The following is a 102070-nucleotide window of genomic DNA, read 5'->3' as shown; positions in this document are numbered from 1 at the left end:
GCCCGCCCCCCCCCGCCGCGACGAGCGCGTGCCGCAGGCAGCGCCGCTGCTGGCCAGCTGAACGCCCGGGCAGCTATCTCGCTCAAAACAGGTCCAGGGACGGACCGCTCCACCGCCCGTCGGGCGGCCTCTCCGATTTCGACACAAGCAGGACCAATGCACGACTCTTTCGCCCTCTGGATTCGCTCGTTCCTTCCCGCCCCGCTGAATGCTTCGCCGAAGGAGTGGTTGCGCGCCGCCCTCGGCGTTGCCATCGTCATGCCGCTGGTGTTCTGCAGCGGCTATATGCTGGTCGGCAGTTCGCTGACCCTGCAGATCATGGGGCCAGCCGGCGCCTCGGCGGTGCTGGTGTTCGTCGCCTCGTCCAGCCCGTTCGCCCAGCCATGGGCGGTTCTGGTTGGCAATCTGCTGGCGGCGCTGATCGGCATCAGTCTGGGCATGAGCGGCTTGCCCAGTATCGCCTCGCTGGCGCTGGCGGCTTGCCTGTCGCTGCTCTGTCTGTTCTATCTGCGCTGCCTGCATCCGCCGAGCATCGCGCTGGCGCTGGTGGCGGCGGTGGGCAGCCCGGAGCTGCATCAGCTGGGTTACGCGCTGGTCGGGCCGGTGCTGTTCTATTCGGCGCTCCTGGTGGCGGTCGCGCTGGTCTACAACAACCTGACCGGGCATCCCTATCCGAAGCCGCGGCTGAGCCGCGAGAACAGTCATCACACCCGCGACCTGCCGCCGGGCGAGCGCATGAGCTTCACCCATGACGACGTGGATCGCGCGCTGCAGGAATTCGGCGAGTATGTCGACGTCACCCGTGACGACCTCGAACGGCTGATCAAGCAGACCGAGAAGCACGCCCTGCGGCGCAGCATGGGCGAGATCACCGCGGCGCACGTGATGTCACGCGATCTGTACTGGCACACGCCGGATACCTTCATCGAGCAGGCCTGGCAGACCCTGCAGGTGCACCGGCTGCGCTCGCTGCCGGTGGTGCAGGGCGACGACCATCGGCTGGTCGGCATCGTCACCCAGGTGGACCTGCTCAAGCACTTCCACCCGCGGCCCGGGCGGCTCAGTTTCGGTCAGCTGAACTTCCTGCGCGGCACCAAGCTACGCGCGATCATGAGTTCGCCAGTAGTCTCGGTGACCGCCGATACGCACATGGTCGAACTGGTTTATCTACTCTCGGATCGCGGCCTGCACTGCCTGCCGGTAGTCGATGAACAACAGCGGCTGGTCGGCATGATTACCCAGACGGATCTGATCGCCGCGCTGTACCGCAACTGGCTCAAGCAGCTGCCGGACTGAGCGGCACGAGTCCGGCGCGACGCTCAGATATCGTAGTACCAGCGTGACCAGTCGTAATCGTCGAGGGCTACTTCGCGCAGCAGTTCGACGGCCTTGAGCAATGCGGGCGATTCGCTGGCGCGTGCATGCACCAGGTAGACCGGATAGCTGAACTCCGGCGCCTGCTCCACTCGCTTGAGAACGCCTTCTTCCAGATAGCGCTGGACCACGCGGGTGCGAAAGTAGCCGCGGCCGCCGCATTGCACCAGATACTGCAAGGCCAGCGGCCCGAGGCTGAACGACAGCGCGGCGCGGGTGTATTCGGGCAGCGCCTGATTATGCTGCTTGCGAAATGCAGGCCCCCAATCCACGTACAGATACGGCGTTGGATTCTGCGCCTGCACCACCTGGATCAGCTTTTCCTCCAGCAGCTGTTCGACCTGCAGGCCGGGCAGGTACTCCGGCTGGTGCACCAGCGCCGCGTCGAGCACGCCGAGGTCGAGCTTCTTCTGCAGCTCTTCGCCGCTGCCCACTTCCAGTCGCACGGCGTGGCCCGGCAGCGCTTGCCGCAGCCGCTGGACCCAGGCCAGCATCAGCGGGTTGCACAGGCTCACCTCGGCGCCGAGCGTGAGCAGTTCGCCATAACCGCGTGGCAGCGGCAGGTCGCGCCGCGCGGCCTCCCAGGTCTGCACCAGCTGGCGGGCATAGGCGGCAAAGCGCTCGCCATCGGCCGTCAGCCGCGCGCCGGCGCGATTGCGCACGAACAGCCGGCAGCTCAGCTGGTTTTCCAGGTTCTGTATGCGCGCGGTGACGGCCGTCTGGGTGATGTGCAGGCGCTCGGCCGTGGCGATGAAGCTGCCGCTGCGAATGATCTCGAGAAAGGTGCGGGCGAGATCAATATCCATGGTCGACCTTAAATGCAGTGAACGTGACGGAACCGATGATTGTAGGGGGTTGTGACCGTCGTGGGGGCGCCCACCTTGAATCGGTGGGCGATCCGCTCACGATCAGTGCGAAGTGCCTTCGGCGAACTCGATCTTGTTGCCGACGTTGTATTTGCCGGAGGGCTTGTTCATCGGGATGCGTTTGACCTCCTCCAGCGTCTTGGCGTCGTAGACGAGCAGGGCGCCGTCGGTGTCCCAGACGCTGAGCAGGGCGTAGCGGCCGTCGTTGGTGAACTCGACGTGGGCGGCGTTCTTGCCCGGCATCGGGCGCAGGGTGTGGGCGACTTCCAGGGTCTGCTTGTCGATCAGGTGCACGGCGTCGTTGTTCGGGCCGAAGAACACGTCGGTCCAGGCGTAGGGCGAGTTGGCCTGGCTGCGCATGAAGAAGCCCGGGCCTTCGGTGGGAATCTCCTTGATCAGCTTCCAGGTTTCCAGGTCCAGCACCGAGATCAGCCCCTTGCTGACGTTGGGCGTGGCGAACACCCACTTGCCGTCGCGTTTCCAGTAGATGCCCGAACCCAGGTGCGGCATGCCCGGCAGCGGGATATCGGTGACCGCCTTGCCGGTATCCAGGTCGATCACCTGGCCGCCGTGGGCCTTGCGCGAGGTGGCCAGCAGGTGGCGGTAGTCGGGGGTGAAGGAGAAGTCGTCGAGGAAGTCGGCGGCCTCGATGCGCCGGGGTTCGAAGGTCGGCTCGCCGGCGTAGGAGAGCTCCCAGGCCTCTTTCACGTCCTTCAGCGCGACCACGAAGCTGTCGCGCGGCGGCGCGGTGTATACGGCGCTGACCCGCGACGGCGTGCCGTCCTGGCCAACCGCCGGGATGTGCTTGATCAGCGACAGGTCGCGGGCATCGAGCAGCACCAGATTGCCCGGCAGGTAGTTGCCCACCAGCACCCAGCGGCCATCGTTGCTGACCGCCAGGTTGCGCGTGTTCAGCCCGGCGCGAACCTCGGCGATCATGCTCAGGTTGTGCAGGTCGTAGATGCTGACCCAGCCGTCGCGGGAGGCGAAGTAGACGAAGCGGCCGTCCGGCGAGAACTTCGGCCCGCCGTGCAGGGCGAAGTGCGACTGGAAGTTCGCCAGCTCCTCGAAACGATCGCCGTCCAGCACCCGGACGTGGTGATTGCCGGCTTCCACCACCACGAACAGGTTGAGCGGGTCGGCGCCGTGCTGCGGGGTCGTTGGCAGCGTGGCGACGTCCTTGAGAATCCGATGGCTGGCGCGGATGTCGGCGTCGCTCCAGGTGGGCGGCACGGCAGAGGGCTGATAGAGGTAGTCGACCAGACCGGTGATCTGCGCTTCGTTAAGCACGTGGGAATAGGCGGCCATCTGGCTCGCCGGACGACCGTCGCGGATCACCGCCTGGGCTTCGGCCGGCTTGATGCGGCTGAGGCTTTCCGGCAACAGCGCCGGGCCGGCGCCGCCGAGACGATTGACGCCGTGGCAGCTCTGACAGTGCTGTTCGTACAGCGCCTGACTGTCGGCTGGCTGGGTCGCCGCGGCAGCCCGCGGAATGGCCAGGTCGAGGGCAACGAAGGTGGCCGCCGGCAGCGCGGCTGCCAGCAGCAGGGCGGGTATCAGTTGCATAAGGCCTCCGTTTGCGGGGCTGGATCACCATGCAGCCGCGCCGGGTGCTGGACCTGGCGCTCGGCGAACAGGCCGACCACCCGGCCGATCACGGTCAGGGTCGGCGGCGTGAGGTGCTGCTCGTCGGCCATGCTCGGCAGCTGGCGCAGCGTGCAGCGCACCACCTGCTGGTTCTCCCGGGTGCCGTTGCCGATCAGTGCGGCGGGCGTGTTCACCGGCAGGCCGGCGGAGATCAGGTTGCGCGAGATCTCGCCGAGGCTGGCCAGCCCCATGTAGAACACCAGCGTCTGCCCGCCCTGAGCCAGGGCGTCCCAGGGCAGGTGCAGCTCGCCGTTGGTCTGCAGGTGGCCGGTGATGAACTGGCAGGAATGCGCCAGATCGCGGTGTGTCAGCGGGATGCCGGCATAGGCGCTGCAGCCGGCCGCAGCGGTGATGCCCGGTACTACCTGGCAGTCGATGCCGCGCTGCAGAAGAAATTCCAGTTCCTCGGCACCGCGGCCAAAGATGAACGGGTCGCCGCCCTTGAGTCGCACCACGCGCTTGTTCTGCTGGGCCAGGTCGGCCAGCAGCTGGTTGATCTCCGGCTGCGGCAGGCTGTGGTAGCCACTGGTCTTGCCGACGTAATGGCGGCTGCAGTCGGCCGGCAGCAACGCCATCAACCCGTCGCTGACCAAGCGGTCGTAGACCACCGCGTCGGCCTGTTGCAACAGGCTCCAGGCACGCAGGGTGAGCAGGCCGGGGTCGCCCGGTCCGGCGCCGACCAGAGCGACTTCGCCAGGGGCGAACGCGGCGCTCAGCGAGGCGGGAAATGTGAGTGGCTGGTCCATGCGGTGCTCCTGAATTCTCATCGGGCTTACGGAGTGCGTTGCTGCGGCGCTTGGTCGGCCGCTCGATCGGTCAGATGGTGATGCTGGGAATGCGCTCGGCGGCGGACAGGCCGATCTCCTCGTCGGAGAGGTAGCAGCCCGGGTCTTCGGCCCACAGATCGCCCTGCGCCCAGGCGCGGGTACGGGTGTTGCCGTTGCAGATCGCCAGCCAGCGGCAGTCGGCACAGCGACCGCCGACCGCGCGCGGATGCTGGCGCAGCTCCTGCAGCAGCGGCGCCGGCTCGTTCAGCCAGATGTCGCTGAAGCGTTGGCGGCGCACGTTGCCGACGGTGTGCTGCCACCAGTAGGTGTCTGGGTGCACGTCGCCGATGTTGTCGATGTTGGCGATGCCGCTGCCGGAGGCGTTGCCGCCCCAGGCGCGCAGCATGCCTTCCAGGCGGTCGCGATGCTCAGGCAGGCGCTCCTCGACCCACTGCAGCAGCAGGACCGCATCGGCGTCGTTGTTGCCGCTGACGAAATCGGTCTCGCGGCCGTGCTGGACGTCGTCCCAGGCCTGCTCGAAGAGCTGACGCATGGCGTCGCGGGTCATCTGGTGATGGGCGTCGGCCTTGCTGCTGCGCTTGCCGCGGCCGCTGTAGTTGAGGTGCGAGAGGTAGAACTTCTGCACGTCGTGTTCGCGCATCAGCGCCAGCAGGGCCGGCAGCTGCGGGTAGTTGTTCTGCGTCAGGGTAGTGCGCAGGCCGACGCGGATATCGCGCTGGCGGCACAGGTCGATGGCATGCATGGATGCGGCGAAGCTGCCCTTGAGCTGGCGCCATTCGTCATGCACCGCCTCCAGGCCGTCGATGCTGATGCCGACGTAGTCGAACTGCGCCGCGGCGATACGCTCGATGTTGCTCTCGTCGATCAGCGTGCCGTTGGTGGACAGCGCAACGAAGAAACCTTTTTCACGGGCGTAATCGGCCAGCTGGAAGATGTCGGCCCGCAGCAGCGGTTCGCCGCCGGAGAGGATCAGCACGCGCACACCGGCCTCGTGCAGATCGTCGATCACCTTCAGCGCCTCGGCGGTATCTAGTTCGTCGCGGAACTCGCTGTCGGCGGAGGTCGCGTAACAGTGCTTGCAGGTCAGGTTGCAGCGCCTGAGCAGGTTCCAGATCACCACGGGGGGACGCTTGCCGCTGGCGCTGCGGGCACCGAGCACCTTGGTGGCCGGTTGGGCCAGGGCGCGCAGGTAATGGCTGATTCTCAACATGGGGCGGCTCCGCTTCGGCAGCGTATCTCACTGGGCGCGCCGTCTCGGGCGCCCGTTCCTTGAGCAGCAGGATCAACGAGCGGGGTAGGGCTGGCCTTGATCGGAAACAATAAAAGTCGCGGGGCGTGGCTGACCGCATCGTCAGCTTCTTGCGGCGGTGTACCGTTGGTCAGAGCAGGGTCAGCAGCACGCCGAGCACCAGGACCAGCGGCCAGGCGAGCAGCAGCAGACGCCACGCCCGCGGAGCGTGGCGCAGCTCCATGAAACCGTCGGTGATCAGCCAGGCCTTGCCGAACGCCGTGAGCAGAACCGCACCAGCCAATGCCAGCGTGGCGCCGGCATTACCCAGCAGCACGGTGGACACCGACAGCAGTGCCAGGCCGAGCCAGCAGGCCACCAGAATCTTCGAAGCAGACATGACTTACCTCAGCACGTAGACCAGCGGGAACAGCAGCACCCAAACCATATCCACCATGTGCCAGTAGAGCACTCCGGACTCCAGGCCGCTGTGCTCGTCCGGCCCGTAGGCGCCGCGGCGGCAGCGCATGGCCAGCCAGCCGAGGATCACCATGCCCAGCAGCACATGCAGGAAATGAAAGCCGGTCAGAATCCAGTACAGGGTAAAGAAGGTGTTGTGTTCCATGCCCAGGCCGAGCCCGGCCAGGTGGCTGTACTCGTTGAGCTTGAGCACCACGTAGACGCAGGACGAGCCCAGCGCGGCGAGCAGCAACAGCGTCGCGCGCCCGGGCCTGGCCTCGCGCACCTGTTCCACCGCCAGGGCGGCGAACAGGCCTGAGGTCAGCAGGCTCAGGGTCAGCGCCAGGCCGATGGAGCTGTCCAGCGCCGCGCGGCTCTCGCTGAACAGCTGCGGATTGAGCATCTGCGTGGCGGCGAACGCCAGGATCAGGATGGCGAAGACGGTCAGCTCGGCGAGGATGAAGAACCACATCGCCAGATCGCCCGGCAGGCGCCGGGACAGTTGGCTGGTGGCTTCAGGCGAAGTGGACATCGACCACATCCATCAGCGCGGCGACCGTCTGTGGGTCATCCGACAGCGGCTCGGCGAGGCAGGCCAGGCAGGCCTGACGCGGCGTCATGCCGGAGCGAATCATCCGCGCGGTGAAGATCAGCAGGCGGGTCGAGGCGACTTCCTCCAGATCATGCTGCTCCAACCGGCGCAGCGCCTGGCCGAGCTTGACTACCTGGGCGGCGAGTTCGTCATCCACCTGGGCCTCGTTGGCGACGATGCGCACCTCCTCGGCGGCCGGCGGGTAATCGAAGCGCATCGCCACGAAACGCTGGCGGGTGCTCGGCTTCATGCCCTTGAGCAGGTTCTGGTAACCGGGGTTGTAGGACACCACCAGCATGAAGCCCGGCGGCGCCTTGAGCGCCTCGCCGGTGCGCTCGATGAACAGCTCGCGGCGGTCGTCGGCCAACGGGTGCAGTACCACGGCAGTGTCCTGCCGCGCCTCGACCACTTCGTCCAGATAGCAGATGCCGCCTTCGCGTACCGCACGGGTCAGCGGGCCGTCCTGCCACCAGGTGCCCTGGGCGCCGATCAGGTGACGGCCGACCAGATCGGCGGCGGAGAGGTCGTCATGGCAGGCCACGGTGTACAGCGGCAGATTCAGGCGATGCGCCATGTGCTGTACGAAACGGGTCTTGCCGCAGCCGGTCGGGCCCTTGATAAGCACGGGCATGCCGTGCTGCCAGGCCTGCTGGAACAGCTGCTCTTCATTGCCCAACGGTTGGTAGAAGGGCGCGTCAGGCGTGCCGGCGGCAGTCGGGATTTCAATCGCATTCACAGGCAAGTACCTCACGGCAGCAGTTGGTTATTTCCATCGCCAAGCTACCGGCCCCGCTTTGCCCCCTCAAGCCATCCGCCGGCAAAGCTTGATTGCGATCAAGTCCCGCGCCGGATGCCTGCCAATCGAAGCCGATTCCAGACGTTTCGGCGTGTTGCGCCCGCGACAAGGCGTCACGTTCGGGGGGGGGCGGGGGCTCTCTTGATTGCCGTCAAGCGCTTTCGGATTGCCGCTCTCATAGCATCCAAGTCGCAAAAAGAAGAAGTCCCCGGGAACTGCCACACCGCCGTAACTAGCAGGAGTCGCCAGAAGCGCTCCCATAGGAGAGAAGGATGAGCAATGTTGGTAAACCTATCCTGGCTGGCCTGATCGCCGGCCTTTCGTTGCTTGGTCTGGCAGTCGCCCAGGCTGCAGCCCCAGAGATGACCGCCGAAGAGAAGGAAGCGTCCAAGCAGATCTATTTCGAGCGTTGTGCAGGTTGCCACGGCGTTCTGCGTAAAGGAGCCACGGGCAAGAATCTAGAGCCGCATTGGAGCAAAACCGAAGCGGATGGCAAGAAGACCGAGGGCGGTACCCTCAATCTGGGCACCAAGCGCCTGGAAAACATCATTGCCTATGGCACCGAAGGCGGGATGGTCAACTACGACGACATCCTGACCAAAGAAGAAATCAACATGATGGCGCGCTACATCCAGAACACTCCGGATGTGCCGCCAGAGTTCTCCCTGCAGGACATGAAGGACAGCTGGAAACTCATCGTTCCGGTTGACCAGCGTCCGAAGAAGCAGCTGAACAAGATCAACCTGAAAAACGTCTTCGCCATCACCCTGCGTGATGCCGGCAAACTGGCGCTGGTCGACGGCGACACCCACACCATCTGGAAGGTGCTCGACACCGGCTAAGCGGTACACATCTCGCGTCTGTCGGCTTCCGGCCGCTACGTCTATACCGTTGGCCGCGATGGCCTGACCACCATCATCGACATGTGGTACGAAGAGCCGACCACCGTCGCCACCGTGCGCCTGGGTTCCGATGCCCGTTCCGTGGACACCTCCAAGTTCAAGGGTTACGAGGACAAGTACCTGATCGGTGGCACCTACTGGCCGCCGCAGTACTCGATCATGGACGGCGAAACCCTGGAGCCGATCAAGGTCGTTTCCACCCGCGGCCAGACCGTCGATGGCGAATACCACCCCGAGCCGCGCGTAGCGTCCATCGTCGCTTCGCACATCAAGCCGGAGTGGGTGGTGAACGTGAAGGAAACCGGGCAGATCATCCTGGTCGATTACACCGATCTGAAGAACCTCAAGACCACTACCATCGAGTCGGCCAAGTTCCTTCATGACGGCGGCTGGGACTACTCCAAGCGCTACTTCATGGTTGCTGCCAACGCGTCCAACAAGGTCGCTGCGGTCGATACCAAGACCGGCAAGCTCGCCGCACTGGTCGACACCGCGAAGATCCCGCACCCGGGTCGCGGCGCCAACTTCATCCATCCGCAATTCGGCCCGGTCTGGACCACCGGTCACTTGGGTGATGACGTGGTCTCGCTGATCTCCACCGCTTCCGACGATCCGAAGTACGCCAAGTACAAGGAGCACAACTGGAAGGTGGTGCAGGAACTGAAGATGCCGGGCGCGGGCAACCTGTTCGTCAAGACCCATCCGAAGTCGAAGAACCTCTGGGCCGACGCGCCGATGAACCCCGAGCGGGAAGTCGCCGAGTCCGTCTACGTCTACGACCTGGCCGATCTGAGCAAGGAACCCAAGCGTCTCGACGTCGCCAAGGACTCCGGTCTGCCGGAAAGCAAGGCGATCCGTCGCGCTACCCACCCCGAGTACAACGAGGCGGGTAACGAGGTGTGGATCTCCCTGTGGGGTGGCAAGACCGACCAGTCTGCGATCGTGATCTACGACGACAAGACCCTGAAGCTGAAGAAGGTGATTACCGATCCGGCAATCGTCACGCCGACCGGCAAGTTCAACGTCTTCAACACCATGTACGACGTGTACTAATCCGCCCGAGGATTGCCTGTTAACACCCACCGCGCCTGGCGCGGTGGGTCTGGCAAGGGAACAGATTCCATGACCGATAAAGACGGCAACAAGCAACAAAAGGGCGGCATCCTTGCGCTACTGCGGCGGCCGAGCACGCGCTATTCGCTCGGCGGCATTTTGATAGTGGGCATTGTTGCCGGCATCGTCTTCTGGGGCGGCTTCAACACTGCGCTTGAAGCGACCAACACCGAAACCTTCTGCATCTCCTGTCACGAGATGGGTGACAACGTTTACCCCGAATACAAGGAAACCATTCATTACGCCAACCGCACCGGCGTGCGCGCGACCTGCCCGGACTGCCATGTGCCAAGGGACTGGACGCACAAGATGGTGCGCAAGGTAGAAGCCTCCAAGGAGCTGTGGGGCAAGATCGTCGGCACCATCGACACCGCCGAGAAGTTCGAGGCCAAGCGGCTGACCCTGGCGCGTCGCGAATGGGCGCGGATGCGGGCATCCGATTCCCGCGAATGCCGCAACTGCCACAGCCTGGAAAGCATGAGCTCCGACATGCAGAAGCAGCGAGCCCGCAAGCAGCACGAGATGGCTCGCGAAGACAACCTGACCTGCATCGCTTGCCACAAGGGCATCGCGCACCACCTGCCCGAAGGGATGACCGAAGAAGACGAAGACTGAACTGCGGTCCGTCGGGCCAGCCAACCATCGATGATGAGGAACCGATTATGAAAAAGACTCTGATGGCCAGTGCGGTGGGGGCGGTAATCGCCTTCGGCGCACAGACTGCAATGGCCGCGGCGCCGGCCGACTGGAACGCGGTGGCAGCGACCGACGTCACCCTGTTCTACCCCGGCGTGTCGCCGGTGGAATGGATCACCAAGGGTACCGAGCACGGTGGTGCACGGGCCCTGAAGAAAGGCGAAACCTGCGCTGGCTGCCACTCCGAAGAAGTCGAGGACATGGGCGGCAAGATGGCCAGCGGCCAGAAGCTCGAGCCTACGCCGATCGATGGCAAGGCGCCGTTCATCAATGCCAAGGTGCAGGCCGCCAACGACGGCGAAAACCTTTACCTGCGCTTCACCTGGAAACAGCCAGCAGCATCCGGCGCGGCGCCGATGGACGCCGACAACCCGGTGAAGATCGCCTACATGCTCGAAGGTGGTTCCAAGGTCCAGCTGGCCGAGGCAGGTGGTTGCTGGGGCAGCTGCCACGGCGACGCACGGACCATGCCGGGCGCAGCCGACACCAAGACCAAGTACGTCAAGGACGGCTCGCTGGCCAACGGGATCTTCTATGACCTGAATCAGTGGCGCAGCGGTGAGAACAAGGCCTTCGACGGCCATGTCGCCACTGAGCGGGTGATGGCAGGCGGCCAGGCGCTGGTCGATGCCCAGGGCCAGCTCGATGGCGATACCTGGACGGTCGTGTTCACTCGCAAGTTCGCGGGCGGCGAGGGTGACGTGACGCTGGCTCCGGGCAACGTCTACAACTTCGGTTTCGCCATCCATGACGACAACGCCACCGGGCGCTACCACCACGTTTCGCTCGGCTACACGCTGGGTATCGATGCCCAGGGCGATATCACTGCCGCCAAGCAGTAACCAGGCGGCAAGCAACGGGCCGGCGCAATGCCGGCCTTATGCTTTTTCGGTGTCCGACCACCGGCCGGCGACGGCACAGTCGCGCCAATGGGATGATTTGATTGCAATCAAGGAACCGGCATGGTGGCTCATTCATCCTGAGCCTGCCCGCACCGGTCGCGAAGCAGCCGTTCGAAGTCCCGGAACCCACAAACAATGACCAAGGACAAAAGGTTGCCTAGCACAAGCGGTAAATTTACCGTGCACTTGCTCAGTGCGTTTTGCTGAGCACCCTTTGGGTGGGCGGTAACGCTCTCCCCTTTAGCCTTGAGGAAAAGATCTAATGAAGAAAATCCTTATCCCGATGCTCGCCCTGGGCGGCGCGCTGACCCTGCAGCCGGCACTGGCGCAGGATGGTGAGGCGCTGTTCAAGAGCAAGCCTTGCGCAGCTTGCCACAGCATCGACGCCAAGCTGGTTGGCCCGTCGTTCAAGGACGTAGCTGCCAAGTACGATGGTCAGGAAGGCGCCGCCGACCTGCTCGCTGGCCACATCAAGAACGGCAGCCAAGGCGTCTGGGGCCCGATCCCGATGCCGCCAAACGCTGTGACCGAAGAAGAAGCCAAGATCCTCGCCGAGTGGGTTCTTAGCCAGAAGTAACACCCCAGGAGGACGTCATGATCCAGTCCCGCCAAGTAGTATCGCGTTTGGGGCTCGCCCTGGCGTCCTTCCTTCTGATTCCCGTCGCCCTGGCCGCAGTACCTACTGCCGAACGCCAGGCGAAGCTCGACCATCTGCTGCTTCAGGACTGTGGCTCCTGCCATGGCCTGCGCATGACCGGCGGTCTCGGCCCCGCGCTTACCCGCGAGGCGCTAGCCGGCAAACCCCGTGACAGTCTGATCGCCACCGTTACCCACGGCCGCCCCGGTACGGCCATGCCCGGCTGGAATGCCCTGCTCGACGAGCAGGACATCGCCTACCTGGTCGACCGCCTGCTCGAAGGATATCCCAAGCCATGATTCGTCCTTTTCTGCTGCTGGCTGCGGCCGGTCTGCTCGCGGCCTGTGCACAGCAACCGCTGCGCGGCACCGGTGACCTCGGGGTGGTGGTGGAGCGCGCCACCGGTAGCCTGCAGATCATCGAGAGCAGCAACCAGAGCCAGCTCGCCCGCATCGAGGGTCTGGGCGACCTGTCCCATGCCTCGGTGGTGTTTTCCCGCGATCAGCGTTACGCCTATGTATTCGGCCGCGACGGCGGGCTGACCAAGGTTGACCTGCTGCGCCAGCGCATCGATCGTCGCGTCATCCAGGGTGGCAACAGCATCGGTGGCGCCATCAGCCAGGACGGCACGCTGATCGCGGTCGGCAACTACGAGCCGGGCGGGGTGAAGGTATTCGATGCCAAGACCCTGGAGCTGGTCGCCGACATACCTGCGACGCCGCTGGCCGACGGCAGCCGCAATTCGCGGGTGGTCGGCGTGATCGACGTGCCCGGTCGGCGCTTCATCTACAGCCTGTTCGATACCGATGAAACCTGGCTGTTGGATTTCAGCCAGGGCAACGAGCCGCAGATCACTCGTTTCGAGGGTATCGGCCGCCAACCCTACGATGCGCTGCTGACTCCTGAAGGGCGCTATTACATCGCCGGCCTGTTCGGCGAGGACGGCATGGCCAAGATCGACCTCTGGCATCCCGAGCGTGGCGTCGAGCGTATTCTCGATGGCTATGGCCGCGGCCAGCAGAAACTGCCGGTCTACAAGATGCCGCACCTGGAAGGCTGGACCGTGGCCGGCAACCAGACCTTTGTCCCCGCCGTCGGCCAGCATCGTGTGCTGGTGATGGATTCCGAGAAGTGGCAGCAGACCGACGCCATCGACGTGGCCGGCCAGCCGATCTTCGTCATGGCGCGACCGGACGCGCGGCAGATCTGGGTCAACTTCGCCCACCCCGACAACGGCAAGGTCCAGGTCATCGACAGCGAGACCCACGAGGTCATCGCCGATCTGGAGCCAGGCCCGGCCGTGCTGCACATGGAGTTCACCGCCCGCGGCGACCAGCTCTGGCTGTCGGTGCGCGATGGCGAGGAAATCCAGGTCTGGGACCCCTACACCCTGAAGCTGCTCAAGCGACTGCCGGCGCAGAGTCCGAGCGGCATCTTCTTCAGCAGCCGCGCCCACGAGACGGGGTTGTGACATGCACATCGACGCCCTCAGTCGCCGCCTGATCGACCGCTACCAGCACGGCATGCCGCTGTGCGCCGAGCCCTACCGCGCCATGGCCGACGAGCTTGGCTGCAGCGAGGAGGAGGTGCTCGCCTGTCTCGAACAACTGCACGAGGGCGGTGGCCTGTCGCGCATCGGCCCGGTGTTCGAGCACAGCCGTGCCGGCGCCAGCACCCTGGTCGCGCTGGCCGTGCCCGCGGCGCGGCTGGAGCAGGTCGCGGCGCGCATCAATGCGTTTCCCGAGGTCAACCACAACTACCTGCGCGAGCATCGTTACAACCTCTGGTTCGTGCTGACCGGGCCGGATCGGCCACACATCGACCGGCTGCTGGCCGAGATAGAAGCCGATACCGGGCTGACACCGCTCGACCTGCCGATGCAGCAGGCCTTTCGCATCGACCTCGGCTTCCCGCTGGGAGATCCATCATGACCGGTTGTCTCAATGACCTGCAGGCGCTGCAGCTGCGCCGCCTGCTCGAGGGCGGGCTGCCGCTGGCCGCGCGGCCTTACCAGCGGCTCGCAGAACAGATCGGCAGCGTCGAGGAGCGGGTGCTGGAGCAGATTCAACGCTGGCAGGAAGAAGGGCTGTTCCGTCGCTTCGGCCTGGTGCTCAAGCACCGCGCGCTGGGCTTTCGCGCCAACGCCATGCTGGTGATGGACATCCCCGACGCGCAGGTCGACGAAGTCGGTCGACGTCTTGGCCAGGCCGCCGGAGTCAATCTCTGTTACCAGCGCCCGCGGCGTCTGCCGCAGTGGCCCTACAACCTGTTCTGCATGGTCCATGGCCGCGAGCGCGAGCAGGTCTGCCAGCTGATCGAGCGCCTGCTGGCGGACAACGGTCTGAGCGATGTACCGCATCAGCTGCTGTTCAGCACGCGGGCCTTCAAGCAGTGCGGTGGCCGTTTTGCACCGCCGCTGCGCGAGGTCGCCAATGGATGAATTCGACCGGCTGTTGATAAATCGTTTGCAGCATGGCCTGCCGCTGGTGCGCCACCCCTGGGAAGCGCTGGCCGAGGAGCTGGGCAGCACGTCCGTGGCCCTGCGCGAGCGGGTCCAGGCATTGCTCGACGACGGCACGCTGACTCGCTTCGGGCCGATGTTCGACATCGACCGGCTTGGCGGTGCCTTCACCCTGGCCGCGCTGTCGGTGCCGGAGGCGCGCTTCGACGAGGTTGCCGCGCAGCTGGAGGCGATGCCCGAAGTGGCACACAACTACCGCCGCGAACACCGCTGGAACATGTGGTTCGTGCTCGGTTGCGAGACCCCGCAGGGCATCGCCGAGAGCATCGCGCGCATCGAGGCCGAAACCGGCCTGGCGGTGCTGAATCTGCCGAAAGAGGAAACCTTCCATGTCGGTTTGCACTTCCCCGTCTGACGATGGCCTGACCCGCCGCCTGATCGAGCTGACCGAGGCCGGGCTGCCGCTGGTGGCCGATCCCTGGGCCTGGCTCGCCGGGGAGCTGGGCATCGACGTCGACGCCACCCTGGCGCTGCTGCAGCGGCTGCAGGCGGACGGCGCGATCCGGCGTATCGCGGCGATACCCAACCACTACCGCCTCGGCTATCGGCACAACGGCATGACCGTGTGGGACGTCGACGACGCCGAGATTGCGCGACTGGGTGCGCTGATCGGTGCCCAGCCTTTCGTCAGTCACTGCTATCGCCGACCACGGCAGGAAGGCTGGCCATACAACCTGTTCGCCATGGTGCATGGGCGTGATGCCAGTGATATCGAGGCCTACCGCAACCAGATTCGTGCGCTGCTGGGCAACGCTTGCCGGGCCAACGAGATGCTGGTGTCCAGCCGCATTCTGAAGAAGACCGGCCTGCGCCTGGCGACTCAACGCCGCGCCTGATTCTCGGCCTGCCGGCGCCCATCAGAGTGTCGGCAGTGCCTGCGAGTGATCGCCGCGCGGCCCATTCATATAGCCACGGTCACGCCGCCGAAAATGCAGGCCTGTGGCCCGCAACGCGCTGCAGCCCCGTGGCGTCTGGCTTTGCGCCCCTCCTGACGTATCTCCAGAAAGCCCTACTGCCACGTTCAGGTTTTTCTTGATTGCCATCAAGCAGGTTTCGATAGCCCCCTTCTTAAACTGGCCACGCCAAGCCATGAGGAGGCGACCATGTCCGAGACCTTCACCAAAGGAATGGCCAGGAATATCTACTTCGGAGGAAGCGTGTTCTTCTTCCTGGTGTTCCTCGGTCTTACCTACCACACAGAGCAGACTTTCCCCGAACGCACGAACGAATCGGAAATGACCGAAGCGGTAGTACGGGGCAAGGCAGTCTGGGAAAACAACAACTGCATCGGCTGCCACAGCCTGCTCGGTGAAGGCGCCTACTTCGCGCCGGAGTTGGGCAACGTGTTCGTCCGTCGTGGTGGTGAAGAGGCCTTCAAGCCCTTCCTGCACGCCTGGATGAAGGCCCAGCCACTCGGCGCCCCCGGTCGTCGTGCGATGCCCCAGTTCAATCTGACCGAACAGCAAGTTGACGATATGGCGGAGTTCCTCAAGTGGACTTCGAAGATCGATACCAACAACTGGCCGCCAAACAGGGAGGGTTGATTGATGGACGTCTTTGTTTCCGATTTCACTGGAGGGGCCACGAGATGAGCATCATCAATCCGCATCTCAAATTCCAATCGCAGGCCGTTGCCAAACCCTACTTCGTGTTTGCACTGATCCTGTTCGTCGGTCAGATCCTGTTCGGTCTGATCATGGGGCTGCAGTACGTCATCGGTGACTTCCTGTTCCCGCTGCTGCCATTCAACGTGGCACGGATGGTTCACACCAACCTGCTGATCGTCTGGTTGCTGTTCGGCTTCATGGGGGCGGCCTACTACCTCATTCCCGAGGAAGCGGACCGCGAACTGCACAGTCCGAAACTGGCCATCATCCTGTTCTGGGTGTTCGCCGCGGCCGGCGTGCTGACCATTCTCGGTTATCTCTTCGTGCCCTATGCCGGGCTGGCGGAAATGACCAAGAACGAACTGCTGCCGACCATGGGACGCGAGTTCCTCGAGCAGCCGACGATCACCAAGATCGGCATCGTGGTGGTGGCCCTGGGCTTCCTCTACAACGTCGGCATGACCATGCTCAAGGGTCGCAAGACCGTGGTCAGCACGGTGATGATGACCGGTCTGATCGGCCTCGCGGTGTTCTTCCTGTTCTCCTTCTACAACCCCGAGAACCTTGCACGCGACAAGTACTACTGGTGGTTCGTCGTGCACCTGTGGGTGGAAGGCGTGTGGGAACTGATCATGGGTTCGATGCTGGCCTTCGTCCTGATCAAGATCACCGGCGTGGACCGCGAAGTGGTCGAGAAGTGGCTGTACGTGATCATCGCCATGGCTCTGATCACCGGCATCATCGGTACGGGTCACCACTTCTTCTGGATCGGCGCACCGACCGTGTGGCTGTGGCTGGGCTCGATCTTCTCCGCCCTGGAACCGCTGCCGTTCTTCGCCATGGTGCTGTTCTCGCTGAACATGGTTAACCGTCGTCGCCGCGAGCATCCGAACAAGGCCGCTTCGCTGTGGGCCATCGGCACCACCGTGACTGCCTTCCTCGGTGCCGGCGTGTGGGGCTTCCTGCACACCCTGGCTCCGGTGAACTACTACACCCACGGTTCGCAGCTGACTGCCGCACACGGCCACCTGGCCTTCTACGGTGCCTACGCGATGATCGTGATGACCATGATCAGCTACGCCATGCCGCGTCTGCGTGGCCTGGGCGAAGCACCGGATGCACGTGCTCAGCGCATCGAAGTATGGGGCTTCTGGCTGATGACCATCTCCATGGTCGCGATCACCCTGTTCCTCACCGCAGCCGGCGTGGTGCAGGTGTGGCTGCAGCGGATCCCTGCCGATGGCGCTGCCATGTCGTTCATGAACACCGCTGACCAGCTGGCCATCTTCTTCTGGCTGCGCCTGATCGCCGGGGTGTTCTTCTTGATCGGCCTGGTCTGCTACCTGTACAGCTTCCGCCAGCGCGGTCGGGTATCGGTCGTAGCAGCTGCCGCCGCGGCCTGAGACGAGTCGCAATGAGGATCGACGGCCCGACTGGTAACAGCGGGCCGTTTTGCTTTTTCAGTGCCTGCACGGAGTAACCGCCATGGCCTTTACCATCGAAGTGGAAGAGTGGGTCGGTAGTGTCTGGCACCGCTTCATCACCCGTCGCGCCAACCCGGATTTTCCGGAAGCACGGGTCGAGCTCGAGAGCATGCAGCGGCCGCTGTCGCTGCTGTTCCGCGCCATGGGTGGCGCCAGCGGGGTCGGCGTAGAAGCCGCCAGCGCGCGTGATCTGCTGCTCAGGCGCAACCTGCTGCAACAGGTCGCCGGGACCTGCAAGCAACTGCCGGTGGCCTGGTGCGACGCCAGCAACCTGCGGCTGCCGCAAAGCCTGGCGGTCTATCCGGAAGTCTCGCTGAACCAGGATCTGTATCGCTGGCTGGCGCTGCTCGCCGCGCAGGCCGGGCCGATGCGCCACTGGGCGCGCGACAACCAGCGCTGGACGCAGGCAATCCTTGAACATTTTCCGGCCATGCGCCCGCGCTATCAGCGTCTGGTCGAAGCCCATCTGCAGCTGCGCCCGGACCCGAGCCAGCTGCCCAAGGCCGAGGCCGCGCTGGAAGCGGCGCTGTGCCAGGCCCTGCGCGAGCCGGGCAGTGTCAGCCAGTTTCCACGCAGCGAGCGCGCGCCCTGGCCGCTGCCACTGTGGCTGTATCCGGCGGACAACCTCGGTGAACCCCAGGCCGCCCAGCGCGCCGAGGAAGGCGAGGGCAATCTGGAAACCCCACCCGGCGGCGAATCGCGCCAGCGCAAGCGCGCCCGGCGGGTGGACGAGAGCTCCAGCAAGGGCGGCCTGCTGCTGTTCCGGCTGGAGAACCTGTTCAGCTGGTCCGAGCACATCGAGCTGGACCGCTGCGGCGACGACACCGAAGACCTCGACGCGGCCCGCGTCGCCGAGGATCTCGACGAGCTGGCGCTGTCCCGTCAGCGCATGCGCCAGGGCGGCGGCCTCAAGCTCGATCTGGACCTGCCAGCCGCGGATTTTGACGATGTGCCGTTGGGTGAAGGCATCAAGCTGCCCGAGTGGGACTATCGCAAGCAGTGCCTGCAGAAGGATTTCGTCAACCTGCAGCTGATGCTGCCCCGCGGCGCCGAGGCCAAGCCGTTGCCGCTGCACCTGTCGCCGCTGGCGCGGCGTTTGCGTCGGCAGTTCGAACACCTGCGCAACGACCGTCAATGGCTGCGCCAGCAACCGCAGGGTTCGGAGTTGGACATGCAGGCCTGGCTCGATTTTCACGTCGAGCGGCAGAACGGCCAGTGTGCCGAACGTGGCCTGTTCATGGAGCAACGGCAGAATCGCCGCGACCTGGCCTGCCTGCTGCTGGCCGACCTGTCCATGTCCACCGACGCGCACCTGGACAACGAGCACCGAGTGATCGATGTGGTCATCGACAGCCTGCTGCTGTTCGGCGAAGCACTGTCGGCGGTGGGCGATCCGTTCGCGCTGTACGGCTTCTCGTCGCTGCGTCGCCAGCAGGTGCGCATGCAGGAGCTGAAGAGCTTCCGCCAGCCCTATGGCGATGAAACCCGCGGCCGTATCCAGGCGCTCAAGCCCGGCTATTACACCCGCATGGGTGCGGCCATCCGCCAGGCCACCGAGCTGCTTGGCAACTGCAAGCAGCGGCGCAAGCTGTTGCTGCTGGTCACCGACGGCAAGCCGAACGATCTGGACCTCTATGAAGGCCGCTACGGCGTCGAAGATACCCGCCAGGCCGTCATGGAAGCGCGCAAGCAGGGTCTGCTGCCGTTCTGCATCACCATCGACCGCGAGGCCGGTGACTATCTGCCGTACATGTTCGGGGCCAACGGCTACACCCTGATCAAGGAGCCGCAACAGCTGCCGTTCCGCCTGCCGCAGCTGTACAAGCAGCTGACCCAGTCGTGATCGCAAAGAGAGATGCACGATGTGCGTCGTATCGGAACGCTGGCGCCGTAGCGGATGATCATCGCCTTCGCGAAGCGTATCGCCGCTCGGCCGGTCTGCAGCCCTACTGCAGCGAGGGCTGATGGGGTTGAGCGAACTTGGGGCGGCTAATCGAGCCTCGCCCCGTGCGCAAACCATCCTCCAACATTGGCCATGCGTTATTTCTGCTCGGCCACATCAGGGCTCAAGGGGTAGTGGCGGCGGCGCCATGACTGCATCTGAGCTCCCTTTGCCAGTCGTTCAGCAATATGGGTAAGGGTTTCCGCAATGGGTTTTTGACCGTTGAGCATCGGCTCCATCCGCGGCGTGACCAGCGCCCAGAAGCGCTTCATCTCTGGGATGTCCGGCATGATTTCGCCCGCCTGTGCCGAGGCATACGTGTGCGCTATCAGCGGGTCGTGACGCAGACGCTCCATCAGCGCCAGGTTGGCCACTGCGCCCAGAGGCTTTTCTGCGTGGATCCGCGCCAGGCCATCAGGGCTGGTCAGGTAGTCCTCAATGAAGCGATGGGCCGCGGCCTTGTTCGGGCTGTTGCTGTTGATCGCAGCAGCGAGTACGCCAACAAACGGCTTGCCTTTGCGTGCTGGGTCGGCGGTGGGAATGTCGGCGATGCCGAAGCGGATATCGGCCTGACGTACTTCGTTCCAGGCCCAGGGGCCGTTGATGATCATCGCCGTACGTCCCGCCTTGAAGCCCTCCATCATGCTCTGGTAAGTAGCGCCGGAGTCCAGGGTCTGGTTGTCGAGCAAGCGCTTGATCGACTCCATGCCCTCGATGGCGCCGGGGGTGTTCAGGCCGATGTCAGAAAGGTCGTAGATGCCGTTCGTTTTCTTCAGGCTGTAGCCGCCGCTGCCGGCGATGATCGGCCAGGAGAAGTAGAGGTTGCGGTAGTCCCATTCGATGGCGCGCTTGCCCTCGGCACGTAGTCTCCGGTCCAGCGCCTCGACCTCCGCCAGGCTGCTGGGTGGCTCGGGCACAAGGTCGCGGTTATAGATCAGGCCGACCACCTCGGTCGCCAGCGGATAACCGTAGTAATGATTGCCGACGGTCATCGCTTCCCAGGCGAAGGCTGGTGCACGCGCCAGGGCTTCCGGACTGGGGGTGACCGGCGCGAGCAGGCCATTGTTGATCCAAGAACCAAAACGATCATGGGCAAAGATGACGATGTCCGGCCCCTTGCTGGTCGTCGCCAGCCGGTCGAACTGGACGGCGAGATCCTCGGGGGTGGCGACGGTGACTGGAATGCCGCTGGCTTTGCTGAAGTTCTGGCCGATTTCGCCCAAGGCGTTGTAGCCCTTGTCCTGGTTGATCCAGATCGTCAGGGCATCGCGCTCCAGCGCCAATGCGGGAGTGTTGAGAAGTATGGTCAGGAGGATCAAGGCAGATCTTATAGTTGTCATCGCTGCATCCTGCGTTGTGTCGGGGCGTCCGAGCCGCCCCGTGTGCGGTCACTTAATCTGGATGCGCTCCAGCAGATACCCCTTGGCGCCGCTGTCACCCACTCGCGTCGCTTCGTCGGCCAGACGCAGCGCGCGTTCGAGGTCCTTCTGCGCCAGCGCGGCATCGATCGCCTGGCGGTAGTAGGCCGAGGTTTCCGGCAGCACTGCCGGGGCCGGCGCGACGGGCAGTTCGTTGCCCATCTCCTGGCCGATGCTGTAGCCCGGCACGTAGCCCTTGGCGGTCGAGCCGGCGGCACTGTCGGGGATCATCACCAGCTTGATCACACCCACCGGGGAGTGCTGCGCCACCGGATCGGGAATGCTCGGCGGCTCGTTGCCCAGCGCCTTGGCGTAGGCCTTGGCCGGGTGCTGCAGAACGGTCTGGCCGGCCATCTGCGCCTCGCTGGTGTAGAGGATCAGATAGCGCTCGTTGCCCGGGTGCTCCGGCTGCGAGCGGTCGATGCGCAGGCGCGCGTCCAGGCTGTCACCCTTGAGCCCGGTCGGCGGAACGTAGACGAAATCGTCGGCATCCAGCAGGCGGGTCGGGCGCATGCGGCTGTCCAGCAGCATGGCGTTGGGCGCGAGCACGCTGCTGCCGGCCTGGCTGTACAGGCGCAGCTCGAACGACGGGCCGCCGGCCGGCAGCTTGAAGGCGCGCAAGAAGCTCTTGCCGGTTTCGAAGGCATAGGCCGGGGCCTGGCTGTCGATCACGACATTGCCGCTGAAGCCCGCCTCCAGCGGCTGGTACGGCAGCTGGTCGAGACCGCTGCAGCAGGACGGCGCGGCGGCCAGCGCGGCACGGGCCTGTTCGACCGAGCCTTGCAGCGGCGCCGGGCTGGCGGCAAGGGCGTCGACCCGACGCAGCGGTTCGCTACTGCAGCCGGCCAGCGCCAGGGCGATCAGCCCGGCGGCGAGAAGGGATAGAGGATGCATGGCGGTTCTCCGGATAAAAAATGCCCCGACCTGCCAGAGTCGGGGCAAAAGGCACCGTCTGGACGGTGGGAGCGGAAAGGCTGCCGTTGCGTGCAACGGCGTTCAGCCGGCGCGGTTTACCACCAGGCCTCGGCCTGGACGCCGAAGGTGAGGCCGTCGTCGTCGCCGGCGTCGATGGACTCGCTGGCGGCGTTGTACTTGCCGCCGTCCCACATGGCGTAGGTGGCGAACACACGGATCTGCGGACGTGCCCAGAAGCTGCGGCCGGCCGACCACTGCTGGGCCAGGGTGACTTTCTTCAGGTCGCGGGACTTCTCGCCCTTGGCCTGCGGGTCGATATGGTCGTAGCCGAACTCCAGCGCGGTGCTCATGGTGTTGGTCCACTTGTACACCGGGCGCACGCCGAACGAGGTCCAGGTCTGCCCCGAGTCGTTGTCGAAGTCCTTATCCTCGTAGATCTGCACGTACATCATCTCGATGTCGTCGGTCAGGCCGACCACGCCCTGGTTGACCAGACGGAACATCTTGCCGTCGCTGTTGCCGGTGCTGTTGCGCCCGGTGCTGCCGATGATGCCGTCGGTGCCGTACTGCAGGGCGAGCTTGTTGAAGCCGCCGAACCAGTTGCCCTGGATGTGCTGTACGGTGACCAGATGACCCTTCTGGTTGGTGTAGCCGGGGTCCTTCTCCTGGAGGTCGCTCAGGTTGGCCTTGCCATAGTCGTAGCCGAGCTCCAGCTTGGCGTCGGTGTTGAAGTCGATGTCGGTCAGGCGCAGGTCGAGGGTGTCGTTGGCCACGTTGGTACCGGTGCCGGTGCCTTCGTCGACGTAGTTGCTATCGTTGTTGCGCATCCAGGCCACGTGCGCCTTGGCGAAGCCCAGGTCGATGTCCTCGATACCGGCGCCGGGGCCGGAGACGTCCCAGTAGTAGTAATCGTTGATGTGCACGTCGTTGCGCTTGTAGTAGCGCTTGCCGGCCCACAGGGTGGCGCCGGGCAGGGCCGGCAGGAAGTTCTTGGCCTGCACGTTGAACTGGCGGATCGAGCTGGTGCCGTTGTTGAAGGCACTTCCGCCTTCGCTGTCGGTGGCTTCCCAGTCGTTAGCCTGGTCCGACTTGTAGGCGATCATGCTGTCGATATAGAAGCTCTGCTCGCCTTCCTTCCATACCTCATGGCCGAGACCGATCTCGGCATAGGTCTCGCATTCGTTGCCGAGGCGGTACTTGGCCGGTGCGCCGGCCGCCTGGAAGCAGGCCTGGTCGCCGCCGCCCGCGGTGGCACCGACACCGGAACGCATATAGCCGTGGAAATCGACCGCCAGGGCCGGGCCGCCGACCAGCAGGGCGGCAAGCAGGCAGGCGGGTTTGAGGACGAACAGGGGGTGCGCGGTGTGCTTCATGACGAGGTCCTTGTTTTTCTTGTTAATGCCGAACGATCACGCCGGCGCTGCCTGCTGCGGCAACGCCGATCGGTGGCGCAAAGCGTCGGGGATGGGGCCCGGAGCGCCATCCTCCCGGCCAGAGATTTCGCTGGCGCAGCTCGAGGGCGTAATCGGTATGAGTGCGGCGTAATCCCAGGGGCGGGGTCGCTACGGGTGGGGCGCAGATGATTGCCACGGGCCTTCCGCCTGGCCACTACGCCGCCTCGAACGCGCGCAGGGAGGTTGGTCGCGAGCGGGCCCAGGGGCAGCCTGCCCAGGTCGGTCGAAGGTGCGGCCGGCGTTCATCCTCATTCGGCAGTCCGTTGCCGGATACCCGCGAACAAGCACAAGAACCGGAGTATTGCGATGAGCCAGACCCTACGTGCCGCCGTATTGGCGGCGATCCTGCTGCCGTTCCCCGCCCTCGCTGACCAGGCCGGCAAGAGCCCGGCCGGTGTGCGCTACCACGGCGGCGACGAAATCATCCTCCAGGGCTTCCACTGGAACGTCGTCCGCGAAGCGCCCAACGACTGGTACGACATCCTTCGCCAGCAGGCCTCGACGATCGCCGCGGACGGCTTCTCGGCAATCTGGATGCCGGTGCCCTGGCGTGACTTCTCCAGCTGGACCGACGGCGGCAAGTCCGGCGGCGGCGAAGGCTACTTCTGGCACGACTTCAACAAGAACGGCCGCTACGGCAGCGACGCTCAGCTGCGCCAGGCCGCCGGCGCGCTCGGTGGCGCCGGGGTCAAGGTGCTCTACGATGTGGTGCCCAATCACATGAACCGCGGCTACCCGGACAAGGAGATCAACCTGCCGGCCGGCCAGGGCTTCTGGCGCAACGACTGCGCCGACCCGGGCAACTACCCCAACGACTGCGATGACGGTGACCGCTTCATCGGCGGCGAGTCGGACCTGAACACCGGCCATCCGCAAATCTACGGCATGTTTCGCGACGAGCTCGCCAACCTGCGCAGCGGCTACGGCGCCGGCGGCTTCCGCTTCGACTTCGTTCGCGGCTATGCGCCGGAGCGGGTCGACAGCTGGATGAGCGACAGCGCCGACAGCAGTTTCTGCGTTGGCGAGCTGTGGAAAAGCCCGTCCGAGTACCCGAGCTGGGACTGGCGCAACACGGCGAGCTGGCAGCAGATCATCAAGGACTGGTCGGACCGGGCCAAGTGCCCGGTGTTCGACTTCGCTCTCAAGGAGCGCATGCAGAACGGCTCGGTCGCCGACTGGAAACATGGCCTCAATGGCAACCCCGACCCGCGCTGGCGCGAGGTGGCGGTGACCTTCGTCGACAACCACGACACCGGCTACTCGCCCGGGCAGAACGGTGGTCAGCACCACTGGGCGCTGCAGGACGGGCTGATTCGCCAGGCCTACGCCTACATCCTCACCAGCCCGGGGACGCCGGTGGTGTACTGGTCGCACATGTACGACTGGGGCTACGGCGACTTCATCCGCCAGCTGATCCAGCTGCGTCGCGCCGCTGGTGTGCGTGCCGATTCGGCGATCAGCTTCCACAGCGGCTACAGCGGCCTGGTCGCTACCGTCAGCGGCAGCCAGCAGACCCTGGTGGTGGCGCTCAACTCCGATCTGGCCAACCCCGGCCAGGTCGCCAGCGGCAGCTTCAGCGAGGCGGTCAACGCCAGCAACGGCCAGGTGCGCGTCTGGCGCAGCGGTAGCGGCGATGGCGGCGGGAATGACGGCGGCGAGGGAGGTCTGGTCAATGTGAACTTCCGCTGCGACAACGGTGTGACGCAGATGGGCGACAGCGTCTACGCGGTGGGCAACGTCAGCCAGCTCGGCAACTGGAGCCCGGCCTCCGCGGTGCGGCTGACCGATACCACCGCCTACCCGACCTGGAAGGGCAGCATCTCCCTGCCTGCCGGCCAGGATGTGGAATGGAAATGCCTGATCCGCAACGAGGCCAACGCAACGCTGGTGCGGCAATGGCAGGGCGGGGCGAACAACAGGCTGACGCCCAGTGAGGGCGCCACCACGGTTGGCCGGCTCTAGCCGGACGCGGTATCTGCGGCCCGCCTCGCCATCGTGAGGCGGGCTCTTTTCGTTGCTGGCACCGTCGCGATGGGCTGAAGCCCAGCGTTTCAGCGCTTCGGTCAGGCAACGCCCCCTCGGCTAGCGCACTTTCCACCGCTGCCGCAGCAGCGCAGCTCACTACCCTTCGGCGCTCTGCATATCGCCCAGCTGCCAGCCAACGGCCTGTGCTTCCGCCAGGCGCAGGTCGTTCAGCAGCGCTTCGCGGTCCGGCTGTCGTTCGTTGGCCAGCGCGCCACTGGCGAGCAGATCGGCATGCTGGGCAGTGGCTTTAGCCCGGAGCCAGGCCAGGCGCTGCAGGGTCAGTGGCGTGCAGCTCTGTCCACTGAGGTCGTCCTTCACGTCCAGCCAGTGCGAGCGCCAGGCTTCCTGCAGGTACAGCCCGCCCAGATCGCCAGCCAGCGCGTTGCGCCAGCGACGCATCAGGCCGCTCAGCCAGTCCAATACCGTTTCGCTTGCGCCGCGGCCAGTCAGCTCTCGATGCAACCGCTGGTAGGCATCCAGCGCGATGCGTTTCTCCAGCTCGAAATCGGCCAGTGCCCATGTCTCGCTTTGTTGCTCCATACGCAGCAGGCAGGCAAACAGCTGCCGTGTCTCGAAACGTTCGGCGGGATGAAAGCCAGGCGAGGCCAGGCCGTCGCTGTTGTACTGGCGCAGCGGGTCGAAGGGGTAGAGGTAGCCAAAATCAAACAGGCGGATGCGGCCATCGTCCAGGGTGTTGCCCGGTGCCAGATCCCACTCGAACAGGCCAGCCAGCACCAAGACGATCAGCAGGTCGAACAGCTCGACGAGCTGACGCTCATCCCAGCGATCGATGCGCCGGCCTTCGACCCAGGGCGACAGCACGATGCCCTGCTGCAGCGAGGCGTACTGCGTCGGCACGATGCCGGCCAGGCGTTCGGCCTGCTCCGGCGTGCGCATCAGCCGGGCAAGGTCGCGGCGGCGCTGCAGCTCGTTGAGAAAGCTCGTCTGGCCATCGGGGTTCTGCACACGACAGGGCCGCCGGGCGACCTTCAGCGCCCAGTCGTGGCCGGCCAGCTCCACGCGGTAGACGCGCGCAGTCAGACCGTCGTCGAGGCAGGCACGCACCCAGGGCTCGTCGCCGCGCACCGCCGCCAGCTGTTCCGGCGGCAACGGGCAATCCTCGGCGCGGCCCAGGCGAAACTCGGTGCCGCTGGCGAGAAAGGCCAGCTGGGCCTGACGCCGCGCCGCTGCGGTCAGCGAGGCGGCACTCATCGGGCCTGCACCACGATGACCTTGTCCTCGCCCAGTTCACGAGCGAAGGCATAGGGCTGGCCGGACGACAGCAGTCGATGCGTACCCGCGCCGATCGCCGGATGGCGCGCGCGGAACTGGCCTACCCGCTGCCAGTAATCGATCAGACCGGCGATCTCCGGGCGCTCGTGCTCGTCCCAGTTCATCGGGCTGCGCGTGCCCTGGAAGGGGTCCGAACCTGTGGGCCCGAAGGCGCGGGCGCTTTCGTCGCCGTAATAGACCTGCACCGCGCCGGGCGCCAGCAGCAGGGCGGCGGCGAGCCCGCGCTGACGCGCCAGGTCGCCCTTGGCCAGCTGGTTGAACAGCGCGGTGTCATGCGACGAGGCGTAGCTCAGCAGGTTGTGCCCGGGCGTTTCGGCCAGGCGCCGGGCATAGTCGGCGTAGCTGGGCTCGGCGGCAGCCAGGCAGTCGCTGGCGGCCAGCGCCTGATCCTGGAAGGCGAAGTTGATCAGCGCGTCGAAACCCTGGTCCAGATAGTCACTGGCCTCGGGGCCGTGACCGAACACTTCGCCGACCATCCAGAACGGCTCGTCGGCCATGGGATCGTCCGGGTTGGCGCGGGCCCAGTCGGCGCGGGCGCGCTCGGCCGCCACGCGCAGCTCGGCCCAGGTCGAGGGTTCGACATGCTTGACGGTGTCGGCACGGAAGCCGTCGACGCCGAACTCGCTCACCCAGCCGGTCAGCCATTCGATCAGGTAATCGCGCACCCGGTAGCCTTCGCGTGGCTCGGCGCGGGTCTGCGCCTTGCGCGCGAGAAACTCCGGCAGCGCGACGACCGCCTCGGATTCGGTGCGGAAATCCGGCAGGAAGGCCAGCGAGCCCTTGAGCGGATCGACCGTGCTGCTGGGTGGCGTGTCGTAGTCGGCGATGCCCGCCCGCACCCAGTCGCGGCCCCACCAGGCGGCCCAGCTCGGGTGCTCGTAATCCACCAGGTTGTGGTAGGCGTGCAGATTCTCGTGGGCTTCCGGCTGCCAGGTTGTCCACTGCTCGGGCAGGTACTCGGCCATACCGTCGCGCAGAGCACCGAAGCCGAGCTGCTGCATGTCCTGCAGGGTCGAGTAGCCCGGATGGTTGAGCACCACATCGAACAGTACGCGGATGCCGCGGGCATGGGCCGCGCTGATGAGCGCGCGCAGGTCGTCTTCGCTGCCCATGTTGGCGTCGAGCTGAGTGAAGTCCAGCGCGTAGTAGCCGTGGTAACCGTAGTGGCGGAAGTCGCCGCGATCGCCGCCGCCGACCCAGCCGTGGATCTGCTCGTAGGGCGCGCTGATCCACAGCGCGTCGACGCCGAGGCTGGCGATATGGTCGAGGCGTTCGGTCAGTCCCTTGAGATCCCCGCCGTGGAAGGTGCCGATCTCCTCGGCGCCATCCGGTGCGCGGCCATAGCTGCGGTCGTTGTCCGGGTCACCGTTGGCGAAGCGGTCGGTGAGCACGAAGTAGACGATCGCGTTGCGCCAGTCGCGTGCGACCGGCTGCTCGGTCGCTTCGGCGCGTTCGAGCAGCAGCAGACCGTCACTGCCAGCGGCGGGTTGCAGCCTGACCCGGCCGTCGCGGACCACCGCCGTGGCGCCGGACAGCGCGTCGCGCAGGGTTTCGCCGTCGCGGAACACCTCGCCAACGGTCACCTCCACTGCGCCGCCCTCCCATGGCTTGCAGACCGCGGTGGCTGCCTGCGGCTCGGCGGCCTTGATAGGCAGCAGGCGCAGGGCCGGCGCGGCGCCGGTCTCGACGATCAGCCGATAGCGTCCGGCCTCGGGCACTTCGTAGCGGTAAATGCTGTCTGTGCCAAGCGGCTGACGGCGAAAGGGCGCAAGGGCCACGGCCTCGCCACTGGCCTGGGGCATGCGCAACTGCAGCTGGCCGGGCGCGAGACTGAGCTCGATGTCGTAGCGGTCGCTGGCCAGGGCATTCCAGCTCAGCGGCAGCGGCTGGCCATCCAGCCGGGCGGCCAGCTCGGGATCGGCCAGTACGGGCAGCGGAAGGGTGAGTCCGATCAGCAGCGACAGGGCGGTTAGGCGGTGGGCACGCATCGAAGTGGCTCCATTATGCTTTTTCGCCACATTTGACTGCGCGTTGGCTGCCAGGTATAGGCGTAAGCGCTAGGCTGATGGCGTATTTTGTGCGCTTGCGGGCCACTGCCTACGCCCCACATCTACGCCCTCCGCCCCCTCGGGGAGGAGGATGTACATGGCACGGGACGCGCCGAGGATGGAACGACTGTCAGAGCCTCAGGCCGGCAGCAGGTGGAACAACAAATAAGAAGCCACGAGGAAAGCGAAGCATGAACAAGAAATTCTGGTGTATCGCCACCGTCGGCCTGGCGGCGACCTTCAGCCTGCCGCTACCGGCGCTGGCGGCGATCGAGGAAGGCAAGCTGGTCGTCTGGATCAACGGCGACAAGGGCTATAAAGGCCTGGCCGAAGTCGGCAAGAAGTTCACCGCCGAAACCGGCATTCCCGTCGAAGTGGCCCACCCCGACAGCGCCACCGACAAGTTCCAACAGGCAGCCGCCACCGGCAACGGCCCGGACATCTTCATCTGGGCCCACGACCGCATCGGCGAATGGGCCAAGAGCGGCCTGCTCATCCCCGTCACCCCCAGCGCGGACACCAAGTCGGGCATTGCCGACTTCTCCTGGCAGGCGGTGACCTACGACAACAAGCTGTGGGGCTACCCGATTTCGGTGGAAACCATCGGCCTGATCTACAACAAGGCGCTGGTGGACACCCCGCCGAAGAGTTTCGATGACGTCCTCGCGCTCAACGAAAAGCTCTCCGCGCAAGGCAAGCGCGCCATCCTCTGGGACTACAACAACACCTACTTCACCTGGCCGCTGCTTTCGGCCAAGGGCGGCTACGTGTTCGAACAGACCGACGGCGGCTACGACGTCAAATCCACCGGGGTGAACAACGCCGGCGCCAAGGCCGGCGCGCAGGTGCTGCGCGATCTGATCGACAAGGGCGTGATGCCCAAGGGCGCGGATTACAGCGTGGCCGAAGCGGCCTTCAATAAGGGTGACTCGGCGATGATGATCAGCGGCCCCTGGGCCTGGTCGAACATCGAGAAAAGCGGCATCGACTTCGGCGTGGCACCGATCCCTGCGGTCGATGGCGAGCCGAGCAAGCCCTTCGTCGGTGTCGCCGCGGCGCTGCTAAACGCGGCCAGCCCGAACAAGGACCTGGCCGTGGAATTCCTCGAGAACTACCTGCTGCAGGTCGAGGGTCTGAAGACGGTGAATGCCGACGTGCCGCTGGGTGCCGTGGCCAACACCGCCTACATGGAAGAGCTGTCCGCCAACCCGCACATCAAGGCGACCTTCGAGAACGCCCAGATGGGCAGGGGGGGGAGCCGATGCCCAATGTGCCGGAGATGGGGGCGTTCTGGTCGGCCATGGCTGCCGCGCTGACCAACATCTCTTCCGGTCGACAGGATGTCGACGCCGCTCTGGACGATGCCGCCAAGCGCATCACCCGTTGACCCGCTCGCCGGCCGCCTGTACAGGCGCGCCGGCAGACTAAGCTCCGTTCATAAAGGTTCTTCTCCCGTGAATGCCCGTGCCGAGTTGCCCAGCCCTGCCATGACCCGTTCGACTTCCCGGGGCCTGCCCCGCTCCCTGACCACCGGCCTGCGCTGGCTGCTTTGGCTGGCCTTCAACGCCTTCGCGCTGTATCTGGTGGTCGCGCTCTACGTCCAGAAGCAGATGGCCTTCGCTCTGCTCGGGCTGGTGGTCACCGGCATCGCCAGCTATCTGTTCATCAACCGGCGCATGTACGCGCAGCGCTACATCTTCCCGTCGGTGGCGGGCATGCTGGTATTCGTCATCTTCCCGCTGCTCTATACGGTGGGCATTGGCTTCACCAACTACAGTGGCACCAATCTGCTGAGTCAGGCCCAGGTTGAGCAGTATCACCTGAGCCAGACCTACCTCGCTGGCGAGCGGTTCCGCTTCAGCCTTCACCCGAGCCCGGAGGGCGAGCGCCTGCGCATCGACAAGGGCGAGCAGGGCGTGTTCGTCAGCCCGCCGCTGACCGGCGAGCCTGACGCCGAATCACCGCTGCTCCTGCAGCCGGCCGAAAGCGTCGAGGGGCTGGGCGATGCGCTGGCGTTGCGCGAGGTGATTCAGCGGCGCAAGGCCTTGGAGCAATGGGTGATGCAGGTGCCGGATGGCAGCCTGCTGCGCCTGTACGGATTGCGAGAAGTCGCCGCCGTGCAACCGGTCTATCGTCAGGATGGCCCCGGCGTACTGGTCGACACCCGCAGCGGCGCGCGCTTGACCGCCGATATGGAGCGCGGCTTCTATGTCGACGAGACGGGCAAGGCGGTGCCACCGGGCTTTACCGTGTTCACCGGCTTCGCCAACTTTTCCCGGGTGCTGACCGAACCGAGCATCCGCGAACCTTTCATGCAGATATTCGCCTGGACCTTCGCTTTCGCCGGCCTCACGGTGGTCTTCACCCTCGCGGTCGGTCTGGTGCTGGCCAGCCTGCTGCAATGGGAGCTGGTGCGCGGCAAGGCGTTCTACCGGCTGATGCTGATCCTGCCGTATGCGGTGCCGGCATTCATTTCCATTCTGGTGTTCCGCGGCCTGTTCAACCAGAACTTCGGCGAGATCAACCTGCTGCTCGACAGTCTGTTCGGCATGCGCCCGGACTGGTTCAGCGACCCGGCCCTGGCGCGCACGATGATCCTCATCGTCAATACCTGGCTCGGTTACCCCTACATGCTGCTGCTGTGCATGGGCCTCCTGCAGGCGATCCCGCGGGACCAATACGAGGCTTCGGCCATCGACGGCGCCAGTCCGCTGGACAACCTGCTGCGCATCCCCCTGCCGCAACTGATCAAGCCGCTGATGCCGCTGCTGATCGCAAGCTTCGCCTTCAACTTCAACAACTTCGTGCTCATTACCCTGTTGACCCGCGGTGGCCCGGACATCATCGGTGCGACCACCCCGGCCGGCACCACGGACCTGCTGGTGAGCTACACTTACCGCATCGCCTTCCAGGATTCCGGGCAGGACTTTGCCTTGGCCGCGGCGATTGCCACGATGATCTTCCTGCTGGTGGGCGCCATGGCGCTGCTCAACCTCAAACTCTCGAAAGTGAAGGTATAAGGAGACCCACATGGCCATGGTGCAACCCAGATCCGCCCGTTACCGGCTGTGGGCAACCCACGCGGCGCTGCTGGCGTTCGTTGCGGTGATCCTCTTTCCGCTGCTGATGGTGATCTCGATTTCCTTCCGCGAAGGCAACTTCGCCACCGGCAGCCTGTTTCCGGACAATCCGACCCTGGAGCACTGGTCGCTGGCTCTCGGCATCCCCTACACCCATGACGACGGCAGCGTCACCCAGCCGCCGTTCCCGGTGCTGTTGTGGCTGTGGAATTCGGTGAAGATCGCGCTGGCCAGCTCGGTGCTGATCCTGCTCCTGTCGACCACCAGCGCATACGCCTTCGCGCGCATGCGTTTCGGCGGCAAGGCGCCGATCCTGAAGAGCATGCTGATCTTCCAGATGTTCCCGCCGGTGCTCTCGCTGGTGGCCATCTACGCGCTGTTCGACCAGCTCGGCCAGCACGTCAGCTGGCTCGGGGTGAACAGCCACGGCGCGGTGATCGTCGCCTCGCTGGGCGGCATGGCACTGCACATCTGGACCATCAAGGGCTACTTCGAGAGCATCGACGCCTCGCTGGAGGAGGCTGCCATCGTCGATGGCGCGACCACCTGGCAGGCGTTCTTCCATATTCTGCTGCCGATGAGCGTGCCGATCCTGGCGGTGGTGTTCATCCTCGCCTTCATCACCAGCGTCACCGAATACCCCATCGCCTCGGTGCTGCTGATGGACGTCGACAAGCTCACCCTCTCGGTCGGCGCGCAGCAGTACCTCTATCCGCAGAATTACCTGTGGGGCGACTTCGCCGCCGCCGCGGTACTCTCCGGCCTGCCCATCACCGCCGTGTTCCTCTACTGCCAGAAGTGGATCGTCGGTGGCCTCACCGCCGGCGGGGTGAAGGGCTGACCACCTGAGTTGAACGAGGCGCAAGACCGGGGAGCGGGAGCGGTGCGAACCGGTGCGCCAGGCCATGACAAGAACAAGAACAGGGAACCGTCCATGAATGCCGCGATGCCACCTCTACTGCCATTGATCCCCACCAAGCTGGCGATCCCCATGCTGCCGCCGGGCCTGCTCGAACGGCCGCGCCTGGACGAGTGGCAGCAGCGCCTGCCGCAGGTGCGCCTGGCGGTGCTGCACGCCGCCAGCGGTTTCGGCAAGACCACCCTGGCGGCGCAGTGGGCGCGAGCCTTCGATGGACGTATCGCCTGGTTTCAGCTGCATGCCAGCGACAACCTGGGGCTGCAGTTCGGTCGCTACCTGACCCAGGCCCTGGACCGCCAGCTGGACGCCGGCTGTCCGCTGGCAGTGGCGCTGGCCGAGCAGGGCCGGGTGTCACTGGATGCGTTGTTCACTCAGCTACTGGCCGAACTGCCGGGCGAGCACGAAGCGATCCTGATCGTGCTCGACGAGTTCGAGGTGCTGCACGACGCCGAGTTGATCGCCGGCCTGCGCTTCTTCCTGCGCCATATGCCGAGCTGGATGACCCTGCTGGTATGCAGCCGGCGCCTGCCCGAACTGGGTGTCGCCGAGCTGCGGGTCAAGCATCAGCTGCTGCTGCTCGACGCGCGCCAGCTGGCCTTCGAGGATGACGAAGTGCAGGCGCTGCTGGAGCTGGGCGTGCCGGTCAGCATCAATCGCGAGCAGGTCGAGCGTCTCAACCGCCGCATCGGTGGCTGGCCCTGCGCGCTGCAGCTGGCCTTGCAGGAAGTGCAGACCAGCCGTGGCATGGACCTGTTCCTGGAGAACCTGCAGCTCGGCCACCCGGACATCCGCGACTACATGCGCGAACAGGTGATCGAGGGGCTGCCCGAGGACCTACGCGGTTTTCTCGAGGCGACCTGCCTGCTCGACCGCTTCGACGCCGCCCTGGCCGATCGTCTGACCGAGGCCTGTCACGGCCGCGAGATGCTCGAACGGCTCGAGCGTGGCGGCCTGTTCATCCAGCCGCTGGACAGCCTGCGCCGCTGGTACAGCTATCACCCGCTGTTCGCCGTGTTCCTCCAGGGCGAGCTGCGCACCCACCAGCCGCAGCGGGTCAACCAGTTGCACCTGCGTGCGGCCTCCGCGCTGCTGGCCGAGAACATGCCCGAGGAAGCCGCGCGCCATGCCGTACAGGCCGGCGACCCGCAGCAGGTCGACGAGATCCTGCAGCGCCACGGGCGGGCGTTCTATCGCCAGGGTCGTCTCGGGTTGCTGCAACAGTGCCTGGAAACCCTGCCGGAAGCGGTGATCGCCGGCTCGCCGCTGCTCACCCTGCTGCAGGCCTGGGTGTCGCAGAACTCCTATCAGTTCGATCACGTCGAGCGCTGGTTCAAGGCCGGCGAGCTGGCGCTGCAGCGCAGCTGCTCCGAGCAGGACTGGGCGCGCATCGTCTGCGAATTCAATGCCGTCCGCGCCCAGGTCGCGATGAACCAGGGCGACGAGCAGCGCGCCGTCGCCCTGGCCCAGGAGGCGCTGACCCGCGAGCCGCTGATCATGCGCACCTCACGGGTGGCGGCGATGTCGGGCCTGGCCGAGGCGCATTTCGTTCAGGGCGAACTGCCGCAGGCGCAGAAACAGTACGAGGAAGCCGAGCGCCGCGCGCGGGAGATCAATGCCTCGCACCTGGTGGTCTGGAGCCTCGGCCAGCTGTCGGAAATCGCCATCGCCCAAGGGCATCTGCAGAAGGCCTATACCCTGCAGGAGCGCGCCATCCAGTACATCGAGCAGCAGAACCTGCAAGCCACGCCCATCGTCGAGTTCATCTACCGGGTGCGCGGCCAGGTGCTGCTGGAATGGCACCAGCTGGACGCCGCCGAGCAGTGCGCGCTGCAGGGTATCCAGATACTCGACGAACTGGACGACCCACGCTGGCGCCTGCAGAGCTACGCGCTGCTGGCCGGCGTCGCCTACGCCCGCGGCCAGCAACACGCCTGCGCCGACTACATCGCTCAGCTGCAGACGATGCTCGCCGACGACCGCTACCACATCGACTGGCTGGCCAATGCCCACGCGATCATGCTCGCCTACTGGGACTCCAGCCAGGATCGCGAGGCGATCCGCCAGTGGCTGCTCAGCGCCCCGCCGGTGGGCGGCGGCGCCAACCACTTCGCCCAGCTCAATGCGCGCAACCACGCCCGTGCCCACCTGGCGCTGGGGCAGCTGGAGCGTGCCCTGCCGATCCTGCGCCAGCTGCTGACCGACGCCGAGCGCCACGGTCTGGAGATGGATCGCAACCGCAACCACATCCTCCTGGCGCAGCTGCACTGGTTGCGCGAGGAGCGCCAGCAGGCGCTGGATCACCTGCAGCGGGCCATGACCCTGGCCAGCGGCAGCGGCGCCATCGGCAGCTTCCTGCGCGTCGGCAAGCCGATCATCGGCATGCTCAAGTGCCTGCTGCACGAGCGCACCCTCGATGAAGCCGAGGCCCAGCGCGCCGCGCGCTTGATCCAGCTGGCGCAGCAGCAGCGCGATTTCAGCCGCGCCATCCGCATCACCCTCGACGAGGCGGTGATCCAGGACATCATCAATCGCCCCGACGTCCCCGAGCTGATCCGCCGCTCACCGCTGACCCGGCGCGAATGGCAGGTGCTGAGCCTGATCCACGCCGGGCAGTCCAACGAGCAGATCGCCGATCACCTCAACGTCGCGCCGACCACCATCAAGACGCACATCCGCAGCCTCTACCAGAAGCTCAACATCACCCACCGCAGTGAGGCGGTGCAGCTGGCGCGCGACCTGCTGAGCAAGATTCAGGGGGACTAGCGCCGCTCGCCGCCGCCGATGCGACCGGCTATGCTCGCGGGCCGTACAGCACAACAGGGATGTGGTGGATGATGACGACAGCTCAGCGAACCGCCCGGCGCGCGCCGGGCGCAGTACAGCACGACGGAGGCCGCCCATGAGCCTGACCCGCGTGCTGTTTATCGCCGCCGTCCTGGGTCTCGGCTACAAGCTGTGGAGCGGGCATCAGCAGGAGATGCTGCTCCAGGCAGGCACGACAAGTAGCCCCTCGGGGTTTATCTCGGTGGCGATGCCCGGTGGTGCGCGCCCGGGTGTGGTGATGGTTTTCGCACCGGTCAACTGCCCTTCTGATGAAGCGCGGCGGGCCGACGAACTGGCGGCCGGGCTTTCCCGTATGGGCATCGCGGTGCAACGCTCCAGTCACTTCAGTACCGAGACGAGCAACCCCAACGCCGAGCAGCAGGCGCAGCTCCAGCGCACAGTCGCGGTGCTAAACGGTGGCATTCCCGCCGTGTTCTTCAATGGCATGGGCAAGGCCAACCCCACCCTGGACGAGGTAGTGGCCCAGGTTCGCGCGCCGCGCTGAACTCAACGGCAATGCGCCGATAGCGCTTGGACTGCAGGACCTCGCTCAGCCCTTCCACTGCGTCTGGGCGAAGGCGGGCAGGGCGTTGGCGCGCTGCGACGCGGAGGCCAGGTGCGGAAAGGTGCCGTCCGGCGCCAGCGTGTCGGGCAGGGTGATACGGGCGAAGTCGTAGGCGACCACCGCGCTGATATCCACCTGGCTCATGCGCTCGCCGAGCAAGGGCCGCTCGCCGCGCTCGGCCTGGTGCGTATCCAGCAATGCCAGCGCGCCGCGCGCCTGATCCTCGCAATGGCGGTACCAGTCGTCCCAGACCAGCCCTTCTGGCCGCCGATCGCGTTCGTAGTAGGCCGCCACGGTTTTCTCGCAGGCACCGACGGCGAAGGCCAGCAGGTTCATCGCCTCGCTGCGCTGGGGGCCGGACAGCGGCAGCAGTGCGCGCTCGGCGCCCGCCTGCTGATCGAAATAATCGAGAATGGCGTTGCTGTCGATCAGCACCTGGCCATCGTCCAGCACCAGCGCCGGCAAGCGACCCAGCGGCGAGTATTCGCGAATCTTCAGACTATCCGTCAGGACGCTGAGCGGTTCGTTGGTGAATGGTATGTCCAACAGATGCAGGCTGACGCCGACGCGGCGGACGAAAGGCGACATGTAGCGACCGATCAGTTTCACAGGCAGTGCTCCAGAGGCGATTGGGCAGTGCATCAACCCTAGTCGAGCCCGCCGGTGGATGCGAAGGCGCCGGGCCGAACCGTCTATCGCCTCGCCCGCTCGCCGCCGGGCGGGGGAGGAGGAGCGCAGCGCCAGGCTGTGGCACCCTCGGGCCTTCAGAGATGGAGGCGTTGCCATGGCGATGAGCGAGAAACAGAAGATGCTGGCCGGCGAGCTGTACTACCCCGGTGACCCGGAGATCCTTGCCGATCAGGCCGCGGCCAAGGCCTGGATGGTGCGCTACAACGCAGCGCTGGCGGCCTCGCCGGACGAGCGTCGGGCGCTGCTGGCCGAGCGGCTGGCTGCGGTCGGTGCCGGCGCGGTGATCCGCCCGCCGTTCCATTGCGACTACGGCTACAACATCCACCTGGGCGAGGGCGCCTTCCTCAACTTCAACTGCGTGATTCTCGATGTGGTCGCGGTGCATATCGGTGCCGGTGCGCAGATTGGTCCTGCGGTGCAGCTCTACACCGCCGATCACCCGCGTGACCCTGAAGCACGCCGCTCGGGCGTCGAGTTCGGCCGGTCGATCCGTATTGGCAAGAATGTCTGGATTGGCGGCGGAGCGATCATCCTCCCCGGCGTGACGGTCGGTGACGATGCGGTGATCGGCGCCGGCAGTGTGGTGACCCGTGACGTGCCGGCCGGTGCCACGGTAGTCGGCAATCCGGCGCGGATACGCTGACCGGCTCGCTGTCGCCGTCTACGCCCTCGGCCAGCGCGCCGTCTACGCCCGACCCTTACGCCTGCAAGACCCCGCCGCCGGAGGATGTTGCGACCGGATGCCGCACCTAGAGTGGCCACATCTTCACTGGTCACTCATAGGTAACGTTGTATGTCCGAGCAACTTCAGAATTGGTGGCGCGGCGGGGTGATCTATCAGGTCTACCCACGTAGTTTCTTCGACAGCAACGGCGACGGCGTGGGCGACCTGCCCGGCGTGCTGCACAAGCTGGACTACATCGCCAGCCTCAACGTCGACGCCATCTGGCTATCGCCTTTCTTCACCTCGCCGATGAAGGATTTCGGCTACGACGTGGCCGACTACCGCGGCGTCGATCCGCTGTTCGGCACGCTGGACGACTTCGTCCGGTTGGTCGAGGCCTGCCACGAACGCGGCATGCGCGTGCTGATCGACCAGGTGCTCAACCATTCTTCCGACCAGCATCAGTGGTTCGTCGAAAGCCGTTCCAGCCGCGACAACGACAAGGCCGACTGGTACGTCTGGGCCGATCCCAAGCCGGACGGCACCGTGCCGAACAACTGGCTGTCGGTGTTCGGCGGTCCGGCCTGGAGCTGGGACAGCCGGCGCCGGCAGTACTACCTGCACAACTTCCTCTCCAGCCAACCGGACCTGAACTTCCATTGTCCGGCCGTGCAGGATCAGGTGCTCGACGACATGGAGTTCTGGCTCAAACTGGGCGTGGACGGTTTCCGCCTGGATGCTGCGAACTTCTACTTCCACGACGCCGAACTGCGCGACAACCCGCCGAACACCGAGATCCGCGAGGGCAGCATCGGCGTGCGCATCGACAACCCCTACGCCTACCAGCGCCACATCTACGACAAGACGCGGCCGGAGAATCTGGAATTCCTTCGCCGTCTGCGTGCCCTGCTGCAGCGCTATCCCGGCGCCTCCTCGGTGGCCGAGATCGGCTGCGACGAATCCTTGCGCACCATGGCCGCCTACACCAGCGGCGGCGACACCCTGCACATGGCCTACTCCTTCGACCTGCTGACCGAACAGTGCAGCCCGGCCTATATCCGGCATACCGTCGAGGGCATCGAGCGCGAACTGGCGGACGGCTGGTCGTGCTGGTCCATGGGCAACCACGATGTGGTGCGGGTGATGACGCGCTGGGCCCTCAATGGCCGGCCCGACCCGGAGCGCGGCCGGCTGCTGATGGCATTGCTGTTGTCCCTGCGCGGCAGTGTCTGCCTCTATCAGGGCGAGGAGCTGGGCCTGCCGGAAGCGGAACTGCGCTACGAGGATCTGGTCGATCCGTACGGCATTACCTTCTGGCCGGAATTCAAGGGCCGCGACGGCTGCCGCACGCCGATGCCGTGGCAGAGCGAGGCGCATCATGCCGGCTTTACCGGTAGCCAGCCGTGGTTGCCGGTGGACGACTCGCACCGTTCGCTTTCCGTGGCGGCGCAGGAAGCCGATCCGCACTCGATGCTCAACTGCTACCGGCGCTTCCTCGGCTGGCGGCGCGAGCAGCGTCTGCTGATCGAGGGTGACATCCGCATGGTCTACCATGACGACGCCTTGCTGGTGTTCGAGCGCCGGCTCGGGGGGGAGGTCTGGCTGTGCCTGTTCAACCTCGGCGATCTGCCGCGCAGCTACGAGCTGCCGGCCCAGGCGGTGCCGCTGGTGGACGTGCCGGCGAGCTTCGCCGAATACGATGGGCAATGGGCGCGCCTGCCGGCCCATGGTTTCGGCTACGTGCGTCTCGAGGGTTGAGCGAGATCCGGCAGCGGCGGGGTTGGCCCTCCGCTGCACCAGATAACGAGAGCTTGGCGGCATCCAACGGAGAACAACAACGATGGCCAGTGTCACGCTGCGCGACATCTGCAAGAGTTACGACGGTACGCCGATCACCCGGCATATCGACCTGGAAATCGAGGACGGTGAGTTCGTCGTCTTCGTCGGTCCATCCGGTTGCGGCAAATCCACCCTGCTGCGACTGATCGCCGGGCTGGAGGACATCACCTCGGGCGATCTGCTGATCGGTGACCAGCGGGTCAACGACCTGCCGCCCAAGGATCGTTCAGTTGGCATGGTCTTCCAGTCCTACGCCCTCTATCCGCACATGACCGTGGCCGAGAACATGGCCTTTGGCCTCAAGCTTGCCAGCGTCGATAAGCGCGAGATCGCCCGTCGCGTGGAAGCGGTCGCGGAAATCCTGCAGCTCGACAAACTGCTCGAACGCAAACCCAAGGACCTTTCCGGTGGCCAGCGCCAGCGCGTCGCCATCGGCCGCACCATGGTCCGCGAGCCGAAGGTGTTCCTGTTCGACGAACCCCTGTCGAACCTCGACGCCTTCCTCCGCGTGCAGATGCGCATCGAGATCGCCCGTCTGCACCAGCGCATCCGCTCCACCATGATCTACGTGACTCACGACCAGGTCGAAGCCATGACCCTGGCCGACAAGATCGTCGTGCTCAACGCCGGCGAAATCGCCCAGGTCGGCCAACCGCTGCACCTGTACCACTACCCGCAGAACCGTTTCGTTGCCGGCTTCCTCGGCTCGCCGCAGATGAACTTCGTCGAGGTGCGCGCCGTCTCCGCCAGCCCGGAAGCCGTCACCGTGGAACTGCCCAGCGGTTACCCATTGACCCTGCCGGTGGATGGCAGCGCCGTCAGCCCCGGCGACCCGCTCACCCTCGGCATCCGCCCCGAACACTTCGTCATGCCGGACGAAGCCGACTTCACCTTCCACGGCCAGATCACCGTGGCCGAACGGCTGGGCCAGTACAACCTGCTCTACCTCACCCTGGAGCGCCTGCAGGACGTCATCACCCTCTGCGTCGACGGCAACCTGCGCGTCACCGAAGGCGAAACCTTCGCCGCCGGGCTCAAGGCTGACAAGTGCCACCTGTTCCGCGAGAACGGCGAGGCCTGCACCCGGCATTATCGCGAGCCGGCGATTTATGGATGACTGAATCCGCCCCGCTGGACTGGCGGCAGGGTTTAGCTAGGCCAGCTCTAATTGCGCCTGATCGACTGCGGTAAAACGGCTCCTTCAGGCTGCTCAGTGCCGACGTCATACAGAAAGGCACGGTCCGCCTGATCGGTGAAGCTAGAACCGTTGCCGTGGCGTTTGCTTGGTCGCGTCAAAGGCCTGGGGGCTCATCTGTCGGCCAAGGCCAGGTTCACCGAGACCGGCAAATGATGCCGCGAAGCCGCGGCGCAACCAGGCCTGAACGCGCTGCGATTCGATAACCGCCTTGCGAAAGGCGTGCGCCAGCAGGCCGTAGACAGTAAAGATGGCGAATGTCATCAGCATGAAAGTCGCGCTGAGAACGAGCAGCTGCCCAAGCTCGTCACCTGCGCCCGGCCGGATGAATTGCGGCAGGAAGGCCAGGAAGAAAATGGTCAGTTTCGGGTTCAGCAGATTGACCAGCAGCGCCTTCGCAACCAGCGATCGAACCCTGAGTGGTTCACTATCGCCGCCCACCGCCAGCGCAGAGCGGTCACGCCAGGTCGCATAGGCGAGATAGAGCAGGTAGGCGGCACCTGCATAGCGCAGAGTCTCGAAGACCAGCGCACTGGAATGCAGGATCGCCGCGACACCGAGAATGGTCGCCAGCAGATGCGGCAGAATCCCGAGCGTACAGGCCGTCGCGGCCAGAATACCGGCGCGACGGCCGTGCATTAGCGCCGTCGAAACCGTATAAATCACCCCCGCGCCGGGTATCAGCACGACGACCAGGCAGGTAATCAGATATTCGAGGCTGGGCATTTGGGCTCCTTGATAAGGGGCTGATCGACTGAACCAGCATAGAGCATGGACGGGCGCCGCCCCAACCGGCGCATATCGCATCGCATGGTTCGTCGAAGGCCGCTGCCGCGAAAGCCTCGAGACCTGAGCGCTGGACCCCGTCTGCCCCGCGAGAGTCAACCGCGGTAGTCTGGCGCTTCGCGTCGGTTATGGCGCATTCGCTCGGAGCCACAGTGAGGTACGAATGCAGGTCAGAAAATCCTCTCGATTGTTCATCGTGGATGCTGATGGACGCCTTTTACTTTTCTTGTACAAAGACGAGCATGAAGCGCCCTTCTGGGCGACCGCCGGGGGCGAGCTACAACCTGGCGAAAGCTACGCCGATGCAGCAGCAAGGGAGCTGTATGAGGAGACCGGCCTAACGCTTCACGTCGGAAAGCTGCTCAAAGAACGAGATGAGGTATATGCCGTAGCACGCTCGACACCGGCGCGCTGGCTGGAGAAGTACTTCCTCGTGGAATGCCCAGCGGACACGAGCGTGTTCGCGGCAGAATGGACCGAAGAAGAAAAGAGCACCATTCAGAAATGGAAGTGGTGGAGCTTGAACGAAATGCAGGACCAAGCCGCATCCCTATTCAAGCCCACGTGGCTGCCTGAACTTCTGGGCGCTCTCTTAAGTGATCGTCAGTGCAGCAGCTGATTCTGATCGGCGTTCACTTCTAGGACGGGGCTAGCGGTGGGGTGACCCAGTGGAGTGGCCGAGTCGCTACCAAAGCCTTGCACGAGAGCGTGAACGTGCAAGGGGAAGCGTGCCGAGGCCTCCAGTATTTTCCGATACACGAAAAAAAGCCCCGAGAATCTTGAGATTCTCGGGGCTTTGTATTTGGTGGAGCCGGGGGGATTGAAAGTAAATTCGTAACCTGTTGTTTTATATTGGTTTATTTATAGATTTATTCTTAAATGCCCCCATAAGTGCCCCCATGCATGTTTTTCCGATGGGCGGCTGTTTGAGGAGTTGAACTGGCGTCCTGGATTAACGTTCTGCGACCGGGCGAGGCCAGTCAGCCACCGGCGAGCATTTAATGGGGGCGGTCGTGTACAGCATAACCTCGGTTATCTGGTTGCGAGGGTTTGAGCCCATCTCAGACCGGGCGCTGGGTAGATGTCAGGTCACGTAGTTGGGTTTTTTCAGCGGTAGCGCACCATGGGCTCATCTAGGACGATTTGAGCTGAGGTGCGGTATGAGACACTCGATGGTTACCTGTCACAACTGTGGCAAAGCCATGGTTCCAAGAGCGACATATAGCCGTGGTTTCTGGGGCTATTCGCCGTCGTCGAATCACTGTCCCTTCTGCCTTAGTGAGAACTGGCACGGCGGAAACCCAGGGTTAGGGGCTCGATTGTTCGCTTTGGTTGGCCTGGCTCTTGGTGTTCTGGCGTGCGTGTTGGTAGGAGCGTTTCTGTTCAAAGTGCAGTGGTGGCTTGGCGTTGAGGGGCAGTGGCCTTTGTTAGCCCTTGTAACCTGCGCTGTGTCGGTGGTCGCGGGATATCAGTTTTACAACTGGTTTTTGGATTGCTGACAGATGAATTTCATCCGGAATCAGCAGGCCATTACAAGCCGGCCAGATGCAGCCGCTGGTGACAGGCCCTATTGGCTATGGGTAGGCATTTATGAGCGGGCTTATGGTTCAGACCAGGCGCGTAAGAAGATTCTCACGGCCCTTTAATCGGGGAGAATGTACCTGCCGCCAGTGTCTTTCGCTAAGGCCTGCATGTAACTCAATAGGGCCTCGAAAACAGCTTCAGGAGTGTTCGCCGCGGCACGCCCGAAGGCAATGCTTAATGCAGTATCGACGCAAGGCTTCGCCCGAACCTTGTCCGACACGAGCTGAAAGTCTGTACTGCGCATAATGAGATAGAGGGCTTCTTCTAGGCACAGCAGCCTAGCCCATAGAGCTTCCGTTTCTTGCACACCCTCGACCTTGGATAGCGCCACGTAAGCTCGTTTATCACCGCTTAGAAGCTCAGCATCATTGCCATGCAGCGCAGCGAAAAGCGTCACCTCTCCAGAGTCAATATCGGGCCGGCCGAGCAGAAGAAGGGGATTAGCGGACTCTGCCAGGATCTCAACCTCCGTAGCAGCCCCTATCAACTGCCTAGCAAGATCAACGGCCTCGTCGGTTCCCAGCTTCGCTAGTGCTTTACCATCGTTCGCAAGTCTCAACTGAAACTTGAGCTGAGGTAGCACAGCAAAACTTTCAAGGCCACACCCCAGCGCCCCGGCTAACTCATGAAGTAGGTGGTATTGGCAGATTTTCTTAGCAGCATCGCTATCGAGCAGATACAAAGCCCTACTTTCCCCCAATTCCCTGCATGGATAGGAGGTGCTCCGCACTCTCCTCGCTGATTGCATCGGAGACCGTATTCGCGAGGAATCGCTGCCGAAGTAGTTCGATAGCTCCGACTGGTTGCTCAATGAAGTTCAATGCCTGGATGGCCCCGATCCAGTCGTCATGCTCTTTCGCATACGAAAGAATCAGGTGCCCTGGGTCGACCCCTGTATCCTGGCTGAGCTTGATCGCCGCAGAAGCCAAGACAGCAGCAGATCCCTGTCGAGGAATCTGTCGCATGATGGTCATTTGGTCATTTCTAATCAGCCCTAGAGCGAAGGTATCCGCTTCACGCTCCTGATCATCACGTCGAATTTGTGCGCCCCCTTCAAGCCCCTCACGGACATCAGCAATATCCTCGTCAATCAAGACGCCGTTGTCCTGAACATGCCCGCACAGGATGTGCGCAAGCTCATGAGCGAGCACGAAGAGCTGCTTGGAATGCTGAGCGTGATTGTAGCCCAGTAGTATTGCTGGACGGCCGTTGACCATGACCGCCATTCCGGTCATGCGCTTCGTATTTCTTGGCATTTCCTTGAGGAAAAGCACTGGGATGCCATGTGCCCAGCACAGATCCAGCAACCCCTCATAGTCAACTGTGGCGCGCCCTGAGCGCTCACGAACCAACCGATAGATCTCTGATGATTCGGCAGGCAACTCCCTGTAGGGCCTTCGTGCTGCAAATATCGCTAGGCGTGCCAAAGCTATACCGAGGCCAGCTGCGACATTGAGTTCATCTACCCGAGTATCCGCTCGATGCTTGAAATTGGCACGAGCTGCTCCTGGCTCAATAGCCAGAACGCCGTCTTGCCCGAAATTCACCTCAAGACCCAGTCGTTGCTTCAGGATCAGAGCGAACTGGAACACGCCCGAACTTGTTTTCAGAAGGCTGTTATCCCACCAATCAGGCAGCAGCTTTGTGACATACGCTCGGGGGTAGCCTGCAACTTGGAGGCTTTCGAATGCGGATTTAACGGTTATCGGAGTCTTTGCGTCGTGCATATACAACCTCCTCTAACGCCTTTCCTTGAAGTCATTTTCTCATGCCTGCCTGGTTGTGCGCAAAGAGCAGGCGTGCAAGCCGACGAGCATGGTCGTCGCTCCCGTCCCAGATCGATTCGAGCGCTCCCATCAGAATAGCGCTTGAACGAGGATCTGCGGCTTCTACTTCAATGGATATTTTTGCATATCTGCATAGGCGCCTATGCGTCTCAGTTACCCGCTTTGGCTTACCAAAGAGATTGCGATGAATCTGCGACTGGTTTATTCCTGTGCGTCTAGCAATATCAGCACTTGTGCCATTACCGCTCGCGGTAAAGAACCGCAGCAGTTCGGAGATGATTTGGGGTAACGGCTTAAGGCGATTCATGCTATATTATTAGCATATTTGCATAGATTGATACAGTAGCAAGACTTACGTCGTTATGTCGGGAATCACAGCCAAGGCTGCAAGATTCCGGCATGATTGCCGCCTCCTTGAGAATCAGCCATGCGCGAAGCAGAAATCAAAATTGCCCTGACCCACCACCTGGCAACCGGCATGTCCGACACCGCTTTTCATTTCCTAGAAGAGGTGGAGCTCAATGGTGGTGAGATCCGTGCCGACCTAGTGCAAGTCGCGGACATGCACTGCTACGAGATAAAAAGCGCAACAGACTCCCTGAAACGCCTCGTAGGGCAGGGCTCGCGCTATGCCAGAGCGTTTGATCAGGTCACTTTAGTTACTGCGCAATGCCATCTGAAAAAAGCCATGCCAATGCTACCGCCCTGGTGGGGCGTGATGGTGGTGCCTGAGGAAGAGGGAAAATCCTTTAAGCAGGTGCGCAAAGCCAAGCCTAACAAGCGCCACGAGCCTGACGTGCTTGTCACCTTACTGAAGCGCGAAGAAGCTTTGCAGATTCTGGAAGAGCAAGGGATCACCCGGGGCTTCAAGAGCAAAAGCCTCTACATTATCCAAGCGAAGGTTGCCGAGCTCCTCCCCCTGAGCTCACTCAAGGAGAGGGTTCGTCAATGCCTTATTGAGCGTGCAAAGACCATAGTCAGTATTGCTCTTTGAGCACGTATGCTATGTGGTGACTCCACGCTTCAGTGATGTGGTAGTGACCACAGCGCTTCTTCTTCGCTGGGAAATTTGGGTCCGCCCGCTCAGAAAGTAAGAGGTCGCCAAAGGAATACCCAGCACCCTTGAAGTCTTTCGAGTAGGTATTCACCAAGATTTCAGAGATAGCAATCGAATCACTGGACGTCTTTCCGCCAGCCCGCAAAATCAACCAGTTATCATCTCGGGTATAGCGCAACGCGATGCGGTTGCTACGTCGCTCCAGAACCTGCTCTGTCCACTCAGGAGAAAGCGTTCCATAGTCGCCGAAGCCCACTGCCAGATCAGGCACGTTGGCGTTCACATCGTTCCAGAACAGCCAGTCGGCCCTCTTGAAGGTCCCGGCACCTGTTTTCACCGACGCCAGACTTGCTGGATATGCACCGGAGATAACGTGAATCGACTCGTAGCCAATTGCGGCGAGAGACCGCAAATCCTGACCAAAGCTGGCGACCTCTGACGGCTGCCAGTCCTTCGGGCTCACGCCAAGATCAATAATCAGTGTGCTTTTGATACCTGCGGCCTTGAGCCAGCCAAACGCTCCCTGTGCAAGTTGCAGCTTGTCGGCCGGTACAGAAAGTGCGCTCAAACGCAGGCGTATAGTTACAAAAGGCAGATACGCAGCCAGCTTCGTGAACCTCGCCCCCATGCTTGCGAGGTACGACGGTCCAAGTACCGGCGAGACCAACAGCTTTTGCTGCACAGCGTGCTGAAGAAAATCTAGAAGCTCGGTTTGGCGAGTGTGGGTCAGTTGGCCGCTGGGGTTGGCATAGTCCACCAGCACCTCCTGCTGCCAGACCTTCTGCAGCTTATTCATCAAATTCAGGTGCTGCTTGGAGGTACGAACCTCAATGCATGGCCGAACTCGAGAACGAAGCGCAGTCTCGATCTGCTCAAGAGCTCTCTGCTCCCAAGACTGCCATTTGATGACCGGGATGTATTGTGGGTGCTGTGGGTGCTGTGGGTGCTTGGCCATTGCTCTTCCTTGGTGCGATAGATGGAAGAAGGTATAGCACTTTGATACCCATACACCGCTCAATCAGACCTGCGTCTAATTGCATTACCTAGCGTGCCGCTCTATATGAGCATCCGGTGCAGGGCAACGAGCTCGCCGCTCTCGCCGAACAGTGCCTGTCTCTCGGTATGCCTAGGCAGGACATACCTGCAACCAGTATCGGAGAGCGTTGGTCCGCTCACCTCTCCAATGATTGCGCGCTTGCGCAGATGGCTTACGTTGCGGACGCTCACTCGGACTGCATTTCGCTGAATAGCAGTGCCCGAAAGCGGTGACTGAATCAGTACTGCCATTGGCCGGTTGTAGCCAGTCATAGATGAAGACCTTTATTGATCTGTTGATCTCATTCCGCTCCTGATACCGAGGGAGGCGTGCCGTCGTCATCTGTTGTGCGGCCTTTGCATGCCCCGCTTTGCCTGCATATGGCATGTCGTCATCTGTCGACTATCTGATGTGGGGCAGGGCTCACCGTGTCAGCCATTCCACCCACTTTCGGTAGATTTCCGCCGATAAAACCGTCTGAAATCGAATTCCGGGGGCTAAACGATCGGTCACCATTTTGGCTCTTACAGCGAAGAGAGCCTTGGTCATGAGCAAAGAAGCACAAACGATAGTCACCCTGCTTGATCAGCAGTACGAGCAGTTGCTTACGGACGCGAGGTGCTTGGTAGCAAGCTATGTGGATGCGTCCATGAAGCTGTACAAAAAGACCGGGGTCAAATCTGTTGTGGCCGGCGTATCAATCAAGCAGGTGAGCCCGAATGCGTATTCAATCTACTGGTGCAAACTGGTGCCGCTGCAAGGACAAAAAAACAAATTCGCGCCTCTGACTATTGCCAAGGGGAATGGCAAACATAAATACCCGGCTTCCTCGTTTGAGTTTGTTGAATATCCATACCGTCACCTCGTTCTGCAAGTTGAGGGGCGGCTTGCGGAGATTCGCCGCGTTGCGAGCGAGAATCGTCAGCTACGTCGGACGTTGGTCGCTTATGAGAAGAAGCTGTCTAGATACCAAGCGCTTAATCATGGCGACCTCTATTCGGCAGGGTAGCGGCTGAGTACCTATAAGCAGTGCCGAACAGATTTGACCCGATTGTAAATCCCGAAAGCCCCGTGCAGCTTGGTCTGGCGGGGCTTTCTCGTATCAGCAGTGAACTACGGCGAGATATATTGCTGCGCTTGACCAGGGAAGGCGACGGGTTCGGGCTATAAGCAGTGTAGGGCGCTAAATCTACTCGTTGTCAGCCAGCAGGCCCATGCAGGCGGGGGCGGAGGCCGTATTTGCTATTAGCAGTGACGCTTACGACCAAGTCAGCCGGCCAGCTTTGATTTGTATTAGTAGTGAAAGGCTTCACTTTCATAAAATAAACATTGGTAGGTGCCGTTCCAGCTGGTACCTGTGTCGCGCAGCGGGTGGTGACGGTAACGCGCTACCCCTCGCTGCCTCGCTGCTGTTCGAATGCAATGCGGTTCATTACGCAGATGGGGATGGGGTAGCCTTGGATGTGGGTCGTGAGTGCCTCGTTGCCTGCGATCACCATGATGCAGGATAGGCCTCTGCGGAAGCGCATCCCTCGTCCCGAGTAGTTGCGCGGGATGATCTCCCATGATTCGTCGTCGTAGTAACAACCAACGATTTCTGACCAGTGCAATTGGATGCCCGCGCCCATGATGCCTACTGGGGTCAGGCAGAAAATTTCTACCTGGGCTTCCTGCCCAAGAGGTACAGCGTAAACCCGACCGTTTGGTGCAATAGGTGGGAAGTACTGCCCGTTACCGAGGTGACGAAATTCCATGGTGGTGCTCCGGATAGATGAGGTCGCTAGACACTCTCCGGTAGCTTTCGGAAAACCCAAGATGAGATGTTGCCCGCGAGTCGGCGCGCGAGTTTTAGCGTGCTGGGCAAGCTAGCTCGCCACATGGCGAGTGTGCATGTTGCTGAACTAAACGCTTCGGCGCTCCGCTCACTTTCTCTATGGCGCGGAAACTGCCAGCCAATACGAAGTCGTCCCGTGACCTCATAGGCTTGGGGAAATAGTGCTTATCGCAGCAGTAGGGTGTCGGGCCGATGGATTGGGTAAGCGCCCGCTGCCAAAGGGCAGCGGACAGTCTGTTGCAGGTATCTGGTCGTGCCGCTGAAGGCTCAATCGTCGCCGTGTTTCGTGTCCAGGTGCGCTGCGACCATATAGCCAATTACACCTGCGATAGTCAGCGCACTGATGACGGCAAGCACGGCGTATACAAGCAATTCAAAACGATCCATACCCTGACTCCTTTGTTTCGAGGTCTGCCAAGGTTAAGGGCGTCTGACCTAATCCCAAATCTGCTGTGTGATGGCTTAGCGATTGGTACCGGCGGCTTCCTTCCGCAGGTTGACACGGGTACCGACGTACGCATCAGTTTCCCAGATACGCAAATTCCCGAGCTCGTAGGCGACGTGATCCCGCGCCTCTAGATCCTCGATGTTAGGAGCGCTCCCTCCAAGAATCGGGGCTTCATGACCGGACCACTGCTTGTAAAGCTCACATGCAAATGCTGCTCGGCAATCACAGAAGCTCAGCCCATGAAAAAGTAAAATCTCCTTGGCAGCAGGTAAGCTGTTCTGCTTCCAGAGCCGCCATGTCTGCTTTGATTGTGGATAGCGATGAACATCTTGGACGGCGAATGCCGTCTCCAAAACGGCGATCTGCTTTGGCATCGAGATGTTAATTATCCTCTGTGTATACGGCCCTTCTTTTCCGCTTTCCAGGGAAATACATCCATCCCCCTTGGCTGCCTCCAGAGCCGCTTGGGCGTCGAAGAAAACAGCTTCACGTAATGAGATGCCGAGGTGCCGCACTAACATCAACACCACCGCCAGATGCTCTGATAGACGGGCCTGAACATCTCCCACTGCGGCTTCGAACTGCGCTTGATCAAGGCTGTGTGGGGCCGTAATCCGTGCATGGCCAGGAAAGCCAATATCAGGCATCACGACTTTCCAGTCACCACTGGTCCCGAGGGCCATAACTGAACTCACGGTCTCAAGAAGACCCTCCGCGGTCTGCACCGAAAGATTCCCGTGGTACACCTGCGTACAGAGTTCTTCGCCGTATTGCCGTACCAGTTTTTTATTGACGAGCTCTAGGATATCCACGTCATGAGACTCCTTGGCGTAAATACTAAACTGTGCCCACTGATGGTCGTGGATCATTGCCTCGTGTTGACTGAGGAGCCCGCGTCGGGCTGCCTTCTTGAGGATCGCCGAACCGGCCCTGGTCAAGTCCCGATCAAAATGTGAGTGGAAACTCTGCTTCACGGTCATTCCTCCATTCAGCTCAGGTGCTGAGCTGCTAAAGGAAATGTTGAGCGAGAAAAAATATCCTGGGCTTCGTTTTCGGTCGCATTTAGCGCCTGAAATTGACGAGCCCATCCATCCCGTAAACGGTCGTTTATGGCACACCTATTCCAGACGAGCTTCTGTGTCATTTTCAGAAGACGACTGCACCAATTGACGGGGCGTAACGCCAGATGTGCAGGCGACTCCTGACAACGCAATATCAGAAGTCATCTGCACCAATCTCGACTATGCTCAATACTCGTGTGCACCAAAGCGAGGTGTGAGCATGGCGTCAGACACATTACCAATTGCCGAGCAGGGCGTGGCCACCCTGCCCGATGCGGCATGGGCACAGGCCCGGCACCGGACCGAAATCATCGGGCCGCTGGCAGCGCTTGAAGTGGTTGGGCATGAAGCCGCCGATGCCGCTGCTCAAGCGCTGGGCCTATCCAGGCGGCAGGTGTATGTCCTGATCCGGCGTGCCCGGCAAGGTGCTGGGTTTGTGACGGACCTGGTTCCCGGCCAGTCCGGCGGCGGAAAAGGCAAGGGACGCTTGCCGGAATCAGTTGAGCGCATCATCCGCGAGTTGCTGCAAAAGCGCTTCCTGACCAAGCAGAAGCGTAGCCTGGCGGCGTTCCACCGCGAGGTCGCGCAGGCTTGCAAAGCGCAAAAGCTACGGGTGCCGGCGCGCAACACTTTGGCCCTGCGGATCGCCGGCCTCGACCCGCTCAAGGCCACTCGCCGCCGGGAAGGTCAGGATGCGTCCCGCAGCCTGCAAGGTGTCGGTGGTGAGCCTCCCGCCGTGACCGCGCCACTGGAACAAGTGCAGATTGATCACACGGTCATCGACCTGATCGTGGTGGACGAGCGCGACCGGCAACCGATTGGCCGTCCGTATCTGACCATCGCCATCGACGTGTTTACCCGCTGCGTGCTCGGCATGGTCGTCACGCTGGAAGCGCCGTCATCTGTTTCGGTCGGCCTGTGCCTTGTGCATGTCGCCTGCGACAAGCGTCCCTGGCTGGAGGGTCTGAATATAGAAATGGATTGGCCGATGAGCGGCAAGCCCAGGCTGCTCTACTTGGACAACGCGGCCGAGTTCAAGAGCGAGGCGCTGCGCCGTGGCTGCGAGCAGCACGGCATCCGGTTGGACTATCGTCCGCCAGGGCAGCCGCACTACGGCGGCATCGTGGAACGGATCATCGGTACGGCGATGCAGATGATCCACGATGAATTGCCAGGGACGACCTTCTCCAACCCTGACCAGCGCGGGGACTACGATTCCGAAAACAAGGCCGCCCTGACATTGCGTGAGCTGGAGCGCTGGCTCACGTTGGCGGTGGGCACCTATCACGGCTCTGTGCACAACGGCCTGCTTCAGCCGCCGGCGGCGCGCTGGTCAGAAGCCGTGGCGCGTGTCGGTGTACCGGCTGTCGTCACCCGCGCCTTGGCTTTTTTGGTCGATTTCCTGCCCATCATTCGCCGTACTCTGACTCGCACCGGCTTTGTCATCGACCACATTCACTACTACGCCGATGCGCTCAAACCGTGGATCGCACGACGCGACCGCTTGCCCGCTTTCCTGATCCGGCGCGACCCGCGTGACATCAGCCGTATCTGGGTGCTGGAACCGGAGGGGCAGCATTACCTGGAAATCCCCTACCGTACCTTGTCGCACCCGGCTGTCACCCTCTGGGAACAACGGCAGGCGCTGACGAAATTGCGGCAGCAGGGACGCGAACAGGTGGATGAGTCGGCGCTGTTCCGCATGATCGGGCAGATGCGCGAGATCGTGACCACCGCACAGAAGGCCACGCGCAAGGCGCGGCGCGACGCGGATCGACGCCAGCACCTCAAGGCATCGCCTCCGCCGGACAAGGCCTCCCCCCCGCCGAAAAAGCCGATTCCGCCGAAAACGGACGTTGCTGATCCGCAGGCAGACAACCTGCCTCCGGCCAAACCGTTCGACCAGATCGAGGAGTGGTAGCCGTGGACGAATATCCCATCATCGACTTGTCACACCTGCTGCCAGCGGCACAGGGGCTGGCTCGGCTGCCGGCGGACGAGCGCATCCAGCGCCTTCGCGCCGACCGCTGGATCGGCTACCCGCGCGCGGTCGAGGCGCTGAACCGGCTGGAAACCCTGTATGCGTGGCCAAACAAGCAACGCATGCCCAACCTGCTGCTGGTTGGCCCGACCAACAACGGCAAGTCGATGATCATCGAGAAATTCCGGCGCACGCATCCGGCCAGCTCCGACGCGGACCAGGAACACATGCCGGTGCTGGTCGTGCAGATGCCGTCCGAACCGTCGGTGATCCGCTTCTACGTCGCGCTACTTGCCGCGATGGGGGCACCATTGCGCCCGCGCCCACGGCTGCCGGAAATGGAGCAACTGGCGCTGGCACTGCTGCGCAAGGTCGGCGTGCGCATGCTGGTGATCGACGAGCTGCACAACGTCTTGGCCGGCAACAGCGTCAACCGGCGGGAATTTCTCAACCTGCTGCGCTTCCTCGGCAATGAGCTGCGCATCCCATTGGTCGGGGTCGGCACGCGCGACGCCTACCTGGCCATCCGCTCGGATGACCAATTGGAAAACCGCTTCGAGCCCATGATGCTGCCGGTGTGGGAGGCCAACGACGATTGCTGCTCACTGCTGGCCAGCTTCGCCGCTTCGCTTCCATTGCGGCGACCCTCGTCGATTGCCACGCTGGACATGGCCCGCTACCTGCTCACACGCAGCGAGGGCACCATCGGCGAACTGGCGCACTTGCTGATGGCGGCGGCCCTCGTCGCCGTGGAGAGCGGCGAGGAAGCGATCAACCACCGCACGCTCAGCATGGCCGATTACACCGGCCCAAGCGAGCGGCGTCGGCAATTCGAGCGGGAACTGATGTGAAGCCAGCGCCACGCTGGCCGCTGCATCCGGCTCCCAAGGAAGGCGAAGCCTTGTCTTCATGGCTCAACCGCGTGGCCCTTTGCTATCACATGGAGGTGTCCGACCTGCTGGAGCACGATCTTGGTCACGGCCAGGTTGATGACCTGGATACCGCGCCACCACTGTCGCTGCTGATGATGCTCTTCCAGCGGAGCGGCATCGAGCTGGACCGGCTGCGTTGCATGAGTTTCGCCGGCTGGGTGCCTTGGCTACTGGATAGCCTTGATGATCAGATTCCAGACGCATTGGAAACCTATGCGTTCCAGCTCTCGGTGCTGCTGCCGAAACTCCGCCGTAGGACGCGATCCATCACGAACTGGCGTGCCTGGCTGCCCAGCCAGCCGATACATCGCGCCTGTCCGCTCTGTCTGAACGACCCGGCAAACCAAGCCGTACTGCTTGCATGGAAGCTGCCCCTGATGCTGAGCTGCCCGCTGCATGGTTGCTGGCTGGAATCCTATTGGGGCGTGCCTGGGCGGTTTCTCGGCTGGGATAACGCCGACACTGCGCCGCGCACCGCCAGCGACGCGATTGCAGTGATGGACCGGCGTACCTGGCAGGCACTGACGACCGGCCATGTGGAGCTGCCGCGCCGACGCATCCACGCTGGATTGTGGTTTCGGCTAATACGCACGCTGCTCGATGAGCTGAACACCCCGCTTTCGACGTGCGGAACCTGCGCGGGGTATCTCCGCCAAGTATGGGAAGGCTGCGGGCATCCGCTGCGTGCTGGGCAAAGTCTGTGGCGACCGTATGAAACCCTGAACCCGGCAGTACGATTGCAGATGCTGGAGGCGGCGGCAACGGCAATCAGCTTGATTGAGGTGAGGGATATTAGCCCGCCAGGCGAGCATGCAAAGCTGTTCTGGTCCGAGCCCCAAACCGGGTTCACCAGTGGCCTGTCGGCGAAAACGCCGAAGCCCGAACCCGTCGATCACTGGCAGCGTGCGGTCAAGGCCATTGATGAGGCCATCATTGAAGCGCGGCACGGCCCCGAGACGGCACGCTCGCTGTTCGCGTTGGCTTCCTATGGTCGGCGCGACCCCGCTTCCCTGGAACAGTTGCGCGCTACCTTCGCGAAGGAAGGCATCCCCACGGAATTTTTGTCACATTACGAGCCTGATGAGCCCTTTGCATGTCTTAGACAGAATGACGGGTTAAGTGACAAATTTTGACGACCAGAACTTTCCGGTTCACACTGTCACATAATCGAGCGTATATGTGACAGGTACGACATGCTGATAGGCTACATGCGGGTATCGAAGGCGGACGGCTCCCAGGCTACCGATTTGCAGCGCGACGCGCTGATTGCCGCCGGGGTCGATCCAGTACATCTTTACGAGGACCAGGCATCCGGCATGCGCGAGGATCGGCCCGGCTTGACGAGCTGCCTGAAGGCGTTGCGAACTGGCGACACACTGGTCGTGTGGAAACTGGATCGGCTCGGACGCGACCTGCGACATCTCATCAACACCGTGCACGACCTGACTGGGCGCGGCATCGGCTTGAAGGTATTAACCGGGCACGGCGCGGCCATCGACACCACGACCGCCGCCGGCAAGCTGGTCTTTGGCATCTTCGCCGCCCTGGCCGAGTTCGAGCGCGAGTTGATCGCGGAGCGCACGATTGCCGGCCTAGCCTCGGCCCGCGCGCGCGGGCGGAAAGGCGGCCGGCCGTTCAAGATGACCGCCGCCAAGCTGCGGCTGGCGATGGCGGCAATGGGTCAGCCAGAGACCAAGGTCGGCGACCTGTGCCAGGAACTTGGCGTCACGCGGCAGACCCTGTATCGGCATGTTTCACCCAAGGGTGAGCTACGTCCAGATGGCGAGAAGCTACTCAGCCGAATTTGATGCCGGCATGAGGCAACGTAGCGACAGCGTGGTTTGTCTCAATGGGAAGCGCTCATGATCGATCTTTGAAGGCCCGCAGCAGTCGTGTCACAGACAGGACGAACAAACCGGTCAGCGTGAGGGCTGCGATACCCCAGTACTCTCCGATGAACGCGCCGGCCGTCGTGCCGGCCAGCACAATGGCGAGAATCGGCAAATGGCAGGGACAGGTGAGCACGGCCAGCGCGCCCCACAGGTAGCCGGTGATCGGTTTGTGCGTCTCGGACGGCAAGCGCTCGGGGCTGTTCATGGCAGACTCTCCGCGTGCTGTGCCGGCTCGGTCGGCATGGTGGCCAACTGCACCTCCAGATCGGCCAACGCTTCGCGCCGACGCTCGACGAACTGGCGCAGAACGGCAAGCTGCGCGGCCGCTTCATCGCCGTCCGCAGCATCCAGCGCCCGGCACAGCCGCGCCAGCGCGTCCAGGCCGATGCCCGCCTCGAAGGCCGCCCGCACGAAGCACAGCCGTTGCAAGGCGGCATCATCGAACAGGCCATAGCCGCCCGGGGTGCACGCCACCGGACGCAGCAATCCGCGCAGCAGGTAGTCGCGCACGATATGCACGCTCACCCCGGCATCAAGGGCCAGCCGGGACACGGTGTAGGCGCTCATTGAAAACCTCCTTTTTTTATCCAGCGCAGCAGGAAAGCTGCTTCACGTCCTTGTTGAAGGTCTGCGCCGCAAGCTTCAACCCCTCGACCATTGTCAGGTAGGGGAACAACTGGTCGGCCAGTTCCTGCACCGTCATGCGGTTGCGGATGGCGAGCACCGCCGTCTGGATCAGTTCGCCCGCTTCCGGGGCCACCGCCTGCACGCCGATGAGCCGTCCGCTACCTTCCTCGATGACCAGCTTGATGAAGCCGCGTGTGTCGAAGTTGGCAAGCGCTCGCGGAACGTTGTCGAGTGTCAGCGTGCGACTGTCGGTCTCGATGCCATCGTGGTGCGCTTCCGCCTCGCTGTAGCCCACGGTGGCGACTTGCGGGTCGGTGAACACCACTGCCGGCATCGCGGTCAGATTGAGGGCTGCGTCGCCGCCGGTCATGTTGATCGCGGCACGGGTGCCGGCGGCCGCTGCCACGTAGACGAACTGCGGCTGGTCGGTGCAGTCGCCGGCCGCGTAGATGTTCGGGTTGCTCGTGCGCATGCCTTGGTCGATAACGATGGCCCCTTGCGCATTGACAGTGACCCCCGCCGCGTCCAGCGCGAGGCTGCGCGTATTCGGTGCCCGACCGGTGGCAACCAGCAACTTGTCAGCGCGCAATTCACCGTGTCCGGTGGTCAGCACGAATTCGCCGTTCACATGGGCGACCTGGCTGGCTTGCGTGTGCTCCAGCACCTCGATGCCCTCGGCGCGGAAAGCGGCTGTCACGGCCTCGCCGATGGCCGGGTCTTCCCGGAAGAACAAGGTGCTGCGTGCCAGGATCGTGACCTGGCTGCCGAGCCGGGCAAAGGCTTGCGCCAGTTCCAACGCCACCACCGACGAACCGATCACGGCCAGGCGTGCGGGAATGGTGTCGCTGACAAGCGCTTCGGTGGAAGTCCAGTAGGGTGACTCTTTCAGGCCCGGAATCGGCGGCACGGCCGGACTGGCACCGGTGGCGACCAGGCAGCGGTCGAACGTTACCTCGCGCTCGCCACCCTCGTTCAAACGGACGACCAGGCTCTGGTCGTCCTTGAAACGCGCTTCACCGTGCAAAACGGTGATGGCTGGATTGCCGTCCAGGATGCCTTCGTATTTGGCGTGCCGCAGTTCATCGACACGGGCCTGCTGCTGGGCCAGCAGTTTGCTGCGGTCAATCGCAGGCACAGTTGCCGCAATACCGCCGTCGAACGGACTTTCCCGGCGCAGATGGGCAATATGGGCAGCGCGGATCATGATCTTGGACGGCACACAGCCGATATTGACGCAGGTGCCGCCGATGGTGCCGCGTTCGATCAGCGTGACCGTCGCGCCTTGCTCGACGGCCTTCAGCGCCGCCGCCATCGCGGCCCCGCCGCTGCCAATGATGGCGATATGCAAACCGGCGCCCTCAAGTGCATCACGGATTTTTGGTTCATCTTTGAAATCACCAACCCGGATCGAGCCTTGATAACCCAATGCGGCGATGGCGGCCAGCAGTTGGTTGTGGCTCACGGCGGTGTCTGCCATGACTTGCGCGCGGCTTTCTGGATAGGACACCACAGCGGCATTCACGCCGGGAATCTTTTCCAAAGCATCTTTGACATGGGTGGCGCAGGATGTGCAGGTCATGCCATTCACGGTGATTTCGGTCATTTTTTTACTCCATTGAATTTCGGGGTGCAGCAGGCATCGGCTTGGCGTTTTCGTTGGATGGCGTAGATGGTCAAGCCGATGAAAATCGCCAGCGCAGGCAGCAGCACATAGTCCAGATAGCCGGTCAGCGCGGACAAGCTGACCACACCGAGCAAAATGACCAGAACAGGGGTGAAGCAACACAGCGCCACGAGGGTTGTGCCAATGATGCTGACCCGCAGCAGTGTCTTCGGGTCTTTCATGATCAGTTCTTGACTGATGATGGGTAGCCCGCATCCTCGGTAGCCTTGGTCAGTTTCTGCACGCTGGTCTTGGCATCATCGAAGGTGACCACCGCTTCGCGCGTCTCGAAGGTCACGTCAACTTTACTGACGCCATCGACCTTGGAAATCGCCTTCTTGACAGTGATCGGACAGGCCGAGCAGGTCATGCCCGGTACGGACAGCGTAACGGTCTGGGTGGCGGCCCACACGGGGGCAACAACGGCAGCGAGGGCAAGGGCGGAAAGCAGCTTTTTCATGGTGAACTCCTGTGATCAATAGAAAAATGGCACGACGTAGGGAAATCCGAGCGCGACCAAAACCAGCACGGCCACGCCCCAGAAAATGAGCTTGTAAGTAGCTCGCACTTGGGGAATCGCGCAAACCTCACCCGGTTTGCAGGCGGCTGACGGCCGGTAGATGCGCCGCCAGGCGAAGAACAACGCCACCAGCGCCACGCCGATAAAGATGGGGCGATAGGGTTCCAACACCGTCAAGTTGCCGATCCAAGCGCCGCTGAACCCCAAGGCGATCAGAACCAGCGGCCCGAGGCAGCAAGCCGAGGCGAGGATGGCGGCCAGCCCGCCAGTGAAGAGCGCGCCGCGCCCGTTTTGAGGTTCAGACATACGTTTGTCCTTTCGAATCTGAATTGGATAGCTTAAGCTTACTTCCGTAGTTATGTACGGAGTCAAGCGATATGGAAAACAATTTGGAGAACCTGACCATTGGCGTTTTCGCCAGGACGGCCGGGGTCAATGTGGAGACCATCCGGTTCTATCAGCGCAAGGGCTTGCTCCCGGAACCGGACAAGCCTTACGGCAGCATTCGCCGCTATGGCGAGACGGATGTAACGCGGGTGCGCTTCGTGAAATCAGCCCAGCGGTTGGGCTTCAGCCTGGATGAGATCGCCGAGCTGCTGCGGCTGGAGGATGGCACCCATTGCGAGGAAGCCAGCAGCCTGGCCGAGCACAAGCTCAAGGACGTGCGCGAGAGGATGGCTGACCTGGCGCGCATGGAGGCCGTGCTGTCTGATTTGGTGTGCGCCTGCCATGCGCGGAAGGGGAACGTTTCCTGCCCGCTGATTGCGTCACTGCAAGGGAAGAAAGAACCGCGCAGTGCGGACGCGGTGTAGCCCGAGGGAACTACGCCTTAGCGTGCTTTATTTTCCGTTTTCTGAGGCGACTCCAACGTCAGAAAAGACCGTGCGGTCGACTTTTGATATTTCGTGCTGTCGCCTTCTGAAAGTGACATTCTGGGCTTGGGATTTCCCGCTTTCCTGTCACTTTTCTCATACCGAAATCAGAGTGAGAAAAACGTATGGGAAAGCGGATTGGGTACGCCCGAGTTTCGACTGATGATCAGAATCTCGACCTGCAGCGAGATGCACTTGCCTTGGCTGGGTGCTCCGTAGTTTACGAAGAGACAATGAGCGGCAAGTCAGCGGACAGGCCGGAGCTGGGGCATTGCCTCAAGGCTTTGCGCAGCGGGGACACTTTGGTCGTGTGGCGACTGGATCGTCTCGGGCGCTCTCTGCCTGATCTGGTTGGGGTCGTCAGTCGCTTAGAGCAGGAGACGGTGGCCTTCGAGTCCATAACCGAACGAATTGAAACCACCAGCGCTGCCGGCAAGCTGATATTTCATGTATTCGCTGCCCTGGCTGAGTTCGAGCGCAACCTCATTCGAGAGCGAACCCGTGCAGGACTGGCTGCGGCTCGTGCCCGTGGAAGAAAAGGTGGGCGCAAGCCTGTGCTGGATGATCGTCAGGTACGTGAGATACGAGCTCTTCTCAGAGATCCTGAGATACAGGTAACCGATGTGGCTCGACGGTATGGCGTTTCTCGAACAACGCTTTACCGCTACGTCGGTTCGCCGAAATCATCTGCGGTCGTTTAAGTGGTGGTGGTATTTTCCGCTGAAGTTGCCCAGATAATTTTGGGCGCTATGACCTGGCAGGCAAATGAAGGATGCCCCCGGCGTACTACGTGTGCCGGGCTACCACTGAATAAATAGGGAGTTTTCATGTCGGTGCTTTTTTCTGTGAAGGGATGCGTTGGTACCTTGCTACTGGCTGCGCTGGTTGGTTGCTCCAGCACCCCGAAGATCACGTTGCCAGAACCTAAAGAGGTTCCTCGTGAGAAATGGTCCGATGCCATGCTGGTTCTGGAAGCCATGCGCATCGATGGTCAGCGCGATATTCCAAGGGAAATGGTCGGGAGTGAAGTAGATAACTTGAGCGCGCTGCGGTCGGGGGGCTCTGGAAGTCTAGCGACGGCAGGTTTGGGGTACGTATCCCCACCCACAGGATTTAGCAGCGCAGGAGCAGCCTCTCTTGGCGTCGGGTTGTTCTTGCTGGGTGGTGGCAGTGCTGGTCCTGTCTATCACTACCAGGTTGCTGCGTGGGTGCCTGAGGAGCTGGCGTCTAACCCAAAGGAGGCATCTGCGTTGGTCAGGTCGGCCTGGCTGGATGCGAGAGAGAAATACTTCGGTGGAAAAATCTCAAAGTTGCGTCATGAGCCGGCTAAGTATGCTGACGGATCAGGCAAGAAATACGACAGGCTTGCAGATTTGGCTGCTGGGAACCCCGCGCCGTTCGACGCTCCGGTGAGCGCTGCGCCAGCATTCATTTCGTCAGAGAAAGCCTACGGCCCGATTTTCCTGACAGATCCCTCAGGCGAACTATTTGCTGACGCTAGCAGAGCTGATAAGGACGGCATGGATGCGCTGGCGGGTATTGCTCGTCACCTGCCCGAATGGATGTATGCATACTATCCTGGACGGAATTGGCCTAAGGACTTCCGACCTGCCGCGATTTACAACAAGAACGGCAATCTCTATTTCATTGGGAAGTAGTCGTGGTTGACCTATGCGACCGGCGTGCCGGGATTTTATCTGCAGAGTCAGGCATACAGACTCTCTCGCGAGTCGAAGGCGTTCAATAAAAACGAAGGTGCTCAACACAAGTATTGAGCACCTTCGACGTGCGTTGAGCGCCTTCAGGGAGCGGTGGGAAGCTCCCATGCCCATCCGCCCTGCATACCTGCTTTGTGTGAACGTATACCTAGCTGTTTCTGGGCTCTGCGAAGTGACGCCGAAGAAATGCAACGTTCTTCAGCTAAAGCCATCAATGCATTGATTGCAACAGGCCCAGCTTGCAACGTCTCCTCAAGAAAGCTGCACGCCTCCTGAGTAGCTGATACTGGTCTTTCGCCGTCCGCTCGCTCGATATCCGCCAAAATAGTTTCAGCACTACCTTCGACGGCCTCTCCCCACCGGATGCAGGTTGTTTCCAACTGCTCGTTTATCACTATGGGCTCAACGAAGTACTCTATCCCCCCACTATCAATCGAGACGTTGGATTTCGGTCGGACAAGCACTCGCGCTTCGGAATTTTGAGCTTTCCCAGCCACCAGTACCGTGCGAGCAAGTGCTGAGAATGCCTGGCTGCCGATTACGCGATCAGCTACGGAGGACTGGGATGTACCTTTGCTCAGGTGAGATATGCCGAGGACAGCGCAACAATGCTGCTCTGCGAAATCCACTACCATTTGTAGCCCCTGCCGAACTTCGTTTGCCCGGTGCATATCCCCACGAATGAGATTGATCAGTGGGTCGAAAATCAGCAATGAAACGCCGTCAATCCTTGCGGCCGCTTCATCCAAAAGGGAAAAGTTGGCTGCAGGATCAAACTGTCGTCTGTTCCCACGTTGATCTCTGAGCCCCTCGATAATGTGCACGCGGGTTAGGTCTGCATCTGCAGCCGTAAGGCGGGGAATGATCGTGTCAGCGATACCATCCTCGCCGCTCCAGATTACGATGTTGCCTGCTGCCTCACATTTGCTGCCGTCTGGCCAGTCACCACCTCTGCTGAGCGTGGCGGCCAGCGATATTGCCAGCGTGGTTTTGCCGCATCCACCTGCGCCGGCAAGAATGGATAACTTTGCCTTTGGCAGCCAGCCTGGCCAAATCCACTGGATTTTTTCCGCTGGAATATCGACCGCTGCTGTGAGTTCTACCATCCAGCCTGGCTGTTGAGGTGTTCGGCGCTGCATTACAGCGCCTCCCTTTGCCGAATCCAAGCTTGGACTTCGCTGTTACGCCAACCGACGCTGGAGCCGCACAAAAGGCGCTGTCGCGGGAAAAGGCCTTCCGATATTTTGCGATAGATCGTTGAGCGTTTTAGGCCGACGATTGCCTCGACATCGCGCAAACGAAGAATTTTGTCATCGTCGCCGACGTCGTCAGAGTTGCTAACGTGCATTGCCATAGGTTTGAGTCCTAGGTCCTGAAGCGTGAGGCAGCGTCCTCCGGCACTACTGCTAAAAAGGGTAAAAGACGGATATCGGCTGGCTATATAGCGAGCACGGGCATTTGCCACACGCATAGGAATATGCGCGTTTCCGAGATTAATGTTCGGTAGCGTCGGAGGTCGTTGTGGGCTACAGAAATTCTAGGCCGTGAGGCTTCTAGGGGCCGAACGGAATGAAGCCGTTCAGGCCGGATGCACAGATCAACCGATGGAAGTTGATGCGGCCCGTTCAGCGGATGCGAACGAGGCGAAAGTTTTTAACGTCGTTACCGGAGCGACGTGGCGGACCGTTGCGGATCGATAGAGACCGCTTGGGACGGACACTTTTTAACATGAGAGTGCCGGGCTGGCAATCAGCAGATGCTCTGCCTTGGTTGGGAAAGGGTGGCCCAACCAAGGCAGTAGTTGACTGAATGCTCAGCGTTCTATCGGGCTCAACTAGTCCTCTGTGCCGATATCGAGTTTGGGCAGCGCCTTGACGATTTTCTGGGTCTCCAGGCTGACGGTGACCACTCGCTGGAACAGTTCAAGCGGGTACCTGGGGTTACCCATGGTTTCCACAGCCCAGTCGTTGGCGTCGTTGACGATGCCGCTGGCTTTGTCTGGGCGCACGGCCTGGCGCTCCATCACCCAGTCCAGGGCTGCTTTTCCGTTGACCACGTAATCCCAGGCCGCTTCAGGAACGCCCTTGAGGGTGATGCGGTGGTTATAGATGACAGTGGTTTTGTCGCCCTTCTTGACGAACTTCATCTTCTCCACTCGGTAGTCAGCGGCGGAGAGTGTGCCTTTGGCCTCGATAGTCAGAGGGTATGGCTCGACGGTTTCGTAGTTCAGGTGAAGGTCGGCCAAAGCGCGCCCAGCCTTACTGAACGCCCAGAAGTCGGTGGCTTTCTTCACGGCCGGAATGCGTGGCAGTTCCTTGCTCAGGTTGTCGGCGTAGCGCGCGCGGTAGTCTGGCGAATGCAGAATGCCGTAAACGTAGTAGAACAGGTCTTTCTTGCTGATTTGCTCGCCTGGATAAGCGTTGCTGAAGTGAGCAAGACCAGCGTCGGTGATGGCGTCGCGGCGGCGCAGGCCACTTTCTACTGGTTCGGCAAAGAGGTCGTCTTTTGAGGCCTGGGCGGCTTCGTCGTAAAGGTAGAGGGGGAAGCATTGTGTGCCGCCGTCACTCTGCAATTCAGGTGGGCAATTTACCATCAGAGCAAGCTGACTACCTTCAGCAGGACGCTGCTTAACCATGATCAGCAAGTTCTCAGCTTTTGCGTGCGGGAAAATGCGAGGCATTTGGTAGACCATTTCATTGAAACGGCGATTGAAGTAAAGCCACTGTTTGGTGAAAGGGCGATAAAGGCTACGCACTATGCAATCAGGGTCAAAGCTATAGCTACGGTTCTTGCCCAAGTCTTGCTTCAATGCACGTGTCCAACTAATACGCGTCGGGTCAGTATCAATGAAGTCATCGACCTGCTCCTGCCTGGCCTTAGTATCCAGCTTTGGATGCGCAGCGTTGAAACGCGATACCTCGTTATTATAGAAGCCAATCATGCTGCTCATGTTGGCACCCAGCTTGGATTTTCCAGCGTTATAGGCCCAAGCATCCCGTTGGGATTTCACACCGCTGGAGTAGTTAGCGAACATCGCCAACGCGTTCTTGTCGTCCTTGTCACCTAATACGATGAACTGGCCGAAGCTGTTATCGCGTTGCTTCAACCAGTCACCGTGCTCATCAGGAACTACTTGCTGCCAATCCGGGATGCCGGCCACACTGGCATAGCTGACGATCTTCTCCAGCTTTTCTTCGCGGCTTAGATAGTCGCCAATATCGTGGAAATAGATCTGGCCGTGGGTTACCGCTTCGGGGTTCTTGACCAGTAGCGAGATGGCAATTGGGGCACGGCTGCCACTACCAAAAATCTTCCCGCCTTCCTTACGTGAGGTTTCGCCACTGGTCCGCTGGTTACCACGTAGGTGGAACACATAGAGGCTGGAGAACTCATCCACCAGGCACTTGCGTAGGCCATCTGCAGTATTGGCTTCTACGAAGCCTGCGTTGGTAACGAAACCGATGATGCCGGCATCGCCAATACGGTCACTGGCCCAGCGAATGGAGCGGATATAGCTGTCATAGAGTGCGTTTTTGTTGTTCGCGTCTGAACGAGCGGCATAGGTTGTTCGAATGCGCTCATCCAAGCTTGGATAAGGGACGTTAGCGTTGTTGGCGTTGGCGTCACCTTGGCCGACTGAATAAGGCGGATTGCCCACAATCACGCGTATATCCAAATCCTTCTGCCGCTTACGCCGGGCGCTGTTGTCCTCCAGCAGTGCGTCTACGAGGTCGTCCTTCTCATACATTTGGAAGGTATCGGTTAGGCAGATGCCTTCAAACGGGGCGTACTCGTCGATTACTTCGCCATGGTAGGCCGCTTCGATATTGATGGCGGCGATGTAGTAGGCCAGTAGTACCAGCTCGTTAGCGTGGATCTCGTGCCGGTATTTGTGCGGCAACTCTTCCGGCTTGATAAGGCCAGACTGGATCAGGCGGGTGATGAAGGTGCCGGTGCCAGTGAACGGGTCGATGATGTGGACGCCCTTGCTGCCCAGGGTTTGGCCGAACTCCTGTTGCAGCAGGTGGTTGACGCTGTGGAGGATGAAGTCCACCACTTCGACTGGGGTGTAAACGATGCCCAAGCGCTCGGTCATTTTGGGGAAGGCGTTGCGGAAGAACTTGTCGTACAGCTCAACGATGATCTTCTGCTTACCCTGGGCGTTGTCGATGCCGGCAGCACGCTGACGCACGCTGGCGTAGAACTTCTCCAGGGTATCGGCTTCCTTGGCCAGGTGGTGCTCATGTAGCGCGTCCAGCACGCCTTGCATGGCCTTGGACATGGGGTTGTGGCTGGCAAAGCTGTATTCATCGAACAGTGCATCGAACACTGGCTTGGTTACCAGGTGCTGGGCGAGCATTTCGACGATCTCGCCATCGCTGATGCTGTCGTTGAGATCATCGCGTAGCTCAGCGGCGAAGGCCTCGAAAGTCGCTCTCTCCTGGGTGTATTCAGGGTTCTCCAAAATGCCCTGGATGCGGTCGATGTGGGTGCGGGCGATCTTGGCGATATCGTTGGCCCAGTCTTCCCAGTGGTGGCGGTTGCCGCACTTGTCGACGATCTTGGCGTAGATGGCCTTCTCGATTTCCCCCACCTCATAGGCCAGCTCGGCTTGCTGGGTCATCTGGCCTTCGACATCGTACTTAGCGTGTTTCTCACCAATGCCGTACTGGCCTTTGCCTGCCTGGCCGTTGCTCGTGCCGCTAGCTTTCCTGGCCTTTTTCTCGGCCTTGTCGGTGATGGCGATGACTTCCATCTTGCGCGGGTCAGAGCCGATCAGGTCGAGCTTGTTGACCATGGCGTCGAAACTGTCGTCATGCGAGCGTAGTGCCTGAAGCACCTGCCAGACCACCTTATAGGTCTGGTTGTCGTTGAGCGCTTCGTGGGGCTCCATTCCGGCAGGAATGACCACCGGCAGCACCACATAGCCACGCTTCTTGCCCGGTGCGTTGCGCATTACCCTGCCAACGGATTGCACCACGTCGACTTGGGAATTACGCGGCGTGAGGAAGAGCACGGCGTCAAGCGCCGGTACGTCCACACCTTCAGACAGGCAGCGCACGTTGCTGAGGATGCGGCAGGTGTTGGCTGGCGGTTCTTCCTTGAGCCAGTTGAGTTTGGCTTCCTTGGCGCTGGCATTCATGCCGCCATCGACGTGTGCGGCTTCGCATATGATGCGTGAGGCTTCATCGATGTTTTCTGACTCCTGATAAGCCTCCACCACCGATTGGAACATGCTGGCGATGTTGACAGAACTGACCTTGTGCTTGGTGCCCTTGTAGTTGGGCGAGATGACTTGGCAGAAAGCGACAGCGCGCTTCATGGGCTGATCATCACCCACCAGGTTTTCGGCCAGTCCCTGCTTGGCCAGCGCCTTCCAGCAACCGACTATCTTGGCGGCGTCGTCTACCTTGAGCTGGTTGTTCTCGTCCTTCAGCATCTCCTGAAGGCGGCGGCTGATGGTGCTCTCCTCGACGGTGAGTACCAGCACCTTGTAGTCAGTCAGCAGGCCGCGCTGAACGGCCTCGGAGAAGTTGATGACGAACAGCTCTTTGCCGTACAGCGCCTCATCATCCATCGAGCACAGTGTGACTTCGCCGGACTCAGCCTTGAGCTTGGCGTTGTCGCCATAGATGCGCGGCGTGGCGGTCATGTACAGACGCTTGGTGGCGCGGATGTAGTCGGCATCATGAACGCGCACAAAGTTGCTTTCGTCATCGTCGCCAAAGGTGGCGCCCGTGGTGCGGTGTGCTTCGTCGCAGATCACCAGATCGAAAGCGGCTAGACCATGATCAGCTTGGGCGCGGCTGATCACATCGATGGAGTGATAGGTGGAGAACACCACGCTCATGTGCTCGGCATCGTGACGCTTGAGCATTTCCGCCGCGAGACGATCTGCCTTGGTAGTGGCCGGGTATCGCAGTTCATGGGTGAATACCTGAACCGCGTCATCCTCTGCTTTACGCTTCTTGCCTACGTCACTGTCGGAGCAGACGGCAAAGCTGTGGAGCGGGGTGGCGCTTTCCTGCGTCCATTCGGTAAGGGTTTGCGATAGCAGTGACAGGCTGGGCACCAGGAACAGTACACGCTTGCCCTTGCCGGCCTGCTGCTCGGCAATTTTCAGGCTGGTGAAGGTCTTGCCGGTGCCGCAAGCCATGATCAGCTTGCCACGCTCGGCCTCCTTGAGGCCTGCGGCAACGGCGTTCAGGGCGGTCTGTTGGTGATCGCGTAGCTGCTTCTTGGTTTTGAGGGCGACTGCCTGATTGGGTTGATACTTGGCCCAGTCAATTTGGCTGTCTTCCAACGCTTGTAAGTCGATCTTGCTAACTGGAGGCTGCTGGCCTTGTAGCGCATCCTCGGCGTGCTCGCTCCAGTTGTTAGTGGTAGTAACGATGACGCGGTGCGAGAACGGCGTTTTGCCCGAGGCAGTGAAGAAACTGTCGATGTCCTTCTTCTGGACTTTGTAGTCCTCGGCATACAGCTTGCACTGGATAGCGTGGTATTGGCCGGTGCCCTGGGTGCGAGCCACTAAATCAATACCCGCATCTTTGCCGCTGAGGCTTTGCTCCTTCGCCCATTCCGCATATGTCCATACCTTGTCGTACAGGTCGCGGTAGGTGGCTTCGTTGCGCAGGTAAGTGCAAACCAGCTCTTCGAAGTAAGTACCTTTTTCGCGTTCGGTGACAGAAGCGCTACGGTAGGTATTGAGCAAGGCTGATAAGGCTGACATCGGCGGGAATTCCTTTTGAACTACGCGTGGCGCATTGCAGACGCCAAATCCGCGCAGTTTAGCAATTCAGCCCGTATTGATGCGAAGCGATGGTGCTTGTACTGGCTTGAAGGGGCCGGCTGATGACATGAGCGCGCATTCAGTTTTTATCGAGTCCAAATAGTCGGCCCATGTCTGCATCATGTCGCGCCGCTCTGGCAGAAATGAGGTTCGGTCGTATGCACGTCCCAGCGGATTTTTTACCGTGTGAGCAAGCTGATGCTCCAGGAGGTCTGGGCGAAACCCCAGTACCTCAGCACCTATGGTTCTCGCGGTCGCACGAAAGCCATGCCCCGTCATCTCGTCGCCGCTGATGTCCATGCGGCGTAACGCACTAAGTACGGCATTGTTGGACATCGGCCGGTCGCCTCCTCGTGCCGAGGGGAAGGCGTACCGATGTCTGCCGGTGAGTGGTTTCAGCTCGCGCAGAACAGCGATTGCTTGCTGGCTTAGGGGAACCAAATGATCCGGGCGATCCTGTTTGGTGACAGTGAGCCCTTTCATCTTGTGGCCGGGAATCAGCCATTCGCCAGCATCCAGATTGACCTCCGACCATTCCATGTGTCGAAGGTCTCCGGGGCGGCAGAACAGCAACGGAGCCAGTTTTAACGCACAACAAACAGGCATCGTTCCGCTGTAGCTGTCCAGTGCTTTAAGCAGGGCGCCGAGCTTTTCAGGGTCGGTCACGGCAGCAAAGTGTTTCACCCGCTTGGCTGGGAGAGTACGCGAGAGATTCCCGATCTGGTTGGGTGGGGTGATGCCGGCAGCTTCGGCGAACTCGAAGATCTGTTTGTAAATCTGGGCAACACGACGCGCCGTCTCGCGAGCGCCGCGCTTGATGATGCGCTGCAGGTTTTCGACCAGCATGGGCGTGCTGATGCTGCTGATCGGGAGTTTTCCCAGCCAGGGATAGGCATTGAGCTCAAGGCGCTGCCGCACCGTGCGGGTGTATTCCGGATCCCAGGATGACTCGCGAATACTCAGCCACTGCGTGGCAACCGACTCAAACGTGTGCTGGTGATCAAGCTGGCTGACCACCTTGGCCATACGCCTTTGCAGCGAAGGGTCTTGGCCGCCGGCAAGCTGAACACGAGCGTCATCACGCTTGCGCCGGGCCTCCTGTAGGCCAACCTCAGGATAAACACCAAGCGCCAAGCGCTTTTCCTTTCCCAGAAAGCGGTACTTCAAGCGCCAGTAACGGCCTCCGTTGGGCTGCACTTCAAGGTACAAACCTTGTTCGTCGTACAGGCGGTATGGCTTGTCCTGGGGCTTGGCGTTACGGCAGTTGGTGTCTTTCAGGGGCATTGGGGGCACATCCTCTCCGAGCGAGCTGATGAGCGTTTTATGCCCCCATATGTGCCCCCGTCAACCGTGGGATGCCCTGGGATTAGGTGGGAAAACGCGGGCAAGAAAAAAGCCGTAAAGCTTTGATTTCTCTAGGCTTTACGGCTTTTCTGGGTCTTCCTGGGAAGACTAAATGGTGGAGCCGGGGGGATTTGAACCCCCGTCCGCCAGCTCTCCGCTATCGGTTCTACATGCTTAGCCAGATCTACTGAGTTAACTCCGCGCCGCCCGATTGGCAGGGTGCTTGGAGCGAGCTGTATGAGTTTTAGCCGTTACGTCTACAGCGAACTTGGCGGCGATCCTGTTCTGTCTGACAGTCATTTCGGGTTTACAGACATCCCCTAGTGACCGCTGGAGCCGAAGCTACCAGATGAAGGTTAGGCGGCTAGCGCGTACCCTTCGTAGTTGTCGTCGTTGGCAACTATAAGTTTGCAACAGTTTATTTACGAGTTCTGTTACCAACTCGGCATGCCCCTCAAGTTTTGTTACCGGCGTCGAATCCTAATCGGCCCCTGGTGACGCTTGTGGTGCTGGGCGCGAGTGTACGGCGATCTCTCTGCGCTGTCGATCAGTTTGTAGCCATGCTGGTTACAAAATGTACAGCTCGGCTGCGGCAGGATCGCTCGCACGATCCCGCCGGCCTGGCTTAGTTGCCGGCGCCGGAACCGGAGCCGCTGGTGCCGCCGCTACCGGTGCTGCCTGGGCCTTTCAGCTCTTGCAGTGCCTTGGTGGAGTGCGCGATGCAGGCTTCGGTGTCGCCCGATTGCTGGGCTTGGCGGGCCTGTTTGACGTACTCGTCGACCTGGCTCTTGGCCGGCTCACCCAAGGTGGTGTTGGTGGCCATGTTGTCGTCGATTTCCTGCAGGTTGAGCTGGCACAGGTCGTCTTGGGCGAAGACGGCCGGGCTGGCGAGCAGTACCGCGGATGCGAGCAGTGCATGAACTTTCATTGTGGGTCCTCCAGTCTTATGGACTTCCCGGGCCTGCCAGATACCAACTGAAACGGCGGCGCCGAGTCGAATCGAACCCGTCAGGGGCTCTAAAATTCCGACTGCGATTGCGCGTGAGCGTTCATCGAAACGCCACAAACGAAACGGCCGCGCTTCGCTGAGCGGGGCCGTAGTGCCTTTTCTAGAGCGGCTGCGTGGTTGTTTTGCTCCGCGTTACGCGGTCCACCAGGTAGACCAGGCCGTGGTAGTCGATCTCGCCATGACGCGACAGGCCGATCTCGCAGGTGCGGCTGGTGGAAATGCCTTCCTCGCAGATCTGCACGGCGTCTTTCAGGCTGCGTAGAGCGTGGCCGTTCAGTTCTGGCGTGGTGAAGCCCTTGTCACCGGCGAAGCCGCAGCAGTGGATGCCTTCGGGCACCACGACTTCCCTGGCGCAGCGACGAGCGATATCGATCAGTGCCTGTGCTTCCCCAAGGTGCTGGGTGCTGCAGGTAACGTGCACGGCGATCGCCTTTTCCTGCGGGACGAAGTCCAACTTGTCGAGCAGGTGTGTGCGGATGAAGCGCACCGGGTCGTACATGTCGAGGCGTTGATCGGTCAGGCCCTGGACCAGGCGCAGCGTGCAGGGACTGGTGTCGCAGTAGATCGGATCAAGCCCGCCGCGGCTGGCCTTGAGCAGCGCGTCGAGCATCTCCTGACGCTTGCGTTCGCCCTGTTCAGCGTAACCCTTGGAAGCGAACGGTTGGCCGCAGCACAGGTCGTTCAGCTGCTCGGGGAAAATCACCTGGTAGCCGGCCTTTTCCAGCAGGCTGCGGGTCTTGTCGAGCAGCGGCTCCTGTTCCTGATCGCGGGCAGCGGGCGCCATGGCGCGGGAGACGCAGGCGGCCAGATAGACCACCCGCGGGCGCTCGTCCTGAACGGTAGGCTGGGGCAGGTGCAGGCGCTGCAGGGGTTGCGGCATCGCCGGTGTCCATTGCGGGATGCGACCCTTGCTGGCGTTGGTCATGGTTGCGGACAGCTTGGCCAGGCGCTTGGTGCCGAGGATGATGTGCGCGCCGTTGGCGGCATGCAGCATGAAACGGGTGCCCTGTACGGCGGTGCTGAAATGGTCGGCCAGCCAGTTGGCGGCGCCGGTTTTGCTCGCTTCACGTCCGCGCAGCTTGCGTACCAGGTCGCCAGTGTTGATGCCGACCGGGCATCGCTGGGCACAGAGGCCGGTGGCGGCGCAGGTTTCCACGCCGTGGTAGTGGTAGAGCCGCTCGATTTCCGTGGTGTCGACGCCGGCGCGCTTACGGGCTTGGATGTCGCGCCAGATGACGATGCGCTGGCGTGGAGTGAGGGTCAGTCCGTTGGACGGGCAGACCGGCTCACAGAAACCGCACTCGATGCACTTGTCGACGATCTCGTCGGCGGCCGGCATCGGCTTGAGGTTCTTCAGGTGGATGTCCGGGTCTTCGGAGAGCACCACGTCCGGATTGAGGATGCCGGTGGGGTCGAGCAGGCGCTTGATCTTCCACATCAGCGCGTAAGCTTCGCTGCCCCATTCCAGCTCGACGAAGGGCGCCATGTTGCGTCCGGTGCCGTGCTCGGCCTTGAGCGCACCGCCGAATTCGACGGCGACCAGCTGCGCCACTTCGCCCATGAAGGCTTCGTAACGGGCGACCTGCGCCGGATCATCGAAACCCTGGGTGAAGACGAAGTGCAGGTTGCCCTCCAGCGCGTGGCCGAAGAGGATCGCCTCGTCGTAGCGGTGCTTGTCGAGCAGTTCGATCAGCCGGTTTACACCCTCGGCCAGGCGCTCGACGGGGAAGGTGACATCTTCGATGATCACCGTGGTGCCGGTCTGGCGCACGGCGCCGACTGCCGGGAAGGTGTCCTTGCGGATCTTCCAAAGCTGGTTGTAGACCACCGGGTCTTCGCTGAAGTCGACCTGCTTTTCCACCGGGAAATGCGCGATGGAGGTCATGATCAGGTTGATCTGCTCGTGCAGCAGCGACTGGCTGGCGGCGCGCGATTCGATCAAGAGTGCGCAGGCGGTCGGCGACAGTTCCTTCACCCACTCGGGCATGCCGGCCTTGTGTTCGACCGAGCGCAGACTGCGGCGGTCCAGCAGCTCTACGGCCGACACCGGCTGCTGCTTGAGCACCGGCACGGCCAGGCAGCAGGTTTCCACGTCAGGGAACACCACCAGCGCGCTGGCTTTGTGCGGGTGATCCGGCACGGTGTCGTAGGTCACCGCGCTGATAAAGCCCAGCGTGCCTTCGGAACCGACCATCAGGTGGCTGAGGATATCCAGCGGCTCGTCGTAGTCGACCAGCGCATTGAGCGAGAAACCGGTAGTGTTCTTCAGTCGGTACTTGTGGCGGATCTTCGCGGCCAGTTCGGTGTTGGCGCGGGTTTCGCGGCCCAGCTCGGCCAGCTGTTCGAGTAGCGCCGCATGGCTCTGGCGGAAGGCGGCAACGCTGGAGGCATCCTCGCTGTCGACCACGGTGCCGTCGGCCAGCACGACGCGCAGGCCGGCGAGGGTTTTGTAGGTGTTCTGCGCCGTGCCGCAGCACATGCCGCTGGAGTTGTTGGCGACGATGCCGCCGATCTTGGCGGCGTTGATCGAGGCCGGATCAGGGCCGATCTTGCGCTGAAATGGCGCGAGCACGGCGTTGGCGTTGGCACCGATTACGCCGGGCTGCAGGCGGATCTGCTCGCCGCCGTTGCGAATCTCGCGGCCGTTCCAGTTGTCGCCGAGGACGATCAGCACCGAGTCGCTGATCGCCTGGCCGGACAGGCTGGTGCCGGCGGCGCGGAAGGTCACCGGGACGTTCTCCGCATGGGCCAGCTTGAGCAGCGCGATCACCTCGGCTTCGGATTCGACGCGCACCACCAGTTTGGGAATCAGCCGGTAGAAGCTTGCGTCGGTACCGAAGGCGAGGGTGGAGAGCGGGTCGTCGAAGCGCCGCTCGACCGGGATCAGACGTTCGACTTCGCGGAGGAACGCGGCTGGCAAAGGCGCACGTTCAAGCTGGGCGGCCGCGTTCATGCGTCCTCCAGGATCAGCAGGATCAGATCCTTCGGCCCGTGGGCGCCGTAGGCCAGCACCTGCTCGATGTCGGCGGTTTTCGACGGGCCGGAGACCAGCAGCGCATTGGTCGGCATGCCGGCAGCCCACTGAAACTTCTGCTGGATCTCGTAGAAGTTGTCGTGGATTTCGCTGGCCTTGAGGATGGCGAAGTGCACCGGTGGCACCAGGCTCATCAGGCGCGGCTCCTCGCGGGTCGGCCACATGATCAGACTGCCGGTGGAGGCGATGGCGCCGAGTGTGCCGGTGAGGCTCGCCGGGGTGTCGTTGAACAGCTCGTCCTTCCAGTCCTCGACCGGGCGGTCGTAGGCCTTCAGCGTCGGCAGGCCCTCACGGCCGGCGCAATGCGCGGTGAAGCGCTGGCCGTACGGCGTGGTCGGGGCGATCAGCAGGCTCGGCAGCTGGCGGTCGTGCAGCAGCTGTTCGAGCAGGGCGGGCCAATCGGCGTCCGTGGTCAGGTGAATCTCGGTGTGCACCGCTTCCATCAGCTGACGCAGACGGGCGATGCGCTGCTCGGGCGCGTAGCTCCAGGGCTGGGTGACCAGCGATACGTCGTAGTCATCGACGATAGGCGTGGTGCCTTCCAGGCTCTTTTTCAGCTTGGCGAGGATATTGGCCTTGGCGCTCATCGCTTGCCCTCCAGGTGCTCGCGGGCCAGCTCGTGCAGCGAGCGGGCGGCAGGTTTCGGTGCGCTGTGGTTCTGCGTCCAGGGGCCGATGTTCGATGGCGTCAGGCCGCGCAGGCGAGTGGCGAAGAAGCCGAATACGCGGTACAGCGTCGGGCTGGTGTTGAGCAGGCGCCAGCCGGCCCACATCAGTCGTTCTTTCTTCGAGTATTTGCTGCCCTGGCCGCGCATGACCTTGTGCGGATCGTCCGGTGCCTTGACGTTCTCCTCACGCAGGCGCCGCAGGATGGACGGAATCGGGATCTTCACCGGGCAGACCTCGCCGCAGGCGCCGCACAGCGACGAGGCGCTGGGGTGATCCGGCACTTTGTCCAGACCGACCATGTGCGGCGTGATGATCTTGCCGATCGGACCGGGGTAGACCTCGCCGTAGGTATGGCCGCCGACGCGGGTGTACACCGGGCAATGGTTCATGCAGGCGCCGCAGCGGATGCAGTTCAGCGTCTGGCGCAGCTCACTGTCGGCGAAGGCCTGGCTGCGGCCGTTGTCCAGCAGGATCAGGTGCACTTCTTGCGGGCCGTCGAGCTCATCGGCCTTGCGCGGGCTGGAGATCATGTTGACGTAGGTGGTGATCGGCTGGCCCAACGCCGAGCGAGTCAGCAGCGAGAGCAGCGGGACCACGTCGCGCAGATTCTCCACGACCTTCTCGATCCCGGTGACGGCGATATGTACCGGCGGCACACCGGTGGACATGCGCCCGTTGCCCTCGTTCTCCACGAGCAGCAGGGTGCCGGTTTCAGCCACCGCGAAGTTCACGCCGGAGACGCCGATATCGGCCTCGAAGAACTTCTGGCGCAGCGTGCGGCGGCCGATCTGAATGAGTTGGTCGACGTCCTTGGTGTACTCCACGCCGAGTTTCTCGTGGAACAGGGACGCGACCTGGCCGGCGTTCTTGTGGATTGCCGGCATGATGATATGGGAAGGCTTTTCGTGGTCGAGCTGGACGATGTACTCGCCCATGTCCGATTCCAGGCATTCGATGCCATGGCCTTCGAGGAAATGGTTCATCTCCATCTCTTCGCTGACCATCGATTTGCCCTTGATCACCTGCTTCGCCTCGTGGGCGCGGGCGATCTCGAGGACGATGTTGTTCGCCTCTTCAACCGTCTCCGCCCAGTGCACTTTCACACCATTGCGGGTCAGGTTGGTTTCCAGCCGCTCGAGCAGTTCGGGCAGCTTGGACAGTGCGCGGGCGCGGATGCGGTTGCCCATCTCGCGCAGCCGCTCGCGTTCGTCGGCATCGCTGAAGGCCACGGCACGCTTGGTCATCAGCGAGTCCATGGCGGTACGGAAGTTGCGCCGTAGCTGGTCGTCCTTCAGGGATTTGCGCGCGCGGGCGCGGAAATCCGGGTCACCGGCGTTCTCGATCTGTATCGCGGGGATACGCTGTTCGGCGTTCATCGGGCACCTCCGGTGCGTTGCCAGAGGAAGGTCGCCAGATGCTGACCGCGCAGGGCTTCACGCTGTTTCTCCAGCGAACCGTTGATGTTCATCAGGCAGCCACAGTCGGCGCTGATCACCTGATGCGCGCCGGATTCCTTCAGTGCGCGGGTCTTGTCCAGCACCATGGCCCCGGAGATGTCGGGCATGCGTACGCTGAAGGTACCGCCGAAGCCGCAGCATTCGCTTTCGTGATCATGCTCGACGCGCTCGACCTGGCCCAGCTGTGCAAGCAGGGCGCGGCCGTGCAGGTGGGTGTTCATCTCGCGGCGGGCCGAGCAGGAGGTATGCAGGGCAACCTTGGTCGGCATGCCGGCGTCCTTGAATTCGACCTTGCAGACGTTGAGCAGGAACTCGGCCAGCTCGAAGGTGCGCTCGGCCAGCGCTTGCGCCTTCTTCAGCGTGGCCGGCTCGTCCTTGAACAGGTCCAGATAATGGTGGCGCAGCATCCCGGCGCAGGAACCGGACGGGACGACCACGGGCCAGTCGTTGGCGAACAGATCCAGTTGCGCCCGTGCGACGTTGCGTGCCTCGTCGGTGTAGCCGCTGGTGTAGGCCGGCTGGCCGCAGCAGGTCTGACCCTGCGGGAAGTGCACGGTCAATCCTTCGCGCTCGAGCAGGCGGATGGCATCCAGGCCAGCCTCGGGATAGAACAGGTCGACCACGCAGGTACCGAACAGATAAACCTGGCTCGGCTTGGCGGGGTATTCGCGCGGCTTTGGCAGCGGCGGCGCGACGCGGGTAGCGTTCGGCGCAGCATCGTAGAAGAGTTCGCTCATCGGCTTGGTCTCCGGGTTAGCCCGGTTATCCGCAAACAGGCTTTTGAAAAACTATCTGCGTTTGGCAATACGTCGTTAAAGCAGCCTCAGAATACTCATTTAGGAACCTGAACTCGTATGCGAGCCCAGTCCTTTCTTCGGCTGCTTTGCCTCGTCTTGCCGGTCTCGCTTACGTTTTTCAATGGCCCTGTCAGGTGCGGTTTCTGGAATGCAACCGTGCCCCCAGATGGGGGCACGGTTCCTGTTTCTTACACTCCGACCAGTGGGTCGGTCACGCCTAGCACGTAGATGGCGATCAGGCCGATCACCCCCGTGAACAGCACGTAGTACAGCGTAGGCCATATGGTCTTGCGCAGCGTGGAGCCTTCGCGACCGAGCAGGCCGACGGTAGCGGATGCCGCCACCACGTTGTGGATCGCAACCATGTTGCCCGCCGCAGCGCCAACAGCCTGGGTGGCAACTACCATCGCGCCGGAAATTCCGAGCGACTGTGCAACGCCAAACTGGAACTGGCTGAACATCATGTTGCTGACGGTGTTGGAGCCAGCGAGGAATGCACCCAGAGCGCCCACCGACGGCGCCAGCAGCGGGTAGATGCTGCCAACGCTATCGGCGACGTAGCGCGCCATGACGATCGGCATGCTGGCCAGTTCGGCACCGTTGACGCCCGAGTTGATCAGGATGCGCACCATCGGCACGGTGAACAGCAGTACGAAGCCGGCGCTGAGCAGCACGCCGCTGGATTCCTTCACTGCCGCCTTGAGCTCGGAAACGCGCATGCCATGCAGGAAAAAGGTAATCAACACCACCATGACGAGGATGCCGCCCGGCAGGTACAACGGCTCGATGCCGGCATTGATGCCTGTTTCGCCAAGGATGTTGGCAAAAGCGATGGATACCGATTTCAGTGCAGCTGTGACCTGCGGGAACACCCGGCTGATCACCAGAATCGCGCCGACCAGCACGTAGGGCAGCCAGGCACGGAAGGCGCTCATCGGGCGGGCAGCCATCTCGTCCAGCTTCATTTCGATTGTGCCCAGCCACTCGGCCGGCCATTCCTTGGCGTCCGCGAAGTCCCAGGTGGTCTTCGGCGTCAGGAACTTGAAGCGGGCAGCGGTGGTAACGATCGCCAGGCCCACCAGGCCGCCGAGCAGCGACGGGAATTCGGGGCCGAGGAAGATGCCGGTGGCAGCGTAGGGCAGGGTGAACGCCAGGCCGGCGAAGATCGCGAACGGCAACACTTCGAAGCCGGCTTTCCAGCTTTTCTCCTTGCCGAAGAAGCGCGTCAGCATCAGCACCATGACCAGCGGCATTACTGTGCCGACGATGGCGTGGGTGATCGCCACACTGCTGGTGATCTGCTGCAGGTAGGCGTTCCAGCTGGACCCCTGCGCAACCAGTTGCGCGCCGATGGTGGCGGTATCCAGGCCGCTGTTGATGCCTACGACGATCGGCGTACCGACCGCGCCGAAAGACACCGGCGTGCTTTGCACCAGCATGCCGAGCAGGACTGCAGCCATTGCCGGGAAGCCGACCGCAACCAGCAGCGGTGCGGCGATGGCGGCCGGAGTGCCAAAGCCGGAAGCGCCCTCGATGAAGCAACCGAACAGCCAGGCGATGATGATGGCCTGGATGCGGCGGTCAGGGCTGATGGTGGTGAAACCGGCACGAATGGCGGTGATGCCGCCGGAATGCTTGAGGGTGTTCAGCAGCAGGATTGCGCCGAAGATGATCCACAGCAGGCCCAGGGTGATCACCAGACCTTGCAGCGTCGAGGCGATGATGCGGTTGACGCTCATGTCCCAGACGAACAGCCCGATGGCTGCGGTGAACAGGAAGACCAACGGCATGGCGCGGCTGGCTGGCCAGCGCAGGCCGATCAGCATGATTGCTGCGAGCAGAATGGGTGTGAAGGCGAATAGTGCGAGCAGTCCGTTGGACATGTCAGGCTTCCCCTGCGGTTCGGTTCAGATGGGGCCCTGAGCGGACCGTGGAGTAGTTTTTGTGCGCAGATCTCATGCTGAGTCCTCTTATTTTTAGACCACTTTGTAAATTGGTAATACCAATTAACAGAAGTGAATGGCCAGCGTAAGAGCTGCGTATAGGTGCGTCAATTAGCTAGCTATAGACTTTGGTCGCAACAGCCGGCCTTGTGCAGATGCGCGGTCATGGCTAGCATTTTCGGATTGGTATGACCATTCGGGGTGGCTATGGACGTGGGGATGGTGCGGCAGCGGCGGCTAGCGGACGATATCGTCGCGCAGCTGGAAACCATGATTCTTGAGGGCACGCTCAAGGCGGGTGAGCGTCTGCCCGCGGAGCGCGCCCTGGCTGAAAGCTTTGGTGTTTCGCGGCCTTCGCTGCGCGAAGCGATTCAGAAGCTCGCCGCCAAGGGGCTGCTGGTCAGCCGGCATGGCGGAGGTACGTTCGTCGCCGAGGCGCTGGGCTCGACGTTCAGTGATCCGTTGCTGCATCTGCTGGAAAACAACAGCGATGCGCAGCGCGACTTATTGGAGTTTCGCCACACGCTCGAGGGCAGCTGCGCCTACTACGCAGCGCTGCGTGCGACCGAGGTGGATCGGAAGCGGCTCACCGAAGCCTTTGCCGCATTGCAGGACTGCTACGCCCGGGAAGGTAAAGTCTCCCGGGCGGAAGAGGGTGCAGCCGATGCCCAGTTCCATCTCGCTATTGCCGAAGCCAGCCACAACGCGGTGCTGCTGCATACCATTCGTGGCCTGTTCGACCTGCTCAAGCGCAACGTGGTGACCAATATCGGCGGCATGTACGCCCTGCGTGACGAAACGCGGGACATGCTGATGAGCCAGCATCGCGAGTTGTACGAGGCGATCATGGCCAGGCGAGCGACCGAGGCGCGGGAGGTCATCCATCGCCATATCAATTACGTGCAGGAAGTGCTGGCTGAAGGTCAGCAGGAAGCCCAGCGGCTGGCGCGCGCGCAGCGTCGGCAGGGTGAACGGATGCAGTAGGAAGGTTGAGAACTGAGCCGGCACTGGCTGCCGGCTCGGGTATTGCCGCGTGGGCTTATCGGGCCATGCGACGGGCGCGGCTCAGTCGTCCTTGCCCTTGGTGCGCATCGCGCGCTGGATCTCCCGATCGGAATCGCGTTCCTTCTCGGTGTGGCGCTTGTCGTATTCCTTCTTGCCTTTGCCGAGGGCGATCTCGCACTTGATCATGTGCTTCTTCCAGTACAGCGAAAGCGCCACGCAGGCGTAGCCCTTCTGCTGCACGGCACCGAACAGCTTGCCTAGCTCGCGCTTGTTCAGCAGCAGCTTGCGGGTGCGGGTCGGGTCGGCGATGACGTGGGTGCTGGCACTGGTCAGCGGCGTGATGTGCGCGCCCATCAACCAGGCTTCACCGTCCTTTAGCAGGACGTAGCTGTCCACCAGCTGAGCCTTGCCAGCACGCATGCTCTTCACTTCCCAGCCGGCCAGGACGAGGCCTGCCTCGAATTTCTGTTCGATGAAGTAGTCGTGTAGCGCCTTCTTGTTCAGCGCGATGGTCCCGGGGGACTGTTTCTTCTGTTTGGCCATAGGGGCCGCATTATAGGGAGTCCCGCTGCGGCTGGCGACAGCCTGCAAGAGCGCTGGCGGCAGAAACTTGAGGGGCAGCCGTTAATCCCCGACAATGTGCCCCGCTTTGCGCTGAGCCGCTTCCCGGGTGTCGCCCGGAAGCCGCGGTTGCGGGCTGGCTGCGCCAACTTTTGGATGGCGCGCAATGAAACGACGACGTAGAAGGTCCGCATGACGACGCACATTCAACGTTCCGCGCTGCTGCCGTACCCGGCCCAGGCGCTGTTCGACATGGTCAACGACGTAGCCAGCTACCCGCAGTTCCTGCCTTGGTGTTCAGCGACTGAGGTGCTTTCCAGCAGCGAGACCGAAATGCACGCCAGCATGACGGTGGCGAAGGCCGGGTTGAGCCAGCGTTTCATGACGCGCAATGCCCTGGACCTCGGCAAGCGTATCGAGATGACGCTTGAGGAAGGCCCATTCAGCCATCTTCATGGCATCTGGGAATTCAAGGCCCTTGGCGAGAAGGCCTGCAAGATAAGCCTGGATCTGACCTTTGATTACGCCGGGCCGCTGGTCAAGGCGACCCTTGGGCCGTTGTTCAATCAGGCTGCCAACACTTTGGTCGATGCCTTCTGCGAGCGGGCGAAGCAGCTATATGGATAAGCAATCGATTGCGGTCGAAGTGGTCTATGCCCTGGCCGACAAGCAGAAGCTGCTGCAGATGACCGTGCCCGCGGGCACCACCGTGCGCGAGGCGGCCTTGCGTTCGGGAATCGATGCGCACTTCCCGGGGCTCGATCTGGCCGCAGCTCCGTTGGGTATCTTCGGCAAGGCCGTGCCCAAGCCCGATGAGCGCGTGCTCGAGGAGGGTGAGCGCGTGGAGATCTACCGGCCGCTGATTGCCGACCCGAAAGAGGTGCGCAAACAGCGCGCCGCACGGGCAGCAAAGAACAAGGCCGAAGACGCTTGAATATGCTGAAACAAAAACGCCCGGGCTAGCCGGGCGTTTCTTTATTCGGTTTCCAGCGGTTCGGGAATCGGCACCGGAACCGGCTCTGCTTCATCCACTTCACGCTGAATCTGCTCCAGCAGCGAGCCAGGCGCAGGGCGCTCTTCAGGCTGACTTGGCTGGGCGGCAGGAGCCGCGTCAGGCGCCTGGGCGTCGCGGCCAAGGATCTGTTCATCGCGGCTTACGCCGGGCATGAAGTCGCCGGCCAGGCCTGCCAGCTGGTCGTTGGCGTTGAACACCAGGCTGACGCGCTCCTGCTGGCGCGGACTGCCGCCGGGCTGGATGCTGTACAGGTAGTCCCAGCGGCTGGCATGGAAGGTGTCGGTGATCAGCGGGTTGCCCATGATAAACCGCACCTGCTGGCGGGTCATTCCGGGGCGCAACTGGTCTATCATGTCCTGCGTGACGACATTGCCCTGTTGAATGTCGACCTTGTAAACCCCGGGGAATGAACAACCGGCGAGTGCGACCAGACCTGCGAAGGAGAGGCTGGCCAGCATGAGCTTGGTGTTTTGCATCGGTGGGTGACTTCCACTATCTTGGCTGGGCAAAGAACCCGGATCATACCCGTATTGAAGGAGGCTGCGAAACAGCAGCAGTGAGAAAGCCAACCATGGTTGAAAATAGCGAACTACGTAAAGCTGGTCTCAAGGTAACTCTGCCGCGGGTCAAGATCCTGCAGATGCTGGACACTACCGATCGCCGCCACATGAGCGCCGAAGACGTCTACAAGGCGTTGATGGAAGCGGGTGAGGATGTCGGTCTGGCGACGGTCTATCGCGTGCTGACCCAGTTCGAGGCGGCCGGTCTGGTAGTTCGGCACAACTTCGATGGTGGTCATGCCGTCTTCGAGCTGGCCGACGGCGGGCATCACGACCACATGGTCTGCGTCGATAGCGGCGACGTCATCGAGTTTTTCGATCCCGAGATCGAGAAGTTGCAGAAAGAAATCGTCAAGCGTCACGGCTACGAGCTGGTGGATCACAATCTGGTGCTCTACGTGCGCAAGAAAGACTGATCCAGACATATGAAAAAGGCGGCCAAGGCCGCCTTTTTTGTGCCTGGCTGCCGGGCTCAGGCTTGTGCGGAGGTGACCATCTGTCGGGCATGTGCCAGAGACTGCTCGGTCAGATCGACGCCGCCGAGCATTCGCGCGATTTCCTCGACGCGGCCGTTCTGATCCAGTTCTGCGACGGCAGTGCGGGTTTCATCCGCCCCGCGAGCCTTGTGCACGAACAGGTGGTGATGTCCTTGGGCGGCGACCTGGGGCAGGTGGGTGACGGTCAGCACCTGGCCGCGCTCGCCGAGGCGGCGCAGCAGCTGGCCAACGATCTCCGCGGTGGGGCCGCCGATACCGACGTCGACTTCATCGAACACCAGCGTCGGTACGCGGGATGTCTGCGCGGTGATCACCTGAATCGCCAAGCTGATACGTGATAGTTCACCCCCGGATGCGACCTTGGCCAGGGCGCGCAGGGGCTGGCCCGGGTTGGCGCTGACCAGGAACTCGACCTGCTCCAGGCCGTAGGGCATCAGTTCGCCTTCGGCTGCAGGCTTGAGTTGCACGCTGAATCTGCCGCCTGGCATACCCAGTCTTTGAATCTCTACCTCGACAGCGCTGGCCAGTTGTTCGGCCGCGGCCTGGCGCATGCGGCTGAGTTCGCCGGCTTTTTCTTCGTAGTGCCGAGCGTAGGCCGCCAGTTCTTCACCGAGGCGCTCGACTGCTTCGTCGTCGGCGTTCAGCCCTTCTAGCTCCTCCAGCAGCTGCTGGTGCAGGTTGGGCAGTTCGGTCGGTTGCACGCGGTGCTTGCGAGCGAGGGTGTAAATGGTATCCAGCCGCTCTTCCAGCATCTGCTGGCGCTCCGGATCGGCGTCGAAGTGATCGACGAAGCGGTTCAGCTCGCCGATCGCCTCTTCGACCTGAATCTGCGCGCTTGCCAGCAGATTGACTGCTTCGCTCAGGGCTTGAGGTTGGTTCTGGAAGGCGCTCAGACGCTGCAGGCTGCTGGTCAGTGCCGACAGCACGTTGCCGGCATCGCTCTCGCTGCACAGCTCCATGACTTGACGGCAGGCGCCGAGCAACTGCTCAGCATTGGCCAGGTTCTTGTGTTCGCGCTCGAGTTGCTCCAGTTCGTTCTCGCCCAGCGCCAGGTTCTCCAGCTCTTCCAGCTGGTAGCTGAGCAATTGGTGGCGTGCGCGCTGTTCGTCGCCACTGTTGCTCAGGCGTTCCAGGGTCTGTCGCGTCTGCCGCCAGCGCTGGGCGGCCAGCTGGACCTGTCGCGCCAGCTCCTGGTTGCCGCTGTACTCATCGAGCAGGCGCCGATGGGTGTCGGTCTTCAGCAGGGATTGATGCTCGTGCTGGCTGTGGATATCGATAAGCAGCTCGCCCAGCGACTTGAGGTCGCCCTGCGGACAAGGGGTGCCGTTGATGTAGCCGCGGGAACGACCTTCGGCGGTGATGACGCGGCGCAGGATGCAGGGCCCGTCATGGTCCATGTCGCGCTCGGCGAGCCAGGCGCGGGCGTCGGGAATATCGTCCAGGTCGAAGCTGGCAAGAATGTCGGCCTTGTCGGCGCCGATGCGCACCACGCTGCTGTCGGCCCGGTCGCCCAGTGTCAGGCCGAGGGCGTCGAGCATGATCGACTTGCCTGCGCCGGTTTCTCCGCTGATGACGCTCATGCCGCGTTTCAGCTCGAGGTCGAGGTGCTCGACGATGGCGTAGTTGTGGACCGATAGATGAACCAGCATGGCAAGGGCTCCCGATTTTGCGTGGCTGGGTATTTATACAGTGGTTTTCTTGGGCGCTACAAGCGTTGAAGCATGAATGTGCGGTTGCTCGTCATTTCGCTGGGCGCTCTTCGCTTTCCGCCCTTGAAGCCTGTTTTTCGCGCCCCCATATAGCGGCACAAGCGCGGGTTTGCTGCCCGCTGATCGTATAGAGAGGAGGACCTATGGCCGACGAGCAGAACCTGGATAACCAGAACCCGGAAGCGCCCGAGCATTCGGAAGCGGACGTAGCCGAGGATCTGGCCGCCCGCGTGCAGTCGCTGGAAGAGCAGCTGGCCGCTGCGCAGGACCAGTCACTGCGCGTTGCGGCTGAGCTGCAGAACATCCGCCGGCGCGCCGAGCAGGATGTGGAAAAGGCGCACAAGTTCGCCCTGGAAAAGTTTGCCGGTGATCTGCTTGCCGTTGCCGACAGTCTCGAGCGTGGCCTTGAGCTGTCCAGTGCTGATGACGAAGCGGTCAAGCCCATGCGTGAGGGCGTCGAGCTGACCCTCAAGCTGCTTCAGGACACGCTGGCGCGTCACCAGCTCGAGCAGCTCGATCCGCATGGCGAGCCGTTCAATCCTGAGCATCATCAGGCCATGGCCATGGAAGAAAGCACCCACGTCGAGCCGGGCAGCGTGCTCAAGGTGTTCCAGAAAGGTTACCTGCTCAACGGTCGCCTGCTGCGTCCGGCGATGGTCGTCGTCAGCAAGGCGCGCCCCCCCCCCCCCCCCCCCCGCCGATGTGCCGCCTTCGATTGATGAGAAGGCTTGAAATCCGGTTGCCGACCCCCATCTGGTAGCCAAGCGTTTTTGTGTTACCCGCAGCCGGTAAAACAGGCGCGGACCAATCGAAATTTGGAGAGCGAATTAAATGGGCAAGATCATCGGTATCGACCTGGGAACCACCAACTCCTGCGTCTCGATTCTGGAAAACGGCAAGGCCAAGGTAATTGAAAATGCCGAAGGCGGCCGTACCACTCCGTCGATCATCGCGTACGCGAACGACGGCGAAATCCTGGTTGGTCAGTCGGCCAAGCGCCAGGCAGTGACCAACCCGCACAACACCCTGTATGCGGTGAAGCGTCTGATCGGTCGTCGCTTTGACGAAGACGTCGTGCAGAAAGACATTCAGATGGTCCCTTACAAGATCGTCAAGGCCGACAACAGCGACGCCTGGGTCGAGGTGAATGGCCAGAAAATGGCGCCGCCGCAGATCTCCGCTGAAATCCTGAAGAAGATGAAGAAGACCGCCGAGGACTACCTCGGTGAGCCGGTGACCGAGGCGGTGATCACCGTTCCGGCCTACTTCAACGACAGCCAGCGTCAGGCCACCAAGGATGCCGGTCGTATCGCCGGTCTGGACGTCAAGCGCATCATCAACGAGCCGACCGCGGCTGCGCTGGCATACGGTATGGACAAGGCCAAGGGCGACCACACCGTGATCGTCTATGACCTGGGTGGCGGTACCTTCGATGTTTCGGTGATCGAGATCGCCGAAGTCGATGGCGAGCATCAATTCGAAGTATTGGCCACCAACGGTGACACCTTCCTCGGTGGTGAGGACTTCGACATCCGCCTGATCGACTACCTCGTCGACGAGTTCAAGAAAGAAACCGGCATGAACCTCAAGGGTGATCCGCTGGCGATGCAGCGCCTGAAGGAAGCAGCAGAGAAGGCCAAGATCGAGCTGTCCTCCAGTCAGCAGACCGACGTCAACCTGCCATACATCACCGCAGACTCGACCGGTCCTAAGCACCTGAACGTGAAGATCTCCCGGGCCAAGCTGGAAGCGCTGGTCGAGGATCTGGTGCAGCGCACCATCGAGCCTTGCCGCATTGCGCTGAAGGATGCCGGCGTTGACGTTTCGAAGATCGACGACGTGATCTTGGTCGGTGGTCAGACCCGTATGCCGCTGGTGCAGCAGAAAGTCGCCGAGTTCTTCGGCAAGGAAGCACGTAAGGACGTCAACCCGGATGAAGCCGTGGCCATGGGTGCTGCCATTCAGGGCGCGGTCCTGGCCGGTGACGTCAAGGACGTGCTGTTGCTCGACGTATCGCCGCTTACCCTGGGCATCGAAACCCTGGGTGGCGTGATGACGCCGCTGATCGAGAAGAACACCACCATCCCGACCAAGAAGTCGCAGGTGTTCTCCACTGCGGACGATAACCAGAGCGCCGTGACCATTCATGTGCTGCAGGGCGAGCGCAAGCAGGCTACGCAGAACAAGTCGCTGGGTCGCTTCGACCTGGCCGAGATCCCGCCGGCACCGCGTGGCATGCCGCAGATCGAGGTCACCTTCGACATCGACGCCAACGGCATCCTGCACGTGTCTGCCAAGGACAAGGCCACTGGCAAGCAGCAATCCATCGTGATCAAGGCCAACTCGGGTCTGTCCGAGGAGGAAATCGAGCAGATGGTCCGCGATGCCGAGGCGAATGCCGAGGAAGACCGCAAGTTCGAGGAGTTGGCGACTGCGCGCAACCAGGGCGATCAGCTGGTGCATGCGACCCGCAAGATGCTCGTTGAGGCCGGCGACAAGGCCAGCGACGACGACAAAGCGGCAATCGAGAAAGCGCTTGGCGAGCTGGAAGTGGCCATCAAAGGCGACGACAAGGCCGAGATCGAAGCCAAGATCGCTGCGGTTTCCCAGGCTTCCACGCCGGTCGCGCAGAAGATGTACGCCGAGCAGGCTCAGGCTGGTGAAGGTCAGTCGGCCGATGAGCAGGGCAAGCCGGGTGACGACGTAGTCGACGCCGAGTTCGAAGAGGTCAAGGACAACAAGTAAGCCCTGGCTTGCTTCCGCTCCAGCCCGTCCCGACATCGTTCGGGCGGGCCCGACCGCTGCGCGGGGGCTTGCTCCCGCGTCGGCGTGTCTGGAAGGCATGAATTTGAGGGTTCAGGATAGTTATGGCCAAACGCGATTTTTACGAGGTGCTGGGCGTCGAGCGCGGCGTCAGCGAGGCAGAGCTGAAAAAGGCTTACCGGCGCCTTGCGATGAAGCATCACCCGGACCGCAATCCGGGGGACAAGGCGGCTGAAGACGCCTTCAAGGAGGCCAATGAGGCCTACGAAGTACTCTCCGATCCGAGCAAACGTGCTGCCTACGATCAGTACGGCCATGCTGGGGTCGATCCGCAGATGGGTGCTGGGGCAGCCGGTGCCGGTTACGGTGGTGCGAACTTCTCCGATATCTTCGGCGACGTGTTCAGCGATTTCTTCAGTGGCGGCCGCGGCGGCGGCCGTGGTGGCGCACAGCGTGGCAGCGATCTGCGCTACACGCTCGAACTCGACCTGGAAGAGGCAGTGCGCGGCACCACCGTGACCATTCGCGTGCCGACCCTGGTCGAGTGCAAGACCTGTGATGGCTCCGGTGCGAAGAAGGGCACCAGTCCGGTGACCTGTACCACCTGTGGCGGTATCGGTCAGGTGCGCATGCAGCAGGGCTTCTTCTCGGTGCAGCAGACCTGTCCTCGTTGCCACGGCAGCGGCAAGATGATTTCCGATCCGTGCGGCAGCTGCCATGGGCAGGGGCGCGTGGAGGAGCAGAAGACGCTCTCGGTCAAGGTGCCGCCGGGTGTCGATACCGGTGATCGCATTCGTCTGTCTGGCGAAGGCGAGGCGGGCACTCAGGGTGGCCCGGCCGGCGACCTGTATGTGGTGGTCAATGTGCGCGAGCACGCGATCTTCCAGCGCGATGGCAAACATTTGTATTGCGAAGTGCCGATCAGCTTTGCCGATGCGGCACTGGGCGGTGAGCTGGAAGTGCCGACGCTGGATGGCCGCGTCAAGCTGAAGATTCCTGAGGGTACCCAGACCGGCAAGCAGTTCCGCTTGCGTGGCAAGGGGGTCGCGCCGGTGCGCGGTGGTGCGGCGGGCGATCTGCTGTGTCGGGTCGCGGTGGAGACGCCGGTCAACCTGAGCAAGCGTCAGCGTGAGATGCTCGAGGAGTTTCGCGGCACGCTGCAGGGTGACACCTCGCATTCCCCCAAGGCCAGTGGCTGGTTCGAAGGTGTGAAGCGCTTTTTCGGTGATGTATGACAAGGGCCTATGGGTGGAGGATGACAGGCTTCGTGCCTGCGTCCTTCGCTTGAAGCCTGCAGCCTGGAGCTGAATTGATGCGACGTATTGCAGTGACCGGCGCCGCCGGGCGTATGGGCAAGACCTTGATCGAGGCGGTGCAGCAGACCAGTGGTGCCGCCGGCCTGACGGCGGCCATCGATCGTCCGGACAGCACTCTGGTGGGTGCCGATGCCGGCGAGCTGGCAGCCATCGGTCGTCTGGGTGTGCCGCTGACCGGTGAGCTCGTCAGGGCCATCGATGAGTTCGACGTGCTGATCGATTTCACCCATCCTTCGGTGACCCTGAAGAATCTGGAAGTCTGCCGGCGCGCCGGCAAGGCGATGGTGATCGGTACCACCGGATTCTCGCCTGACGAGAAGGAGCGTCTCGTTGCGGCGGCCAGGGACATCCCGATCGTCTTTGCCGCCAACTTCAGTGTTGGCGTCAATCTGTGCCTCAAGCTGCTGGATACGGCAGCGCGGGTATTAGGTGACGACGTGGATATCGAGATCATCGAAGCGCATCACCGGCACAAGGTGGACGCACCTTCTGGTACCGCGCTGCGCATGGGTGAAGTCGTCGCCGAGGCGCTTGGGCGTGACCTTCAGAAGGTTGCGGTATATGGGCGTGAGGGGCAAACCGGTGCGCGTCAGCGCGACACCATCGGCTTCGCTACCGTCCGTGCCGGCGACGTGGTCGGTGATCACACAGTGTTGTTCGCCGCCGATGGTGAGCGTGTGGAAATCACCCACAAGGCCTCCAGCCGCATGACCTTCGCCAAGGGCGCCGTGCGTGCCGCGCTATGGTTGGACGAGAAGCCGGCAGGTCTTTACGACATGCAGGATGTGCTCGGTCTGAAATGATTCGCTGCGTCGGCTGGCAGCGTCGCGCCCCGTTCGAGTGCGTTTGCCGGCTATTTTGGCTGGACCCGAAAGGCGGTTTTATGTAAGCTTCCCGCTTTAGTGTGTCCACTAAAAGTTGCGCAGAAATGAATCAAACAAAAAGCGGGATGACCTTCACACGTCATCCCGCTTTTTTACAATCTGCGTCTGCTCCAGCCTTGATCTACGGGAGGTCTCTTGACTAAGCCAGCCCTTACGCCAGCCATTCTGGCTCTTGCCGATGGCAGCATCTTTCGCGGCGAATCCATCGGCGCCGATGGGCAAACCATTGGTGAGGTGGTGTTCAACACCGCCATGACCGGCTATCAGGAAATCCTCACCGATCCTTCCTACGCCAAGCAGATCGTAACCCTGACCTATCCTCATGTCGGCAACACTGGTACTACGCCGGAGGATGCCGAGTCCTGGAAAGTCTGGGCTGCGGGTCTGGTTATTCGCGACCTGCCGCTGATTTCCAGCAACTGGCGCGACAAGCAACCCCTGCCTGACTACCTCAAGGCCAATGGCACCGTTGCCATCGCCGGCATCGATACTCGTCGCCTGACCCGTATCCTGCGTGAGAAGGGTGCGCAGAACGGCTGCATCCTGGCTGGTAGCGACGCGACAGAAGAGAAAGCGCTGGAGCTGGCGCGCAGCTTCCCCGGCCTCAAGGGCATGGATCTGGCGAAGGAAGTCAGCGTCAAGGAGCGTTACGAGTGGCGCTCCAGTGTCTGGTGCCTGAAGGATGACGGCCATGCCGAGATTCCCGCCAGCGAGCTGTCCTACCATGTCGTCGCCTTTGATTACGGCGTGAAGTACAACATCCTGCGCATGCTGGTCGCCCGCGGTTGCCGCGTCACCGTGCTTCCGGCACAGACGCCTGCCAGCGAAGCCCTGGCGCTGAACCCGGACGGTATCTTCCTGGCCAACGGCCCGGGTGACCCCGAGCCTTGCGACTACGCGATCAAGGCGATCCAGCAAGTGCTCGAAACCGACATCCCGGTGTTCGGCATCTGCCTTGGTCACCAGTTGCTGGCGCTCGCCTCCGGCGCCACGACCGTGAAGATGCCCAACGGCCACCACGGTGCGAACCACCCGGTTCAGGATCTGAAGACCGGTGTGGTGATGATCACCAGTCAGAACCATGGCTTTGCCGTGGACGAAGCTAGTCTGCCGGCCAATGTGCGTGCGACACACAAGTCGCTGTTCGATGGCACCCTGCAGGGCATCGAGCGCACCGACAAGGTTGCCTTCAGCTTCCAGGGTCACCCCGAAGCGAGCCCGGGGCCGCATGACGTCGCGCCGCTGTTCGACCGTTTCATCGAAGCCATGGCCAAACGACAGTAACGAGTCGTCTTGAGAGTGTAGCGAGCGCGGTCTGGGCGAGGCGCCTGGAACGCAACGACGAGACAGTACAGGTAGTACGGCGAGGAAGTGAGTACCGCGCAACGCAGCCCAGGCGGCGCGCAGTAACTCTCAAGATGACTCGCCGACTGACCTAAGGATTCGAGTAACGAAAATGCCAAAACGTACAGATATCAAAAGCATCCTCATCCTCGGCGCCGGCCCCATCGTCATCGGCCAGGCGTGCGAGTTCGATTACTCCGGCGCTCAGGCCTGCAAGGCGCTGAAGGAGGAAGGCTTCCGCGTCATCCTGGTGAATTCCAACCCGGCGACCATCATGACCGACCCGGCCATGGCTGACGCCACCTACATCGAGCCGATCAAATGGGCCACCGTGGCCAAGATCATCGAGAAGGAGCGTCCGGATGCACTGCTGCCGACCATGGGTGGCCAGACCGCGCTGAACTGCGCGCTGGACCTGGAAAAGCACGGCATTCTGGAGAAGTTCGGCGTCGAGATGATCGGTGCCAACGCCGACACCATCGACAAGGCCGAAGACCGTTCGCGCTTCGACAAGGCGATGAAGGACATCGGTCTTGCCTGTCCGGTATCCGGCATCGCGCATAACATGGAAGAAGCCTACGGCGTGCTCGACAAGGTCGGCTTCCCCTGCATCATTCGCCCGTCGTTCACCATGGGTGGCACCGGTGGCGGCATCGCCTATAACCGTGAAGAGTTCGAAGAGATCTGCGCCCGCGGTCTGGACCTTTCGCCGACCAGTGAGCTGCTGATCGACGAGTCGCTGATCGGTTGGAAGGAATACGAGATGGAGGTGGTCCGCGACAAGAAGGACAACTGCATCATCGTCTGCTCCATCGAGAACTTCGATCCGATGGGCGTGCACACCGGCGACTCGATCACCGTCGCGCCGGCGCAGACCCTGACTGACAAGGAATACCAGATCCTGCGTAATGCCTCGCTGGCGGTGCTGCGCGAGATCGGCGTGGAAACTGGTGGCTCCAACGTGCAGTTCGGCATTTGTCCAGATACCGGCCGCATGGTGGTGATCGAGATGAACCCGCGGGTGTCGCGTTCCTCGGCGCTGGCGTCCAAGGCCACAGGCTTCCCGATCGCCAAGATCGCCGCCAAGCTGGCCGTCGGTTACACCCTCGACGAACTGCAGAACGACATCACTGGCGGTCGCACGCCTGCCTCTTTCGAGCCGGCCATCGACTACGTCGTGACCAAGGTGCCGCGCTTTGCCTTCGAGAAATTCCCCAAGGCCGACGCGCGCCTGACTACTCAGATGAAGTCGGTCGGTGAGGTCATGGCGATCGGTCGCACCTTCCAAGAATCCATGCAGAAAGCGCTGCGTGGCCTGGAAGTCGGCGCAACCGGTTTCGATCCGAAACTGAATCTGGCTGACGCCGAGGCCGAGAGCACCCTCAAACGCGAACTGACGGTGCCGGGCGCTGATCGCATCTGGTATGTCGCCGACGCCTTCCGTGCCGGCAAGACTGTTGCCGAGGTGTTCGAGCTGACCCGGATTGACGAGTGGTTCCTGGTGCAGATCGAGGATCTGGTCAAGGACGAGGAGCACGTCAAGACGCTGGGCCTGTCCAGCATCGACCGCGACATGATGTACAAGCTCAAGCGCAAGGGTTTTTCCGACGCGCGTCTGGCCAAGCTGTTGGGCGTCACCGAGAAGAACCTGCGCAGCCACCGTCACAAGCTCAAGGTGCTGCCGGTCTACAAGCGCGTCGACACCTGCGCCGCCGAGTTCGCTACCGACACGGCCTACATGTATTCGACCTACGAGGAAGAGTGCGAGGCCAACCCGTCGAGCCGCGACAAGATCATGATCCTGGGTGGCGGCCCCAACCGTATCGGACAGGGCATCGAGTTCGACTACTGCTGTGTGCACGCCGCGCTGGCGATGCGCGAAGACGGCTACGAGACCATCATGGTCAACTGCAATCCGGAAACCGTCTCCACCGACTACGACACGTCCGACCGCCTGTACTTCGAGCCGGTAACCCTGGAAGACGTGCTGGAAATCGTCCGTGTCGAGCAGCCCAAGGGCGTGATTGTGCAGTATGGCGGGCAGACCCCGCTGAAGATCTGCCGTGCGTTGGAAGAGGCGGGTGTACCGATCATCGGCACCAGTCCGGATGCGATCGACCGCGCCGAAGACCGTGAACGCTTCCAGCAGATGGTGCAGCGTCTGAATCTGCGTCAGCCGCAGAACGCCACGGCGCGTAGTGAGGAGGAAGCCATCGCTGCGTCCAAGGCGATCGGCTACCCGCTGGTGGTGCGCCCGTCCTACGTGCTGGGCGGCCGGGCGATGGAGATCGTCTACGAGGAAGAGGAACTCAAGCGCTATATGCGTGAGGCGGTTCAGGTGTCCAACGACAGCCCGGTGCTGCTGGATCACTTCCTCAACTGCGCCATCGAAGTGGATATCGACGCGGTCTGCGACGGTACTGACGTCGTCATCGGCGGCATCATGCAGCACATCGAGCAGGCCGGTGTTCACTCCGGTGACTCGGCCTGCTCGCTTCCGGCCTACTCGCTGCCGCAGCATATTCAGGACGAGATTCGTGACCAGGTGCGCAAGATGGCCCTGGAGCTCGACGTGATAGGCCTGATGAACGTACAGATGGCCGTGCAGGGCGAAGATATCTACGTGCTCGAGGTCAACCCGCGTGCTTCGCGTACGGTGCCGTTCGTTTCCAAGTGCATTGGCGAGTCGTTGGCCAAGGTTGCGGTGCGCGTGATGGCTGGCAAGACACTGAAGGAAATCGGCTTCACTCGCGAAATCATCCCGACCTACTACAGCGTCAAGGAAGCGGTATTCCCGTTCGCCAAGTTCCCCGGCGTCGATACCATCCTCGGTCCGGAGATGAAGTCCACCGGTGAGGTGATGGGCGTAGGCGACAGCTTCGCCGAAGCCTTTGCCAAGGCCCAGCTGGGCGCTAGCGAAATCCTGCCGACCTCGGGTTGCGCGTTCCTCAGCGTGCGCGAAGACGACAAGCCTTACGTCGAGCAGGTCGCTCGTGATCTGGTCGGGCTCGGTTTCGAGGTGGTGGCCACCGCCGGCACCGCGCGGATCATCGAGGCGGCCGGACTGCCGGTGCGCCGTGTGAACAAGGTGACCGAAGGCCGTCCTCACGTGGTCGACATGATCAAGAATGACGAAGTCACATTGGTCATCAACACTACCGAAGGCCGCCAGTCCATCGCCGATTCGTATTCCATTCGGCGCAACGCCCTGCAGCACAAGATCTGCATCACCACCACTATCGCGGGTGGCCAGGCAATCTGTGAGGCGCTCAAGTTCGGTCCCGAGAAGACTGTGCGCCGCTTGCAGGATCTCCATGCAGGAATCAAGGCATGACAAAATTCCCAATGACCATCCAGGGCGCTCGCGCCCTGGAAGACGAACTCAAGCATCTGAAGACCGTTTTGCGTCCGCAGATCACCCAGGCGATCGCCGAGGCGCGCGAACTGGGCGATCTCAAGGAGAACGCCGAGTATCATGCCGCGCGTGAGCAGCAGGGCATGGTTGAGGCGCGTATCCGCGACATCGAGGGTCGACTGCAGAACGCGCAGGTTATCGATATCGCCAACATCACGCCGACTGGCAAGGTGATCTTCGGCACCACCGTGGATATCGCCAACGTCGAGACCGACGAGCAGGTGACCTACCAGATCGTCGGCGACGATGAAGCTGACATCAAGCAGGGCAAGCTGTCGGTCAGTTCGCCGATTGCCCGCGCATTGATCGGCAAGGAAGAAGGTGATGTCGTAGCCGTCAAAACGCCCAGTGGGTTGATCGAGTACGAGATTGTCGAAGTCCGCCACGTCTGACCGACAGCCGGCGCGGGCTGGCATCATCACCTGGCAGCTGGCCCAGACATTCTGGGTCGGCGGCTTGTGGCTGCTGCAATTTCTGGTCTTGCCTGCCCTTGGGCGCGTCGGGCTGGCACCTTTATTGGTCGATGAGATCGCTGGCAGCCTGAAGCCGCTGCTGGTCGGCTTTGCCGCATTCTGTAGCGCGCTGCAGGCGCTGGTCTTGGTTCAGGTGATGGGGCTGCGCGGCTTGTGGCGTGACGTTCGCGGCCAGCTTTTGCTGACAGTAATGATGCTCGCGGGCAGCCAGTTGTTGATGCGGGCGGGCTGGTTCGACTCGCTCTACTGGGCCAGCTTCAGCTTTCTGGTGATGGCGCTGTGTGGCCTGATGCTGGTCTTGCAGCCCGCTCCGGGACGCGAGTACTGAGCGCGCGGCAGATTGAGTCTGCCGCGCACGATCTCAGGCCTGGAAGCGGTGAATATTCGAAAGCTGCTTGTTCGGCTTCGGATTCTTGCGGTACACCAGGGCCATCTTGCCGATGGCCTGTACCAGCTCGCACTTGCCGAGCTTGCACAGTTCTTCCATCAGTGCGCGGCGGTCTTCACGCTCTGCGAGGCGGAACTGGATCTTGATCAGCTCATGGTCGTTCAGGGCCCGCTCGAGTTCGGCTTGAACGCCCTCGGTCAGTCCGTTCTCGGCTACGATCAGGACCGGTTTCAGATGGTGGCCGATGGATTTGTACTGCTTCTTTTGCTCGTTGGTGAGCGGCATATGTCGACCCTTGCGTCAGAACCTTGGAAACGGCGGCTAGTGTAACCGAGAGGTGCATGACCGCACAGATGAGGCGTCAGCTTGGGGCATGCTGTGTCCGTCCGTACCGACAAAAAGTTCTTCTTCGGTGGCTGGGATCGTGCGTCGAATGTCTCTGGATACGCGTCAGATATCAGCTGACGAAAAATCATGCCGGCCTTGTGATTGTCCATACGGCCCCAATATGGGTTGCAGAGTTGCGTCGCGGGGCGCGCTGCTTCAAAAAATGTAGCGAATAGCGCTCGGTGCAAAATGCCATATCTTGTGGTCTATCGTGCAGGCTTCAGTTGAATGGACGGCTCGGTGTTACAAGGGCTAGGCTGTTTCATAGGGTTACAGACCGGCTGCCAGTTCCAGTACGTTGTGTAGTAAGTTAGGCCGAGCAACCAACCGGCCGTCATGCGGCCCGCAGACAACGGGTTTGCTCCAGAGGGTAGTTAATTTGAACGACATGGCAAAAAACCTGATTCTGTGGCTGATCATCGCCGCCGTCCTGGTCACGGTGATGAACAACTTTTCCAGCCCCAGCGAGCCGCAGACGCTGAGCTATTCCGACTTCCTCGAGCAGGTCAAGGAAGGGCGCGTCGAGCGTGTGACGGTCGATGGTTTCGTGATCATCGGCAAGCGCAGCGAAGGCGATACCTTCAAGACCATTCGCCCGGCGATTCAGGACAATGGTCTGATCGGCGATCTGCTCGACAACAACGTGCTGATCGAGGGCAAGCAGCCTGAGCAGCAAAGTATCTGGACCCAGCTTCTCGTTGCCAGCTTCCCGATTCTGGTGATCATCGCTGTATTCATGTTTTTCATGCGGCAGATGCAGGGCGGTGCGGGTGGCAAGGGTGGGCCGATGAGTTTCGGCAAGAGCAAGGCGCGCCTGCTTTCCGAAGATCAGGTCAAGACGACCTTTGCTGACGTCGCCGGCTGCGATGAGGCGAAGGAAGAAGTCCACGAGCTGGTCGAGTTCCTGCGTGATCCTGGCAAGTTTCAACGTCTTGGCGGTCGCATTCCGCGTGGTGTGCTGATGGTCGGCCCGCCCGGCACTGGTAAGACGCTGCTGGCCAAGGCGATTGCAGGTGAAGCCAAGGTGCCGTTCTTCACCATTTCCGGTTCGGATTTCGTCGAGATGTTCGTCGGTGTCGGTGCCAGTCGTGTCCGCGACATGTTCGAGCAGGCGAAGAAGCACGCGCCGTGCATCATCTTTATCGACGAGATCGATGCAGTTGGTCGTCATCGTGGCGCAGGTCTCGGTGGTGGGCACGATGAGCGCGAGCAGACCCTGAACCAGTTGCTGGTGGAGATGGACGGTTTCGAGATGAACGACGGGATCATCGTCATTGCGGCGACCAACCGTCCCGATGTGCTCGATCCTGCGCTTCTTCGTCCAGGGCGTTTCGACCGTCAGGTGGTGGTCGGCCTGCCGGACATTCGCGGTCGCGAGCAGATCCTGAAGGTGCACATGCGCAAGGTGCCGATCAGTGAGAACGTTGAGCCCGCTGTAATTGCGCGTGGGACGCCGGGTTTCTCCGGTGCGGATCTCGCCAACCTGGTCAACGAGGCTTCGCTGTTTGCTGCGCGTTCCAATAAGCGCATCGTCGAAATGCGTGAGTTCGAGCTGGCCAAGGACAAGATCATGATGGGCGCCGAGCGCAAGTCCATGGTCATGTCCGAAAAGGAGAAGCTCAACACCGCTTACCACGAAGCAGGTCATGCCATCGTTGGGCGCGTGGTCCCCGAGCATGATCCCGTTTACAAGGTCTCCATCATTCCTCGTGGTCGGGCGCTAGGCGTCACCATGTTCCTGCCAGAGGAAGATCGTTACAGCCTGTCGAAGCGCGCGCTGATCAGCCAGATCTGTTCTTTGTTCGGAGGGCGGATTGCGGAAGAGATGACGCTGGGCTTCGAGGGTGTCACCACGGGTGCGTCGAACGACATCATGCGCGCCACGCAGTTGGCGCGAAACATGGTGACCAAGTGGGGCTTGTCGGAGAAGCTTGGCCCGTTGATGTATGCCGAAGAAGAAGGCGAGGTGTTTCTCGGTCGCAGTGCCGGCAGCCAGCATTCCAATGTATCCGGTGAAACCGCGCGGCTGATCGATGAAGAGGTCCGCAGCATCATCGACCACTGCTACGGAACGGCCAAGCAGATCTTGACCGATAATCGCGACAAGCTGGATGTGATGGCCGAAGCCTTGATGAAGTACGAGACCATCGATGCGCCGCAGATCGACGACATCATGGCTGGGCGCACACCTCGAGAGCCGCGTGATTGGGAAGGCGGCTCGGGCGCGTCCGGTACGCCAGTCATGCCGGATGATAGTCGCCCGCAAACCCCGATCGGTGGTCCTGCCGGCGAGCATTGACGGCATGCGCAAGCCGATGGCTGCATCGGGCGCGTGAAAATCGGAGACACCAGAAGGGGCGCATAGGCGCCCCTTCTGGTGTAAATTGTCCAGCCCGCTGCGCCATGGTGGTGCAGTTGGTGTGGGGGCGCCTGTTCAGGGTGTCCGGCCTGAAAGCTCAAGGCTCGTAAATGACCGAATCTCTTTCCCCCGCTCGGCTGGTATGTGGCAGCCGGGTTCTCGATCTTTCCCGTCCTCATGTGATGGGGATTCTCAATGTCACACCCGATTCTTTCTCTGATGGTGGTCGCTTTGCCGAGCGCGAGGCAGCCCTGCGGCATGCCGAAGCAATGGCCGTGGCTGGGGCTACGCTGATCGATGTTGGTGGCGAGTCTACGCGCCCTGGCGCGCGCGCCGTCTCGCCGACCGAGGAGCTGGAGCGGGTCGCACCGGTCGTAGAGATGATCGCACGGGAGCTCGACGTGGTCGTTTCGGTGGATACGTCCACGCCCGCAGTCATCCGCGAGTGTGCGCGGCTGGGCGCTGGGCTGATCAACGATGTGCGCTCGCTGCAGCGCGACGGTGCGCTGGATGCCGCGGCTGATGCTGGCCTGCCGGTCTGCCTCATGCACATGCGCGGCGAGCCAGGTGATATGCAGAGGGATCCCCGCTACGACGACATTGTGGAGGAGGTTTGTTCGTTTCTTGAGCAGCGAATGGGTGCGTGTGCTGCGGCGGGAATCCCGCTCGATCGCATCGTCCTTGATCCCGGCTTCGGCTTCGCCAAGACGCTGAACCATAATCTTGTGCTGTTCAGGCGTATGGAGGTATTGCATCGGCTGGGTCGGCCATTGCTGGTCGGTGTCTCACGCAAGAGCATGATCGGGGCCGTGCTGGGTCGGCCAGTTGATGAGCGCTTGTACGGCAGTCTGGCTTTGGCGGCGCTCGCCGTAGGCCAGGGCGCGCAAATTGTGCGCGTCCATGACGTTGCCGAGACGGTTGATGTAGTTCGAATGATTGCTGCAGTGCAGGCGGCGCAATAGGGAAGGCACCATGACTAGAAAATACTTCGGTACCGATGGCATCCGTGGGCATGTCGGACAGGCTCCGATCACCCCGGACTTCATGCTCAAGCTGGGTTGGGCGGCTGGCATGGCCTTTCGCAAGCAGGGAAAGTGCCGGATTCTGATCGGAAAGGACACGCGTATTTCGGGCTACATGTTCGAGTCAGCATTGCAGGCGGGCTTGTCGGCGGCTGGCGCGGACGTACTGTTGCTTGGGCCTATGCCGACGCCCGCAGTCGCCTATCTGACGCGTACCTTCCATGCTGAGGCGGGTATTGTGATCAGCGCTTCGCACAATCCGCATCACGATAACGGAATCAAGTTCTTTTCCGGTCGCGGCACCAAGCTTCCTGATGAAGTGGAGCTGATGATCGAGGAGTTGATCGATGCGCCGATGACCGTGGTCGACTCGGCACAGCTTGGCAAGGCATCCCGCATCAATGACGCGGCTGGCCGTTATATCGAGTTCTGCAAGAGCAGCGTGCCAACCAGCACTGATTTCTCCGGGTTGAAGCTGGTGATCGACTGCGCGCATGGCGCGACTTACAAGGTTGCACCCAGCGTGTTCCGTGAGCTGGGCGCCGAGGTGGTGGTTATAGGTGCGCAGCCGGACGGTCTGAACATCAATGCCGATGTCGGCTCCACTCATGTCGGGCAGCTGCAGAAGGCGGTTGTCGATCATGGCGCGGATCTGGGCATAGCCTTCGATGGCGACGGTGACAGGGTGATGATGGTCGACCACACCGGTGCGGTCGTGGATGGCGACGAACTGCTTTACATCATTGCGACTGATTTGCAGGAGCGAGATCGGTTGGCTGGCGGCGTTGTCGGCACGCTGATGAGTAACCTGGGGCTTGAGCTTGCCTTGAAAGCGCGGGAGATACCGTTCACCCGCGCCAAGGTGGGAGATCGCTACGTGATCGCGGAGATGCTTGAGCGTGGCTGGGCACTGGGTGGTGAAAACTCCGGGCATATAGTCTGTGCGCAGCACACCACCACGGGCGATGCGATCATCGCGGCGTTGCAGGTGGTGCTGGCGCTTCGTCGGCGCGGCCAGACGCTCGCGCAGGAGCGACTGGCTTGGCACAAGTGCCCTCAGGTGCTGATCAACGTGCGCTTTTCTGGCGAGCGCGATCCAATTTCGCATCCTAGCGTGCAAGCTGCTTGCGACAGTGTTACCGAGCGCATGGGTGGTCGTGGCCGCGTGCTTTTGCGCAAGTCCGGGACCGAGCCGCTGGTGCGTGTCATGGTTGAAGGCGATGACGAAAGTCAGGTGCGTGGCATGGCTGAGGAGCTGGCGAAGATCGTTACCGAAGTTTGTGCGTAATCGCGCTTGCCAGGGCGTTTGCTGTTGAGTAACATCTGCGCCCACTTTGACCGATGAGGTAAAGCATGCGTCGCCCCATGGTAGCTGGTAACTGGAAAATGAACGGTACCCGCGCTAGCGTCGCAGAGCTTGTCGAGTCTCTCCGGATGCAGGTTTTGCCTGCGGATGTCGAGATTGCGGTGTTTCCCTCCGCTGTGCATGTCTCTCAGGTTCTGGATGGTGTTGATGGTGAGCATGTTGCCGTCGGTACCCAGGATTGTGCGGCGCAGAATGGCTTCGGGGCGCTGACCGGTGAGGTTTCGGCTGAGCAGTTCGCTGATTTCGGTTGTAAGTGGGTTCTGGTTGGTCACTCAGAACGTCGCCTGTTGTTGGGTGAGACGGACGAAGTGGTCAGTCGCAAGTTTTCGGCAGCGCAGGTGGGTGGTCTTAAGCCTGTGTTGTGCTTGGGTGAGACGCTTGAAGAGCGACGGGCAGGCAAGACGCTCGAAGTGGTTGGGCGACAGTTGGCGCGAGTGCTGGATGACCGTGGTGTCGCCGCATTCGAGTCGGCGGTTATTGCTTACGAGCCTGTTTGGGCGATTGGTAGTGGCTTGACCGCAACGCCTGAGCAGGCGCAGGAAGTACATGCTGCCATTCGAGAGCAGTTGTCGCGTCATGATGGCCGCATCGCTGAAGGCGTAAGGCTTCTGTACGGCGGCAGCGTCAAGGCGGAGAATGCCGCTGAGCTATTCGCAATGGCGGATATTGACGGGGGGTTGGTTGGTGGAGCCTCTCTGAAAGCGGATGAATTTGGTGCGATCTGTCGCGCCGCGGGGAACTGAACAGATGTTGCAGACTGTCGTGATTGTGGTGCATCTGCTGGTTGCTCTAGGTGTTGTTGCGCTGGTACTGCTGCAGCAGGGCAAGGGTGCAGATGCTGGTGCTTCGTTCGGTTCGGGTGCTTCGGCAACTGTTTTCGGAAGCCAAGGTTCTGCTACCTTTTTGAGTCGGCTTACTGCTATACTCGCCGGCGTTTTTTTCGTGACCAGTCTGGGTTTGGCGTTCTTCGCGAAACAGCAGGCTGATCAGTTGTCCCAGGCGGGGCTGCCGGATCCAGCTGTGCTGGAAGTGCCGGCCAGCAAGCCAGCAGTCGAAGACGTCCCTGTGCTCGAGCAGCGCAAGTCGGCGGACGCTGCTGGTGATCTCCCTGAGGTGGAGGAAGGGCAATAAGGTTTTTGCCGAGGTGGTGGAATTGGTAGACACGCTACCTTGAGGTGGTAGTGGCCATAGGCTGTAGGGGTTCGAGTCCCCTCCTCGGTACCAAACAAGCAGGCCCGCCTAGTGCGGGCTTTCTTGTGTTTAAGGGTTTCGGTTGACCTGTATTAGGCATGGGTCGTATAATTCGTGCCCAGTTTGACGCGGGGTGGAGCAGTCTGGTAGCTCGTCGGGCTCATAACCCGAAGGTCGTTGGTTCAAATCCAGCCCCCGCAACCAGTCAATAAAGAGCCCCTGTACAGGGGCTTTTTATTAGCTTGAGGCCAGGTCGCCGGCATTTACAGGCGGTCAAAGGGATGGGCGTTTCGCCCATTTTTCATTTGTACAGCATGCGCGAGGGACTTCGATGTCGAGCAAGCTAGAACAGTTGCAGGCCTTGTTGGCCCCGGTGGTTGAGGCGCTTGGCTATCAGTGCTGGGGTATTGAGTTCATTTCCCAGGGGCGGCATTCACTGTTGCGTGTCTATATCGACCATGCCGATGGCATCCTCATCGACGATTGCGAGAAGGTCAGTCGTCAATTGAGCGGTGTGCTCGATGTGGAAGATCCAATCAGCGTGGACTACACCCTTGAGGTTTCTTCTCCTGGCATGGATCGGCCGCTGTTCACGATCGAACAGTACACGGCCCATATCGGTGATCAGGTAAAAATAAAGCTGCGCTCGCCCTTCGAGGGCAGGCGCAATTTCCAGGGTCTTCTCCGTGGGGTGGAAGAGCAGGATGTCGTGGTGCAGGTGGACGACCATGAATACCTGCTGCCGATCGACATGATCGATAAGGCCAACATCATTCCCCGTTTTGACTGAGAACGGTTCCCGCGGACCCCAATGGATTGCGAAAGGCGAGGCGTACGATGAGCAAAGAAGTACTGCTGGTTGTGGAGTCGGTGTCCAATGAAAAGGGCGTACCGGCAAGTGTGATTTTCGAAGCGCTGGAGCTGGCCTTGGCCACGGCTACCAAGAAGCGTTACGAAGACGAAGTTGATCTGCGTGTAGAAATCAATCGCCAGAACGGCAGTTACGAAACGTTCCGTCGCTGGACCGTGGTCGACGATGAGCATTTCGATGATCCAGCCCATCAGCTGGCGCTCGATCAGGCTCAGGCGCGTAATCCCGACGCCAAGCTTGGTGATGTGTTCGAAGAGAAAATCGAGTCCATCGAGTTCGGCCGTATTGCGGCGCAGACCGCCAAGCAGGTCATCGTGCAGAAAGTGCGCGAGGCCGAGCGTGCGCAGGTGGTAGAAGCCTATCGTGATCGTCTGGGTGAGATCATCTCCGGCACGGTCAAGAAAGTGACCCGCGATAGCGTTATCGTCGACCTCGGCAATAACGCCGAAGCGTTGCTGGCTCGCGAAGACATTATTGCGCGTGAAACCTTCCGCGTCGGTGCCCGTGTTCGCGCACTGCTCAAGGAAATTCGCACTGAGAACCGCGGCCCGCAGTTGATTCTGTCGCGTACTGCGCCGCAGATGCTGATCGAGCTGTTCCGCATCGAAGTGCCAGAAATCGCCGAAGGCCTCATTGAGGTCATGGGTGCGTCGCGTGATCCTGGTTCGCGGGCCAAGATCGCCGTCCGCTCCAAGGACAAGCGCATCGATCCGCAGGGCGCCTGCATCGGCATGCGCGGTTCGCGGGTTCAGGCCGTCTCTGGCGAAATCGGCGGCGAGCGCGTCGATATCGTCCTGTGGGATGAGAACCCGGCTCAGTTTGTCATCAATGCGATGGCTCCGGCTGAAGTGGCCGCGATCATCGTCGACGAAGACGCTCACGCCATGGATATCGCGGTTGCCGAAGACAATCTGGCGCAGGCGATCGGCCGTGGCGGTCAGAATGTGCGTCTGGCCAGTCAGCTTAGTGGTTGGACGCTCAACGTCATGACTGAAGCGGACATCCAGGCCAAGCAGCAGGAAGAAACCGGTGACATCCTGCGCAACTTCATTGATGAGTTGGACGTTGATGAGGAACTTGCACAGGTGCTGGTGGAAGAGGGCTTTACCTCCCTCGAAGAGATTGCCTATGTCCCCATGGAGGAAATGCTTGGCATCGAAGGCTTCGACGAAGACATCGTCAATGAGCTGCGTACGCGGGCCAAAGATCGCCTGCTGACCAAGGCCATCGCCAACGAGGAGAAGCTTGCGGATGCTCAGCCGGCTGAAGATCTGCTGGCACTCGATGGCATGGATAAAGAACTGGCGGTCGAGTTGGCCGTGCGGGGCGTCATCACCCGCGAAGACCTGGCCGAGCAGTCTATAGACGACCTGCTCGACATAGACGGCATCGATGAAGAGCGTGCCGGCAAGCTGATCATGGCCGCCCGAGCCCATTGGTTCGAGTAAGTAATTAGCGGCCTGAGGAGAGAAATGCATGACGCAAGTCACGGTGAAAGAACTGGCCCAGGTGGTCGCCACACCGGTCGAGCGACTGCTTCAGCAGATGCGTGAGGCAGGACTGTCGCACACCAGCGCCGAGCAAGTAGTGACCGATAACGAGAAACAGGCCCTGTTGGCCCA

91 protein-coding genes, 2 tRNA genes, 1 other RNA gene and 3 pseudogenes (1 of these 97 running past the window's edge) are annotated in these 102070 nt (G+C 62.0%); 55 read left to right on the top strand and 42 right to left on the bottom strand.

The features are described 5' to 3' along the window. Positions 1–156: 156 nt before the first annotated feature. Positions 157–1296, top strand: coding sequence for an HPP family protein (locus tag F753_RS42100; RefSeq protein ID WP_023446229.1), 1140 nt, complete (start codon positions 157–159; stop codon positions 1294–1296). Between the two features lie 23 nt (positions 1297–1319). Here F753_RS42100 and F753_RS42095 read toward each other — a convergent pair whose 3' ends face one another. From F753_RS42095 to F753_RS42065, 7 genes are all read right to left on the bottom strand, one after another. Continuing rightward, the gene (locus F753_RS42095) at positions 1320–2180 is read right to left on the bottom strand and encodes a LysR family transcriptional regulator (RefSeq protein WP_014819165.1); all 861 of its coding nucleotides are present in this window, start codon (positions 2178–2180) and stop codon (positions 1320–1322) included. Positions 2181–2282: 102 nt separating this feature from the next. Beyond that, positions 2283–3806, bottom strand: coding sequence for a nitrite reductase (locus F753_RS42090; protein ID WP_023446228.1), 1524 nt, complete (start codon positions 3804–3806; stop codon positions 2283–2285). Next, a complete protein-coding gene (gene cobA / locus F753_RS42085; protein WP_023446227.1) occupies positions 3797–4633 on the bottom strand; it encodes a uroporphyrinogen-III C-methyltransferase in 837 nt (278 codons plus the stop codon). The genes F753_RS42090 and cobA overlap by 10 nt, the downstream gene beginning before the upstream one ends. A gap of 70 nt (positions 4634–4703) precedes the next feature. Beyond that, positions 4704–5885: a heme d1 biosynthesis radical SAM protein NirJ gene (gene nirJ / locus F753_RS42080; protein WP_023446226.1), complete on the bottom strand. Its 1182-nt coding sequence runs from the start codon at positions 5883–5885 to the stop codon at positions 4704–4706. Positions 5886–6054: 169 nt separating this feature from the next. After that, complete coding sequence (locus F753_RS42075) at positions 6055–6303, bottom strand: cytochrome C oxidase subunit IV family protein (protein WP_014819169.1); 249 nt, start codon at positions 6301–6303, stop codon at positions 6055–6057. A gap of 3 nt (positions 6304–6306) precedes the next feature. Next, a complete protein-coding gene (locus F753_RS42070; protein WP_023446225.1) occupies positions 6307–6894 on the bottom strand; it encodes a cytochrome c oxidase subunit 3 family protein in 588 nt (195 codons plus the stop codon). Continuing rightward, positions 6878–7690 (bottom strand): CbbQ/NirQ/NorQ/GpvN family protein, encoded by an 813-nt coding sequence (locus F753_RS42065; protein ID WP_014819171.1) that lies wholly within the window; start codon positions 7688–7690, stop codon positions 6878–6880. Before F753_RS42065 ends, F753_RS42070 begins: the two co-directional genes overlap by 17 nt. Before the next feature lie 332 nt (positions 7691–8022). Between F753_RS42065 and F753_RS42060 the strand changes: the two are divergent. The 13 genes and pseudogenes from F753_RS42060 (at position 8023) to F753_RS42000 (ending at position 19455) form a co-directional block, all read left to right on the top strand. Further along, positions 8023–9705 (top strand): annotated as a pseudogene (locus F753_RS42060) (cytochrome D1 domain-containing protein). A 69-nt stretch (positions 9706–9774) separates the two neighbouring features. After that, complete coding sequence (locus F753_RS42055; RefSeq protein WP_003279943.1) at positions 9775–10380, top strand: cytochrome c3 family protein; 606 nt, start codon at positions 9775–9777, stop codon at positions 10378–10380. A gap of 47 nt (positions 10381–10427) precedes the next feature. Next, positions 10428–11303 (top strand): ethylbenzene dehydrogenase-related protein, encoded by an 876-nt coding sequence (locus tag F753_RS42050; RefSeq protein ID WP_023446222.1) that lies wholly within the window; start codon positions 10428–10430, stop codon positions 11301–11303. 322 nt (positions 11304–11625) lie between these two features. Continuing rightward, the gene (locus tag F753_RS42045) at positions 11626–11940 is read left to right on the top strand and encodes a c-type cytochrome (protein ID WP_023446221.1); all 315 of its coding nucleotides are present in this window, start codon (positions 11626–11628) and stop codon (positions 11938–11940) included. Between the two features lie 17 nt (positions 11941–11957). After that, a complete protein-coding gene (locus tag F753_RS42040) occupies positions 11958–12299 on the top strand; it encodes a c-type cytochrome (protein ID WP_023446220.1) in 342 nt (113 codons plus the stop codon). Next, a complete protein-coding gene (locus F753_RS42035; protein ID WP_014819175.1) occupies positions 12296–13471 on the top strand; it encodes a cytochrome D1 domain-containing protein in 1176 nt (391 codons plus the stop codon). The genes F753_RS42040 and F753_RS42035 overlap by 4 nt, the downstream gene beginning before the upstream one ends. A 1-nt stretch (position 13472) precedes the next feature. Further along, positions 13473–13931 carry an Lrp/AsnC family transcriptional regulator gene (locus F753_RS42030; protein ID WP_023446219.1) on the top strand — a complete coding sequence of 153 codons (459 nt, stop codon included), beginning with the start codon at positions 13473–13475 and terminating at the stop codon, positions 13929–13931. Then, the gene (ahbB, locus tag F753_RS42025; protein WP_023446218.1) at positions 13928–14440 is read left to right on the top strand and encodes a siroheme decarboxylase subunit beta; all 513 of its coding nucleotides are present in this window, start codon (positions 13928–13930) and stop codon (positions 14438–14440) included. Before F753_RS42030 ends, ahbB (F753_RS42025) begins: the two co-directional genes overlap by 4 nt. Then, positions 14433–14876 (top strand): Lrp/AsnC family transcriptional regulator, encoded by a 444-nt coding sequence (locus tag F753_RS42020; protein ID WP_023446217.1) that lies wholly within the window; start codon positions 14433–14435, stop codon positions 14874–14876. Before ahbB (F753_RS42025) ends, F753_RS42020 begins: the two co-directional genes overlap by 8 nt. Next, positions 14851–15357 carry a siroheme decarboxylase subunit beta gene (gene ahbB, locus F753_RS42015; protein ID WP_014819179.1) on the top strand — a complete coding sequence of 169 codons (507 nt, stop codon included), beginning with the start codon at positions 14851–14853 and terminating at the stop codon, positions 15355–15357. Before F753_RS42020 ends, ahbB (F753_RS42015) begins: the two co-directional genes overlap by 26 nt. Positions 15358–15624: 267 nt before the next feature. After that, the gene (locus F753_RS42010) at positions 15625–16065 is read left to right on the top strand and encodes a c-type cytochrome (RefSeq protein ID WP_014819180.1); all 441 of its coding nucleotides are present in this window, start codon (positions 15625–15627) and stop codon (positions 16063–16065) included. Between the two features lie 44 nt (positions 16066–16109). Beyond that, the gene (locus F753_RS42005) at positions 16110–17531 is read left to right on the top strand and encodes a cbb3-type cytochrome c oxidase subunit I (RefSeq protein WP_023446216.1); all 1422 of its coding nucleotides are present in this window, start codon (positions 16110–16112) and stop codon (positions 17529–17531) included. Between the two features lie 82 nt (positions 17532–17613). Further along, positions 17614–19455, top strand: coding sequence for a nitric oxide reductase activation protein NorD (locus tag F753_RS42000; protein WP_014819182.1), 1842 nt, complete (start codon positions 17614–17616; stop codon positions 19453–19455). A gap of 197 nt (positions 19456–19652) precedes the next feature. Here the strand turns inward: F753_RS42000 and malE (F753_RS41995) are convergent, their stop codons facing one another. The 3 genes from malE (F753_RS41995) to F753_RS41985 form a co-directional block, all read right to left on the bottom strand. Next, a complete protein-coding gene (gene malE, locus F753_RS41995; RefSeq protein ID WP_031298088.1) occupies positions 19653–20894 on the bottom strand; it encodes a maltose/maltodextrin ABC transporter substrate-binding protein MalE in 1242 nt (413 codons plus the stop codon). A 48-nt stretch (positions 20895–20942) separates the two neighbouring features. Next, positions 20943–21866 carry a MalM family protein gene (locus F753_RS41990; RefSeq protein WP_023446214.1) on the bottom strand — a complete coding sequence of 308 codons (924 nt, stop codon included), beginning with the start codon at positions 21864–21866 and terminating at the stop codon, positions 20943–20945. Positions 21867–21982: 116 nt separating this feature from the next. Further along, positions 21983–23260: a maltoporin gene (locus F753_RS41985; RefSeq protein WP_023446213.1), complete on the bottom strand. Its 1278-nt coding sequence runs from the start codon at positions 23258–23260 to the stop codon at positions 21983–21985. A 387-nt stretch (positions 23261–23647) separates the two neighbouring features. Here F753_RS41985 and mta point away from each other — a divergent pair, with 387 nt between their 5' ends. Next, positions 23648–25303, top strand: a complete 1656-nt coding sequence (gene mta, locus F753_RS41980) for a glucan 1,4-alpha-maltotetraohydrolase (RefSeq protein WP_023446212.1) — start codon at positions 23648–23650, stop codon at positions 25301–25303. 159 nt (positions 25304–25462) lie between these two features. On the opposite strand, the gene F753_RS41975 is transcribed toward mta, so the two are convergent. Continuing rightward, positions 25463–26578, bottom strand: coding sequence for a protein kinase family protein (locus F753_RS41975; RefSeq protein WP_023446211.1), 1116 nt, complete (start codon positions 26576–26578; stop codon positions 25463–25465). Then, complete coding sequence (locus F753_RS41970) at positions 26575–28647, bottom strand: alpha-amylase (protein WP_023446210.1); 2073 nt, start codon at positions 28645–28647, stop codon at positions 26575–26577. The genes F753_RS41975 and F753_RS41970 overlap by 4 nt, the downstream gene beginning before the upstream one ends. Positions 28648–28898: 251 nt before the next feature. On the opposite strand from F753_RS41970, the pseudogene malE (F753_RS41965) reads away from it, so the two are divergent. From malE (F753_RS41965) to F753_RS41945, 5 genes and pseudogenes are all read left to right on the top strand, one after another. Continuing rightward, positions 28899–30094: pseudogene (gene malE / locus F753_RS41965) on the top strand (maltose/maltodextrin ABC transporter substrate-binding protein MalE). Positions 30095–30161: 67 nt separating this feature from the next. Next, positions 30162–31727: a maltose ABC transporter permease MalF gene (gene malF / locus F753_RS41960; protein WP_023446208.1), complete on the top strand. Its 1566-nt coding sequence runs from the start codon at positions 30162–30164 to the stop codon at positions 31725–31727. Positions 31728–31737: 10 nt separating this feature from the next. Continuing rightward, positions 31738–32628 carry a maltose ABC transporter permease MalG gene (malG, locus tag F753_RS41955; protein ID WP_023446207.1) on the top strand — a complete coding sequence of 297 codons (891 nt, stop codon included), beginning with the start codon at positions 31738–31740 and terminating at the stop codon, positions 32626–32628. Between the two features lie 93 nt (positions 32629–32721). Further along, entirely contained in the window at positions 32722–35469 is a 2748-nt protein-coding gene (gene malT / locus F753_RS41950; RefSeq protein ID WP_023446206.1) for an HTH-type transcriptional regulator MalT, read from the top strand. 136 nt (positions 35470–35605) lie between these two features. Then, positions 35606–36034, top strand: coding sequence for a hypothetical protein (locus F753_RS41945; protein ID WP_023446205.1), 429 nt, complete (start codon positions 35606–35608; stop codon positions 36032–36034). A 45-nt stretch (positions 36035–36079) separates the two neighbouring features. Here F753_RS41945 and F753_RS41940 read toward each other — a convergent pair whose 3' ends face one another. Next, entirely contained in the window at positions 36080–36703 is a 624-nt protein-coding gene (locus F753_RS41940) for a glutathione S-transferase family protein (protein ID WP_023446204.1), read from the bottom strand. Between the two features lie 175 nt (positions 36704–36878). Here F753_RS41940 and F753_RS41935 point away from each other — a divergent pair, with 175 nt between their 5' ends. From F753_RS41935 to malK, 3 genes are all read left to right on the top strand, one after another. Next, positions 36879–37427, top strand: coding sequence for a sugar O-acetyltransferase (locus F753_RS41935; RefSeq protein ID WP_023446203.1), 549 nt, complete (start codon positions 36879–36881; stop codon positions 37425–37427). 150 nt (positions 37428–37577) lie between these two features. Beyond that, positions 37578–39206, top strand: a complete 1629-nt coding sequence (locus F753_RS41930; protein ID WP_023446202.1) for an alpha-glucosidase — start codon at positions 37578–37580, stop codon at positions 39204–39206. Between the two features lie 82 nt (positions 39207–39288). Next, entirely contained in the window at positions 39289–40404 is a 1116-nt protein-coding gene (gene malK, locus F753_RS41925) for a maltose/maltodextrin ABC transporter ATP-binding protein MalK (protein ID WP_023446201.1), read from the top strand. Positions 40405–40595: 191 nt separating this feature from the next. On the opposite strand, the pseudogene F753_RS41920 reads toward malK, so the two are convergent. After that, a pseudogene (locus F753_RS41920) lies at positions 40596–41208 on the bottom strand (LysE family translocator). A 223-nt stretch (positions 41209–41431) separates the two neighbouring features. Between F753_RS41920 and F753_RS41915 the strand changes: the two are divergent. Then, positions 41432–41887 carry an NUDIX hydrolase gene (locus tag F753_RS41915; RefSeq protein WP_023446199.1) on the top strand — a complete coding sequence of 152 codons (456 nt, stop codon included), beginning with the start codon at positions 41432–41434 and terminating at the stop codon, positions 41885–41887. A 1023-nt stretch (positions 41888–42910) separates the two neighbouring features. On the opposite strand, the gene F753_RS41910 is transcribed toward F753_RS41915, so the two are convergent. Genes F753_RS41910 through F753_RS49615 form a run of 3 tightly spaced genes read right to left on the bottom strand, consistent with a single transcriptional unit; the run spans position 42911 to position 44946 of the window. Continuing rightward, entirely contained in the window at positions 42911–43534 is a 624-nt protein-coding gene (locus tag F753_RS41910; protein WP_125875254.1) for a hypothetical protein, read from the bottom strand. 4 nt (positions 43535–43538) lie between these two features. Further along, positions 43539–44579: an ImmA/IrrE family metallo-endopeptidase gene (locus tag F753_RS41905; RefSeq protein ID WP_023446197.1), complete on the bottom strand. Its 1041-nt coding sequence runs from the start codon at positions 44577–44579 to the stop codon at positions 43539–43541. A 31-nt stretch (positions 44580–44610) separates the two neighbouring features. Further along, the gene (locus F753_RS49615) at positions 44611–44946 is read right to left on the bottom strand and encodes a helix-turn-helix domain-containing protein (RefSeq protein ID WP_125875252.1); all 336 of its coding nucleotides are present in this window, start codon (positions 44944–44946) and stop codon (positions 44611–44613) included. A gap of 120 nt (positions 44947–45066) precedes the next feature. Between F753_RS49615 and F753_RS41900 the strand changes: the two genes are divergently transcribed. After that, a complete protein-coding gene (locus F753_RS41900) occupies positions 45067–45633 on the top strand; it encodes a sce7726 family protein (protein WP_023446196.1) in 567 nt (188 codons plus the stop codon). On the opposite strand, the gene F753_RS41895 is transcribed toward F753_RS41900, so the two are convergent. Both F753_RS41895 and F753_RS49215 read right to left on the bottom strand, forming a co-directional pair. Then, complete coding sequence (locus F753_RS41895; protein WP_023446195.1) at positions 45617–46651, bottom strand: beta family protein; 1035 nt, start codon at positions 46649–46651, stop codon at positions 45617–45619. The genes F753_RS41900 and F753_RS41895 overlap by 17 nt on opposite strands. 101 nt (positions 46652–46752) lie before the next feature. Continuing rightward, entirely contained in the window at positions 46753–46983 is a 231-nt protein-coding gene (locus F753_RS49215) for a triose-phosphate isomerase (protein ID WP_237141279.1), read from the bottom strand. A gap of 296 nt (positions 46984–47279) precedes the next feature. Between F753_RS49215 and mobI the strand changes: the two genes are divergently transcribed. Beyond that, entirely contained in the window at positions 47280–47741 is a 462-nt protein-coding gene (mobI, locus tag F753_RS41890; RefSeq protein ID WP_023446194.1) for a conjugative transfer protein MobI(A/C), read from the top strand. A 379-nt stretch (positions 47742–48120) separates the two neighbouring features. Here the strand turns inward: mobI and F753_RS41885 are convergent, their stop codons facing one another. Continuing rightward, entirely contained in the window at positions 48121–48486 is a 366-nt protein-coding gene (locus F753_RS41885) for a hypothetical protein (RefSeq protein ID WP_023446193.1), read from the bottom strand. 542 nt (positions 48487–49028) lie between these two features. Beyond that, the gene (locus F753_RS41880) at positions 49029–49994 is read right to left on the bottom strand and encodes a site-specific integrase (protein WP_023446191.1); all 966 of its coding nucleotides are present in this window, start codon (positions 49992–49994) and stop codon (positions 49029–49031) included. 337 nt (positions 49995–50331) lie between these two features. On the opposite strand from F753_RS41880, the gene F753_RS41875 reads away from it, so the two are divergent. From F753_RS41875 to F753_RS41860, 4 genes are read left to right on the top strand one after another with little or no spacing between them, the layout of a single operon-like run. Then, on the top strand, positions 50332–51996 hold the full coding sequence (locus F753_RS41875; RefSeq protein WP_023446190.1) for a Mu transposase C-terminal domain-containing protein: 1665 nt from the start codon (positions 50332–50334) through the stop codon (positions 51994–51996). A 2-nt stretch (positions 51997–51998) separates the two neighbouring features. Beyond that, positions 51999–52907 (top strand): TniB family NTP-binding protein, encoded by a 909-nt coding sequence (locus tag F753_RS41870; RefSeq protein ID WP_003830789.1) that lies wholly within the window; start codon positions 51999–52001, stop codon positions 52905–52907. Further along, on the top strand, positions 52904–54121 hold the full coding sequence (locus F753_RS41865; RefSeq protein ID WP_023446189.1) for a TniQ family protein: 1218 nt from the start codon (positions 52904–52906) through the stop codon (positions 54119–54121). The genes F753_RS41870 and F753_RS41865 overlap by 4 nt, the downstream gene beginning before the upstream one ends. Positions 54122–54181: 60 nt before the next feature. After that, on the top strand, positions 54182–54796 hold the full coding sequence (locus tag F753_RS41860) for a recombinase family protein (protein WP_000904941.1): 615 nt from the start codon (positions 54182–54184) through the stop codon (positions 54794–54796). 52 nt (positions 54797–54848) lie between these two features. Here F753_RS41860 and merE read toward each other — a convergent pair whose 3' ends face one another. The 6 genes from merE to merT are packed head-to-tail and all read right to left on the bottom strand — an operon-like array spanning position 54849 to position 57996. Continuing rightward, complete coding sequence (merE, locus tag F753_RS41855; protein ID WP_001087809.1) at positions 54849–55085, bottom strand: broad-spectrum mercury transporter MerE; 237 nt, start codon at positions 55083–55085, stop codon at positions 54849–54851. After that, positions 55082–55447 carry a mercury resistance co-regulator MerD gene (merD, locus tag F753_RS41850; protein WP_003465059.1) on the bottom strand — a complete coding sequence of 122 codons (366 nt, stop codon included), beginning with the start codon at positions 55445–55447 and terminating at the stop codon, positions 55082–55084. Before merD ends, merE begins: the two co-directional genes overlap by 4 nt. 16 nt (positions 55448–55463) lie before the next feature. Continuing rightward, the gene (gene merA / locus F753_RS41845) at positions 55464–57110 is read right to left on the bottom strand and encodes a mercury(II) reductase (RefSeq protein ID WP_000136268.1); all 1647 of its coding nucleotides are present in this window, start codon (positions 57108–57110) and stop codon (positions 55464–55466) included. After that, complete coding sequence (merF, locus tag F753_RS41840; RefSeq protein ID WP_023083081.1) at positions 57107–57352, bottom strand: mercury resistance system transport protein MerF; 246 nt, start codon at positions 57350–57352, stop codon at positions 57107–57109. The genes merA and merF overlap by 4 nt, the downstream gene beginning before the upstream one ends. Positions 57353–57354: 2 nt before the next feature. Next, complete coding sequence (merP, locus tag F753_RS41835) at positions 57355–57630, bottom strand: mercury resistance system periplasmic binding protein MerP (protein ID WP_000735441.1); 276 nt, start codon at positions 57628–57630, stop codon at positions 57355–57357. A gap of 15 nt (positions 57631–57645) precedes the next feature. After that, a complete protein-coding gene (gene merT, locus F753_RS41830) occupies positions 57646–57996 on the bottom strand; it encodes a mercuric ion transporter MerT (protein WP_001294667.1) in 351 nt (116 codons plus the stop codon). Positions 57997–58067: 71 nt separating this feature from the next. Between merT and merR the strand changes: the two genes are divergently transcribed. The 3 genes from merR (at position 58068) to F753_RS41820 (ending at position 60220) form a co-directional block, all read left to right on the top strand. Next, entirely contained in the window at positions 58068–58502 is a 435-nt protein-coding gene (gene merR, locus F753_RS41825) for a mercury resistance transcriptional regulator MerR (protein WP_000429838.1), read from the top strand. Between the two features lie 185 nt (positions 58503–58687). Then, a complete protein-coding gene (locus F753_RS49205; RefSeq protein WP_023446188.1) occupies positions 58688–59263 on the top strand; it encodes a recombinase family protein in 576 nt (191 codons plus the stop codon). 126 nt (positions 59264–59389) lie between these two features. Beyond that, the gene (locus F753_RS41820; RefSeq protein WP_023446187.1) at positions 59390–60220 is read left to right on the top strand and encodes a hypothetical protein; all 831 of its coding nucleotides are present in this window, start codon (positions 59390–59392) and stop codon (positions 60218–60220) included. A 143-nt stretch (positions 60221–60363) separates the two neighbouring features. Here F753_RS41820 and F753_RS41815 read toward each other — a convergent pair whose 3' ends face one another. The 11 genes from F753_RS41815 to F753_RS41770 all read right to left on the bottom strand — a co-directional run bounded on the left by F753_RS41815 (position 60364) and on the right by F753_RS41770 (position 77262). After that, the gene (locus F753_RS41815) at positions 60364–61419 is read right to left on the bottom strand and encodes an AAA family ATPase (protein ID WP_023446186.1); all 1056 of its coding nucleotides are present in this window, start codon (positions 61417–61419) and stop codon (positions 60364–60366) included. Next, positions 61419–61628 carry a helix-turn-helix transcriptional regulator gene (locus F753_RS41810; protein WP_237141280.1) on the bottom strand — a complete coding sequence of 70 codons (210 nt, stop codon included), beginning with the start codon at positions 61626–61628 and terminating at the stop codon, positions 61419–61421. Before F753_RS41810 ends, F753_RS41815 begins: the two co-directional genes overlap by 1 nt. A gap of 486 nt (positions 61629–62114) precedes the next feature. Next, positions 62115–67010 (bottom strand): DEAD/DEAH box helicase, encoded by a 4896-nt coding sequence (locus tag F753_RS41805; RefSeq protein WP_023446184.1) that lies wholly within the window; start codon positions 67008–67010, stop codon positions 62115–62117. Between the two features lie 66 nt (positions 67011–67076). Next, on the bottom strand, positions 67077–68354 hold the full coding sequence (locus F753_RS41800; protein WP_051375893.1) for a tyrosine-type recombinase/integrase: 1278 nt from the start codon (positions 68352–68354) through the stop codon (positions 67077–67079). 173 nt (positions 68355–68527) lie between these two features. Further along, positions 68528–68906, bottom strand: a transfer-messenger RNA (tmRNA) gene (gene ssrA, locus F753_RS49200). 133 nt (positions 68907–69039) lie between these two features. Next, positions 69040–69342, bottom strand: a complete 303-nt coding sequence (locus F753_RS41795; protein ID WP_023446182.1) for a hypothetical protein — start codon at positions 69340–69342, stop codon at positions 69040–69042. A gap of 181 nt (positions 69343–69523) precedes the next feature. Next, positions 69524–72376 (bottom strand): FAD-binding and (Fe-S)-binding domain-containing protein, encoded by a 2853-nt coding sequence (locus F753_RS41790; protein WP_023446181.1) that lies wholly within the window; start codon positions 72374–72376, stop codon positions 69524–69526. After that, positions 72373–73044: a LutC/YkgG family protein gene (locus F753_RS41785; protein WP_023446180.1), complete on the bottom strand. Its 672-nt coding sequence runs from the start codon at positions 73042–73044 to the stop codon at positions 72373–72375. The genes F753_RS41790 and F753_RS41785 overlap by 4 nt, the downstream gene beginning before the upstream one ends. Further along, positions 73041–74501 (bottom strand): LutB/LldF family L-lactate oxidation iron-sulfur protein, encoded by a 1461-nt coding sequence (locus F753_RS41780; RefSeq protein ID WP_023446179.1) that lies wholly within the window; start codon positions 74499–74501, stop codon positions 73041–73043. Before F753_RS41780 ends, F753_RS41785 begins: the two co-directional genes overlap by 4 nt. Next, positions 74498–75319 carry a (Fe-S)-binding protein gene (locus tag F753_RS41775; RefSeq protein WP_023446178.1) on the bottom strand — a complete coding sequence of 274 codons (822 nt, stop codon included), beginning with the start codon at positions 75317–75319 and terminating at the stop codon, positions 74498–74500. Before F753_RS41775 ends, F753_RS41780 begins: the two co-directional genes overlap by 4 nt. A gap of 248 nt (positions 75320–75567) precedes the next feature. Then, positions 75568–77262 (bottom strand): L-lactate permease, encoded by a 1695-nt coding sequence (locus F753_RS41770; RefSeq protein WP_023446177.1) that lies wholly within the window; start codon positions 77260–77262, stop codon positions 75568–75570. Positions 77263–77529: 267 nt separating this feature from the next. On the opposite strand from F753_RS41770, the gene F753_RS41765 reads away from it, so the two are divergent. After that, positions 77530–78306 carry a GntR family transcriptional regulator gene (locus F753_RS41765; protein WP_031298082.1) on the top strand — a complete coding sequence of 259 codons (777 nt, stop codon included), beginning with the start codon at positions 77530–77532 and terminating at the stop codon, positions 78304–78306. Between the two features lie 81 nt (positions 78307–78387). On the opposite strand, the gene smpB is transcribed toward F753_RS41765, so the two are convergent. Then, a complete protein-coding gene (gene smpB / locus F753_RS41760) occupies positions 78388–78870 on the bottom strand; it encodes an SsrA-binding protein SmpB (protein WP_003299438.1) in 483 nt (160 codons plus the stop codon). A gap of 210 nt (positions 78871–79080) precedes the next feature. On the opposite strand from smpB, the gene F753_RS41755 reads away from it, so the two are divergent. Both F753_RS41755 and F753_RS41750 read left to right on the top strand, forming a co-directional pair. After that, on the top strand, positions 79081–79515 hold the full coding sequence (locus F753_RS41755; protein WP_023446175.1) for a type II toxin-antitoxin system RatA family toxin: 435 nt from the start codon (positions 79081–79083) through the stop codon (positions 79513–79515). Further along, on the top strand, positions 79508–79822 hold the full coding sequence (locus F753_RS41750) for an RnfH family protein (protein ID WP_023446174.1): 315 nt from the start codon (positions 79508–79510) through the stop codon (positions 79820–79822). The genes F753_RS41755 and F753_RS41750 overlap by 8 nt, the downstream gene beginning before the upstream one ends. Before the next feature lie 41 nt (positions 79823–79863). Here the strand turns inward: F753_RS41750 and F753_RS41745 are convergent, their stop codons facing one another. Then, positions 79864–80379 (bottom strand): outer membrane protein assembly factor BamE, encoded by a 516-nt coding sequence (locus tag F753_RS41745; RefSeq protein WP_023446173.1) that lies wholly within the window; start codon positions 80377–80379, stop codon positions 79864–79866. 95 nt (positions 80380–80474) lie between these two features. Here F753_RS41745 and fur point away from each other — a divergent pair, with 95 nt between their 5' ends. Beyond that, positions 80475–80879: a ferric iron uptake transcriptional regulator gene (gene fur / locus F753_RS41740; protein ID WP_003280866.1), complete on the top strand. Its 405-nt coding sequence runs from the start codon at positions 80475–80477 to the stop codon at positions 80877–80879. A 56-nt stretch (positions 80880–80935) separates the two neighbouring features. On the opposite strand, the gene recN is transcribed toward fur, so the two are convergent. Continuing rightward, entirely contained in the window at positions 80936–82609 is a 1674-nt protein-coding gene (recN, locus tag F753_RS41735; RefSeq protein ID WP_023446172.1) for a DNA repair protein RecN, read from the bottom strand. Positions 82610–82812: 203 nt separating this feature from the next. On the opposite strand from recN, the gene grpE reads away from it, so the two are divergent. The 8 genes from grpE to F753_RS41695 all read left to right on the top strand — a co-directional run bounded on the left by grpE (position 82813) and on the right by F753_RS41695 (position 93192). Next, positions 82813–83388, top strand: coding sequence for a nucleotide exchange factor GrpE (gene grpE, locus F753_RS41730; RefSeq protein ID WP_023446171.1), 576 nt, complete (start codon positions 82813–82815; stop codon positions 83386–83388). 112 nt (positions 83389–83500) lie between these two features. Further along, a complete protein-coding gene (gene dnaK, locus F753_RS41725) occupies positions 83501–85414 on the top strand; it encodes a molecular chaperone DnaK (RefSeq protein ID WP_023446170.1) in 1914 nt (637 codons plus the stop codon). 122 nt (positions 85415–85536) lie between these two features. Next, the gene (gene dnaJ / locus F753_RS41720; protein WP_003280872.1) at positions 85537–86667 is read left to right on the top strand and encodes a molecular chaperone DnaJ; all 1131 of its coding nucleotides are present in this window, start codon (positions 85537–85539) and stop codon (positions 86665–86667) included. Between the two features lie 77 nt (positions 86668–86744). Next, a complete protein-coding gene (gene dapB, locus F753_RS41715; protein ID WP_014819225.1) occupies positions 86745–87551 on the top strand; it encodes a 4-hydroxy-tetrahydrodipicolinate reductase in 807 nt (268 codons plus the stop codon). Positions 87552–87767: 216 nt separating this feature from the next. After that, positions 87768–88916: a glutamine-hydrolyzing carbamoyl-phosphate synthase small subunit gene (gene carA / locus F753_RS41710; RefSeq protein ID WP_023446169.1), complete on the top strand. Its 1149-nt coding sequence runs from the start codon at positions 87768–87770 to the stop codon at positions 88914–88916. Between the two features lie 172 nt (positions 88917–89088). Continuing rightward, the gene (gene carB, locus F753_RS41705; RefSeq protein WP_023446168.1) at positions 89089–92310 is read left to right on the top strand and encodes a carbamoyl-phosphate synthase large subunit; all 3222 of its coding nucleotides are present in this window, start codon (positions 89089–89091) and stop codon (positions 92308–92310) included. Further along, positions 92307–92783 (top strand): transcription elongation factor GreA, encoded by a 477-nt coding sequence (greA, locus tag F753_RS41700; protein WP_014819228.1) that lies wholly within the window; start codon positions 92307–92309, stop codon positions 92781–92783. Before carB ends, greA begins: the two co-directional genes overlap by 4 nt. Beyond that, positions 92761–93192 carry a hypothetical protein gene (locus tag F753_RS41695; protein ID WP_014819229.1) on the top strand — a complete coding sequence of 144 codons (432 nt, stop codon included), beginning with the start codon at positions 92761–92763 and terminating at the stop codon, positions 93190–93192. Before greA ends, F753_RS41695 begins: the two co-directional genes overlap by 23 nt. A 33-nt stretch (positions 93193–93225) precedes the next feature. Here F753_RS41695 and F753_RS41690 read toward each other — a convergent pair whose 3' ends face one another. Further along, complete coding sequence (locus F753_RS41690; RefSeq protein WP_023446166.1) at positions 93226–93537, bottom strand: YhbY family RNA-binding protein; 312 nt, start codon at positions 93535–93537, stop codon at positions 93226–93228. 490 nt (positions 93538–94027) lie between these two features. On the opposite strand from F753_RS41690, the gene ftsH reads away from it, so the two are divergent. The 10 genes from ftsH to infB form a co-directional block, all read left to right on the top strand. Next, complete coding sequence (gene ftsH / locus F753_RS41685; protein WP_023446165.1) at positions 94028–95938, top strand: ATP-dependent zinc metalloprotease FtsH; 1911 nt, start codon at positions 94028–94030, stop codon at positions 95936–95938. 170 nt (positions 95939–96108) lie between these two features. Continuing rightward, positions 96109–96960, top strand: a complete 852-nt coding sequence (gene folP / locus F753_RS41680) for a dihydropteroate synthase (protein ID WP_031298081.1) — start codon at positions 96109–96111, stop codon at positions 96958–96960. Positions 96961–96970: 10 nt separating this feature from the next. Then, positions 96971–98308, top strand: a complete 1338-nt coding sequence (gene glmM, locus F753_RS41675; protein WP_023446163.1) for a phosphoglucosamine mutase — start codon at positions 96971–96973, stop codon at positions 98306–98308. A 65-nt stretch (positions 98309–98373) separates the two neighbouring features. After that, complete coding sequence (tpiA, locus tag F753_RS41670) at positions 98374–99129, top strand: triose-phosphate isomerase (protein ID WP_023446162.1); 756 nt, start codon at positions 98374–98376, stop codon at positions 99127–99129. A gap of 4 nt (positions 99130–99133) precedes the next feature. Beyond that, positions 99134–99517 carry a preprotein translocase subunit SecG gene (secG, locus tag F753_RS41665; protein ID WP_014819235.1) on the top strand — a complete coding sequence of 128 codons (384 nt, stop codon included), beginning with the start codon at positions 99134–99136 and terminating at the stop codon, positions 99515–99517. A gap of 7 nt (positions 99518–99524) precedes the next feature. Next, positions 99525–99610, top strand: a tRNA-Leu gene (locus F753_RS41660). Between the two features lie 94 nt (positions 99611–99704). Further along, positions 99705–99781 (top strand) — tRNA-Met (locus F753_RS41655). A 127-nt stretch (positions 99782–99908) separates the two neighbouring features. Further along, a complete protein-coding gene (rimP, locus tag F753_RS41650) occupies positions 99909–100367 on the top strand; it encodes a ribosome maturation factor RimP (RefSeq protein ID WP_023446161.1) in 459 nt (152 codons plus the stop codon). 47 nt (positions 100368–100414) lie between these two features. After that, positions 100415–101896 carry a transcription termination factor NusA gene (gene nusA / locus F753_RS41645; protein ID WP_023446160.1) on the top strand — a complete coding sequence of 494 codons (1482 nt, stop codon included), beginning with the start codon at positions 100415–100417 and terminating at the stop codon, positions 101894–101896. A 28-nt stretch (positions 101897–101924) separates the two neighbouring features. Next, positions 101925–102070, top strand: the beginning of a protein-coding gene (infB, locus tag F753_RS41640) for a translation initiation factor IF-2 (protein ID WP_023446159.1). 2356 nt of this gene lie beyond the right edge of the window; the window shows 146 of its 2502 coding nt (coding positions 1–146); it begins with the start codon at positions 101925–101927; its stop codon lies beyond the right edge, outside the window.

The sequence above is a fragment of the Stutzerimonas chloritidismutans AW-1 genome (assembly GCF_000495915.1).
Classification (GTDB): Bacteria; Pseudomonadota; Gammaproteobacteria; order Pseudomonadales; family Pseudomonadaceae; genus Stutzerimonas; species Stutzerimonas chloritidismutans.
This window is presented reverse-complemented; position numbering and strand designations above follow the sequence as displayed.

Bases quoted from the DNA above. Each gene is read 5' to 3' on its own strand.
- F753_RS41885 (WP_023446193.1), bottom strand. From the start codon at position 48,486: ATGGAATTTCGTCACCTCGGTAACGGGCAGTACTTCCCACCTATTGCA.
- rimP (WP_023446161.1), top strand. From the start codon at position 99,909: ATGTCGAGCAAGCTAGAACAGTTGCAGGCCTTGTTGGCCCCGGTGGTT.
- malG (WP_023446207.1), top strand. From the start codon at position 31,738: ATGGCCATGGTGCAACCCAGATCCGCCCGTTACCGGCTGTGGGCAACC.
- F753_RS42070 (WP_023446225.1), bottom strand. From the start codon at position 6,894: ATGTCCACTTCGCCTGAAGCCACCAGCCAACTGTCCCGGCGCCTGCCG.
- nusA (WP_023446160.1), top strand. From the start codon at position 100,415: ATGAGCAAAGAAGTACTGCTGGTTGTGGAGTCGGTGTCCAATGAAAAG.
- grpE (WP_023446171.1), top strand. From the start codon at position 82,813: ATGGCCGACGAGCAGAACCTGGATAACCAGAACCCGGAAGCGCCCGAG.
- F753_RS41780 (WP_023446179.1), bottom strand. From the start codon at position 74,501: ATGAACGCCGAACAGCGTATCCCCGCGATACAGATCGAGAACGCCGGT.
- F753_RS42090 (WP_023446228.1), bottom strand. From the start codon at position 3,806: ATGCAACTGATACCCGCCCTGCTGCTGGCAGCCGCGCTGCCGGCGGCC.
- F753_RS41935 (WP_023446203.1), top strand. From the start codon at position 36,879: ATGGCGATGAGCGAGAAACAGAAGATGCTGGCCGGCGAGCTGTACTAC.
- F753_RS41985 (WP_023446213.1), bottom strand. From the start codon at position 23,260: ATGAAGCACACCGCGCACCCCCTGTTCGTCCTCAAACCCGCCTGCCTG.
- folP (WP_031298081.1), top strand. From the start codon at position 96,109: ATGACCGAATCTCTTTCCCCCGCTCGGCTGGTATGTGGCAGCCGGGTT.
- smpB (WP_003299438.1), bottom strand. From the start codon at position 78,870: ATGGCCAAACAGAAGAAACAGTCCCCCGGGACCATCGCGCTGAACAAG.
- merE (WP_001087809.1), bottom strand. From the start codon at position 55,085: ATGAACAGCCCCGAGCGCTTGCCGTCCGAGACGCACAAACCGATCACC.
- F753_RS42095 (WP_014819165.1), bottom strand. From the start codon at position 2,180: ATGGATATTGATCTCGCCCGCACCTTTCTCGAGATCATTCGCAGCGGC.
- ftsH (WP_023446165.1), top strand. From the start codon at position 94,028: ATGGCAAAAAACCTGATTCTGTGGCTGATCATCGCCGCCGTCCTGGTC.
- carB (WP_023446168.1), top strand. From the start codon at position 89,089: ATGCCAAAACGTACAGATATCAAAAGCATCCTCATCCTCGGCGCCGGC.
- F753_RS41900 (WP_023446196.1), top strand. From the start codon at position 45,067: ATGCGCGAAGCAGAAATCAAAATTGCCCTGACCCACCACCTGGCAACC.
- nirJ (WP_023446226.1), bottom strand. From the start codon at position 5,885: ATGTTGAGAATCAGCCATTACCTGCGCGCCCTGGCCCAACCGGCCACC.
- F753_RS42020 (WP_023446217.1), top strand. From the start codon at position 14,433: ATGGATGAATTCGACCGGCTGTTGATAAATCGTTTGCAGCATGGCCTG.
- F753_RS41970 (WP_023446210.1), bottom strand. From the start codon at position 28,647: ATGCGTGCCCACCGCCTAACCGCCCTGTCGCTGCTGATCGGACTCACC.
- glmM (WP_023446163.1), top strand. From the start codon at position 96,971: ATGACTAGAAAATACTTCGGTACCGATGGCATCCGTGGGCATGTCGGA.
- F753_RS42035 (WP_014819175.1), top strand. From the start codon at position 12,296: ATGATTCGTCCTTTTCTGCTGCTGGCTGCGGCCGGTCTGCTCGCGGCC.
- F753_RS42010 (WP_014819180.1), top strand. From the start codon at position 15,625: ATGTCCGAGACCTTCACCAAAGGAATGGCCAGGAATATCTACTTCGGA.
- dnaK (WP_023446170.1), top strand. From the start codon at position 83,501: ATGGGCAAGATCATCGGTATCGACCTGGGAACCACCAACTCCTGCGTC.
- ahbB (WP_023446218.1), top strand. From the start codon at position 13,928: ATGACCGGTTGTCTCAATGACCTGCAGGCGCTGCAGCTGCGCCGCCTG.
- merA (WP_000136268.1), bottom strand. From the start codon at position 57,110: ATGACCGAAATCACCGTGAATGGCATGACCTGCACATCCTGCGCCACC.
- greA (WP_014819228.1), top strand. From the start codon at position 92,307: ATGACAAAATTCCCAATGACCATCCAGGGCGCTCGCGCCCTGGAAGAC.
- recN (WP_023446172.1), bottom strand. From the start codon at position 82,609: ATGCTGGTTCATCTATCGGTCCACAACTACGCCATCGTCGAGCACCTC.
- F753_RS42000 (WP_014819182.1), top strand. From the start codon at position 17,614: ATGGCCTTTACCATCGAAGTGGAAGAGTGGGTCGGTAGTGTCTGGCAC.
- F753_RS49215 (WP_237141279.1), bottom strand. From the start codon at position 46,983: ATGGCAGTACTGATTCAGTCACCGCTTTCGGGCACTGCTATTCAGCGA.
- malK (WP_023446201.1), top strand. From the start codon at position 39,289: ATGGCCAGTGTCACGCTGCGCGACATCTGCAAGAGTTACGACGGTACG.
- dnaJ (WP_003280872.1), top strand. From the start codon at position 85,537: ATGGCCAAACGCGATTTTTACGAGGTGCTGGGCGTCGAGCGCGGCGTC.
- F753_RS41755 (WP_023446175.1), top strand. From the start codon at position 79,081: ATGACGACGCACATTCAACGTTCCGCGCTGCTGCCGTACCCGGCCCAG.
- F753_RS41945 (WP_023446205.1), top strand. From the start codon at position 35,606: ATGAGCCTGACCCGCGTGCTGTTTATCGCCGCCGTCCTGGGTCTCGGC.
- F753_RS41800 (WP_051375893.1), bottom strand. From the start codon at position 68,354: ATGCCCCTGAAAGACACCAACTGCCGTAACGCCAAGCCCCAGGACAAG.
- F753_RS42040 (WP_023446220.1), top strand. From the start codon at position 11,958: ATGATCCAGTCCCGCCAAGTAGTATCGCGTTTGGGGCTCGCCCTGGCG.
- malT (WP_023446206.1), top strand. From the start codon at position 32,722: ATGAATGCCGCGATGCCACCTCTACTGCCATTGATCCCCACCAAGCTG.
- merR (WP_000429838.1), top strand. From the start codon at position 58,068: ATGGAAAACAATTTGGAGAACCTGACCATTGGCGTTTTCGCCAGGACG.
- F753_RS41750 (WP_023446174.1), top strand. From the start codon at position 79,508: ATGGATAAGCAATCGATTGCGGTCGAAGTGGTCTATGCCCTGGCCGAC.
- F753_RS41860 (WP_000904941.1), top strand. From the start codon at position 54,182: ATGCTGATAGGCTACATGCGGGTATCGAAGGCGGACGGCTCCCAGGCT.
- merD (WP_003465059.1), bottom strand. From the start codon at position 55,447: ATGAGCGCCTACACCGTGTCCCGGCTGGCCCTTGATGCCGGGGTGAGC.
- merF (WP_023083081.1), bottom strand. From the start codon at position 57,352: ATGAAAGACCCGAAGACACTGCTGCGGGTCAGCATCATTGGCACAACC.
- malE (WP_031298088.1), bottom strand. From the start codon at position 20,894: ATGACAACTATAAGATCTGCCTTGATCCTCCTGACCATACTTCTCAAC.
- F753_RS41820 (WP_023446187.1), top strand. From the start codon at position 59,390: ATGTCGGTGCTTTTTTCTGTGAAGGGATGCGTTGGTACCTTGCTACTG.
- mobI (WP_023446194.1), top strand. From the start codon at position 47,280: ATGAGCAAAGAAGCACAAACGATAGTCACCCTGCTTGATCAGCAGTAC.
- F753_RS42005 (WP_023446216.1), top strand. From the start codon at position 16,110: ATGAGCATCATCAATCCGCATCTCAAATTCCAATCGCAGGCCGTTGCC.
- F753_RS41790 (WP_023446181.1), bottom strand. From the start codon at position 72,376: ATGAACGCGGCCGCCCAGCTTGAACGTGCGCCTTTGCCAGCCGCGTTC.
- F753_RS41815 (WP_023446186.1), bottom strand. From the start codon at position 61,419: ATGCAGCGCCGAACACCTCAACAGCCAGGCTGGATGGTAGAACTCACA.
- F753_RS41810 (WP_237141280.1), bottom strand. From the start codon at position 61,628: ATGCACGTTAGCAACTCTGACGACGTCGGCGACGATGACAAAATTCTT.
- F753_RS41745 (WP_023446173.1), bottom strand. From the start codon at position 80,379: ATGCAAAACACCAAGCTCATGCTGGCCAGCCTCTCCTTCGCAGGTCTG.
- dapB (WP_014819225.1), top strand. From the start codon at position 86,745: ATGCGACGTATTGCAGTGACCGGCGCCGCCGGGCGTATGGGCAAGACC.
- F753_RS41905 (WP_023446197.1), bottom strand. From the start codon at position 44,579: ATGCACGACGCAAAGACTCCGATAACCGTTAAATCCGCATTCGAAAGC.
- F753_RS42100 (WP_023446229.1), top strand. From the start codon at position 157: ATGCACGACTCTTTCGCCCTCTGGATTCGCTCGTTCCTTCCCGCCCCG.
- ahbB (WP_014819179.1), top strand. From the start codon at position 14,851: ATGTCGGTTTGCACTTCCCCGTCTGACGATGGCCTGACCCGCCGCCTG.
- secG (WP_014819235.1), top strand. From the start codon at position 99,134: ATGTTGCAGACTGTCGTGATTGTGGTGCATCTGCTGGTTGCTCTAGGT.
- F753_RS49615 (WP_125875252.1), bottom strand. From the start codon at position 44,946: ATGAATCGCCTTAAGCCGTTACCCCAAATCATCTCCGAACTGCTGCGG.
- merP (WP_000735441.1), bottom strand. From the start codon at position 57,630: ATGAAAAAGCTGCTTTCCGCCCTTGCCCTCGCTGCCGTTGTTGCCCCC.
- F753_RS42055 (WP_003279943.1), top strand. From the start codon at position 9,775: ATGACCGATAAAGACGGCAACAAGCAACAAAAGGGCGGCATCCTTGCG.
- F753_RS41795 (WP_023446182.1), bottom strand. From the start codon at position 69,342: ATGAAAGTTCATGCACTGCTCGCATCCGCGGTACTGCTCGCCAGCCCG.
- F753_RS41690 (WP_023446166.1), bottom strand. From the start codon at position 93,537: ATGCCGCTCACCAACGAGCAAAAGAAGCAGTACAAATCCATCGGCCAC.
- F753_RS41895 (WP_023446195.1), bottom strand. From the start codon at position 46,651: ATGGCCAAGCACCCACAGCACCCACAGCACCCACAATACATCCCGGTC.
- F753_RS41915 (WP_023446199.1), top strand. From the start codon at position 41,432: ATGCAGGTCAGAAAATCCTCTCGATTGTTCATCGTGGATGCTGATGGA.
- tpiA (WP_023446162.1), top strand. From the start codon at position 98,374: ATGCGTCGCCCCATGGTAGCTGGTAACTGGAAAATGAACGGTACCCGC.
- F753_RS41785 (WP_023446180.1), bottom strand. From the start codon at position 73,044: ATGAGCGCCAAGGCCAATATCCTCGCCAAGCTGAAAAAGAGCCTGGAA.
- F753_RS49205 (WP_023446188.1), top strand. From the start codon at position 58,688: ATGGGAAAGCGGATTGGGTACGCCCGAGTTTCGACTGATGATCAGAAT.
- cobA (WP_023446227.1), bottom strand. From the start codon at position 4,633: ATGGACCAGCCACTCACATTTCCCGCCTCGCTGAGCGCCGCGTTCGCC.
- F753_RS41975 (WP_023446211.1), bottom strand. From the start codon at position 26,578: ATGAGTGCCGCCTCGCTGACCGCAGCGGCGCGGCGTCAGGCCCAGCTG.
- F753_RS41775 (WP_023446178.1), bottom strand. From the start codon at position 75,319: ATGAGCGAACTCTTCTACGATGCTGCGCCGAACGCTACCCGCGTCGCG.
- F753_RS41770 (WP_023446177.1), bottom strand. From the start codon at position 77,262: ATGTCCAACGGACTGCTCGCACTATTCGCCTTCACACCCATTCTGCTC.
- mta (WP_023446212.1), top strand. From the start codon at position 23,648: ATGAGCCAGACCCTACGTGCCGCCGTATTGGCGGCGATCCTGCTGCCG.
- F753_RS42030 (WP_023446219.1), top strand. From the start codon at position 13,473: ATGCACATCGACGCCCTCAGTCGCCGCCTGATCGACCGCTACCAGCAC.
- F753_RS41930 (WP_023446202.1), top strand. From the start codon at position 37,578: ATGTCCGAGCAACTTCAGAATTGGTGGCGCGGCGGGGTGATCTATCAG.
- F753_RS41765 (WP_031298082.1), top strand. From the start codon at position 77,530: ATGGACGTGGGGATGGTGCGGCAGCGGCGGCTAGCGGACGATATCGTC.
- F753_RS42050 (WP_023446222.1), top strand. From the start codon at position 10,428: ATGAAAAAGACTCTGATGGCCAGTGCGGTGGGGGCGGTAATCGCCTTC.
- F753_RS41880 (WP_023446191.1), bottom strand. From the start codon at position 49,994: ATGACCGTGAAGCAGAGTTTCCACTCACATTTTGATCGGGACTTGACC.
- F753_RS41805 (WP_023446184.1), bottom strand. From the start codon at position 67,010: ATGTCAGCCTTATCAGCCTTGCTCAATACCTACCGTAGCGCTTCTGTC.
- fur (WP_003280866.1), top strand. From the start codon at position 80,475: ATGGTTGAAAATAGCGAACTACGTAAAGCTGGTCTCAAGGTAACTCTG.
- F753_RS41990 (WP_023446214.1), bottom strand. From the start codon at position 21,866: ATGCATCCTCTATCCCTTCTCGCCGCCGGGCTGATCGCCCTGGCGCTG.
- F753_RS42075 (WP_014819169.1), bottom strand. From the start codon at position 6,303: ATGTCTGCTTCGAAGATTCTGGTGGCCTGCTGGCTCGGCCTGGCACTG.
- F753_RS42045 (WP_023446221.1), top strand. From the start codon at position 11,626: ATGAAGAAAATCCTTATCCCGATGCTCGCCCTGGGCGGCGCGCTGACC.
- merT (WP_001294667.1), bottom strand. From the start codon at position 57,996: ATGTCTGAACCTCAAAACGGGCGCGGCGCGCTCTTCACTGGCGGGCTG.